This window comes from Type-F symbiont of Plautia stali, assembly GCF_059731105.1.
In genome coordinates this window covers 746139-859681 of record NZ_AP035909.1, presented here as the reverse complement: position 1 = coordinate 859681, position 113543 = coordinate 746139, and the positions used below count along the sequence as shown (strand labels likewise).

Annotated in this window: 106 protein-coding genes, 4 tRNA genes and 3 rRNA genes (2 of these 113 cut by a window edge); 46 read left to right on the top strand and 67 right to left on the bottom strand. The window is 57.9% G+C overall.

Annotated features, from left to right (window positions below):
- On the bottom strand, positions 1-159 hold the 5' portion of the coding sequence (gene mtnK / locus AC6I7A_RS03890) for an S-methyl-5-thioribose kinase (RefSeq protein WP_058956396.1). The gene continues 1041 nt to the left of window position 1, outside the view; 159 of the gene's 1200 nt are visible here — the first part of the coding sequence; its start codon is at positions 157-159; its stop codon lies beyond the left edge, outside the window.
- 122 nt (positions 160-281) lie between these two features.
- Between mtnK and mtnA the strand changes: the two genes are divergently transcribed.
- Positions 282-1304 (top strand): S-methyl-5-thioribose-1-phosphate isomerase, encoded by a 1023-nt coding sequence (gene mtnA, locus AC6I7A_RS03885; protein WP_058956397.1) that lies wholly within the window; start codon positions 282-284, stop codon positions 1302-1304.
- A 64-nt stretch (positions 1305-1368) separates the two neighbouring features.
- Here mtnA and AC6I7A_RS03880 read toward each other — a convergent pair whose 3' ends face one another.
- Genes AC6I7A_RS03880 through AC6I7A_RS03870 form a run of 3 tightly spaced genes read right to left on the bottom strand, consistent with a single transcriptional unit; the run spans position 1369 to position 3207 of the window.
- Entirely contained in the window at positions 1369-1911 is a 543-nt protein-coding gene (locus tag AC6I7A_RS03880; RefSeq protein ID WP_009091908.1) for a 1,2-dihydroxy-3-keto-5-methylthiopentene dioxygenase, read from the bottom strand.
- Between the two features lies 1 nt (position 1912).
- Entirely contained in the window at positions 1913-2596 is a 684-nt protein-coding gene (mtnC, locus tag AC6I7A_RS03875; protein ID WP_058956398.1) for an acireductone synthase, read from the bottom strand.
- On the bottom strand, positions 2593-3207 hold the full coding sequence (locus AC6I7A_RS03870) for a methylthioribulose 1-phosphate dehydratase (protein WP_058956399.1): 615 nt from the start codon (positions 3205-3207) through the stop codon (positions 2593-2595). The genes mtnC and AC6I7A_RS03870 overlap by 4 nt, the downstream gene beginning before the upstream one ends.
- Positions 3208-3512: 305 nt before the next feature.
- Between AC6I7A_RS03870 and AC6I7A_RS03865 the strand changes: the two genes are divergently transcribed.
- Both AC6I7A_RS03865 and AC6I7A_RS03860 read left to right on the top strand, forming a co-directional pair.
- Entirely contained in the window at positions 3513-4673 is a 1161-nt protein-coding gene (locus tag AC6I7A_RS03865) for a pyridoxal phosphate-dependent aminotransferase (RefSeq protein ID WP_058956400.1), read from the top strand.
- The gene (locus AC6I7A_RS03860) at positions 4661-5428 is read left to right on the top strand and encodes an amidohydrolase (RefSeq protein WP_058956401.1); all 768 of its coding nucleotides are present in this window, start codon (positions 4661-4663) and stop codon (positions 5426-5428) included. Before AC6I7A_RS03865 ends, AC6I7A_RS03860 begins: the two co-directional genes overlap by 13 nt.
- A 9-nt stretch (positions 5429-5437) precedes the next feature.
- Here AC6I7A_RS03860 and uraH read toward each other — a convergent pair whose 3' ends face one another.
- The 9 genes from uraH to hpxU all read right to left on the bottom strand — a co-directional run bounded on the left by uraH (position 5438) and on the right by hpxU (position 12638).
- On the bottom strand, positions 5438-5773 hold the full coding sequence (gene uraH / locus AC6I7A_RS03855) for a hydroxyisourate hydrolase (protein ID WP_058956402.1): 336 nt from the start codon (positions 5771-5773) through the stop codon (positions 5438-5440).
- Complete coding sequence (gene uraD / locus AC6I7A_RS03850; RefSeq protein WP_009091914.1) at positions 5770-6264, bottom strand: 2-oxo-4-hydroxy-4-carboxy-5-ureidoimidazoline decarboxylase; 495 nt, start codon at positions 6262-6264, stop codon at positions 5770-5772. The genes uraH and uraD overlap by 4 nt, the downstream gene beginning before the upstream one ends.
- 2 nt (positions 6265-6266) lie before the next feature.
- Positions 6267-7520, bottom strand: a complete 1254-nt coding sequence (gene hpxK, locus AC6I7A_RS03845; RefSeq protein ID WP_058956403.1) for an allantoate amidohydrolase — start codon at positions 7518-7520, stop codon at positions 6267-6269.
- Positions 7517-8752 carry a pyridoxal-phosphate-dependent aminotransferase family protein gene (locus AC6I7A_RS03840; protein WP_009091916.1) on the bottom strand — a complete coding sequence of 412 codons (1236 nt, stop codon included), beginning with the start codon at positions 8750-8752 and terminating at the stop codon, positions 7517-7519. The genes hpxK and AC6I7A_RS03840 overlap by 4 nt, the downstream gene beginning before the upstream one ends.
- Before the next feature lie 21 nt (positions 8753-8773).
- Positions 8774-9505 (bottom strand): amino acid ABC transporter ATP-binding protein, encoded by a 732-nt coding sequence (locus AC6I7A_RS03835; protein WP_009091918.1) that lies wholly within the window; start codon positions 9503-9505, stop codon positions 8774-8776.
- The gene (locus tag AC6I7A_RS03830; RefSeq protein WP_058956418.1) at positions 9486-10142 is read right to left on the bottom strand and encodes an amino acid ABC transporter permease; all 657 of its coding nucleotides are present in this window, start codon (positions 10140-10142) and stop codon (positions 9486-9488) included. Before AC6I7A_RS03830 ends, AC6I7A_RS03835 begins: the two co-directional genes overlap by 20 nt.
- A complete protein-coding gene (locus tag AC6I7A_RS03825) occupies positions 10142-10810 on the bottom strand; it encodes an amino acid ABC transporter permease (protein WP_009091920.1) in 669 nt (222 codons plus the stop codon). The genes AC6I7A_RS03830 and AC6I7A_RS03825 overlap by 1 nt, the downstream gene beginning before the upstream one ends.
- Positions 10811-10820: 10 nt before the next feature.
- A complete protein-coding gene (locus AC6I7A_RS03820) occupies positions 10821-11606 on the bottom strand; it encodes a transporter substrate-binding domain-containing protein (RefSeq protein ID WP_009091921.1) in 786 nt (261 codons plus the stop codon).
- Between the two features lie 192 nt (positions 11607-11798).
- Positions 11799-12638 carry a MurR/RpiR family transcriptional regulator HpxU gene (gene hpxU / locus AC6I7A_RS03815; RefSeq protein ID WP_009091922.1) on the bottom strand — a complete coding sequence of 280 codons (840 nt, stop codon included), beginning with the start codon at positions 12636-12638 and terminating at the stop codon, positions 11799-11801.
- Positions 12639-12776: 138 nt separating this feature from the next.
- Between hpxU and AC6I7A_RS03810 the strand changes: the two genes are divergently transcribed.
- The 4 genes from AC6I7A_RS03810 to hpxZ are packed head-to-tail and all read left to right on the top strand — an operon-like array spanning position 12777 to position 16333.
- The gene (locus tag AC6I7A_RS03810) at positions 12777-14363 is read left to right on the top strand and encodes a gamma-glutamyltransferase family protein (protein WP_058956404.1); all 1587 of its coding nucleotides are present in this window, start codon (positions 12777-12779) and stop codon (positions 14361-14363) included.
- A 13-nt stretch (positions 14364-14376) separates the two neighbouring features.
- Positions 14377-14559, top strand: a complete 183-nt coding sequence (gene hpxX / locus AC6I7A_RS03805; RefSeq protein ID WP_009091925.1) for an oxalurate catabolism protein HpxX — start codon at positions 14377-14379, stop codon at positions 14557-14559.
- Positions 14556-15953: an AtzE family amidohydrolase gene (locus AC6I7A_RS03800; protein WP_058956405.1), complete on the top strand. Its 1398-nt coding sequence runs from the start codon at positions 14556-14558 to the stop codon at positions 15951-15953. Before hpxX ends, AC6I7A_RS03800 begins: the two co-directional genes overlap by 4 nt.
- The gene (gene hpxZ, locus AC6I7A_RS03795) at positions 15953-16333 is read left to right on the top strand and encodes an oxalurate catabolism protein HpxZ (protein WP_046101292.1); all 381 of its coding nucleotides are present in this window, start codon (positions 15953-15955) and stop codon (positions 16331-16333) included. Before AC6I7A_RS03800 ends, hpxZ begins: the two co-directional genes overlap by 1 nt.
- A 51-nt stretch (positions 16334-16384) precedes the next feature.
- Here the strand turns inward: hpxZ and puuE are convergent, their stop codons facing one another.
- Genes puuE through AC6I7A_RS03780 form a run of 3 tightly spaced genes read right to left on the bottom strand, consistent with a single transcriptional unit; the run spans position 16385 to position 18823 of the window.
- The gene (gene puuE / locus AC6I7A_RS03790) at positions 16385-17338 is read right to left on the bottom strand and encodes an allantoinase PuuE (RefSeq protein ID WP_058956406.1); all 954 of its coding nucleotides are present in this window, start codon (positions 17336-17338) and stop codon (positions 16385-16387) included.
- A 34-nt stretch (positions 17339-17372) separates the two neighbouring features.
- Positions 17373-18104, bottom strand: a complete 732-nt coding sequence (gene hpxA, locus AC6I7A_RS03785) for an allantoin racemase (RefSeq protein ID WP_009091932.1) — start codon at positions 18102-18104, stop codon at positions 17373-17375.
- Entirely contained in the window at positions 18101-18823 is a 723-nt protein-coding gene (locus tag AC6I7A_RS03780; RefSeq protein ID WP_009091934.1) for a GntR family transcriptional regulator, read from the bottom strand. The genes hpxA and AC6I7A_RS03780 overlap by 4 nt, the downstream gene beginning before the upstream one ends.
- A gap of 144 nt (positions 18824-18967) precedes the next feature.
- Between AC6I7A_RS03780 and AC6I7A_RS03775 the strand changes: the two genes are divergently transcribed.
- A complete protein-coding gene (locus AC6I7A_RS03775; protein WP_058956407.1) occupies positions 18968-20461 on the top strand; it encodes an NCS1 family nucleobase:cation symporter-1 in 1494 nt (497 codons plus the stop codon).
- A 64-nt stretch (positions 20462-20525) separates the two neighbouring features.
- Here AC6I7A_RS03775 and AC6I7A_RS03770 read toward each other — a convergent pair.
- Positions 20526-20602: transfer RNA gene (locus tag AC6I7A_RS03770), tRNA-Asp, on the bottom strand.
- A gap of 134 nt (positions 20603-20736) precedes the next feature.
- Positions 20737-21468: a DNA polymerase III subunit epsilon gene (gene dnaQ, locus AC6I7A_RS03765; RefSeq protein ID WP_009091938.1), complete on the bottom strand. Its 732-nt coding sequence runs from the start codon at positions 21466-21468 to the stop codon at positions 20737-20739.
- Positions 21469-21519: 51 nt separating this feature from the next.
- Between dnaQ and rnhA the strand changes: the two genes are divergently transcribed.
- A complete protein-coding gene (gene rnhA / locus AC6I7A_RS03760; protein WP_009091940.1) occupies positions 21520-21987 on the top strand; it encodes a ribonuclease HI in 468 nt (155 codons plus the stop codon).
- Here the strand turns inward: rnhA and AC6I7A_RS03755 are convergent.
- Positions 21969-22706 (bottom strand): class I SAM-dependent methyltransferase, encoded by a 738-nt coding sequence (locus tag AC6I7A_RS03755; protein WP_046101290.1) that lies wholly within the window; start codon positions 22704-22706, stop codon positions 21969-21971. The genes rnhA and AC6I7A_RS03755 overlap by 19 nt on opposite strands.
- Positions 22707-22749: 43 nt before the next feature.
- Here AC6I7A_RS03755 and gloB point away from each other — a divergent pair, with 43 nt between their 5' ends.
- Together gloB and mltD are read left to right on the top strand one after the other, a co-directional pair.
- Positions 22750-23505 carry a hydroxyacylglutathione hydrolase gene (gene gloB / locus AC6I7A_RS03750; protein WP_058956419.1) on the top strand — a complete coding sequence of 252 codons (756 nt, stop codon included), beginning with the start codon at positions 22750-22752 and terminating at the stop codon, positions 23503-23505.
- Between the two features lie 71 nt (positions 23506-23576).
- Positions 23577-24953 carry a murein transglycosylase D gene (mltD, locus tag AC6I7A_RS03745; protein WP_033736400.1) on the top strand — a complete coding sequence of 459 codons (1377 nt, stop codon included), beginning with the start codon at positions 23577-23579 and terminating at the stop codon, positions 24951-24953.
- A gap of 62 nt (positions 24954-25015) precedes the next feature.
- Here mltD and AC6I7A_RS03740 read toward each other — a convergent pair whose 3' ends face one another.
- Positions 25016-25831, bottom strand: coding sequence for an endonuclease/exonuclease/phosphatase family protein (locus AC6I7A_RS03740; RefSeq protein WP_033736606.1), 816 nt, complete (start codon positions 25829-25831; stop codon positions 25016-25018).
- 256 nt (positions 25832-26087) lie between these two features.
- On the opposite strand from AC6I7A_RS03740, the gene yafC reads away from it, so the two are divergent.
- Positions 26088-26990, top strand: a complete 903-nt coding sequence (gene yafC, locus AC6I7A_RS03735) for a DNA-binding transcriptional regulator YafC (protein WP_058956408.1) — start codon at positions 26088-26090, stop codon at positions 26988-26990.
- A gap of 108 nt (positions 26991-27098) precedes the next feature.
- On the opposite strand, the gene AC6I7A_RS03730 is transcribed toward yafC, so the two are convergent.
- The 7 genes from AC6I7A_RS03730 to gmhB all read right to left on the bottom strand — a co-directional run bounded on the left by AC6I7A_RS03730 (position 27099) and on the right by gmhB (position 33454).
- Positions 27099-27175, bottom strand: a tRNA-Asp gene (locus tag AC6I7A_RS03730).
- A gap of 87 nt (positions 27176-27262) precedes the next feature.
- Positions 27263-27378 (bottom strand): 5S ribosomal RNA (rrf, locus tag AC6I7A_RS03725).
- Positions 27379-27471: 93 nt separating this feature from the next.
- Positions 27472-30376: ribosomal RNA gene (locus tag AC6I7A_RS03720) — 23S ribosomal RNA — on the bottom strand.
- Between the two features lie 203 nt (positions 30377-30579).
- Positions 30580-30655 (bottom strand) — tRNA-Ala (locus AC6I7A_RS03715).
- Positions 30656-30797: 142 nt separating this feature from the next.
- Positions 30798-30874, bottom strand: a tRNA-Ile gene (locus AC6I7A_RS03710).
- A gap of 73 nt (positions 30875-30947) precedes the next feature.
- Positions 30948-32487 (bottom strand): 16S ribosomal RNA (locus tag AC6I7A_RS03705).
- The 16S, 23S and 5S rRNA genes sit together here with 3 tRNA genes alongside, the layout of an rRNA operon.
- Before the next feature lie 406 nt (positions 32488-32893).
- A complete protein-coding gene (gene gmhB / locus AC6I7A_RS03700; RefSeq protein WP_009091953.1) occupies positions 32894-33454 on the bottom strand; it encodes a D-glycero-beta-D-manno-heptose 1,7-bisphosphate 7-phosphatase in 561 nt (186 codons plus the stop codon).
- Between the two features lie 189 nt (positions 33455-33643).
- Between gmhB and metN the strand changes: the two genes are divergently transcribed.
- The 6 genes from metN (at position 33644) to proS (ending at position 39204) form a co-directional block, all read left to right on the top strand.
- Entirely contained in the window at positions 33644-34675 is a 1032-nt protein-coding gene (metN, locus tag AC6I7A_RS03695) for a methionine ABC transporter ATP-binding protein MetN (RefSeq protein ID WP_058958064.1), read from the top strand.
- A complete protein-coding gene (locus tag AC6I7A_RS03690; RefSeq protein ID WP_009091958.1) occupies positions 34668-35321 on the top strand; it encodes a methionine ABC transporter permease MetI in 654 nt (217 codons plus the stop codon). Before metN ends, AC6I7A_RS03690 begins: the two co-directional genes overlap by 8 nt.
- 31 nt (positions 35322-35352) lie before the next feature.
- Positions 35353-36168 carry a MetQ/NlpA family lipoprotein gene (locus AC6I7A_RS03685; protein ID WP_009091959.1) on the top strand — a complete coding sequence of 272 codons (816 nt, stop codon included), beginning with the start codon at positions 35353-35355 and terminating at the stop codon, positions 36166-36168.
- Positions 36169-36296: 128 nt separating this feature from the next.
- Entirely contained in the window at positions 36297-36695 is a 399-nt protein-coding gene (rcsF, locus tag AC6I7A_RS03680) for an envelope stress sensor lipoprotein RcsF (protein WP_009091960.1), read from the top strand.
- Positions 36692-37396, top strand: a complete 705-nt coding sequence (gene tsaA / locus AC6I7A_RS03675; protein ID WP_058958063.1) for a tRNA (N6-threonylcarbamoyladenosine(37)-N6)-methyltransferase TrmO — start codon at positions 36692-36694, stop codon at positions 37394-37396. The genes rcsF and tsaA overlap by 4 nt, the downstream gene beginning before the upstream one ends.
- 89 nt (positions 37397-37485) lie before the next feature.
- The gene (proS, locus tag AC6I7A_RS03670) at positions 37486-39204 is read left to right on the top strand and encodes a proline--tRNA ligase (protein ID WP_058958062.1); all 1719 of its coding nucleotides are present in this window, start codon (positions 37486-37488) and stop codon (positions 39202-39204) included.
- Positions 39205-39284: 80 nt separating this feature from the next.
- Here proS and arfB read toward each other — a convergent pair whose 3' ends face one another.
- Complete coding sequence (gene arfB / locus AC6I7A_RS03665) at positions 39285-39695, bottom strand: alternative ribosome rescue aminoacyl-tRNA hydrolase ArfB (protein WP_009091963.1); 411 nt, start codon at positions 39693-39695, stop codon at positions 39285-39287.
- Positions 39696-39912: 217 nt separating this feature from the next.
- Here arfB and AC6I7A_RS03660 point away from each other — a divergent pair, with 217 nt between their 5' ends.
- A complete protein-coding gene (locus AC6I7A_RS03660; protein ID WP_009091964.1) occupies positions 39913-40110 on the top strand; it encodes a YaeP family protein in 198 nt (65 codons plus the stop codon).
- Positions 40100-40360: a Rho-binding antiterminator gene (gene rof, locus AC6I7A_RS03655; RefSeq protein WP_009091965.1), complete on the top strand. Its 261-nt coding sequence runs from the start codon at positions 40100-40102 to the stop codon at positions 40358-40360. The genes AC6I7A_RS03660 and rof overlap by 11 nt, the downstream gene beginning before the upstream one ends.
- 40 nt (positions 40361-40400) lie before the next feature.
- Here rof and AC6I7A_RS03650 read toward each other — a convergent pair whose 3' ends face one another.
- From AC6I7A_RS03650 to rpsB, 21 genes are all read right to left on the bottom strand, one after another.
- On the bottom strand, positions 40401-40709 hold the full coding sequence (locus AC6I7A_RS03650) for a c-type cytochrome (protein WP_046101267.1): 309 nt from the start codon (positions 40707-40709) through the stop codon (positions 40401-40403).
- Positions 40706-42025 (bottom strand): tRNA lysidine(34) synthetase TilS, encoded by a 1320-nt coding sequence (tilS, locus tag AC6I7A_RS03645; RefSeq protein WP_058958061.1) that lies wholly within the window; start codon positions 42023-42025, stop codon positions 40706-40708. Before tilS ends, AC6I7A_RS03650 begins: the two co-directional genes overlap by 4 nt.
- A gap of 52 nt (positions 42026-42077) precedes the next feature.
- Positions 42078-42467, bottom strand: a complete 390-nt coding sequence (locus tag AC6I7A_RS03640; protein WP_009091968.1) for a VOC family protein — start codon at positions 42465-42467, stop codon at positions 42078-42080.
- Positions 42468-42533: 66 nt separating this feature from the next.
- The gene (locus tag AC6I7A_RS03635) at positions 42534-44684 is read right to left on the bottom strand and encodes a lysine decarboxylase LdcC (RefSeq protein ID WP_046101264.1); all 2151 of its coding nucleotides are present in this window, start codon (positions 44682-44684) and stop codon (positions 42534-42536) included.
- A 168-nt stretch (positions 44685-44852) separates the two neighbouring features.
- On the bottom strand, positions 44853-45809 hold the full coding sequence (accA, locus tag AC6I7A_RS03630; RefSeq protein ID WP_009091971.1) for an acetyl-CoA carboxylase carboxyl transferase subunit alpha: 957 nt from the start codon (positions 45807-45809) through the stop codon (positions 44853-44855).
- 12 nt (positions 45810-45821) lie between these two features.
- Positions 45822-49304: a DNA polymerase III subunit alpha gene (dnaE, locus tag AC6I7A_RS03625; RefSeq protein ID WP_058958060.1), complete on the bottom strand. Its 3483-nt coding sequence runs from the start codon at positions 49302-49304 to the stop codon at positions 45822-45824.
- A 31-nt stretch (positions 49305-49335) separates the two neighbouring features.
- Positions 49336-49962: a ribonuclease HII gene (gene rnhB / locus AC6I7A_RS03620; RefSeq protein WP_058958059.1), complete on the bottom strand. Its 627-nt coding sequence runs from the start codon at positions 49960-49962 to the stop codon at positions 49336-49338.
- Entirely contained in the window at positions 49955-51103 is a 1149-nt protein-coding gene (gene lpxB / locus AC6I7A_RS03615; protein ID WP_058958058.1) for a lipid-A-disaccharide synthase, read from the bottom strand. The genes rnhB and lpxB overlap by 8 nt, the downstream gene beginning before the upstream one ends.
- Before the next feature lie 3 nt (positions 51104-51106).
- A complete protein-coding gene (gene lpxA / locus AC6I7A_RS03610) occupies positions 51107-51895 on the bottom strand; it encodes an acyl-ACP--UDP-N-acetylglucosamine O-acyltransferase (protein WP_009091978.1) in 789 nt (262 codons plus the stop codon).
- A gap of 3 nt (positions 51896-51898) precedes the next feature.
- On the bottom strand, positions 51899-52354 hold the full coding sequence (fabZ, locus tag AC6I7A_RS03605; protein ID WP_009091980.1) for a 3-hydroxyacyl-ACP dehydratase FabZ: 456 nt from the start codon (positions 52352-52354) through the stop codon (positions 51899-51901).
- Positions 52355-52506: 152 nt separating this feature from the next.
- A complete protein-coding gene (gene lpxD, locus AC6I7A_RS03600; RefSeq protein WP_058958057.1) occupies positions 52507-53532 on the bottom strand; it encodes a UDP-3-O-(3-hydroxymyristoyl)glucosamine N-acyltransferase in 1026 nt (341 codons plus the stop codon).
- Between the two features lie 3 nt (positions 53533-53535).
- The gene (gene skp, locus AC6I7A_RS03595; protein WP_003852644.1) at positions 53536-54033 is read right to left on the bottom strand and encodes a molecular chaperone Skp; all 498 of its coding nucleotides are present in this window, start codon (positions 54031-54033) and stop codon (positions 53536-53538) included.
- Positions 54034-54140: 107 nt separating this feature from the next.
- Positions 54141-56552, bottom strand: a complete 2412-nt coding sequence (gene bamA, locus AC6I7A_RS03590; protein WP_009091984.1) for an outer membrane protein assembly factor BamA — start codon at positions 56550-56552, stop codon at positions 54141-54143.
- Between the two features lie 51 nt (positions 56553-56603).
- Entirely contained in the window at positions 56604-57953 is a 1350-nt protein-coding gene (gene rseP / locus AC6I7A_RS03585; RefSeq protein WP_009091986.1) for a sigma E protease regulator RseP, read from the bottom strand.
- Positions 57954-57965: 12 nt separating this feature from the next.
- A complete protein-coding gene (gene cdsA / locus AC6I7A_RS03580) occupies positions 57966-58823 on the bottom strand; it encodes a phosphatidate cytidylyltransferase (RefSeq protein ID WP_009091988.1) in 858 nt (285 codons plus the stop codon).
- An 18-nt stretch (positions 58824-58841) separates the two neighbouring features.
- Positions 58842-59594 (bottom strand): (2E,6E)-farnesyl-diphosphate-specific ditrans,polycis-undecaprenyl-diphosphate synthase, encoded by a 753-nt coding sequence (ispU, locus tag AC6I7A_RS03575; protein WP_009091989.1) that lies wholly within the window; start codon positions 59592-59594, stop codon positions 58842-58844.
- Positions 59595-59775: 181 nt separating this feature from the next.
- On the bottom strand, positions 59776-60972 hold the full coding sequence (ispC, locus tag AC6I7A_RS03570; protein WP_046101259.1) for a 1-deoxy-D-xylulose-5-phosphate reductoisomerase: 1197 nt from the start codon (positions 60970-60972) through the stop codon (positions 59776-59778).
- 111 nt (positions 60973-61083) lie between these two features.
- Positions 61084-61641, bottom strand: coding sequence for a ribosome recycling factor (gene frr / locus AC6I7A_RS03565; RefSeq protein ID WP_009091992.1), 558 nt, complete (start codon positions 61639-61641; stop codon positions 61084-61086).
- Positions 61642-61784: 143 nt separating this feature from the next.
- Positions 61785-62510 (bottom strand): UMP kinase, encoded by a 726-nt coding sequence (pyrH, locus tag AC6I7A_RS03560; RefSeq protein WP_009091994.1) that lies wholly within the window; start codon positions 62508-62510, stop codon positions 61785-61787.
- Positions 62511-62667: 157 nt separating this feature from the next.
- Positions 62668-63519, bottom strand: coding sequence for a translation elongation factor Ts (gene tsf, locus AC6I7A_RS03555; RefSeq protein WP_009091996.1), 852 nt, complete (start codon positions 63517-63519; stop codon positions 62668-62670).
- Positions 63520-63700: 181 nt separating this feature from the next.
- The gene (gene rpsB, locus AC6I7A_RS03550) at positions 63701-64426 is read right to left on the bottom strand and encodes a 30S ribosomal protein S2 (RefSeq protein WP_009091997.1); all 726 of its coding nucleotides are present in this window, start codon (positions 64424-64426) and stop codon (positions 63701-63703) included.
- Between the two features lie 317 nt (positions 64427-64743).
- Between rpsB and map the strand changes: the two genes are divergently transcribed.
- The 4 genes from map (at position 64744) to AC6I7A_RS03530 (ending at position 69782) form a co-directional block, all read left to right on the top strand.
- The gene (map, locus tag AC6I7A_RS03545; protein WP_058958056.1) at positions 64744-65538 is read left to right on the top strand and encodes a type I methionyl aminopeptidase; all 795 of its coding nucleotides are present in this window, start codon (positions 64744-64746) and stop codon (positions 65536-65538) included.
- A gap of 66 nt (positions 65539-65604) precedes the next feature.
- Positions 65605-68259, top strand: a complete 2655-nt coding sequence (gene glnD, locus AC6I7A_RS03540; RefSeq protein ID WP_058958055.1) for a bifunctional uridylyltransferase/uridylyl-removing protein GlnD — start codon at positions 65605-65607, stop codon at positions 68257-68259.
- An 81-nt stretch (positions 68260-68340) separates the two neighbouring features.
- The gene (gene dapD, locus AC6I7A_RS03535) at positions 68341-69165 is read left to right on the top strand and encodes a 2,3,4,5-tetrahydropyridine-2,6-dicarboxylate N-succinyltransferase (protein WP_009092003.1); all 825 of its coding nucleotides are present in this window, start codon (positions 68341-68343) and stop codon (positions 69163-69165) included.
- A gap of 224 nt (positions 69166-69389) precedes the next feature.
- On the top strand, positions 69390-69782 hold the full coding sequence (locus AC6I7A_RS03530) for a DUF3461 family protein (RefSeq protein ID WP_009092005.1): 393 nt from the start codon (positions 69390-69392) through the stop codon (positions 69780-69782).
- Between the two features lie 60 nt (positions 69783-69842).
- Here AC6I7A_RS03530 and AC6I7A_RS03525 read toward each other — a convergent pair whose 3' ends face one another.
- From AC6I7A_RS03525 to dgt, 3 genes are all read right to left on the bottom strand, one after another.
- On the bottom strand, positions 69843-71000 hold the full coding sequence (locus AC6I7A_RS03525) for a CdaR family transcriptional regulator (protein ID WP_009092007.1): 1158 nt from the start codon (positions 70998-71000) through the stop codon (positions 69843-69845).
- Between the two features lie 184 nt (positions 71001-71184).
- Entirely contained in the window at positions 71185-72627 is a 1443-nt protein-coding gene (gene degP / locus AC6I7A_RS03520; RefSeq protein ID WP_009092009.1) for a serine endoprotease DegP, read from the bottom strand.
- A gap of 134 nt (positions 72628-72761) precedes the next feature.
- Positions 72762-74252, bottom strand: a complete 1491-nt coding sequence (gene dgt / locus AC6I7A_RS03515) for a dGTPase (RefSeq protein ID WP_058958053.1) — start codon at positions 74250-74252, stop codon at positions 72762-72764.
- 92 nt (positions 74253-74344) lie between these two features.
- On the opposite strand from dgt, the gene mtnN reads away from it, so the two are divergent.
- The 3 genes from mtnN (at position 74345) to AC6I7A_RS03500 (ending at position 76203) form a co-directional block, all read left to right on the top strand.
- Positions 74345-75043 carry a 5'-methylthioadenosine/S-adenosylhomocysteine nucleosidase gene (mtnN, locus tag AC6I7A_RS03510; RefSeq protein WP_009092013.1) on the top strand — a complete coding sequence of 233 codons (699 nt, stop codon included), beginning with the start codon at positions 74345-74347 and terminating at the stop codon, positions 75041-75043.
- The gene (gene btuF / locus AC6I7A_RS03505) at positions 75036-75830 is read left to right on the top strand and encodes a vitamin B12 ABC transporter substrate-binding protein BtuF (RefSeq protein WP_058958052.1); all 795 of its coding nucleotides are present in this window, start codon (positions 75036-75038) and stop codon (positions 75828-75830) included. The genes mtnN and btuF overlap by 8 nt, the downstream gene beginning before the upstream one ends.
- A 121-nt stretch (positions 75831-75951) precedes the next feature.
- Complete coding sequence (locus AC6I7A_RS03500; RefSeq protein ID WP_009092016.1) at positions 75952-76203, top strand: hypothetical protein; 252 nt, start codon at positions 75952-75954, stop codon at positions 76201-76203.
- A 30-nt stretch (positions 76204-76233) separates the two neighbouring features.
- On the opposite strand, the gene erpA is transcribed toward AC6I7A_RS03500, so the two are convergent.
- Positions 76234-76581, bottom strand: coding sequence for an iron-sulfur cluster insertion protein ErpA (erpA, locus tag AC6I7A_RS03495; RefSeq protein ID WP_009092018.1), 348 nt, complete (start codon positions 76579-76581; stop codon positions 76234-76236).
- Positions 76582-76784: 203 nt separating this feature from the next.
- Between erpA and hemL the strand changes: the two genes are divergently transcribed.
- Positions 76785-78065 (top strand): glutamate-1-semialdehyde 2,1-aminomutase, encoded by a 1281-nt coding sequence (gene hemL, locus AC6I7A_RS03490; protein WP_058958066.1) that lies wholly within the window; start codon positions 76785-76787, stop codon positions 78063-78065.
- A gap of 253 nt (positions 78066-78318) precedes the next feature.
- Here the strand turns inward: hemL and fhuB are convergent, their stop codons facing one another.
- The 6 genes from fhuB to hrpB all read right to left on the bottom strand — a co-directional run bounded on the left by fhuB (position 78319) and on the right by hrpB (position 89529).
- Positions 78319-80298 (bottom strand): Fe(3+)-hydroxamate ABC transporter permease FhuB, encoded by a 1980-nt coding sequence (fhuB, locus tag AC6I7A_RS03485; RefSeq protein ID WP_058958065.1) that lies wholly within the window; start codon positions 80296-80298, stop codon positions 78319-78321.
- Complete coding sequence (fhuD, locus tag AC6I7A_RS03480) at positions 80298-81176, bottom strand: Fe(3+)-hydroxamate ABC transporter substrate-binding protein FhuD (protein WP_046101254.1); 879 nt, start codon at positions 81174-81176, stop codon at positions 80298-80300. Before fhuD ends, fhuB begins: the two co-directional genes overlap by 1 nt.
- Before the next feature lie 10 nt (positions 81177-81186).
- Positions 81187-81981: a Fe3+-hydroxamate ABC transporter ATP-binding protein FhuC gene (gene fhuC / locus AC6I7A_RS03475; RefSeq protein WP_058958504.1), complete on the bottom strand. Its 795-nt coding sequence runs from the start codon at positions 81979-81981 to the stop codon at positions 81187-81189.
- A gap of 39 nt (positions 81982-82020) precedes the next feature.
- Positions 82021-84219 carry a ferrichrome porin FhuA gene (fhuA, locus tag AC6I7A_RS03470; RefSeq protein ID WP_058958503.1) on the bottom strand — a complete coding sequence of 733 codons (2199 nt, stop codon included), beginning with the start codon at positions 84217-84219 and terminating at the stop codon, positions 82021-82023.
- A 199-nt stretch (positions 84220-84418) separates the two neighbouring features.
- A complete protein-coding gene (gene mrcB / locus AC6I7A_RS03465) occupies positions 84419-86947 on the bottom strand; it encodes a bifunctional glycosyl transferase/transpeptidase (RefSeq protein ID WP_058958502.1) in 2529 nt (842 codons plus the stop codon).
- Positions 86948-87045: 98 nt separating this feature from the next.
- Positions 87046-89529, bottom strand: a complete 2484-nt coding sequence (gene hrpB / locus AC6I7A_RS03460) for an ATP-dependent helicase HrpB (RefSeq protein ID WP_498004401.1) — start codon at positions 89527-89529, stop codon at positions 87046-87048.
- A gap of 36 nt (positions 89530-89565) precedes the next feature.
- Here hrpB and thpR point away from each other — a divergent pair, with 36 nt between their 5' ends.
- The 9 genes from thpR to panD all read left to right on the top strand — a co-directional run bounded on the left by thpR (position 89566) and on the right by panD (position 96625).
- Positions 89566-90123, top strand: coding sequence for an RNA 2',3'-cyclic phosphodiesterase (thpR, locus tag AC6I7A_RS03455; RefSeq protein ID WP_009092036.1), 558 nt, complete (start codon positions 89566-89568; stop codon positions 90121-90123).
- Positions 90101-90805: a DNA/RNA nuclease SfsA gene (sfsA, locus tag AC6I7A_RS03450; protein ID WP_058957914.1), complete on the top strand. Its 705-nt coding sequence runs from the start codon at positions 90101-90103 to the stop codon at positions 90803-90805. The genes thpR and sfsA overlap by 23 nt, the downstream gene beginning before the upstream one ends.
- Positions 90806-91052: 247 nt before the next feature.
- Complete coding sequence (gene dksA, locus AC6I7A_RS03445) at positions 91053-91508, top strand: RNA polymerase-binding protein DksA (protein ID WP_008925615.1); 456 nt, start codon at positions 91053-91055, stop codon at positions 91506-91508.
- Positions 91509-91581: 73 nt separating this feature from the next.
- Positions 91582-92460, top strand: coding sequence for a tRNA glutamyl-Q(34) synthetase GluQRS (gene gluQRS / locus AC6I7A_RS03440; RefSeq protein WP_058957913.1), 879 nt, complete (start codon positions 91582-91584; stop codon positions 92458-92460).
- An 88-nt stretch (positions 92461-92548) separates the two neighbouring features.
- On the top strand, positions 92549-93967 hold the full coding sequence (pcnB, locus tag AC6I7A_RS03435; RefSeq protein ID WP_208971008.1) for a polynucleotide adenylyltransferase PcnB: 1419 nt from the start codon (positions 92549-92551) through the stop codon (positions 93965-93967).
- A complete protein-coding gene (gene folK / locus AC6I7A_RS03430) occupies positions 93964-94449 on the top strand; it encodes a 2-amino-4-hydroxy-6-hydroxymethyldihydropteridine diphosphokinase (RefSeq protein ID WP_058957912.1) in 486 nt (161 codons plus the stop codon). Before pcnB ends, folK begins: the two co-directional genes overlap by 4 nt.
- Positions 94450-94532: 83 nt before the next feature.
- Entirely contained in the window at positions 94533-95327 is a 795-nt protein-coding gene (panB, locus tag AC6I7A_RS03425; protein WP_046101245.1) for a 3-methyl-2-oxobutanoate hydroxymethyltransferase, read from the top strand.
- A 15-nt stretch (positions 95328-95342) separates the two neighbouring features.
- On the top strand, positions 95343-96197 hold the full coding sequence (panC, locus tag AC6I7A_RS03420; protein WP_046101244.1) for a pantoate--beta-alanine ligase: 855 nt from the start codon (positions 95343-95345) through the stop codon (positions 96195-96197).
- A 47-nt stretch (positions 96198-96244) separates the two neighbouring features.
- Positions 96245-96625 (top strand): aspartate 1-decarboxylase, encoded by a 381-nt coding sequence (gene panD / locus AC6I7A_RS03415; protein ID WP_009092050.1) that lies wholly within the window; start codon positions 96245-96247, stop codon positions 96623-96625.
- 55 nt (positions 96626-96680) lie between these two features.
- Here panD and AC6I7A_RS03410 read toward each other — a convergent pair whose 3' ends face one another.
- From AC6I7A_RS03410 to AC6I7A_RS03400, 3 genes are all read right to left on the bottom strand, one after another.
- Entirely contained in the window at positions 96681-97694 is a 1014-nt protein-coding gene (locus AC6I7A_RS03410) for an acyltransferase family protein (RefSeq protein ID WP_009092052.1), read from the bottom strand.
- Positions 97695-98114: 420 nt separating this feature from the next.
- Entirely contained in the window at positions 98115-98885 is a 771-nt protein-coding gene (locus AC6I7A_RS03405; RefSeq protein ID WP_009092055.1) for an ABC transporter permease, read from the bottom strand.
- Complete coding sequence (locus tag AC6I7A_RS03400; RefSeq protein ID WP_009092057.1) at positions 98882-99811, bottom strand: ABC transporter ATP-binding protein; 930 nt, start codon at positions 99809-99811, stop codon at positions 98882-98884. The genes AC6I7A_RS03405 and AC6I7A_RS03400 overlap by 4 nt, the downstream gene beginning before the upstream one ends.
- A 108-nt stretch (positions 99812-99919) precedes the next feature.
- Here AC6I7A_RS03400 and can point away from each other — a divergent pair, with 108 nt between their 5' ends.
- Positions 99920-100576 (top strand): carbonate dehydratase, encoded by a 657-nt coding sequence (gene can / locus AC6I7A_RS03395; protein WP_033736612.1) that lies wholly within the window; start codon positions 99920-99922, stop codon positions 100574-100576.
- Between the two features lie 80 nt (positions 100577-100656).
- Here can and hpt read toward each other — a convergent pair whose 3' ends face one another.
- The gene (gene hpt / locus AC6I7A_RS03390; RefSeq protein WP_009092060.1) at positions 100657-101193 is read right to left on the bottom strand and encodes a hypoxanthine phosphoribosyltransferase; all 537 of its coding nucleotides are present in this window, start codon (positions 101191-101193) and stop codon (positions 100657-100659) included.
- A gap of 235 nt (positions 101194-101428) precedes the next feature.
- On the opposite strand from hpt, the gene AC6I7A_RS03385 reads away from it, so the two are divergent.
- Positions 101429-102712, top strand: a complete 1284-nt coding sequence (locus tag AC6I7A_RS03385) for a cystathionine gamma-synthase family protein (protein ID WP_058957911.1) — start codon at positions 101429-101431, stop codon at positions 102710-102712.
- Here AC6I7A_RS03385 and cueO read toward each other — a convergent pair whose 3' ends face one another.
- Positions 102713-104344, bottom strand: coding sequence for a multicopper oxidase CueO (gene cueO, locus AC6I7A_RS03380; RefSeq protein WP_058957910.1), 1632 nt, complete (start codon positions 104342-104344; stop codon positions 102713-102715). It lies immediately after the preceding gene.
- A gap of 181 nt (positions 104345-104525) precedes the next feature.
- On the opposite strand from cueO, the gene AC6I7A_RS03375 reads away from it, so the two are divergent.
- The 3 genes from AC6I7A_RS03375 to speD all read left to right on the top strand — a co-directional run bounded on the left by AC6I7A_RS03375 (position 104526) and on the right by speD (position 106675).
- Positions 104526-104873: a YacC family pilotin-like protein gene (locus AC6I7A_RS03375; RefSeq protein ID WP_009092068.1), complete on the top strand. Its 348-nt coding sequence runs from the start codon at positions 104526-104528 to the stop codon at positions 104871-104873.
- A 100-nt stretch (positions 104874-104973) separates the two neighbouring features.
- Complete coding sequence (gene speE / locus AC6I7A_RS03370) at positions 104974-105837, top strand: polyamine aminopropyltransferase (RefSeq protein ID WP_058957909.1); 864 nt, start codon at positions 104974-104976, stop codon at positions 105835-105837.
- 22 nt (positions 105838-105859) lie between these two features.
- On the top strand, positions 105860-106675 hold the full coding sequence (gene speD, locus AC6I7A_RS03365) for an adenosylmethionine decarboxylase (protein WP_009092072.1): 816 nt from the start codon (positions 105860-105862) through the stop codon (positions 106673-106675).
- A gap of 47 nt (positions 106676-106722) precedes the next feature.
- On the opposite strand, the gene AC6I7A_RS03360 is transcribed toward speD, so the two are convergent.
- Genes AC6I7A_RS03360 through dtnK form a run of 3 tightly spaced genes read right to left on the bottom strand, consistent with a single transcriptional unit; the run spans position 106723 to position 109720 of the window.
- The gene (locus tag AC6I7A_RS03360) at positions 106723-107484 is read right to left on the bottom strand and encodes a DeoR/GlpR family DNA-binding transcription regulator (protein ID WP_046101239.1); all 762 of its coding nucleotides are present in this window, start codon (positions 107482-107484) and stop codon (positions 106723-106725) included.
- 6 nt (positions 107485-107490) lie between these two features.
- Positions 107491-108471: a D-threonate 4-phosphate dehydrogenase gene (locus AC6I7A_RS03355; RefSeq protein ID WP_058957908.1), complete on the bottom strand. Its 981-nt coding sequence runs from the start codon at positions 108469-108471 to the stop codon at positions 107491-107493.
- Positions 108464-109720, bottom strand: coding sequence for a D-threonate kinase (gene dtnK, locus AC6I7A_RS03350; protein WP_058957907.1), 1257 nt, complete (start codon positions 109718-109720; stop codon positions 108464-108466). Before dtnK ends, AC6I7A_RS03355 begins: the two co-directional genes overlap by 8 nt.
- A 187-nt stretch (positions 109721-109907) precedes the next feature.
- On the opposite strand from dtnK, the gene AC6I7A_RS03345 reads away from it, so the two are divergent.
- The 4 genes from AC6I7A_RS03345 to AC6I7A_RS03330 form a co-directional block, all read left to right on the top strand.
- On the top strand, positions 109908-111056 hold the full coding sequence (locus AC6I7A_RS03345) for an iron-containing alcohol dehydrogenase (RefSeq protein WP_058957906.1): 1149 nt from the start codon (positions 109908-109910) through the stop codon (positions 111054-111056).
- Between the two features lie 11 nt (positions 111057-111067).
- On the top strand, positions 111068-111952 hold the full coding sequence (locus tag AC6I7A_RS03340) for a dihydrodipicolinate synthase family protein (RefSeq protein WP_058957905.1): 885 nt from the start codon (positions 111068-111070) through the stop codon (positions 111950-111952).
- A 79-nt stretch (positions 111953-112031) separates the two neighbouring features.
- Entirely contained in the window at positions 112032-113447 is a 1416-nt protein-coding gene (locus tag AC6I7A_RS03335; protein WP_009092082.1) for a sodium:solute symporter family protein, read from the top strand.
- 1 nt (position 113448) lies between these two features.
- Positions 113449-113543, top strand: the 5' end (the start) of a protein-coding gene (locus tag AC6I7A_RS03330; protein ID WP_058957904.1) for a sialidase family protein. Its footprint extends 1102 nt past the window's final position; the window shows 95 of its 1197 coding nt (coding positions 1-95); the start codon lies at positions 113449-113451; its stop codon lies beyond the right edge, outside the window.

Below are 113543 nucleotides of genomic sequence, written 5' to 3'. Positions count from 1 at the left end.
CCGGCTCCGGCCCTGATCGTCATAAACTTTAAACACCAGATTAAGGTTGCCATCACCAATCTCTTCAGCGCTGCAGAGCGCGGCAGGATCGTCCACGCCGCCAAATTGCCGGGCATACTCAACAGCATCAGCAGCAGTAAAGGTACGGTATTGCGACATTGCCTGTTCCTCATCAATCGAAGGCGGATAACCCAGGTGTAATAAGCCGTTCAGACGTCTATACATCCGTTCAGCATGTTGGCACAATACGCATCATTAACGCAACATGGATTTCACCCACAATGCAGACACTCAAAACCACCAGCTTAGAGGTTCGTGACAATCAGCTCTGGATTCTGGATCAGCAGGCGCTGCCGCAGCAAAAGAACTGGCTGCCCGCACACAGCGTCACGCAGCTGATTGACCATATTCATGCGCTGCGGGTGCGCGGTGCGCCGCTGATTGGCCTCTCTGCCTCACTGCTGCTGGCGCTGCTGGCTGAACAGGGGCAGACCCGCGCTGAACTGGCACAGGCGCTGGAACATCTGCGTGCCGCCCGGCCAACCGCCGTTAATCTGATGAACAATCTTGACCGGATGAAAGTGGCGCTGGCCCAGCCGGCGTTTGTCACTGCGCTGACGGACGAAGCGTGGCGGCTGGTGCAGGAGGATAAACAGCTCTGTGATGCGATTGCTGAAGCCGGTTGCACGCGGATCAAACCGGGCAGCCAGCTGCTCACCCACTGCAATACCGGCGGGCTGGCCACCGCGGGCGTGGGCACCGCGCTGGGCGTGATTGCCCGCGCGCATCAGCAGGGGTGGATCAAAAATGTCTGGGTGGATGAAACCCGACCGCTGTTGCAGGGCGGCCGGTTAACCGCGTGGGAGCTGGGCGAACTGGCGATTCCCTGTACCCTGATTACCGATTCCATGGCCGCCAGCCTGATGGCACGCGGCGAGGTGGATGCGGTCTGGGTCGGTGCTGACCGCATTGCCGCCAACGGTGACGTGGCCAATAAAATCGGCACCTACAGCCTGGCGGTGCTGGCCCACTATCACCAGATTCCGTTCTACGTCGCGGCTCCCCATACTACGCTGGATCGTCACTGCCCGGATGGCGCCGCCATCCCGATAGAGCAGCGCGCCGCCAGCGAAGTCACGGGCGTGGCGGGCAGTTTTGGCAGCGTGCAGTGGGCACCGGAAACGGCCAGGGTCTTCAATCCGGCCTTTGATGTGACGCCAGCCGCCCTGATCAGCGGCTGGATACTCGACACGGGGGTGGTCACGCCTGACCAGGTGCAGAGCGGCATCTTCCAGCCGCAGTAAGCGATATCAGGGGTTTGCGGCAGCGCAGAGGCTCACCGCAAACCCCTTTCCGGCCGTGGGCCGATCAGGCCAGACGCGGATAGGCATCGGCGATTTTATCGCCGGTGAAGTGCGCCACCCAGCCTTCCTGGTTGTCAAAAATCCGGATCGCCGTGAAGTGCGGTGACGATCCCATATCAAACCAGTGGGGCGTGCCCGCAGGCACCGAGATCAGATCGTTCTTTTCGCAGAGGATCTGCAGGATCTCACCGTCAAGATGCAGACAGAACAGCCCGGCCCCCTCGACAAAGAAACGCACCTCATCTTCGCCGTGCGTATGCTCGGAAAGAAACTTCTCACGCAGCACCGTTTTCTGCGGATTATCGGCGCGCATACTGATCACGTCCCAGCTCTGATAGCCCTTCTCAGCCACCAGCCGATCAATCGCATGCTGATAGGCCTTAATGACCGTTTCCGCATCCGGGTTCTCACCCAGATCGCGATCGGCTTCCCAGCGTTCAAAACGCACCCCTTTCGCGTTCAGGCGTTCCCGAATCGCCTCTGCTTCGGTACTGTGCCAGACCGGCTGGCTCGCTTCGCGGTCAGTAAAAATCGTCAGTGCGCTCATGCTAAATCGACTCCGGGTTAATCTGGGAAAAATCCGTCACCTGACGATGACGGCTCTCGCTGTCCGCCTCGCCACGCAGTAACTGTATCGTCTGCCAGCCCGCCTCCGCGGCGGCATCCAGCTCCTGACGAATATCAGAGAGGAACAGCAGCTGCTCCGCTGGCTGCCCGATCTCAGCGGCGATCGTGCGATAGGCTGTCACCTCGCGTTTAGCGCCGACGTGCGTATCAAAGTAGCCGCTGAAGATGTCAGTAATATCACCTTCGTCGCTGTAGCCAAATAACAATTTCTGCGCCGCAACCGAACCGGAGGAATATACATAGAGTTCAATGCCCTGCGCCTGCCAGCGGCGTAATGCAGGCAGCACATCGGGATAGAGATGGCCGGTAAAACTGCCGTTAAGATAGCCATCACGCCAGATCATGCCCTGCAGCGCTTTCAGCCCGGTGGATTTGCGGTCCTGATCCATAAAATCGGACAGGATCGCGATGAGCGCCGCCAGATCGGCCTGCGGCTGCCCCGCTTCTTCCCGCACCGACTGCAGCGCCGCCGCGACCTCTGGCTGATGCTGATGCTCTCGCAGAAAGTCCGCCAGATGCTGACGGGCATAGGGGAACAGGATGTTGTGCACAAAGCGAATATCGCTGGTGGTGCCTTCAATATCAGTAACAATGGCGCGGATCATGCTTTCTCCAGCAGGCGACGTTGACGTTCACATTCAAATAAAAATTCCAGACCTTCCAGATGGCGGCGCGCTTCGCTGACATCCTCGCCCCAGCAGGTCAGGCCGTGGCCGCGCAGCAGGAAGCCGTAACGCAGCGGAAATCGGGCGGCGTAATCTTCAATCTCTGACGCCAGCGCCACGATATCCTGACTGTTGTCGAACACGGGGATCGCCACCGTCTCCAGATGGGTATGCTGACCGCTTAGCGATTTTTGCATCTCATAGCCGTGCAGCAGCAGCGCCGCGCCCTGCTCCACCCGCGACAGCACCGTGGCATTGACCGTATGGGTGTGCAGCACCGCGCCCGCTTCAGGAAAGAGGCGATAGATCAGCGTGTGCAGGCCGGTTTCTGCCGAGGGCTTACGGCCCGACAGCGACTGGCTGGTGGCGATATCGACCTCGATAAAGTCATCACGCGTCAGCGTGCCCTTATCTTTGCCCGATTCGCTCAGCAGGCAGACATACCCGTCGCGGCGTACCGACATATTCCCGCCGGTGGCCGGAGCCCAGCCTTTCATGCCTATCCAGTGACAGGCGGCAACCAGCTGATCTAACGGATGACTCTGCGACATAAAGGTTCCTTGCGGTGAAAGGTGATACCACGTAAGCAGGCGCTGCCAGCGCCGCTGTTGCGCGAAGCATAAAGCAGTTAAAGGCGAAATGATCCGTGTGTCAGCAAGGCGGCAAGCGCGCTTATCCCGGGGAGCTTACATGAGTAAGTGACCCGGGTAAGCAAGCGCGGCCAACGCCGGTGACGCACGGAGCATATAGCATTTAGACGTCTAAGCGTCTTGATTGCCAAATACTACCATCCTGTTTATAGTGGCACAAACCCCGGGTGACCCCGCTTCTCTCTTCGCGCTTAAGGCCTGACATCATGACGCAGCACAACCTGATCCCCGAGAGCAAACTTCCGGCGCTCGGCACCACAATTTTCAGCCAGATGAGTGCGCTGGCGCAGCAGCATAATGCCATCAACCTCTCTCAGGGCTTCCCCGATTTCAGCGGCCCGGACTATCTGCAGCAGCGGCTCGCCTATCACGTCAGCCAGGGCGCGAACCAGTACGCGCCGATGACCGGGGCGCTGCCGCTGCGTCAGGCTATCGCGGAGAAAACCGCGCGGCTTTATGACTATCAGCCTGATGTGGAAACTGAGATTACGGTGACGGCGGGCGCTACCGAAGCGCTCTATGCGGCGATTACCGCGCTGGTGCGTCCGGGCGATGAGGTGATCTGCTTTGATCCCAGCTACGACAGCTATGCCCCGGCGGTCACGCTCTCGGGCGGCGTCATGAAACGTATAGCGCTGCAGCCGCCCGCCTTCCGGCCAGACTGGCAGGCGTTTGCCGGGCTGCTGAGTGATAAAACGCGGCTGGTGATCCTGAACACCCCGCACAACCCGTCAGCCACCGTCTGGCAGCAGCAGGATTTTGCCGCGCTGTGGCAGGCGATTGCTGCGCGACCGGTCTATGTGCTGAGCGATGAAGTTTACGAGCATATCTGTTTCGATGAAGCGGGCCACGCCAGCGTGCTGGCCCATCCTGACCTGCGTCAGCGCGCCATCGCGGTGTCGTCGTTTGGCAAAACCTTTCACATGACCGGCTGGAAGGTGGGCTACTGCATCGCCCCGGCGGCGATCAGCGCTGAACTGCGTAAGGTACATCAGTATCTGACCTTCTCGGTCAATACCCCGGCGCAGCTGGCAATTGCCGATATGCTGCGTGAGCATCCGGAGCACTATCAGGCCCTGCCCGCCTTCTATCGCGACCGCCGCGATCGGCTGGCGAATGCACTGCGTCACAGCCGCTTCAGGGTTTTACCGTGCCAGGGCACCTACTTTTTGCTGGTAGATTACAGCGCGATCTCCGATCTGGATGATGTCAGTTTCTGCCAGTGGCTGACCCGCGAAGTGGGCGTCGCCGCGATTCCTCTGTCGGTGTTCTGCGCCGATCCTTTTCCTCATAAACTGATCCGCCTCTGTTTTGCTAAACAGCCGGCGACGTTAGATGCTGCCGCGGAGCGCTTATGTCAGCTTTAAAAATTACACTTTTGCAGGAGACGCTGAGCTGGATGGATGGCGAAGCCAACCTGCGCCATTTTGACGAACAGCTGGCCGGAGTCACCGGACGCGATCTGATTATCCTGCCCGAGATGTTTACCACCGGCTTTGCGATGGAGGCTGCGAAAAGCTCCCTGCCGCAGGCGCGGGTGGTGGAGTGGCTGCATCAGCATGCCCGCCGCTGCGATGCGCTGGTGGGCGGCAGCGCGGCGATCCAGACCGAAAACGGCGCGGTGAACCGCTTCCTGCTGGTGGAGCCGGATGGCACGCTGCACCAGTATGACAAGCGGCATCTGTTCCGCATGGCGGATGAACATCACCACTATCAGCCCGGCGAAGCGCGTCAGGTGGTGGCGTGGCGTGGCTGGCGCATCCTGCCCCAGATCTGTTACGACCTGCGCTTTCCGGTCTTCTCCCGCAACCGCAACGACTACGATCTGGCGCTCTACGTCGCCAACTGGCCAGCGCCTCGCGCCTTACACTGGCAGGCGCTGCTGTTAGCGCGGGCGATTGAGAATCAGGCGTATGTCGCAGGCTGCAACCGCGTCGGCAGTGATAGCAATCAGCATCACTACAGCGGCGACAGCCAGATTATTTCGCCGCAGGGCGAGATCCTGAGTGCGGCGGAGCCACATCAGCGCGCCCGGCTGGATGCGACGCTGTCGCTGGAGGCGCTGCACGCTTACCGCGAACGCTTCCCGGCCTGGCAGGATGCGGATCGCTTTTCGCTGTAAACGGCCGGCTCAGCTGCCGCGGTAGGTTGACCAGGACCAGGGGGAAATCAGAAACGGCAGATGGAAATGGCTGCCCGCCTCGGCAATCATAAAATCGATCTGCGCGCTGACGTAGAGCGCATCCCGACCGGCGGCAGCAAAATAATCGCCGATTTCAGCGGTCAGGCGGTAGTGCCCCGGCGTCAGCGGCTCCAGGGTCAGATCTTTCAGTCGTCCGTCGCTGTCCGTTTCACCCTGAGAGACGGGAAACCACCCCTCCGGGCTGTTCTGCTCCAGCGAGATGGCCACCCCACTGGCCGGTTTTCCCAGCGCCGTGTCGAGAATATGCGTGGTAACGGTACTCATTGAATCGTCTCCCTGAGGCGTAACAGTGTGATTTCACGCAGCTGATCCAGCGCCTCCTGCTGTTCAGCCTGATCGTCATTCTGCAGCCGGCGCTGCAACGCTGCCAGCATCTCCTCGCCGCTGCGCCCTTTCGCGCGAATCAGAAAGACCCGGCCAAAGCGCGCCTCATAGGCCTGATTACCCTGCTGCATCGCCTGTTGCAGGGCGTGATCGGCCTGCTGCATGGCGGACTGCTCGCCGCGCGACAGCGTCGCCTCTTTGTCTGCGCCCCGCGCGCGTTCGCCGATGCGCGGATGCGCCGACAGCGCCGCGGCCAGATCGGGCTGCTGCCACTGGCGGGCCAGCGTGTCGGCGCGGGTCAGCAGCGCGTCTGTAGTGGCAAACGGACGAGCGGCCACCAGCGACTGCTGCCAGTGCGGGATCGCCACACAATGCCGGATAGCCGCCAGCGCCTCGTCGGCCGGCAGCTGATTAAACGTCGTTAATTCCATTTTCAGCTCCGTCCGGCGATCAGCGTGACCGCCTGCAGATAGGCCTGCAGCGCCGGTGCCACATCCTGCACCGCGACAGACTCGGCCGGATGATGGCTGATGCCGCGATGATTTCGCACAAACAGCATACCGACCGGCCAGCGTTCAGCAATAGCGATGGCGTCATGTCCGGCTCCGCTTGGCAGCGACAGGCTGCGGCCCTGCACCGTTTCAACCGCATGGCTCAGCGCCTGCTGTAGCGCCGAATCACAGGCGGTGGCTCCGATGCGATAAAATTCGTTCGACGTAAACTGCACTCCACGCCGCAGCGCAATCGCCCCGGCCTGGGTTAACAGCGTGGAGAGCAGGGTCTCCAGCGGATGATCGAGCGGACCGCGCACATCCAGCGACAGCGACACCTCACCAGGGATGACATTCACCGCCCCCGGAGCACAGCTGAGGGTGCCGACGGTGGCGACCAGCTGCGGATCCTGCTCACGGGTGGTCTGCTCAATAAACACCATCCACTCGGCGGCTGCGGCCAGCGCATCTTTGCGGTGGGTCATCGGCACCGTGCCGGCATGGCCCGCCTCACCGGTAAAACGGCAGTGAAGACGACGCGCCCCATTGATGGCCGTGACCACGCCCAGCGCCAGATCCTCCTGCTCCAGGCAGGGGCCCTGCTCAATGTGCAGTTCAAGATAGCCGACGATATCCTCTATCCGTCGGGCCGCCGCGCCGATTTGCGCACTGTCGAGCCCGACATCCGCCATCGCCTGCGCCACGGTAATGCCGTTGCCATCGGGATGGGTCACCCAGCTTTGCGGCCAGCTGCCGGTAATACCGCGGCTGCCAAGCAGCGTGATGCCAAAGCGGGTCCCCTCTTCATCACCGAAACCGATCACCTCTATCGCCAGCGGCAGACGGCACTGGTGCTCATGAAGCCACTGTACGGTTTCGATGGCGCTGAGCACGCCCAGCATTCCGTCGTAGCGACCGGCGTTACGTACCGTGTCGAGATGCGAACCGAGCAGCAGCGCGGGCGCCCCTGCTTCAGCTGCCTCGTAGCGGCCACAGATATTGCCGACTTCATCCTGCCAGACCGTCATCCCCGCCGCCTGCATCCACTCCCCAACGCAGGCGTTGGCGCGCAGGTGTTCCGGCGACAGGTAGACGCGGGTCAGGCCCTCCGTCGTTTCGCTAATCGCTGCCAGCGCATCACAGCGCGCCATGACGCGCTGTGCAGCAGCGAGGGCTTCGCTGGCGCTCATCATCATGCCTGGCTCCCGTAGTGATCCCAGGCGGCCTGAGCTCCCGCGCCCTGCGGCGTGCGATACCCCAGGTGAGTCAGCACCGTTTCCAGCGCGGCCAGCGTCTGCAGCACGCAATCTTTACGCGCGTTGTAGCCCATGGTGCCGATACGCCAGACCTTGCCATGCAGTGGGCCAAACGAGGTGCCGATCTCAATGCCGAAATCCTCCAGCATCAGCTTGCGCACCTGGTCGCCGTTTACGCCTGACGGTATCATCACGCCCAGCACGTTGTTCATTTTGTTTTTCAGGTCGCCGAAGGTTTCCAGCCCCATTCCCTGAATCCCCTTCAGCATTGCCTCACCATGCAGTTTGTGACGGGCGATACCGTTGTCCAGCCCCTCCTGCAGGATCAGGCGGGCACATTCGCGCGCACCAAACAGTGCGCTGGTCGCTTCGGTATGGTGATTGAGTCGCTCCGGGCCCCAGTAATCCATGATCATGCCGAGATCGAAATAGTTGGAGTAGATCATTTCCTCCTCGCCATCCTGATGCGCCTCGGTGCGGATCCCCTGCTCCACGCATTTACGTTTGCGGATCACCGCGGCCATCTCTGCGCTCAGGGTGATCGGCGAGGTGCCGGAAGGCCCGCCCAGACATTTCTGCATCCCCGCCGAGACGGCATCCAGTCCCCAGGCATCCGTTTCCAGCGCGTTACCCGCCAGCGACGCGGTAGCATCGGTGTAGAACAGCACGCCATACTGCTTACAGATAGCACCCAGCTGCGCCAGCGGCTGCAGCATGGTGGTGGAGGTGTCGCCCTGCACCGTGAGCAGCAGGCGTGGCCGCACTTTTTTAATCGCCTCTTCAATCTGATCGGGGGTAAAGACCTCGCCCCACGGCACTTCGATGGTGTGGACGTCTGCCCGGCAGCGGCGGGCGATCTCGCACAGCAGATGGCCGAAGCGGCCAAACACCGGCACCAGCACCTTATCACCAGGCCGGATAGCGGAGAGCAGAATCGCTTCGATACCGGCGCGGGAGGTGCCATCAACCAGCAGCGTCCAGCGGTTTTCGGTGCGAAATACGCCGCGATAGAGCGCCATCACTTCGTTCATGTAGTGGGTCATCGCCGGGTCGTACTGCCCCAGCAGCTGACTCGACATGGCGCGCAGCACGCGCGGATCGGCGTTGATCGGGCCAGGTCCCATCAGCAGACGCTGTGGCGGATTGATTTGCGGGTAATGATTGATATCCATGCGGGTTTCCTTTTTTAAGACTCAGAGGCGCACTGAAGAGATAAACTGCTTCAGCTCCGGCGATTGCGGCTGCGCAAACAGCGTTTTACTGTCGCCCTGCTCCCAGACGCGCCCCTGATGCATAAAGACCACTCGATCGCCCACGTCGCGGGCGAAATTCATTTCATGCGTGACGAGGATCAGCGTCATGCCTTCCGCTGCTAGCTGCTCCAGCACTTTCAGGACTTCGCCCACCAGTTCGGGATCCAGCGCAGAGGTGATCTCATCACAGAGTAAAACTTTGGGCGTCATCGCCAGCGCACGGGCGATCGCCACGCGCTGCTGCTGGCCGCCCGAGAGGCTGGCAGGGTAATAGTTAAGGCGCTCGCCCAGCCCCACCTTCTCCAGCATCTGCGTCGCCAGCGCCCGGCATTCAGCGTCGCTTTTCTTCAGCACGCGGCGCGGTGCCAGCATGACGTTTTCCAGCGCCGTCATGTGCGGAAAGAGGTTGAAGTTCTGAAACACCATGCCAATCGAGCGGCTGATTTCACGCGCCTGCGAGTCACGACTGGTGATGGTCATGCCGCCGAGCTTGATGCTGCCCTCCTGATAGCCTTCCAGTCCGTTCATACAGCGCAGCAGCGTGCTTTTGCCCGATCCGCTGCGACCGATGATCGAGATCACCTCTCCCATGTCGATATCCAGATCCACGCCTTTCAACACATGGTTGTCGCCGTAATATTTTTGCACCTGATTAATGGTGATGAGCGGCATTGAATTTTTTCTCCAGATACTGGCTGTAGCGAGACAGCGGATAACACATCAGGAAGTAGCCCAGCGCCACCAGCCCGAAAACTTTAAACGGCTGGTAGGTCACGTTGTTCAGAATCGTGCCCGCCTTGGTCAGCTCGATAAACCCGATAATCGACGCCAGCGCGGTGCCCTTGATAACCTGCACGGCAAAACCTACCGTCGGTGCGATGCCGATGCGGATCGCCTGCGGTGCAACCACCCGCCACAGCGTCTGACCAAAGGTCAGGCCGAGACAGCGTGACGCTTCCCACTGCCCTTTCGGCAGGGCGCGGATGCTGCCGTACCAGATATCCACCAGAAAGGCGCTGGTGTAGAAGGTCAGCGCCAGCGAGGCGGCCGTCCAGGGCGCCACATCAATGCCAAATAAGCCGACGCCAAAAAAGGCCAGAAACAGCTGCATCAGCAGCGGGGTTCCCTGAAACAGCGCGGTGTAACCTCGTACCGCACGCGTCAGCCATTTGCGCTGCAGCAGACGCAGCAGCAGCAGAGGCAGCGTCACCAGCGTTCCGCCGACAAAGGCCACCAGCGACAGTAACAGGGTCCAGCGCGCCGCCAGCAGCAGGTTGCGCACGATGTCCCAGTCGGTAAAGGTCGTCATCATGAGGGCTGCACTCCAAACCATTTACGGCCTATCGCCAGCAGCAGATGGCGCATCGCAATCGACAACGCCAGGTAGATCAGCGTGGTCACCAGATAAACTTCAAAGCTCAGAAACGTACGCGACTGGATCAGGTTGGCGGCGAAGGTCAGCTCCTCGTAGGAGACCTGCGACACCACCGACGACCCCAGCATCACGATAATGCACTGGCTCACCAGCGCCGGATAAATCCGCTGCAGCGCAGGGGGTAACACCACCCGCAGAAAGGTCTGGCTGCGGGTCAATCCCAGCACCCGCCCCGCTTCCCACTGCCCTTTCGGGGTCACCTGGATGCCGGCACGGATGATCTCGGTGCTGTAAGCGCCCAGGTTGATCAGCATCGCCAGCAGCGCCGCCTCACCGGCGGTGAGTTTCAGACCCAGATTCGGCAGACCGAAAACGATAAAGAACAGCTGCACCACAAACGGCGTATTACGGATCAGCTCGACATAGAGGCCCCAGAGGCGGCTCAGCCAGCCCGGTTTACCGCTGCGCAGCGCCGCGCCTGCGATGCCAATCGCCACCCCACCGGTGGTCGCCAGCAGCGTCAGCTGAATGGTGACCCAGAGGCCGGAAAGCAGCTCCGGCCAGTAGGGCCACAACGCGGGAAAGTTAAGTTGCCCGGTCATGAATCTGTCCTCATGCGCCCAGGCTGGCGGGCAGTGGCGCTTTCAGCCACTCTTCGGACAGCTTGTTCAGGGTGCCATCTTTAATCCCCTGCTCAATCAGCGCATTCACCTTCGCCTTCAGCGCAGGCTCATCTTTCTTCAGACCGATAAAGCAGGGCGAATCTTTCAGCATAAACTGAGCGACCGGCGCTTTTTCCGGATTCTGGCGGGCAATGGCGGCGACCACCAGGTTGCCGGTGGCGACATACTGCACCTGGCCGGAGAGATACGCCGATAGGGTGGTGTTGTTATCTTCGTAACGTTTCACCTGCGCATCTTTCGGTGCCACTTCGCTCAGCACCATATCTTCCACCGCGCCGCGGGTAACGCCAATCGACTTGCCGCTCAGCGCGCTGGCCGCTTTGATCTCGTCACCTTTCGGTCCGAAGACGCCCAGGAAGAACGGCGCATAGGCGCGGGTAAAGTCGATCACTTTTTCACGCTCCGCATTTTTACCCATGCTGGAGATCACCAGATCGACCTTGTCGGTTTGCAGATAAGGCACCCGGTTGGCGCTGCTGACCGGCACCAGCTGCAACTTAAGTTTCATCTGCTTCGCCAGGTATTTCGCCATGTCGATGTCATACCCCTGCGGCTGCAGATCGGTACCCACCGAGCCAAACGGCGGGAAATCCTGCGGAACGGCCACGCGGATCACACCGCGCTTCTGAATGTCCTGCAGTTGATCGGCCAGTGCGCTTCCCGCCTGTGCCATCAGTAATGCCGCTGTTGCAACCGCCATTAAAACTTTTTTCATTATGCACCCCGGTGAAATGTGATGAAACAAAAGATTCTTTAACAGGCAATCTGCAACTAATGTGCCAACAAGGGCAGCGGTGGAAAAAGGGTTAAGCGGCAAAGAGTTCACTGAAAAAGGGGCATAACCGGGGAGGATTACGCCGCGGGCGGGTGTGTACTGAAATGGGGCAAGGCACCAAAATGGTGCCTGTTAACGGTGCTCCAGCTCGTCGAACTGCTGGTAGAGATCGGCGATCTGATGAATACGCTGCCGCCCCTGCGCCAGCATTTCATGCAGCAGCGCATTGGCAATCAGGTTAATCAGACTCATGGCCGAGCCGTAGCTGTCGAAGGCGGAAACGCTGTCGAGCGGCGTGCAGAGCTGCCAGCGTGCCAGCGCAGTGACCGTCTGCGCCTGCGGCTCACACAGCGCCAGCAGCGGTATTCCGGCCGCCTGAAGCTGCTGCATCAGCGGACGGATGATGCGGGTGCGGCGGCGAAACGCCATCACCACCACCATATCCTCCGGGGTGATATCCACCAGCTCCTCTGCCAGCGTCTGGCCTGGCTGCGGCAGGATAAAGACCTGCGAGCGCGCCTGCACCAGCTGCTGTCGCAGATGCAGCGCCACCGGATAGGCGTTGCGCATGCCGATGATAAAGACGCGCTTCGCCTGCGCCAGCTGCTGGATCACATCGTTAAACTGACGGGCATCCAGGCTGTTGACCCACTGTGTCAGGTTCGCCATCTCCTGCTTGTAGTGGCGCGCCAGCAGCGTGTTGCCCTGCACCGCATCCCGGTTATCGGTCAGCGGCATGCCGCTCTGACGCAGGATGCGCAGCTCATCGCGCATATCCTTGTACTTCTCATATCCCAGACGCTTAAACAGCCTGCTGACCGTGGCTTTCGACACGCCGCTGAGCCGCGCCAGCTCGGCGCTGTTGTAGCTGATCAGATCATCGAAGTGGTCAAACACGAAGTCGGCAATGCGCTGCTCCTGCGGCGAGAGCTGGGGATAGTGACTCCGGAGTCGTTCATCAAGCTGTTTCATATCGCACCCTGTAACTTTTGTTTCAGCAGAAGCTAGCACAATTTACGCCAGGTTAACCGGCGCAATGTCAGCTCAGGCTAAAAACTGGAACAGCTCTTGCTTTGCTATCGGTTCTGTTACCCGAAGAACGAGAAAAAGATGATTCAGAGTAATATGGCGCCGATGGGCATGGCGGTGACGCCGCACCATCTGGCGAGTGAGAGCGCGCTGGCGGTTCTGCGTGACGGCGGCAACGCCATCGAAGCGATGGTGGCGGCAGCCGCGACTATCGCCGTGGTCTACCCGCACATGAATGGGCTGGGCGGGGATGGGTTCTGGCTGATCCTGCCACCCGGCGGCGATCCCGTCGCTATCGACGCCAGCGGTGCCGCCGGTTCGCTGGCGCATCCGGATTTCTATGCCGGTCACCCCAGAATCCCTCATCGCGGGCCGAAAGCGGCGCTGACCGTCGCCGGTACGGTCAGCGGCTGGCAGGAGGCGCTGACCCTCGCCGCTGAATCCGGCAGCCCGCTGCTGCCGCTGGCGCGTCTGCTGCGCGATGCGATTCGCTACGCCGCGGACGGTATTCCGGTCACCGCCTCTCAGACCGCCGCCACGACGAACTTCCGCAGTGAGTTACAGCATCAGCCCGGCTTCAGCACCACCTTTATGCCTGATGGCGAGGTGCCGCAGCCTGGCAGCCGTTTTACCCAGCCTGCGCTGGCACAGACCCTGAGCCAGCTTACCGAACAGGGGCTGGACAGCTTCTATCGCGGCCCGCTGGCGCACCATATGGCTGATGAAATGGCCACGCTTGGCATGCCGGTCACCCTGGCCGATCTGCAACAGCATCGCGCTCGTCGCACCACGCCCCTGCACCTCGCACACAGCGAAGGCGACATCTGGAATATCGCCCCGCCGACCCAGGGCCTCGTCTCGCTGGCGATCCTTGGCATTACCGATCGCCTGGAGATGGCCGGGGCTGACGAAGCGCAGACGGTGCACCGCATCGTGGAAGCCACCAAAAAAGCCTTTGCGCTGCGTGACCGGCACATTACCGATCCGCGTCACGTCACCGAAGATGTGCAGGCGCTGCTGGCTGAGGACGCCCTCGCCACCCTCGCCAGCCAGATCAAAGATGGCGAGGCGGCAAACTGGGGCAGCGGCCGCGGGCCGGGCGATACGGTCTGGATGGGTGTGATGGACAGTAGCGGGCTTGCCGTCTCCTTTATTCAGAGCATCTATCACGAGTTTGGCAGCGGGGTCGTCCTGCCTGGCACGGGCATCACCTGGCAGAACCGGGGAGCCGCATTCAGCCTCGATCCTGACCATCTGCTGGCGCTGGCACCCGGCAAACAGCCCTTCCATACCCTGAACCCCGCCGCCGCACGGCTGAAAGATGGCCGGACGCTGGTTTATGGCGCAATGGGCGGAGATGGTCAGCCGCAGACCCAGGCAGCGATTTTTACCCGCCATGTGATTCAGGGGTTGCCGCTTCAGCAGGCGGTCAGTGCACCGCGCTGGCTGCTGGGGCGTACCTGGGGCCAGTCATCAGACTCGCTGAAGCTGGAAGGCCGCATTGCCGACGAAACCGTCGCACAGCTGCGCCAGTGGGGGCACGAGGTAGAACGCCTGCCGGACTTCAGCGAATCCGTGGGTCATGCGGGTGCCATTGTGCGTCACTGCAACGGCATGTTTGAAGGCGCGAGCGATCCGCGCAGTAACGGCAGCGCCGCCGGTTTTTAAACAGGAGTGAATCATGAATGAACATGAGTGGGCCAGCTACATCGGCCATATGGAGCAGATCCTGCAACTGACGCTGGACGATCCCCGCCGCGCCGAGCTGCTAATCCAGCTGTCGCGTATCGCGGAGATGGCCGCACCACTGATGGCGTTTCCGCTTGATGACCGGCTGGAAGTGGCGGGAGTGTATCAGGCATGAAAACAGGTGACGTTTCGATTCAGACGCTGCAGCAGGCGATCCGCCAGGGTGAGATCAGCGCTCGCGAGGTGGCCGAACAGACGCTGCAGGCGATTGAGCAGCACAACCCGGCGCTGAATGCCTGGACGGAAATCACCGGGCCTCGCATGTTGAAAGAAGCCAGCGCGGTTGATGCGCAGCGGCAGCGCGGTGAGTCCCTGCCCCCGCTGGCGGGCATTCCCTATGCGGTGAAGAACCTGTTTGATGTGGCGGGTCACAGCACGCTGGCAGGGGCGAAGCTGTTCAGCGACCGCCCCGCGGCGCAGGCGGATGCCTTCGCCATCGGCAAACTGCGCCACGCTGGCGCGCTGCTGTCGGGCATGCTGAACATGGATGCCTACGCCTATGGTTTCACTACCGAGAACAGCCATTACGGCCCGACCCGTAACCCACGCGATTTAAGCCGCGTCGCGGGCGGCTCGTCCGGGGGGTCGGCCGCCGCCGTGGCCGCCGGGCTGGTTCACTTTTCGCTGGGCACCGATACCAACGGCTCAATCCGGGTGCCCGCGTCGCTGTGCGGCATTTTTGGCCTGAAACCCACTTTCGGCCGGCTGTCACGCAGCGGCAGCCACCCCTTTGTTGCCAGCCTCGATCATATCGGTCCGCTGGCCCGACGGGTGGAAGACCTGGCGCTGGTTTATGACCTGCTGCAGGGCGCAGACCCCGCAGATGCGTTTCAGGCCGTCCGGCCGCCGGAGGCCACGCTGCCCGGCCTGTCGCAGGGCAGTGAAGGGCTGCGCTGTGGCGTGCTGGGCGGTTTTTTTGCCCGCTGGTGCGATGAGGACGCCCGCGCGGCGGTGGCTACCGTCGCAGCCGCGCTGGAGGCGCAGGAGGAGGTGGTGATGCCGGAGGCGGAGCTGGCGCGTTCGGCAGCCTTTATCATGACCGCCGCCGAGGGGGGGAATCACTATCTGCCTGCCCTGCGTCAGAAGCCTGAGGTGTTTGAACCTAACTCACGCGAGCGTCTGCTGGCCGGCGCGATGATGCCCGGCGCCTGGTATGTGCAGGCCCAGCGCTTCCGTCGTCATTTCCAGCAGCAGGTGCTGCCGCTGTTTGATCGCTTCGATGTGCTGATCGCCCCGGCAACCCCCTGCAGCGCGATCACCATCGGTCAGCAGACGCTGTCAATTCAGGGTGAATCGCTGCCCGCCAAAGCGAGCATGGGCATGCTGACGCAGCCCATCTCCTTCCTGGGACTGCCGGTCTGTACCATTCCGCTGGCGACCCGAAGCGGCCTGCCGATTGGATTACAGCTTATCGCCCGCCCGTTTAATGAAGCGGCGGCATTACGTGCCGCCTGGACACTGGAACAACGCGGCATCACCCTGCCGCAAATCACGATGGCAGGAGCCTGATGAACAGAGAGATTAATTTACCGCAGGTGGTCAGCGAGGTGACGGCGCAGTTCTGGCGTTACGAAAAGGCGCTGGTGAGCAATGACGTGGCTGAACTGGATGCGCTTTTCTGGCACGATCCGCGCACCGTGCGCCTCGGGGCCGGTGAAAATTTGTATGGCATCGATGAGATTCGCGCCTTCCGGGCTGCACGCCCCGCTGCGGGCCTCGACCGGACGCTGCGGAATACGGTGATCACCACCTTTGGCGAGGATTATGCGGTCTGCAGCACCGAATTTACCCGTGCCGGCAGTGATAAAATCGGCCGTCAGCAACAGACCTGGGTTCGCATGCCGCACGGCTGGTGCATTGTGGCCGCCCAGGTCAGTCTGATGAGCTGATTATCGCCGGTGCGTCGCCTGGCCCGAGGGAGGCGACGCACCGGAACCGGCTTAAGGTGACGGGTGTGTCGCGATCCAGTGATCGGCGATCTGCTGGCGGGTACAGATCCAGACGTCGTCATGCTGCTGAATGTGGTCGAGGAAATTCTGCAGCGCACGGAATTTGCCCGGACGCCCCAGCAGGCGACAGTGCATCCCGATCGACATCATCTTCGGCGCGGTCTCCCCCTCTTCATACAGCACATCGAAGCTGTCACGCAGGTAGGTGAAGAACTGCTCGGCGGTGTTAAATCCCTGCGGCGAGGCAAAGCGCATGTCATTGCACTCCAGGGTGTAGGGAATAATCAGGTGCGGCTTAACCGTGCCATCCTGACAGGTCACCTGCGTCCAGAACGGCAGGTCGTCGCCGTAGTAGTCGCTGTCGTAGCTGAAGCCGCCCTGCTCCACCACCAGCCGGCGCGTGTTCGGGCTGTCACGGCCGGTATACCAGCCGGTTGGGGCTTTCCCAAACAGATCGGTCAGCACATCCACTGCCTGCTGCATATGCTGACGTTCGGTTTTCGCATCCACGCCCTGATAGTGGAGCCAGCGCCAGCCGTGACTGACCACATCGTAGTCCGCCTGTTTAATCGCTTCGACAACCTCCGGATGACGCGCCAGCGCCATCGCCACGCCAAACACGGTCAACGGCAGACCGCGCTTCTGAAATTCATTGTGGATGCGCCAGAAACCGGCGCGCGAGCCATACTCATAGAGTGACTCCATCGACATATGACGGTCGGCATAGCTGGCGGCACCGATGATGTCGGAGAGGAACTGCTCGGAGCCGGCGTCACCGTGCAGCACGCTGTTCTCCGCCCCCTCTTCATAATTCAGGACAAACTGTACCGCCACCCGGGCGTTGTTGGGCCAGGCGGCGTGCGGCGGATGAGCACCATAACCGATCAAATCGCGCGGATAGTTTTTGTTAAAGCTGTACTCTTTCTTCTCTGCAGCGTCAGTCATTACTCGCTTCCTGTCTTCTGTCTGGAAAGTTCCGTTAGTTTAGATGCTGAAACGCACCTGAGAGAGGTTTCTGCAAAGGCCAGGCCAGATCGCCATGTTTGCTGGTGCCAAAGCCAAGCGCCACCAGCGACTCCACCATTTTTACGGCCGCGCCGACGCCATCAATCACCGGCAGACCCAGCTCCTGCGTCAGGGAGGCGGCCAGCGTCGCCATGCCGCCACAGCCGAGCACAATCGCGCCGCTGCCATCTTCCCGTTTGGCCTGGAGGCAACGCTCACGCACTTTTTCCTGCGCCAGTCCGCTGCCATCCTCCAGCGCCAGCACCGGCAGATCGATGGCATGCAGCGCGGCACAGTGATGGGTAAAGCCATACTGCTGCAGAAGATGACGGGCAATCACCAGCGTACGCGGCAGCGTGGTGACAATCGAAAAGCGCGTCGCCAGCAGCGTGGCGGTGTGCATCGCCGCTTCTGCGATACCGATGACCGGCCCGCTGGCCAGCTCGCGGGCTGCCAGTAACCCCGGATCGCCAAAACAGGCAATCACATGTCCGCTCACGCCCTGCTCCCGCCCCAGTCTGACCTGCTCCAGCACCCCGATGGCCGCGATCGCCTCATCAAAATGCCCTTCAATGGAAGGCACGCCCTGCGAGGGTGAAACGGCCAGAATATCGGTGCCGGGTGCGGCAACCGCACGGGCAGCCTGAGCGATGGTTTCGGTCATCGCCAGGCTGGTGTTGGGATTAATGACCTGAATCAGGCTCATGAGGCCGCTCCTTTGCCCGTGGCAAACAGTCGTGAAAAGTCGGGCAGCGTTTCACCGCTGCGCTCAAAGTGCAGGCTGGAAACAATATGCTCAAAATGGTGCTGCAGCGCCTCAGTCAGTGGCTGCAGCGCACGTGCCCGTAACAGGGTCAGCAGATGCGTGTGGTCGTCACAGCGGCAGCCGCGCTGCCACGGCGCGCCATAGGCGGCAATCACCAGCGACGAGCGCTGCGTCAGGCTGGTCACCATGCCGGTGAGCACCTGATTGCCGGAAATCGCCTGCAGCTGAATATGAAAGGCTGCCGAAAGCCGGATGGCTGCCGGGCCATCATGCGCGGCGTGGGCCTGATTCTCCTGTGCGATAAGCTGTTCCAGCGCCACCAGATGCGGGGGCTGCAGATGGGCCAGCACGGCGTGCAGATTGGCGCACTCCATTAAACTGCGGGTGGCGAAGATCTCCCGCGCCTCTTCAACGCCAGGGGTGGCGACCTGCGCACCACGTTTGGGCGTCAGGGTGACCATTTGCACCGCCGCAAGGCGCTGCAGTACTTTGCGAATGCCGGTGCGGCTTACTCCAAACACGCCGGAGAGCGCCTCTTCCGGCAGTTTACTGCCCGGCGGCAGCTGATGCTCCACAATGGCGGTCATCAGCGCCTGGTAGATCCCTTCATCTTTATCCTGCGTTCTGGCGGCGTCTCGCTGGCCTGTTTTACTTGTCATTACCTGCTCCGGAAGCTCTCTGTACGCCACATATCGTATACGTGAACAGCAAGTATTGTATACAGGAAAAGAAATCTGGCCTGAATCCTGCAATACCCCTTTACCAGATTATTCATTTCACTCTCGGGTAGAGGAGCAGGTTTCATGCCAAATCATTCCACGGTGGCCAGCACGGCCTCTGACGCTAACGCCAGTTACAGCCCACGTCTCTGTAACGACGATCTGGCGCCCACCCGCGACCAGAACTGGTCGTGGTACAACATTTTTTCGTTCTGGATGTCAGATGTCCACAGCATGGGCGGCTATGTGGTGGCGGCCAGCTTCTTCACGCTGGGATTAGCCAGCTGGCAGGTGCTGCTCTGCCTGCTGGCCGGGATCTGCATCGTGCAGATCTGTGCCAATCTGGTGGCAAAACCGAGCCAGATGGCAGGCGTTCCCTATGCGGTGATCTGCCGTCAGGCGTTTGGCGTGTTTGGCGCGAATATTCCGGCGGTCATCCGCGGGCTGATCGCTTTTGCCTGGTATGGCATCCAGACCTATCTGGCGGCGAACGCGCTGATGCTGGTTCTGCTGAAGTTCGCCCCGTCACTGAACTCAATGACCGAGCCACACTGGCTTGGCCTGTCGCTGCTGGGCTGGTGCTGCTTTGGCGTGATGTGGCTGCTGCAGGCGATGGTCTTCTGGCATGGCATGAGCGCCATCAAACGGTTTATCGATGTGGCGGGTCCGGCTGTCTATGTGGTGATGGTGGCGCTGGCGGGCTGGATTGTATACAAGACCGGCTTTGATGGGATCTCTTTTACCCTCGCCAGTAAAACACTCACCCCGGGCGAGCAGACGTGGCAGATGATTACTGCAACCGCGCTGGTCGTCTCCTACTTCTCCGGGCCGCTGCTGAATTTCGGTGACTTCTCCCGCTACGGCAAAAGCATGTCAGAGATCCGTCGTGGCAACCGCTGGGGCCTGCCGTTTAACTTCCTGCTCTTCTCCGTGGTGACGGTGGTCATCGTATCGGGCACCCAGTCGCTGTTTGGTAAAATGATCACCGATCCGATTGAGACCGTGAGCATGGTCGGCAACGATCTGGCGGTAGCGATTGGGCTGCTGACGATGATTACCGCCACTATCGGCATCAACATTGTGGCGAACTTCGTCTCACCCGCCTTCGACTTCTCTAACTGTTCACCGCAGAAAATCAGCTTCCGCACCGGCGGGATGATCGCCGCGGTGGGCTCGGTGCTGTTAACGCCGTGGAACCTGTTCCAGTCACCTGAACTGATTCACTACAGCCTGGATGTCCTGGGCTCCTTTATCGGGCCGCTGTTCGGGATTCTGCTGACTGATTTCTACCTGATCAAACGCGGACGCATTTCGGTCGACGACCTGTTTAACGCCACGCCAGCGGGCCGGTACTGGTATCGCGGCGGGTTTAACCCTAAAGCGATCGCCGCGCTGCTGCCGTCGGTGGCCATCTGCCTGGTGATCAGTTTCATCCCTTCCCTGCATCAGGTGGCGAACTTCAGCTGGTTTATCGGAGCCGGTCTGGCGGCAGGCTGCTACCGCTTTATCGCCCGTGAAGAGCGGGAGGCGGCAGACAGTATGCGCTGGCAGGGTGAGGTCGTGGCGCAGAAAGAGTAACCCGCCACGGAATCGCAGACAGCAAAAAGCCGATTCATTTCTGAATCGGCTTTTTTAAAGAGATTGGCGGAACGGACGGGGCTCGAACCCGCGACCCCCTGCGTGACAGGCAGGTATTCTAACCAACTGAACTACCGCTCCGCGCTTTGTTCCCCGTCGAGAACGAGGCGCATAGTAATGGCAGGCCGTTGCGGCGTCAACGCTTTTTCCTGACGACGCGATCGTTTGCCGTTTTTTTCAGCTCGCCGTTGATTTTATCCACAAATTTCCGTCATTCAGCCGCGCCACAGGCAGCTGCCGCCCTTTTTCATGACCAGATCCAGCCGTGACTCATGGGCAACGATCTCCTCGTCGCTGGCCGTCACCACGCGCAGTGCCGAAGCGGGACGTACGATGCGCTGAATGCTCTCGCCCTGCGCCTGACGGGCGCTTTCACTTTCGGATAAAAACGACAGTGAGGTCTGCCCGCCGGTCATGGTCAGGAACACGTCCGCCAGGATCTCGGCATCGAGCAGTGCGCCGTGCAGCGTTCGCTTGCTGTTGTCTATCTCATAACGCGAGCAGAGCGCATCCAGGCTGTTACGCTTGCCGGGAAACATGCGCCGCGCCAGCGCCAGGCTGTCGGTTACTTTGCAGAAGGTTTCGGTTTTCTCAATGCCCCGATTCAGCTTTGAGAACTCATAATCCATAAAGCCGATATCGAACGGCGCGTTATGGATCACCAGCTCGGCGCCGCGGATATAGTCGAGAAACTCATCCGCAATCTCGCTGAACATCGGTTTGTCGGCAAGGAACTCATCTGCAATCCCGTGAACGCCGAAGGCTTCCGGATCGACCAGCCGATCGGGCTTCAGGTACATATGGAAATTGTTACCGGTCAGGCGACGGTTAATCACCTCGACCGCACCAATCTCAATGATGCGGTGCCCCTCATAATGGACCCCGATCATGTTCATGCCGGTGGTTTCAGTATCGAGTACGATCTGGCGGTTATTTGCAGTGCTCATAAGACCCGTTTTATGTCAGACTTGACGTTTTTGAGAGGAAGTCTACCAGAGATGCGCAAACAGGTAGAAATATTCACCGATGGATCCTGTCTTGGAAATCCCGGTCCCGGCGGTTACGGGGCGATTTTACGTTATGGCCAGCATGAGAAAACCTTCAGCGCGGGCTATCGCCTCACCACCAATAACCGGATGGAACTGATGGCGGCCATTATTTCGCTTGAAGCGCTGACGCAGCCCTGCGATGTGGTGCTCAGTACTGACAGCCAGTATGTGCGTCAGGGAATTACCAGCTGGATCCATAACTGGAAAAAACGCGGCTGGAAAACCGCGGATAAAAAACCGGTGAAGAACGTCGACCTCTGGCAGCGTCTCGACCAGGCCCTCAGCACCCACAAGATTCAGTGGGAGTGGGTTAAAGGCCACGCGGGACATCCCGAGAATGAGCGCTGCGACGTGCTGGCCCGCAGCGCGGCAGAAAATCCCGCCTTTGAAGATATCGGTTACAAGAGCGAGTCCTGATCGTCTGCCTGCCGGAACTGGCGGGTAGCATTGACGGTCTGGCGGATCTGGCTGGGACTCATGCTCTTCTTCGCCCGTGTCGGCAACAGCGGGAAGGTGCGTTTACGTGCCACGACAATATTCAGGCACCCCAGCGCCGGTAAGTGGGCGCTGATCAGTTTCCCCCCCTGCCGATGCCACGGCACCACCTGAAACCGGGTGCGGTAAACCACCTCATAGTTCAGCAGGCTCAGCCAGTCGAGCAGACGCATCTGGCTGAACATCCGTCCGCTCCAGGGCGCCTTACGGCCTAACCCCGGAATCATTTTCGTGACCCCGAGCAGGCTGAAGGGATTGAAGCCGCTGATGATCATCCAGCCGTCGTCAATGAGTACCCTGTCCACTTCCCGCAACACCCGATGCGGATCCTGACTCCAGGCCAGCGTATGCGCCAGCAGACAGGCATCAATCGACTTCGACTCAAAGGGAAGCTGCAGGGGGTCAGCCAGCACCTGTAACAGCTCGCCCTCGCTGCCCACGTTGACCTGATGTGAAATAGCACAATGTTCGGTGTTGATTTCTGCGCTGAGGTTGCCAAGCTTAAGCATATGAAAGCCATAAAGCTTTCCGAGGTAAGGCTGAAGCTGCTGGGTCAGCGCGTCGCGGAAATAGTCTCCCCACGGCATATCGCGCCACGATAGCGGAGCGTTCAGAATCTGGCGTGTTTTCGCGGGCTTCATGCTTTACGCTCTTCCTTATTCCTACGACCTGCTAGAGGTGATGATGAATCTTACCAGTATTCCTGCGTTGCAGGACAACTACATCTGGACGCTGAATAATGATGAAGGTCAGTGTCTGATTGTCGATCCCGGTGAAGCTCAGCCGGTATTAGAAAAAATGGCCTCTAACGGCTGGCAGCCGATGGCGATTCTGTTAACTCACCACCACAACGACCATACGGGTGGGGTGAAAACGCTGTGTGAGCATTTCCCGGCGCTCGAAGTTTACGGCCCGCAGGAAACGGTTGCCAAAGGGGCCAGAACGGTGGTCAGCGAGGGCGATCAGGTGACGGTGCTCGGCCTGACGTTCGAGGTGATTCATACCCCTGGTCACACTTTAGGACATATCTCATATTACAGCTCACCTTATCTTTTCTGTGGCGACACACTCTTCTCGGGTGGCTGCGGACGTCTTTTCGAAGGCACAGCAGAGCAGATGTATGAATCCTTTCAAAAGCTTAATCAGCTTCCGGAGGAAACGCTGGTCTGCTGCGCGCATGAATATACTTTATCTAACCTGAAGTTTGCTGCGGCTATTCTGCCCCATGACCCGCAAATAATGGCCGAATATCAGAAAATTAAGGACTTACGCGCCGAAAATGGCATTAGTCTGCCCACAAAACTGGGGCACGAACGGTCAATAAATTTATTTCTCCGCACGCAAGATATTGATTTGAAAAGGGCGTTAAACGTTAACGTGAATGATGAACCGGTATGGCACACATTTGCCGTTCTACGCGAGAAGAAAGACGCTTTTTGATTTTTCGGGTTGTGTTGTGAAAAGTCGTCACGTATAGTTGCTCGTCTTTTAAGCGAACTATTGACACACACATGAAGGCTAAAGCGATCTTACTCGCCTCAGTCTTGCTGGTAGGATGTCAGGCGTCGAGGAACGATGCCAATATCCCCGAACAGCATGCACAGAGCCTGTCTTCAGCTGGTCAAGGTGAAAATGGAAAGTACGGAGACGAGTTTTTGTCGCCGCGATGGCAGGAAGATGGAACTGGCCTCGCAGCAGACGCAGATCTCTGGAGTTTCATTAGTGACGAGTTGAAGATGGGGATTCCGGAAAACCCGGCAATCCGCGAACAAAAAAGTAAATTTTTAAAAAATAAGAGCTATCTCCACGATGTAACATTACGGGCAGAGCCGTACATGTACTGGATAGTCGAGCAGATACAGAAACGTAAAATGCCGATGGAACTGGTACTGCTACCCATAGTGGAGAGCGCTTTTGACCCTCGCGCAACCTCATCCGCCAATGCCGCTGGTATCTGGCAGATAGTTGCCTCAACGGGTCGAAATTATGGTCTGAAACAGAACCAGTATTACGATGGGCGACGGGATGTTGTCGCATCCACACGGGTTGCGCTGGATATGATGCAGCGTCTTAACACCATGTTTGACGGTGACTGGTTATTAACCATTGCCGCATACAACAGTGGCGAGGGACGTGTACTCAAAGCGATAAAACAGAATAAGGCGCGCGGTAAGCCGACTGACTTCTGGCACTTATCGCTGCCACGCGAAACCACGGTGTATGTGCCGAAAATGTTAGCCCTGAGTGAACTGCTCAAACATAACAAGCGTTACGGTATCAAACTGCCGACACCTAACGAAAGCCGTGCACTGGCACGGGTGGAAGTGGGTCAGCAGATACAGCTGACGCAGGCTGCCGAAATGGCAGGTATGTCGCTCACGAAACTGAAGAGCTTCAATACCGGCTACAAAGGCGGTGCAACCGCGCCAAACGGCCCGCACTATATTATGGTGCCGAAGTCGAACGTCGCCAGACTGCGTAACTCACTGGCGTCCGGTGATATCGCAGCCGTACAGCCAACTCAGCTTGCGAAAGCGAGCGCGAGCGGCGGGTACAAGGTGCGACGGGGTGATACGCTCTCGGGTATCGCCGCGAAGCTTGGCGTTAGCGTCTCCACACTGAAGCAGGATAATAACCTGCGCGGTGCCGATATCCGACCGGGTCAGACGCTGACTATCGGTTCGAATGGCACCCGACTGGCTGATAACGGCAACAGCATCACCTATCGTGTTCGTAAGGGTGATTCTCTTGACAGTATTGCACGGCATCACGGCGTCAATATCAAAGACGTGATGCGCTGGAACAGTGTGCTGGACAGCGCGAAAGATATTCAACCCGGCGATAATTTAACGCTGTTTGTGAATAATAACGCGACACCTGATACCTGATACGTTGAAAAGGCTGACAATTGTCAGCCTTTTTCTTTTATTCATCTGCAGCCATCTGCGCTTTACTCTTTCCTGTCTGCCCCGGACTCCCGTCCTGAACTGAACTCCACCAGTAAAGGATTATGGTCGGAAGCCCGCGTCACCAGCACTGAGGCCTCACTTACCCTGAGATCGCGATAAAAGACGAAATCCAGCGGGCGACCAAACGCTTTACGGCGGTGGTCGGCAGTGAACATCACCTCTTCCAGCTTCATGCGCTGGGCAAAGCGGTAGAGCGCGTTAATGCGCTGACGGCTCCAGGCATTAAAGTCCCCGGCCATGATCACCGGACCGCGATGATGCATAATCTGCTCCCCTATCGGGCCCAGCTGTTTGCTGTAGACGTCGACGCCCAGGCTGAAGTTAACGGCGTGGATATTCACGACCATCAGCATTTCACCAGTGGGCAGAGGATAGGCCGTGACCAGCGCCGATTTAGCCAGCCTCAGCAGCGGCTCACGCTCACGCAACGGGCAACAGTAGACCGGATGGGCAGAAGCGAGCGTCATCACGCCAGAGGGGTGCTGAGGCAGCACAAAGGCGGGAACCTGATCGGCAGCCAGATAATTACTCGTCGCAAACCGTACCAGCTCCGGCGTCGTCTGCGCCTCCTGAAGTAAAACCAGGTGCGCGTCCTTACCAAACCCCTCCAGCACCGACATCCAGTCTGCACGCTGCTGCTTGAAGATGTTCCACACCAGAACCTTAAGATTCGGGTGCGCGGGCAAGGGAGCGCCGGGTGGCAGTGCCTGACCGAGATGGAGCATCGCACCCGGTGGAAAGATCTGTTCCACAGGTTGTCCCGCCACATATCGCATTGCATAAGTTTTTTTGCGCACTTTCCCGCCTGGCTGATGATTCAAAAACAGATAACACCTGTCTGTTATAGGGATTTTAGACCGGGGTTTCAATGGATGCAGGTCAATGTCAGAATTCAGCACCCTTTTCCAGAATAAAACAGCGCCTTTGCAGACGTTGAACAAAACGCGGGGAGGCATGATTCGTGCGGTCATTGCTGACCAGACTTCTATACTGGAACCACAGCACTATCGGCCACCGCGTCGCGCCATCGCCACGTCCGTGCAGGGAGGTTAAATGAAGGCATCTTCTGACGAACTGAAAGTGTTTGTCAGCGTAGTAGAAAGCGGAAGTTTCAGTCGCGCTGCTGAACAGCTGCAGATGGCGAACTCAGCCGTCAGCAGAACGATTAAAAAGCTGGAGAACAAGCTGGGCATCGCCCTGCTCACCCGCACCACCCGGCAGCTGGCACTGACGCAGGAGGGAGAGCGTTATTTCCGTCATGTTCAGCGCTTTTTGCAGGAGATGACGACGGCGGAGAGCGACCTGATTGAGAGCCTGCAGGAGCCAAAAGGCCTTTTGCGCGTTGATGCCGCGACGCCGGTAATTCTGCATTTGCTGATGCCGATGATAAAGCCTTTCCGTGCCTGCTATCCAGGGGTGAGGCTTTCGTTAATCTCCTCGGAAAGTTTTATCAATCTCATCGAGCGAAAAGTGGATATCGCTATCCGCGCCGGTAATCTGACTGACTCTACCCTGCGCGCCCGTCTGCTGTTTAACAGCTTTCGTAAACTGGTTGCGTCGCCCGCCTATCTTCGGGAGCATGGCGTGCCGCACACCGTGGCTGAGCTTGATCGTCATCACTGCCTGGGCTTTGAGGACTCGCCCCGGCTTAATCGCTGGCCCGTCGCCCGTGAAAGCGGTGAGCTCTATGATATCGACTGGGCTTTATCCTCCAACAGCGGAGAGACGATTAAACAGCTCTGTCTCACGGGTAATGGTATCGCCTGTCTGTCGGAATATATGATCGATCGTGAAATTGCCGAGGGAACGCTGGTTGAAGTGCTGGCAGATCAACGCCTGCCGGTCGAGATGCCGTTCAATGCGGTTTATTACAGTGATACTGGCGTCAGCCAGCGTGTGCGCGCCTTTATTGACTTCCTCAGCGAGTGGAGTGCTGAACAACCGTGGCGCATCTGATATGCGCCCAGGTCCGGTGAGGATGCCTGCGTTCAGGGAGGGCTTTCCGGGCAGTATTTGCTGCAATGGAAAAAGCCCTAACCGTTAAGTCAGGGCTTTCCAATTAAGTGGCGGAACGGACGGGGCTCGAACCCGCGACCCCCTGCGTGACAGGCAGGTATTCTAACCAACTGAACTACCGCTCCACCGGTTCTTTCACAGCTGTCAGCAGATGGCTGATAGCTATTTGTTCCTGTTGTTTTCCTTGTCAGGGGAAAAGGAACTAATTTGATGCCTGGCAGTTCCCTACTCTCGCATGGGGAGGCCCCACACTACCATCGGCGCTACGGCGTTTCACTTCTGAGTTCGGCATGGGGTCAGGTGGGACCACCGCGCTAAAGCCGCCAGGCAGATTCTGTTTTCCGCGCCGCCACAGGGGCCGCGCAGACGTATCCGTCACAAACTGAAAATCATGTCTCTCAAAAAACGCCTCTGGCGTTGTAAGGTTAAGCCTCACGGGTCATTAGTACCGGTTAGCTCAACGCATCGCTGCGCTTACACACCCGGCCTATCAACGTCGTCGTCTTCAACGTCCCTTCAGGACCCTCAAGGGGTCAGGGAGAACTCATCTCGGGGCAAGTTTCGTGCTTAGATGCTTTCAGCACTTATCTTTTCCGCACTTAGCTACCGGGCAGTGCCATTGGCATGACAACCCGAACACCAGTGGTGCGTTCACTCCGGTCCTCTCGTACTAGGAGCAACCCCCCTCAATTCTCCAGCGCCCACGGCAGATAGGGACCGAACTGTCTCACGACGTTCTAAACCCAGCTCGCGTACCACTTTAAACGGCGAACAGCCGTACCCTTGGGACCTACTTCAGCCCCAGGATGTGATGAGCCGACATCGAGGTGCCAAACACCGCCGTCGATATGAACTCTTGGGCGGTATCAGCCTGTTATCCCCGGAGTACCTTTTATCCGTTGAGCGATGGCCCTTCCATTCAGAACCACCGGATCACTATGACCTGCTTTCGCACCTGCTCGAGCCGTCACTCTCGCAGTCAAGCCAGCTTATGCCATTGCACTAACCTCACGATGTCCGACCGTGATTAGCTGACCTTCGTGCTCCTCCGTTACTCTTTGGGAGGAGACCGCCCCAGTCAAACTACCCACCAGACACTGTCCGCACCCCGGATCACGGGGCCACGTTAGAACATCAAACATTAAAGGGTGGTATTTCAAGGATGGCTCCACGCAGACTGGCGTCCGCGCTTCAAAGCCTCCCACCTATCCTACACATCAAGGCTCAATGTTCAGTGTCAAGCTGTAGTAAAGGTTCACGGGGTCTTTCCGTCTTGCCGCGGGTACACTGCATCTTCACAGCGAGTTCAATTTCACTGAGTCTCGGGTGGAGACAGCCTGGCCATCATTACGCCATTCGTGCAGGTCGGAACTTACCCGACAAGGAATTTCGCTACCTTAGGACCGTTATAGTTACGGCCGCCGTTTACCGGGGCTTCGATCAAGAGCTTCTCCTTGCGGATAACCCCATCAATTAACCTTCCGGCACCGGGCAGGCGTCACACCGTATACGTCCACTTTCGTGTTTGCACAGTGCTGTGTTTTTAATAAACAGTTGCAGCCAGCTGGTATCTTCGACTGGCTTCAGCTCCGGGAGCAAGTCCCTTCACCTACGCGCCAGCGTGCCTTCTCCCGAAGTTACGGCACCATTTTGCCTAGTTCCTTCACCCGAGTTCTCTCAAGCGCCTTGGTATTCTCTACCTGACCACCTGTGTCGGTTTGGGGTACGATTCTGTGTTACCTGATGCTTAGAGGCTTTTCCTGGAAGCAGGGCATTTATCACTTCAGCACCGTAGTGCCTCGTCGTCACGCCTCAGCGTTAAAAGAGTCCGGATTTACCTGGACCCTCCGCCTACACGCTTAAACCGGGACAACCGTCGCCCGGCTGATATAGCCTTCTCCGTCCCCCCTTCGCAGTAACACCGAGTACAGGAATATTAACCTGTTTCCCATCGACTACGCCTTTCGGCCTCGCCTTAGGGGTCGACTCACCCTGCTCCGATTAACGTTGAACAGGAACCCTTGGTCTTCCGGCGAGCGGGCTTTTCACCCGCTTTATCGTTACTTATGTCAGCATTCGCACTTCTGATACCTCCAGCATGCCTCACAGCACACCTTCGACGGCTTACAGAACGCTCCCCTACCCAACAACACATAGTGTCGCTGCCGCAGCTTCGGTGCATGGTTTAGCCCCGTTACATCTTCCGCGCAGGCCGACTCGACCAGTGAGCTATTACGCTTTCTTTAAATGATGGCTGCTTCTAAGCCAACATCCTGGCTGTCTGTGCCTTCCCACATCGTTTCCCACTTAACCATGACTTTGGGACCTTAGCTGGCGGTCTGGGTTGTTTCCCTCTTCACGACGGACGTTAGCACCCGCCGTGTGTCTCCCGTGATAACATTCTCCGGTATTCGCAGTTTGCATCGGGTTGGTAAGCCGGGATGGCCCCCTAGCCGAAACAGTGCTCTACCCCCGGAGATGAGTTCACGAGGCGCTACCTAAATAGCTTTCGGGGAGAACCAGCTATCTCCCGGTTTGATTGGCCTTTCACCCCCAGCCACAGGTCATCCGCTAATTTTTCAACATTAGTCGGTTCGGTCCTCCAGTTAGTGTTACCCAACCTTCAACCTGCCCATGGCTAGATCACCGGGTTTCGGGTCTATACCCTGCAACTTAACGCCCAGTTAAGACTCGGTTTCCCTGCGGCTCCCCTATACGGTTAACCTTGCTACAGAATATAAGTCGCTGACCCATTATACAAAAGGTACGCAGTCACACCACAAGGGTGCTCCCACTGCTTGTACGTACACGGTTTCAGGTTCTGTTTCACTCCCCTCGCCGGGGTTCTTTTCGCCTTTCCCTCACGGTACTGGTTCACTATCGGTCAGTCAGGAGTATTTAGCCTTGGAGGATGGTCCCCCCATATTCAGACAGGATACCACGTGTCCCGCCTTACTCATCGAGCTCACAGCGTGTGTGCTTTTGTGTACGGGAGTATCACCCTGTACCCTGCGACTTTCCAGACGCTTCCACTAACACACATGCTGATTCAGGCTCTGGGCTGCTCCCCGTTCGCTCGCCGCTACTGGGGGAATCTCGGTTGATTTCTTTTCCTCGGGGTACTTAGATGTTTCAGTTCCCCCGGTTCGCCTTGCAGCACTATGTATTCATGCTGCAATGATGCACTGAGTGCACCGGGTTTCCCCATTCGGACATCGACGGCTGTAGCGGTTCATATCACCTTACCGTCGCTTTACGCAGATTAGCACGTCCTTCATCGCCTCTGACTGCCAGGGCATCCACCGTGTACGCTTAGTCGCTTAACCTCACAACCCACAGGCGTTTTTCAACGCTGCAGACTGTAAGCATTTGAGAGACTCGAACATGTCGTCATTTCATTCTTATTACGGAGAATGAACGCGTCATGTCGTTTCAATTTTCAGCTTGTTCCGGATTGTTAAAGAGCATAATACGTCACAGCACACCGTCGCCGGTACGCTCTGAGGTATTTCAGAAAAAACAGCAGGTATGGTGGAGCTAAGCGGGATCGAACCGCTGACCTCCTGCGTGCAAGGCAGGCGCTCTCCCAGCTGAGCTATAGCCCCATACAGTTACTGCAGAGACCACTACTACCACTCAACCGAGTACACTTCGTGAGAAGTGCAATTCGTGCTCAGGCAAGGCATGTCTTCGCGAAGCATAGTGAACTATGCGAGCCGGAGACATAACGCAGCGTGAGTGCGAATTTGGTAGGCCTGAGTGGACTTGAACCACCGACCTCACCCTTATCAGGGGTGCGCTCTAACCACCTGAGCTACAAGCCTGTAGAGGTTTTTTCTGCTCGTGACTTTTTATCAGACAATCTGTGTGAGCACTGCGCGGGAAGGTATCTTCAGGTAAGGAGGTGATCCAACCGCAGGTTCCCCTACGGTTACCTTGTTACGACTTCACCCCAGTCATGAATCACAAAGTGGTAAGCGCCCTCCCGAAGGTTAAGCTACCTACTTCTTTTGCAACCCACTCCCATGGTGTGACGGGCGGTGTGTACAAGGCCCGGGAACGTATTCACCGTGGCATTCTGATCCACGATTACTAGCGATTCCGACTTCACGGAGTCGAGTTGCAGACTCCGATCCGGACTACGACGCACTTTGTGAGGTCCGCTTGCTCTCGCGAGGTCGCTTCTCTTTGTATGCGCCATTGTAGCACGTGTGTAGCCCTACTCGTAAGGGCCATGATGACTTGACGTCATCCCCACCTTCCTCCGGTTTATCACCGGCAGTCTCCTTTGAGTTCCCGACCGAATCGCTGGCAACAAAGGATAAGGGTTGCGCTCGTTGCGGGACTTAACCCAACATTTCACAACACGAGCTGACGACAGCCATGCAGCACCTGTCTCAGAGTTCCCGAAGGCACCAATCCATCTCTGGAAAGTTCTCTGGATGTCAAGAGTAGGTAAGGTTCTTCGCGTTGCATCGAATTAAACCACATGCTCCACCGCTTGTGCGGGCCCCCGTCAATTCATTTGAGTTTTAACCTTGCGGCCGTACTCCCCAGGCGGTCGACTTAACGCGTTAGCTCCGGAAGCCACTCCTCAAGGGAACAACCTCCAAGTCGACATCGTTTACGGCGTGGACTACCAGGGTATCTAATCCTGTTTGCTCCCCACGCTTTCGCACCTGAGCGTCAGTCTTCGTCCAGGGGGCCGCCTTCGCCACCGGTATTCCTCCAGATCTCTACGCATTTCACCGCTACACCTGGAATTCTACCCCCCTCTACGAGACTCAAGCCTGCCAGTTTCAAATGCAGTTCCCAGGTTAAGCCCGGGGATTTCACATCTGACTTAACAGACCGCCTGCGTGCGCTTTACGCCCAGTAATTCCGATTAACGCTTGCACCCTCCGTATTACCGCGGCTGCTGGCACGGAGTTAGCCGGTGCTTCTTCTGCGGGTAACGTCAATCGGCGAGGTTATTAACCTCACCGCCTTCCTCCCCGCTGAAAGTACTTTACAACCCGAAGGCCTTCTTCATACACGCGGCATGGCTGCATCAGGCTTGCGCCCATTGTGCAATATTCCCCACTGCTGCCTCCCGTAGGAGTCTGGACCGTGTCTCAGTTCCAGTGTGGCTGGTCATCCTCTCAGACCAGCTAGGGATCGTCGCCTAGGTGGGCCATTACCCCGCCTACTAGCTAATCCCATCTGGGTTCATCCGATAGTGAGAGGCCCGAAGGTCCCCCTCTTTGGTCTTGCGACGTTATGCGGTATTAGCCACCGTTTCCAGTGGTTATCCCCCTCTATCGGGCAGATCCCCAGACATTACTCACCCGTCCGCCACTCGTCACCCAAGAGCAAGCTCTCTGTGCTACCGTCCGACTTGCATGTGTTAGGCCTGCCGCCAGCGTTCAATCTGAGCCATGATCAAACTCTTCAATTTAAAGTTTGATTTGCTGAAACGGGTTCAGCGGTGCTCATCTGTAAAACGTCATAATGAATTTCATTATGTGTTCACTCGTGAGGCTTTGATATTTTTGTGCGTCCGGGGACGCTGATATCAATCCTGCGAGTGCCCACACAGATTGTCTGATAAATTGTTAAAGAGCAGTGCGAACAGTGCGTTAGCGTCCTGTCGCGAGGTGGCGTATATTACGCTTCCCTCCTTCAGAGTCAACCTCTTTTTCAGAAGTTTTTCTCCGGCGGCTCAGTCTCCTGAACCTTCAACCCGCTTCCCGTTGCCGGTGTGCCGTGTCGATGGAGGCGCATTATAGGGAGCGGTTCAGATAGCGCAAGTGCAAATTAAGACTTTTTTTCCGTTCGTCTGAAATTTGCACAAAAGCGCCCTTTTATGCCTGTTTAATGCGCGCTGGCAGTGCGGCCAGGCTATCGATGACCCAGTCAGCGGCGGCTTCCCCTTCAGCGGTCACCGGTTTACCGCTACGCACCAGGACTTTGGTACCGACACCGGCAGCCTGCCCTGCCAGCATATCCTCCAGCTTGTCGCCCACCATATAAGAAGCCGCCATATCAATATTCAGCTCTTGCTGAGCCATCACGAGCATACCCGGCTGAGGTTTACGGCAGTCGCAGGCCTGACGATACTCTGCAACGGCGGCATCGGGGTGGTGCGGGCAGAAATAGATGCCGTCCAGATCAACGTCGCGATCGGCCAGCGACCAGTCCATCCATTCGGTGAGCTGCATAAAGGTGTCTTCAGTAAACATACCGCGCGCGATGCCAGACTGATTGGTCACGACCACCAGCGCATACCCCATCGCCTTCAGTTGCTGCAACGCTTCAATGGTGCCATCAATAAACTGAAAGTTATCGATCTCATGGACATAGCCATTATCGACATTAAGGGTGCCATCACGATCAAGAAAAATAGCGGGGACTTTATTCGCCACGTAGAAACTCCTGCTGTAAAAATTGCCGATCAGTATCGCATGATTGCTGTGAAAGGGAGAATGTCAGATTGAATCACTTCCATTGATTCAGACGTCTGGATGCCTTACCATCCATCCAGCTTTTACCCTTAATAAAAGCAACGAGGCTTCCCACACCACGGACAACGCAACACGATAATAAATAACCTAATGATTAAACTCGAAAATATCACCAAAGTGTTCCAGCAGGGTACGCGCACCATTTCGGCGTTGAAGGACGTCAGCCTGCACGTGCCTGCCGGACAGATTTATGGCGTTATCGGCGCTTCCGGTGCCGGTAAAAGTACGCTGATTCGGTGCGTTAACCTGCTGGAGCGTCCGACATCAGGCCGTGTGCTGGTCGACGGTGCTGACCTGACCGCACTCAGCGAACGTCAGCTGACTCAGGCCCGTCGTCAGATTGGCATGATCTTCCAGCACTTCAACCTGATGACCTCCCGGACCGTCGCGGGCAATGTCTCCCTGCCGCTGGAGCTGGGAAATCTCTCCCGTGAACAGATCAACGCTCGCGTCACAGAACTGCTGGAACTGGTGGGATTAGCCGATAAGCACGATGCCTGGCCTGCGAACCTGTCGGGTGGACAGAAGCAGCGCGTTGCGATTGCCCGTGCGCTGGCCAGCAATCCAAAAGTGCTGCTGTGTGATGAAGCCACCAGCGCTCTGGACCCGGCGACAACCCGTTCTATTCTGGAGCTGCTGAAGGACATTAACCGCCGGCTTGGCCTGACGATTCTGCTCATCACTCATGAAATGGATGTGGTGAAGCGTATCTGCGACCAGGTGGCTGTCATCAGTAAGGGTGAGCTGATTGAGAAAGATAGCGTCAGTGAAGTCTTCTCGCATCCTAAGACGCCGCTGGCTCAGCAGTTCATTCAGTCTACCCTGCATCTGGATATCCCGGATGATTATCAGCAGCGCCTGTCACCCACTGCCGCTGAGAACAGCGTGCCCTTGCTGCGACTGGAATTTACCGGTAAATCGGTTGACGCCCCGCTGCTTTCCGAAGCCGCACGGCGTTATAACGTGAATAACAACATTATCAGTGCGCAGATGGATTACGCCGGCGGCGTGAAGTTCGGCATTATGCTGGCCGAAATGCACGGCACTGAAAGCGATACCCGCGAGGCGATAGCCTGGCTGCAGGAGAATCATGTGAAAGTAGAGGTGCTGGGTTATGTCTGAAGCGATGATGTGGTTGCTGGGACGGGGCGTGTGGGAAACGCTGATGATGACCTTTGTCTCCGGCTTTTTTGGTTTTGTACTGGGTCTGCCAGTCGGCGTTCTGCTTTATGTCACCCGTCCGGGACAGATTCTGCAGAATCAGGGGCTCTATCGCGTGCTCTCCGCGCTGGTGAATATCTTCCGCTCCATTCCGTTCATTATCTTACTGGTCTGGATGATTCCTTTTACCCGCGTGATCGTCGGCACCTCCATCGGACTGCAGGCGGCAATCGTCCCGCTGACCGTTGGCGCCGCCCCCTTTATCGCCCGTATGGTGGAAAATGCCCTGCTGGAACTGCCTACCGGCCTGATTGAAGCGTCACGTGCCATGGGTGCCACGCCGATGCAGATCGTTCGCAAGGTGCTGCTGCCGGAAGCGATGCCGGGTCTGGTGAATGCCGCGACGATCACCCTGATTACCCTGGTAGGTTACTCTGCCATGGGCGGCGCGGTCGGTGCCGGTGGTCTGGGTCAGATCGGTTATCAGTATGGTTATATCGGATATAACGCCACCGTGATGAATACGGTATTGGTGTTGTTAGTGGTTTTGGTGTATCTCATTCAGTTCTGTGGCGACCGCATCGTACGTGCTGTGTCCCATAAGTAAGCCAGCAATATCACATTATTAAGGAAAGGATATGTCTTTCAAATTCAAAAAAATTGCCGCTGTGGGTGCACTGATTGGCGCGATTGCGCTGGCAGGATGCGATCAAAAAGAGAAAGATGCGAACCACATCAAAGTGGGCGTGATTGTCGGCGCTGAACAGCAGGTTGCTGAAGCCGCGCAGAAAGTCGCGAAAGAGAAGTATGGTCTGGACGTTGAGCTGGTCACCTTCAACGATTACGTTCTGCCGAATGAGGCACTGAGCAAAGGCGATATCGACGTTAACGCCTTCCAGCACAAACCTTATCTGGATCAGCAGATCAAAGATCGCGGCTACAAACTGGTTTCTGTCGGTAACTCTTTCGTTTACCCGATTGCGGGCTACTCGAAAAAGATCAAATCGCTGGATGAGTTGCAGGATGGCGCTCAGATCGCGATTCCAAACGATCCGACTAATCTGGGACGTTCGCTGCTGCTGCTGCAGAAAGCCGGCCTGATTAAACTGAAAGAGGGCACAGGCCTGCTGCCAACCTCGCTGGATATCACTGAGAATCCAAAGCATCTGAAAATTGTTGAGCTGGAAGCGCCACAGCTGCCCCGCTCACTGGACGATCAGCAGATCGCCCTGGCGGTCATCAATACCACCTATGCCAGCCAGATCGGCCTGACCCCGACTAAAGATGGGATTTTCGTCGAAGATAAAGATTCACCTTATGTGAACCTGATTGTCGCGCGCGAAGATAACAAAGATGCGGAAAACGTGAAGAAGTTCGTTCAGGCTTACCAGTCTGACGAAGTTAACGAAGCCGCCAACAAAGTCTTTAACGGCGGTGCAGTTAAAGGCTGGTAAGTCAGCCGACATTCTCACCAGGGGCGGCGCTATGCCGCCCTTTCTGTTACGGCCTGCCCTGCCCGACTTGTTATTTATTCCTGTCCTTGTTTCAATAACGCCACTTTTGGAAACCTGAGGATGTTGCCATGCGTTTTTTACCGCTCGGCTTGTTAGCATTGATGCTGACAGGGTGCGTTCATGAGTATCACCCGATAACCAGCGCACCGTCCAGGCCGCAGCACTCCACTGAACCGACCCGCAAACCCGCTGCCCGCCCCGCACCGGTTAAGCTCTACACGGATGCCGCCGATCTGGTCAGCAAACCGTTCCGCGATCTGGGTGAAGTCTCTGCTGAAGATTGCCAGATCAGCAATCAGAACTCGCCCGCTAACATCGCCACGGCCCGTAAACGTCTGCAGATCCGGGCGTCACAGATGAAAGCCAATGCGGTGCTGCTGCACAAGTGTGAAATCGTGACGGGTACGCCAGGGTGCTACCGTCAGGCAGTGTGTCAGGGCTCGGCATTGAAAGTCAGCAATCAATGAGTGAATTCACCTTTGCGCAGATTGGGGTCATCCGCTCGCCGTGGAAAGAGAAGTTTGCCGTGCCGCGCCAGCCAGGCCTGGTGCAGGATGGCGGCGGAGAACTGCACCTGCTGCCCCCGTACAATCAGCCGGAAGCGGTTCGCGGACTGGAAGCGTTCAGTCACCTCTGGCTGCTGTTTGTCTTTCATCAGACGATGGCAGGCGGCTGGCGTCCCACGGTTCGCCCTCCCCGACTGGGCGGCAATGCGCGCATGGGTGTCTTTGCAACCCGTTCAACGTTTCGTCCCAACCCGATTGGCATGTCGCTGGTCGAGCTGAAAGAGATCAGGCTTGAGAAGCAGCAGGTGATCCTACAGCTTGGCAGTCTGGATCTGGTCGATGGCACCCCCATCGTGGATATCAAACCCTATCTGCCTTTTGCCGAAGCGCTGCCCGAAGCCCGGGCGGGATTTGCCCAGGCAGCACCGGCGGCCACGATGCCGGTGCGCTTCTCCGCGCTGGCGCAGGCGCAGCTGCAACAGCATGCCCGCTATCCCCATCTGGCGCGTTTTATCCGTGACGTGCTGGCGCAGGATCCCCGTCCCGCTTACCGTCAGGGCCAGGCAGAGGAGCGGGAATATGCGGCCTGGCTACTGGATTTTAATGTACGCTGGCGCATTGACGATGCCGGGACAGAAGTGATCGCTATCGACCCGCATTAAAACCCGCTTTTGAGCCAGTGATCTCACTGGTACACTAGCCGCCAGCAAATTTCTGTCTGTGACTTTCCGATCAACTGGAACCGTAATCAATGCGTACTACTCAATATCTGCTCTCTACTCAGAAAGAGACGCCTTCCGACGCCGAAGTGATCAGCCACCAGCTGATGCTGCGCGCCGGTATGATCCGCAAACTGGCTTCTGGCTTGTACACCTGGTTGCCGACCGGGGTTCGCGTGCTGAAAAAAGTCGAAAACATCGTGCGCGAAGAGATGAACAACGCGGGTGCGGTTGAGATTTTAATGCCGGTCGTGCAGCCTGCCGACCTGTGGCAGGAGAGCGGTCGCTGGGAGGAGTATGGCCCGGAGCTGTTACGTATTGCCGACCGCCACGAACGTCCGTTTGTGCTGGGTCCGACGCATGAAGAGGTGGTCACCGACCTGATCCGTAATGAGCTGAGCTCTTATAAGCAGCTGCCACTGAACCTCTATCAGATCCAGACCAAATTCCGTGACGAAGTGCGTCCGCGCTTTGGCGTGATGCGTTCGCGCGAATTCACCATGAAAGATGCCTACTCTTTCCACGTGTCGCAGGAATCGCTGCAGGAAACCTATGATGCGATGTACCGCGCCTACAGCCAGATCTTCAGCCGTATGGGCCTGGATTTCCGTGCCGTACAGGCCGACACCGGCTCTATTGGTGGCAGTGCATCACACGAGTTCCAGGTGCTGGCCCAGAGCGGTGAAGACGATGTGATCTTCTCAACCGATTCTGATTACGCCGCCAACATCGAGCTGGCCGAAGCCGTCGCACCGGCCGGTGAACGCGCTGCGCCGTCGCAGGCAATGCAGCTGGTTGAGACGCCAGACGCAAAAACCATCGCGGAGCTGGTTGAGCAATTTGATGTGCCGGTTGAGAAAACCGTGAAAACGCTGATTGTTAAAGGCGCGGAAGAGAGCGGTCATGCGCTGGTTGCCCTGCTGGTTCGTGGCGATCATCAGCTGAACGAAATCAAAGCAGAGAAGTCAGCTATCGTGGCATCACCGCTGGTCTTCGCGACTGAAGAAGAGATTCGCGCGGCAGTGGGTGCAGGTCCGGGTTCAATCGGGCCGGTCGGCCTGCAGATGCCGATCATCGCAGACCGTACCGTCGCGAAGATGAGTGACTTCAGCGCCGGTGCTAACGTCGATGGTAAGCACTACTTCGGCATCAACTGGGAGCGCGATCTGCCGCTGGCCACCGTTGCGGATATCCGTAACGTGGTTGAAGGCGATCTGAGCCCGGATGGCAAAGGCACGCTGCAGATTAAGCGTGGCATCGAAGTGGGTCACATTTTCCAGCTCGGCACGAAATATTCGGACGCGCTGAAAGCCTCTGTTCAGGGCGAAGATGGCCGCAACCAGATAATGAGCATGGGCTGCTACGGTATCGGCATCACCCGTGTTGTCGCCGCGGCGATCGAGCAGAACCATGACGAACGCGGCATCATCTGGCCAGCGGCACTGGCTCCGTTTGAGGTCGCGATTCTGCCTATGAATATGCAGAAATCCTTCCGGGTGAAAGAGCTGGCAGAAGAGCTGTATGCCACACTGCGCGCGAAAGGCGTCGACGTGATTCTGGATGACCGTAAAGAGCGTCCGGGCGTGATGTTCGCTGATATGGAACTGATCGGTGTGCCACACACCATCGTCATTGGCGATCGCAATCTCGATAATCAGGAGATTGAGTACAAATCACGTCGTGCCGGTGAGAAGCAGATGATTAAGCAGGATGAGATCGTCGATTTCCTGCTGAAGGCGCTGAATAAGTAAGTTCTCAGCGCGGGCTGGAACTCTTCGCGGCCCGCCCCTGAAGCTATAAGCACTCAAACGCTCCGCCTGCGGGGCGTTTTTTATTGCACTCTGCCGCGCATCGCTTTGGTGCTGCTGCGGCGCGCTTTTCCTTCCAGTCGTCGCTCTTTCGACGCGCGGGTCGGCCGCGTGGCGCGACGCACTTTTTCGACCGTGCTCAGTTCGCGGATCAGATTGAGCAGCCGTTGCAGCGCGGCTTCGCGATTCATCTCCTGACTGCGGTACTCCTGCGCTTTGATCACCACGACGCCTTCAGCAGTGATCAGATGATGGCTGGCGGTAAGCAGCCGCTCTTTATAGAAGGCGGGCAGTGAAGAGGCGGCAATGTCAAAACGCAGATGGATAGCCGTGCTGGCTTTATTGACATGTTGCCCACCCGCTCCCTGAGCGCGTATCGCCGTCAGCTCAATTTCACTGTCCGGGATCTCAACCGAACGGGACAGCATAATCATCGCTCTCCTCTCCCCTGCTTCATGACCTTTACCTCTGATAACCTGTTCATCAACTTAACCTTTTGTGCGATCCCGCGTTGCGCGGCAGCCAGCGGAATCTGTCACTTTAGCAGTGTTTTACGTGCTGTTCCTGCTTTACGCAGGCTGATTTCCTGTAAATGGCTATGGTATAGTCGCCAGTTAATCAGAGTATCTACGCTCTGCCGAGGAGGATCATGTGCAAAATTATTGTGAGTTAGTTCGCCGCAAATATGCCGAAATCGGTAGCGGAGATTTAGGTTACATACCGGATGCGATTGGCTGCGCATTGAAGGCACTTGATGATATTGCCGCAAATAGTGAGCTAAACTCTTCTGTCAGGGAACAGGCGGCCTACGCCGCTGCTAACTTATTGGTGAGCGACTATGTTGATTAATGAAGCGTACCACCCCATCAATTGCGATGATTACGATAACCTGGAACTCGCCTGTCAGAAAAACTGGATGCTGTCACTGGACATGAAAGATGGCGAGCAGCTGAAGGCAAAGGCGAAAGAGATTTTTTCACGTAAGAACGTGGAATATCTGGCTATCGATCTCTCCGGTGAACATCGCGAGTTACGTCTCGACCACATCGCCAGCTTTACCCATCCCGAGCTGGGCACGGTGGTTGTCAGCGCAGAGTAATTCACTCCTTCCGGGCGGGACATCCCCGCCCCTGTCACACTCAGGGCTGCAGCGAACTGTAATACGCCGCCAGATCCGCCATATCGTCATCACTTAATCCCGCAACAAACGCCTTCATGACCTCAGCCTGACCCCCGCTGCGCTCGCCCTTTTTATAAGCCTGCAGCGCATGTTCAAGATACGGGGCGTGCTGCCCGGCCAGACTGGGATAAAGCGGCACGGTCGCCTTGCCTTCCGCGCCATGACAAGCCATACAGCTGCCCGCTTTCTCTGCGCCACGCTGCGCATCGCCGGCGGCCCAGGCCGGTAATACAGCGGCCATCAGGGCGCCGATCAGCCACGTTTTCATTGTTCAGCTCCTGTGCAGGCGGCCCTGTCCCAGACAATCTGCCAGCCCTGCTCATCGCATGCCGCACCCTCCCGGGTGATAAAAAGATCCGGAACACAGACCAGCGTCTGATTATAAAAAATTAGCGGCAGCCGCTCGCGCTGCCATGGAGGAATATGCAGTGCCTGCCAGAGCTTCTTCATCTCCCGTCCCCCTTCCCGCCCCACCAGATGCACCTGGCCCTGCGCGTGAAATCGCACGCTGACCTGCTCGTCGGGCTGCGGATGGCGCAACAGGCTCTGCGTCTGGCTGGCACGCAGCGTGCCGAGGCTTTGCGGCAGCGTCAGCGGCTGGCAGCGATCGGGCCACGCCAGCACCGTGTCGCGTAGCGAACTGCGCACCGGCAGCCAGTAGAGCTGCTGCCGGTATCGCCGCAGTTCCGCCTGACCGAATCGCAGACGAGGCTGCGCATCCTCACGACTCGCCATCACCTCATTGCGGATGCGCTGCAGCGCGTCGCGGGAGGGCATCGCTCCGCCCTGCCCGGCGATCCAGCGACGCAGTAAGGCGTTAGCGCGCGGCTCACTCATCGTCATCAGCGGGGGAAAGTGCAGACTGCCATCCGGCTGGACGCGCTCAGCCAGCTCTCCGGCGAGAAGTTCATCCAGCAGCTGCTCCTGCTCACTGCACAGGGCTGCGCTTCGGGCGGTCGCCTCGGCAAAGTGGGGCCAGCGCTGAGAGAGTTCAGGCAGCAGCCGCTGACGCAGAAAGTTACGGTCGTAGCGCAGATCCTGATTACTCTCGTCTTCGATCCACACCAGCTGATGGGCATGAGCATAGGCTTCAAGCGACTGTCGTGACTGATTAAGCAGAGGACGTAACAGCCGATGGGAACCCAGCCTGCGCACTGCGGGCATGGCCGCCAGCCCGGCCGGACCGCTGCCGCGCTTCAGCGCCAGCATAAAGGTTTCACACTGATCGTCGAGATGCTGCGCCGTCAGTAGCTGCTCGTCCGGCTGCAGGGCCGCACCCAGCGCCTGATAACGGGCGGTGCGTGCCGCCGCCTCAATGCCCTTTTCACTGCCGTCAACGGTGACGTGCAGCACGCCACACGTCAGCTGCCACTGTTCGCATATCGCCTGGCAGTGGGCCGCCCAGCGGTCAGCATTCGGGCTGAGTCCGTGGTGAACATGCAGCGCCCGCAGACGCGACTGAGGATGCTGCTGCTGCCAGTCACGAAGCTGATGCAGCAGCACGGTGGAGTCAAGTCCGCCGCTGAACGCGACCACCAGGGCAGCGTCCGGTTGCAGCAGTGAGTCAAAAGCGGGCAAAGACATCGCAGAATCCAGAATATCGGGCCACTGAATGTCGCCCGCCGAGCGCGCTAGTTTACGCCTGATAGAGCTCCAGCGGCAAACCATCCGGGTCGGCAAAGAAAGTACAGGCTTTACCCGTGAGTTCATCAATGCGAATCGGCTCGCAGATCACACCTTTTTCAGCCAGCGTCGCCACCGCTGCGGCCACATCCGGCACGGTAAAGGCCAGATGGCGCAGGCCGCACGCCTCGGGATGACTGACCCGTGCAGGGGGTTCAGGAAAAGAGAAAAGCTCAATGGTATAGCGGTCCCCTAACGCGAGATCGCCTTTCCAGGAGTCGCGCGCTTCACGGTAAACTTCGCCCATCAGTCGAAAGCCCAGCACATCGCAATAGAAGGCTTTGCTGCGGGGATAGTCAGAGGCGATGATGGCGATGTGGTGAATAGCGTTTAACTGCAACATGTTGAATATCCTGATTCGGGCGGGATGCCTGAGTCAGGCATCCCGCCGCTGATAAAATTTAAAAATTTATGCCGGGTCGTTTTTCAGCACGCGCACACGGTATTCGCCCTCTTCCGTCAGGCTGGCACCGTGAATGTCGGTTTCAAACCCCGGATAGTGCCGGCCAATGCTGCACAGCATCAGCAGGAAATCGAGCACCGCGCGACTCTTCTCAGTGATCATCTCTCCCGGCATCACCAGGGGAACGCCCGGCGGATAGGGCAGGATCATGTTGGCCGAAACCCGCCCGACCAGCTCACTGATATCCACCGTTTCGATGTTGCCCTTCACCTGCTGCTGAAACGCCTGATGCGGTGTCATCTTCATTTCAGGCAGCACGTCGAATGCCTGCAGCATCAGACGCGGCAGATCGTGATGGCGGATCAGCTGATGGATCCCCTGTGCCAGGGTCTGAATGCGCATATTGCGATAGAAGTCGGGATCCTCTGCGTAGAGATCCGGCAGCATGTTTTTCACCCGCAGATTCAGATCGTAGGCGCGTTTAAATTCGGTCAGCCCGCGCAGCACGCTCATCGCCTTGGTTTTATCGATGCCGATACTGAACAGGAACAGCAGGTTATAGGGGCCGGTTTTCTCCACCACGATGCCGCGCTCATCCAGAAACTTCGCCACCAGCGCCGCCGGGATCCCCTCTTCCGCCATCTCACCCAGCTCGCTCATGCCCGGCGTCAGGATTGTCACCTTGATCGGATCGAGATACATGTGATCGCGATCGGCCTGCGTGAATCCATGCCACGCTTCGTCGCCCGGCTGGATCGGCCAGCACTGCGCTTCGTCAACCTGTTCCGGCTGCCAGATGTCAAAGAACCAGCTGTCAGACTCTTCACGCAGCCGCTGGATCTCACGGCGGAAATGAAGCGCGCGTTCGACCGAGCGATTGATCAAACGCTTACCCGGATTGCCGCGCAGCATGGCAGCGGCGGTTTCAATAGAGGAGACGATGGCGTAGTTAGGCGAGGTGGTGGTGTGCATCATGTAGGCTTCGTTAAACGTCTGCTCGTCGTAGTCGCCTTTAATGTGGATCATGGATGCCTGAGAGAACGCCGCCAGCAGTTTATGGGTCGACTGCGTTTCATAGACCACCTTGCCCGGAATGCGGTCTCCGCTCATGCCGCTTTTGCCCGCATAAATCGGGTGGAAATTGGTGTAAGGCACCCAGGCGGAGTCGAAATGAATCGACGGCACAGCCAGCGTCTCTTTGATGTACTGGGTGTTGTAGAGCAGCCCGTCATAGGTGGAGTTAGTAATGACCGCATGCACCGGCCAGGTGGCTCTGTCAGTCGATGCCACTTTATGCGCTATCGCGTCGCGGGTGAACTCCTGCTTCGGGATGCCGCCGAGGATCCCCAGCGCATTGCGGGTCGGCTTCAGCCAGATCGGGATCAGATCGCTCATCATCAGCAGATGAGTCAGCGATTTGTGGCAGTTGCGATCGATCAGCACGGTGCTGCCCGCCGGAGCGGCATACATCCCGACAATTTTATTTGAGGTCGAGGTGCCGTTGGTCACCATGTAGCTCTGCTCAGCGCCGAAGGTGCGCGCGATATACTCTTCCGCTTCCAGGTGCGGCCCGGTGTGGTCAAGCAGCGAACCCAGCTCGGTCACCGAAATCGAGATGTCTGATTTCAGGGTGTTAGCCCCGAAGAAATCGTAGAACAGACAGCCGACCGGGCTCTTCTGAAACGCGGTGCCCGCCATATGGCCCGGCGTGCAGAAGGTGTACTTGCCCTCTTTCACATAGGTGAACAGCGCTTTGGTCAGCGGCGGCGTGATGTGGTCAAGGTAGTCATCCGTGTATTGCCGGATGTGCAGCGCGATATCCTCGGCGGCATTCAGCGCATACTCAAAAAAGTGCAGCGGCATACGCATCTCATTGATGCTGATATCCATCTGCGAGTGGGTATTGATAAAGGCATACAGAGGCAGGTATTCGTTTAGCTGATTAATCTCTCCGCACAGTTCGGGGCTGTTGTGCGCATCCCAGTCGAAGATAACGCCGCTGATACGCGGGTTGTGTTCGATCAGTTTCAGCAGATCGTCACTGTTTTTCGGGTAAAGCAGCTGGAAGCCCTGCAGATTTAACGCCGCGTCGAGTTCGCGTAACGGTTCATCTTTGTAAAACACGCCGTGCGCGCCCATGATCGCCAGAATATTCAATGCCTGTCTCCCTGATTGTGGTGGAACCGGTCAAGCATAACCGCTAACCCCCATAAGGTGTAGCGAGGCGGTGCCAGGAGGAAACTGAAAGCGGCGAGTGAGCATGTTGAGGGAAAGTACAGGCATAAAAAAAGCGGACCGGAGTCCGCTTTTATGGAAGTGCACTTATCAGGCGTAGCCGTAGCTCATCAGGCGCTGATAACGACGGTCCAGCAACTCTTCAGTGCTTAACCCATCGAGTTCGGCCAGATCGGCCAGCAGCTGCTGCTTCAGAGACTGCGCCATGTCGACCGGACGGCGATGCGCGCCACCCAGCGGCTCCGGGATTACGGAGTCAATCAGCTTCAGCTCTTTCAGACGGTGAGCGGTAATGCCCATCGCTTCCGCAGCCAGCGGCGCTTTATCTGCACTTTTCCACAGAATAGAGGCACAGCCTTCCGGCGAGATAACGGAATAGGTGCTGTACTGCAGCATATTCACTTTGTCGCCCACGCCGATGGCCAGTGCACCACCTGAACCGCCTTCACCGATGACCGTACAGATGACCGGTACTTTCAGGCCAGACATTTCACGCAGGTTGCGCGCAATCGCTTCAGACTGCCCGCGCTCTTCCGCGCCCACGCCCGGATAAGCACCCGGGGTGTCGATGAAGGTGATGACAGGCATTTTGAAGCGCTCAGCCATCTCCATCAGGCGCAGCGCTTTGCGATAGCCTTCCGGTGCTGGCATGCCGAAGTTACGGCGAATTTTCTCTTTGGTTTCACGGCCTTTCTGGTGCCCGATGATCATCACCGGACGTCCATCCAGACGCGCAATACCGCCAACAATCGCTTTGTCATCCGCATAAGCACGGTCGCCCGCCAGCTCATCGAAATCGTCGAACGCGTTGCGGACGTAGTCAAAGGTATAAGGACGCAAAGGATGGCGCGCCAGTTGAGCGATCTGCCATGCGCCTAAATCGGCGAAGATTTTACGGGTCAGCTCAACGCTCTTCTCGCGCAGGCGCTGAACTTCTTCATCCAGATTAACGTGTTTATCATCCTGACGACCAATTGAAGTCAGCGAATCAATCTTCGCTTCGAGTTCTGCAATTGGCTGTTCAAAATCCAGGTAATTAAGACTCATAATGTTCCTGTTCTAGTCAAACTCCAGTTCCACCTGCTCCGATCCGATCAACGAGCGCAGATCGTTAAGTAAACGATCGCTGGGCGAAATTCGCCACGCTGCCCCAAAGCGCAGCTTCGCTCGCGCGTCGGCTCTCTGATAGTAGAGATGCACCGGAATCGTCCCTGATCGATGAGGTTCCAGGGACTGACGGAGTCGGTTTAATAGCTGGTCATCAATTTGCCTGTCCGTCAGCGAGATAGCAAGTCCGCGCGCGTATTTTTCGCGAGCTTCGTCGATGTCCATAACTTCACGAGCGGTCATTTTAAGGCCACCACTGAAGTCATCAAAGCTGACCTGTCCACTGACGATCAGGATTCGGTCTTTCTCCAGCAGCTGCTGGTATTTATCTAACGCATCGGTAAATAACATCACCTCAAGACGACCAGAACGATCGTCCAGAGTACAGATACCAATTCGGTTGCCGCGTTTGGTGACCATTACCCGTGCAGCGATCACCAGACCGGCCGCCACGGTAATTTTCCCCCGGTCGGTTGGATGCATATCTTTCAGCCGCACCCCGCCAACGTAACGCTCAATTTCTTTCAGATACTGATTAATCGGGTGCCCGGTCAGGTAGAGCCCCAGGGTTTCCCGTTCGCCATCCAGCTGCACCTGCTCCGGCCATCGCGTGACGCTGGCGTACGATTTCTCCACCTGCTCCGGCTCTTCCGCCAGCACGCCAAACATATCCGCCTGGCCAATCGCCTCCGCCTTCGCATGCTGATCGGCCGCTTTTAACGCGTCACCGAGCGCACTCATCAGCGCGGCGCGATGCGGCCCCAGGCGATCGAAGGCCCCGGACATGATCAGTTTTTCCATCACCCGACGGTTGATCTTTTTAGTGTCGGTTCGGGCGCAGAGGTCAAACAGCTCGCGGAAGTAACCGCCTTCGTTTCGGGCGTCAATGATCGCTTCGATCGGGCCTTCACCGACCCCTTTTATCGCACCGATACCGTAAACAATTTCACCTGCGTCATTCACATGGAAGGGATAGAGGCCGGAGTTGATATCGGGCGGCAGCACCTTCAGTCCCATCCGCCAGCACTCATCGACCAGACCTACCACCTTCTCGGTGTTATCCATATCGGCGGTCATTACCGCGGCCATAAACTCTGCCGGATAGTGCGCTTTCAGCCATAGCGTCTGGTAAGAGACCAGTGCATAGGCCGCAGAGTGTGACTTGTTAAAGCCATAGCCTGCAAATTTTTCTACCAGATCGAAGATCTTCATCGACAGTTCGCCGTCGATGCCCATGCTTTCTGCACCGTCACGGAAAACGGAACGCTGCTTGGCCATCTCTTCCGGTTTCTTTTTCCCCATGGCGCGACGCAGCATATCTGCGCCACCCAAGGTGTACCCGGAGAGGACCTGGGCGATCTGCATCACCTGTTCCTGATAGAGAATGATGCCGTATGTGGGCTCCAGCACTGGTTTCAAACTTTCATGCTGCCACTGGATGTCGGGATAGGAGATCGCTTCACGACCATGCTTGCGGTCGATGAAGTTATCCACCATGCCGGACTGTAGCGGCCCCGGACGGAACAGCGCCACCAGTGCGATCATATCTTCAAAGCAGTCGGGCTTCAGACGCTTGATCAGATCCTTCATGCCGCGCGATTCAAGCTGGAATACCGCGGTGGTTTCCGAGCGCTGCAGCATATCGAAGCTTTTCTTGTCATCCAGCGGGATAGAGGCGATGTCGATCGGCTCCAGCCCCTGCTTTTCCCGGCGCGGGTTAATCATCTTCAGCGCCCAGTCGATGATGGTCAGCGTTCTCAGCCCCAGGAAGTCGAACTTCACCAGGCCGGCATACTCCACATCATTTTTATCGAACTGGGTCACCGGGAACTGACCGTGCTCATCGCAGTAGAGCGGCGCAAAATCGGTGATCTTCGTTGGCGCGATGACCACGCCACCGGCATGTTTACCGGCGTTACGCGTGACCCCTTCCAGCTTACGCGCCATGTCGATCAGCGCTTTGACCTCTTCATCCGCCTCATACATGGCCGGCAGCTGCGGTTCAGCAACAAAGGCTTTTTCCAGCGTCATGCCGGGATCGGGCGGGATCAGTTTGGAAATGCGATCCACGAAACCATAAGGATGACCGAGCACGCGGCCAACGTCGCGGATAACCGCTTTCGCCGCCATGGTGCCGAAAGTGATGATCTGTGAAACCGCTTCGCGCCCGTACATGTCCGCGACGTGTTCAATCACCTGGTCACGCTTCTCCATGCAGAAATCGACGTCAAAGTCGGGCATTGAGACACGTTCCGGGTTCAGGAAACGTTCGAACAGCAGGTCAAACTCCAGCGGATCGATATCGGTAATTTTCAGCGCATAGGCCACCAGCGAGCCAGCACCGGAACCACGACCCGGCCCGACCGGCACGCCATTATCCTTGGACCACTGGATGAACTCCATCACGATCAGGAAGTAGCCCGGGAAGCCCATCTGGTTGATCACGTTGAGTTCAACCTCCAGACGCTCATCATATTCCGGGCGTTTCTGCAGCCGCTCAGCTTCGTCCGGGAACAGGAACACCAGACGCTCTTCCAGCCCCTCGCGGGATTTCGCGACCAGATAATCTTCCGTGGTCATATCTCCGGTCGGGAACTGCGGCAGGAAGTATTCGCCCAGCCGGACCGTGACGTTACAACGCTTAGCAATTTCTACGCTGTTTTCCAGCGCTTCCGGGATGTCCGAGAAGAGCTCGCACATCTCCGCTTCGCTGCGCATATATTGCTGAGGACTGTAGTTGCGCGGACGCTTGGGGTCATCCAGCGTATAGCCGTCATGGATGGCCACGCGGATTTCATGCGCGTCGAAATCCTCTTCATTGATAAAGCAGACTTCGTTGGTCGCGACCACCGGAATGCCTTCGGCAATCGCCAGCTCCACCGCCGCGTGCAGGTAGCTTTCTTCATCCGGACGGCCGGTGCGGATCAGTTCCAGATAGTATCTGTCAGGGAAATGCTGCTGATAAAAAGAGAGGCACTGTGAAACCAGCGTGCTGTTACCGCGCAGCAGGCTGCGGCCGACATCTCCGCGGCGTCCGCCTGACAGCAGGATTAACCCTTCCTGCAATTCAATCAGCCAGTCGCGATCGATAATCGGCCCGTCCACGCCATAGCCACGCTGATAGGCGCGGGAGATCAGCAGCGTCAGGTTCTGATAGCCGGTATTGTTCGCCGCCAGCACGGTCAGCTGCGTGAGTTCATCCCCCATCAGCTCGCTGGCGACCTTAAAATCGGCACCAATAACCGGTTTTATCCCTGCGCCGTGCGCCCCGCCGTAGAATTTCACCAGGCCACACAGGTTAGTGAAGTCGGTGATCGCAATCGCGGGCATGCCGAGCGCAGCCGCCTTTTTGATCAGCGGCCCGGTTTTCGCCAGGCCATCAACCATCGAATAGTCACTGTGGACGCGCAGATGTATAAAACGGGGTTCAGCCATATCAGTTTCCGGTTAAAACAGCGTCAGGCTATTAAAGCGTATGGGGCTGGCTGGCGGCCAGTACGTCCGCATCGATCAGCGCGTTGCGGACAGGAGCAAAACTGCGACGGTGGTGCGGAGTCGCGCCATACTGCGTCAGTTTTTCCATGTGCAGCGCCGTCGGATAGCCTTTGTGCTGTGCAAAGCCATATTGCGGGAACAGCAGATCGAGTTCAGCCATTTCACGGTCGCGGGAGACCTTGGCAATGATAGAAGCGGCGCTGATCTCAGCGACCAGACTGTCCCCTTTGACTACCGCCTGTGACGGCATCGGCAGCGCCGGGCAGCGATTACCGTCTATCAGCACATAGTCAGGCTGAATGCAGAGGCCAGCAACCGCACGCTGCATCGCCAGCATAGTCGCATGCAGGATATTCAGCTGGTCAATCTCTTCCGGTTCTGCCCGGCCCAGGCTCCACGCCAGCGCCTTCTCTTTGATTTCGTCAAACAGGGCCAGCCGGCGTTTTTCCGACAGCTTCTTCGAGTCCGCCAGCCCGGTAATCGGGTTGGTCGGATCGAGGATCACCGCCGCCGTAACGACCGCGCCAACCAGCGGGCCGCGCCCGACTTCGTCCACACCGGCAATCAGCGTGGCGGCAGGATAGATAAAATCAGGCATTCACCAGCTCCAGTACCGCATCCGCCGCCTGTTCATCGGCGTTCCAGCGGATCTGTTGATGTAATTCATTGAACGTCTGCAGCAGGGTTTCGCGCTCAGGCCCGGCATGCAGCAGCGGATCTAACGCCGCGGCCAGGGCTTCAGGCTGACACTCATCCTGCAGTAACTCTTTCACCAGTTCCCGTCCTGCCAGCAGATTGGGCAGCGAAACATAGGGGGTCTTCACCAGCCGTTTTGCCAGCCAGAAGGTCGCCGGTTTCATTCGATACCCCACCACCATCGGGCATTTTGCCAGCATGCACTCCAGTGCAGCAGTGCCCGATGCCAGAAGTGCGGCATCGCTCGCGATCATCGCCTCGCGTCCCTGACCATCCAGCAGATGAACAGGAAGGTCGGGAGCCGTTTCGGCTTTTATCTTCTCAAACTGTTCGCGCCGGCGGGCGTTAACCAGCGGAACGACGACTTCCAGCGCCGGATAGTGACGCCGCAGTAACCGGGCCGTTTTGAGAAAATCGGCGCTGAGCATGTCAACTTCTGCGCCACGACTGCCGGGCAGCAGGGCCAGACAGAGCGCATTATCGGCAATTCCCAGGTGACGACGCGCAGCCTGTTTGTCAGGGTGCAGCGGCATCGCATCCGCCATGGTGTGACCGATAAAACGGCAGGGAACATTAAAGCGATCGTAGAACGCTTTTTCAAACGGCAGGAAGGCCAGCACCAGATTGGTGTTACGACCAATCTTGAAGACGCGCTTCTGACGCCATGCCCAGACAGAGGGACTGACGTAGTGAATGGTACGGATACCGGCGCGTTTCAGGTTGCCTTCCAGCGTAATATTGAAGTCAGGCGCATCGATCCCGACAAACACATCGGGCTGGAGTTCGGTAAAGCGCCGGGTGAGATCGCGGCGGATCGTCAGCAGACGGCGCAGACGTCCCAGCACCTCCACAATGCCCATGACCGCCAGCTCTTCCATCTCATACCAGGCTTCACACCCTTCCGCCTGCATCAACGGACCGGCTACGCCGACAAAACGCGCGTCGGGATGGCGCGCTTTCAGGGCTCGAATCAGACCTGCACCAAGAATATCGCCGGAGGTTTCTCCGGCGACCAGGGCAATCGTTAGAGGACGCGCTGACATGAATTAACGAATTAATCCACGGGTTGAACGGGCAAAGAAATCGTAGAAAGGCTGCACTTCGCTATGCTGCTGCGCAAGCGCTTCAATCTCCGGCTTCACTTCCTCCAGCGTTCTGCCGCTGCGATAGAGCAACTTGTAGGCGTTGCGGATCGCGTGCAACGACTCTTTGCTGAATCCACGGCGCTTGAGGCCTTCAATGTTGATCCCGAACGGCGTGGCATGGTTGCCCTGCGCAATAACGTAAGGCGGCACATCCTGCGCCACGCCGGAACAGCCACCCACCATCACGTGCGCACCAATAGTGCACCACTGATGCACTGCTGTCATGCCGCCAATAATGGCGAAATCATCGACCGTGACGTGACCACCCAGGGTCGCGTTGTTGGCGAAGATACAGCGGTTACCGATGACGCAGTCGTGCGCAATATGAACGTTGACCATCAGCAGATTATCGCTGCCCACCGTGGTGACATGGCCACCCTGAGTGGTGCCGCGATGAATCGTCACGCTTTCACGGATGCGGTTGCGATCGCCGATTTCAACCCGTGTTGGCTCACCGGCATATTTCAGATCCTGGTTCACTTCGCCGATAGAGGCGAACTGATAGATCTGGTTATCTTTACCGATACGTGTGTGGCCGTTCACCACAACGTGTGACTTCAGTACCGTTCCTTCACCGATCTCCACATTCGCGCCAATAAAGCAAAACGGGCCAATGTGAACGCGGGCGCCGATAACCGCGCCCTCTTCGATGACAGAACTGGGATGGATAGTGGCGGTTGGATCAATCACGAATTATGCCTCCCGGCTGCGGGCACACATCATGGTCGCTTCACAAACGATTTTACCGTCGACAGTCGCCACGCCTTTGAAGCGGGTCAGACCACGGCGGGTTTTCTCGAAAGTGACTTCCATGATCATCTGGTCGCCTGGTACCACAGGGCGCTTGAAGCGGGCGTTGTCGATACCGGCAAAATAATAGAGTTCACCTGGCTCCAGTTTACCTACGCTTTTAAACGCCAGAATACCGGTGGCCTGCGCCATCGCTTCCAGGATAAGAACGCCAGGAAAAATCGGTTTACCAGGGAAATGCCCCTGGAAAAACGGTTCGTTAACAGAAACGTTCTTCACTGCACGCAGGTATTTGTGCTCTTCAAATTCCAGCACGCGGTCTACCAGCAGAAACGGATAGCGGTGCGGCAGCAGCTCTAAAATCTCTTCAATTTTCAGAGTATGAGTTTCAGTAGTCAAAATACTCTTCCTGTCCTAAAAATCTGATGACATCAATAACACGGCCTGCACAGATCAAAATGATCTTCCGCAGGCCGCAAATAGGTTCTGTGGCGCCGGGCTTCCCTGCTTAACATTTTTATTATGAAAGCCGGTCAGTTTTGGGATGGCGGTCAGTCGTCTTTGCCGACCTTGCGCTCGATGGCTTTTAAGCGTTTGCTCATGTCATCGATGTTCATCACCAGCGCTGCAGTTTTGCGCCAGGTTTTGTTGGGTTGCAGCGGAATGCCTGAGGAATAGACGCCAGGCTCTGTGATAGGACGCATGACCATGCCCATACCGGTCACGGTGACTTTGTCACAGATTTCCATATGGCCGTTAATGACGCTGGCACCGCCAATCATACAGTAACGTCCAATTTTCAAACTACCCGCCATGATCACACCGCCTGCAACCGCAGTATTGTCACCAATAACTACGTTGTGAGCGATCTGGCACTGGTTGTCTATGATAACACCATTGCCTATCAGAGTGTTATCCAGCGCACCGCGATCGATGGTAGTGCAGGCACCAATTTCCACCCGATCGCCGATAATTACCGCGCCTAACTGCGGGATTTTCACCCAGTTACCGCGATCGTTGGCATAGCCGAAGCCATCAGAACCGATGACGGTGCCTGACTGAATCAGACAATCCTGGCCGATCTGAATCTCATGATAAACGGAGACGTTGGCCCAGAGACGGGTACCACGACCGATGCGGGTTTTTTTGCCCACAAAGCAGCCTGCGCCGATCACCACGTTGTCGCCCAGCTCCACATCCGCTTCGATGACGGCGTTAGCGCCAATCGCGACGTTGTTGCCGAGTCGGGCTGAAGGGTCGATCACCGCGCTGGGCGCGATATTCTGCGCGGGCTGGGGGGTGGTATCGAGTATCTGTGCCATACGCGCATAGGTCAGGTAGGGATTTTTCACCACCAGCGCTGCCGTATTGCACCACTCCAGATCCGCTTCCGTCAGCACCACGGCTGAAGCCTTTATCAGGGCGAGTTGCTCGCGGTAACGGCTGTTTGCAAGAAATGTGATTTGGCCAGTTGTGGCGGATTGCATAGAAGCAATGCCGGAGATGACGATATCGCCATCTCCGTGCAATTCTGCATCCAACTGCTGGGCTAAATCAGCCAGTCGAATAGATGCCATGAATTATTTAACCTGTTTCAGCACGTCAGCAGTAATGTCTTTTGCGTTTGATGCATAAGCCACCGCGTTCGCGTCGATCACGACATCGTAACCATCGCTGTCAGCGACTTTCTTCACGGCGTCCTGAATGCGGCTCAGCAGCTTGTTACGCTCTTCCATCTGACGACGGCGGTTATCCTGCTCAAAGGCCTGGGCTTTTGAAGAGAAAGCTTCACGCTGAGACATGACATCTTTTTCCATACGGCTGCGTTCGCTGGCCTTCATGGTAGAGCCGTCACGCTGTAAACGCTGCATTTTAGTTTGCAGATCGCGTTCCTGGCTCTGCAGCTCAGTTGCACGGCCTTTGAACTCATTTTCCAGCTGTTTAGCAACAGTCGCACGTTGCGGTAACTGTTGGAAAATGCTGGACACGTTTACCACTGCAATTTTGTCAGCAGCCTGAACACCAGCGGAAACCGCTAAAGCAAGACCCAGACCTGCGGCACACAACAACTTTTTCACTATAAACTCCTTACCATCAACGTTTGTGTCAGCGACACAGTGTTTGCCCCGGAACAGCCTGCGCTGTCCGGCAGCAAGACTTCAGCTATGCATCCATGCTCAGATCATTACCAGGTTTTACCAATGTTAAACTGGAACTGCTCTGACTTGTCTCCATCCACTTTCTTTATCGGCTGGGCGTAAGAGAACACCAGCGGGCCGAGCGGTGACATCCACTGCAGCGCAACACCGCTTGAAACGCGGATATTGTTAGGATCGCTGTAGTCCGGAATGCCCGCCGCACGAGTTTCGGCCGTGTTTTCCCAGTGGGTATCCCATGCGGTACCGGTATCGACAAACACCGAGGTACGTACCGAGTTGGCATACTTCTCGCTCAGGAACGGCGTTGGCGTGATCAGCTCCAGGCTGGCAATCGCCATGGCGTTTCCGCCGACCGCATCGTCAGACTTACAGATGCCATCCGGATCGGCCAGGCGGCAATTCGACGAGTTGTTATTGTAGTAGGCAGCCTTCGGACCAATGGTATTGGACTGGAAGCCACGAACGGTACTGGAACCACCGGCGTAGAAGTTCTCATAGAACGGCATCTCTTTGCCGCCGAGACCATCGCCGTAACCCACACGGCCACGACCCAACAGCACCCAGGTGTGATCCTGGTTAATCGGCACATACTGCTGGGTGTCCAGCGTGGCCTTGTAGAAGCTGTTGTCTGAGCCAGGAATCGTCACCTTACCGTTCAGGTTGGTGCGGTTACCCGCCGTCGGGAAGAAGCCACGGTCCAGCGTGTTGTAGGTCCAGCCGTAGTTGAAGGTGAAGTCATCAGCAGAGAATTCGCCTTTATCATCCAGCTGCTGCGGCTTGCCGACTGAATCCAGATAACGCCACATCGCCACCTGCGGCTGCATGTTGGAGAGGTCGTTATGGACATAGCCCAGACCGACACGCAGGGTGTTGTTTTCGTTAACCGGGAAGCCCAGCGTGCCATCCAGACCATAGCTCTTGTTGGTATAGTCAGAGAGGTCGGCATTGTCCGCTTTAAAGTCGTTATAGAACAGACGACCACCCAGACTCACCCCATCCACGGTGAAGTAAGGGTCAGTCAGCGAGAACTCGGCATAGGTCTGGTAGTCATTTTTGGTGCCGCTGATGCCGACGGTATTACCGGTGCCCAGCCAGTTATCCTGCGTGACCCCGACCTGGAAGCTTACGCCACTCTCGGTGCCGTAACCGACGCCGAAGTTGAAGGTCCCGGTGTTGCGCTCTTTAACCTTGTAGACCACATCAACCTGATCCGGTGAACCTGGCACGCGCTGGGTATCCACATCGACGTTTTCAAAGTAACCGGTGCGGTTCAGACGCTCTTTGCCCTGCTCGACCAGGTCGCTGCCCAGCCAGGCCCCTTCCATCTGACGCATTTCACGACGCAGCACCGCATCTTTTGAGGTGTCGTTACCTTCAAAGCGAACGTGACGCACGTAGTAGCGGTTACCGGCATCGACGTTGATGTGCAGTTTGACAGTCTTATCAGCATCGTTGATTTCAGGCTGTGTCACGACGCGCGGATAGGCGTAGCCGTAGCGGCCCAGCAGTTTCTTGATGTCATCTTCCATCTTCGTGACTTTGGCGCCGTTATAGAGCTCGCCTGCCGGAATTTTGGTCAGATGTTCAATCTCTGCTGAGTGGCCTGCCATGCTGCCATTCACGATCACGCCGGCGATTTTGTACTGATCGCCTTCAGTGATGTTGACCGTGATGTAGATGCCTTTTTTATCCGGCGTCAGGCTGACCTGGGTCGAATCGATATTAAAGCGGGCGTAGCCGCGATCCAGATAGAAGCTGCGCAGGGTTTCGAGGTCACCGGCCAGTTTCTGTTTCTGGTATTTACGGTCGCCGACCACGTTCCACCAGGGCACTTCATCGCGCAGCTGGAAGCGGGAGATCAGTTCATCAGAACTGAACGCCTTGTTACCGACGATGTTGATCTGCTGAATTTTGGCAGAGACACCCTCCGTAAAGACCAGCTTCAGATCGACACGGTTACGCGGCAGTGGCGTGACCACCGCTTTCACGTTGGCCGTATATTTACCGACGCTGTAGTAGAAATCCTCCAGGCCCTTCTCGATAGAAGAGAGCGTGGTACGGTCAAGCGCTTCGCCGACACGCACACCGGAGGCTTCCAGATTCTGTTTCAGCTGATCCTCTTTCACCGCTTTGTTACCGGTGAAGGTAATGCTGGCAATGGTAGGACGTTCTTTGACCTGGACAATCAGCGTTGTACCGTCTCGCAGGACCTGAACATCCTCAAAGTTGCCAGTCGCGAACAGTGAGCGAATGGTGTTTCTGACATCATCGTCATTCACCGTATCGCCAACCCGAACTGGCATGCTCAGCAGAGCCGCGCCGACGGCGACTCGCTGCAGCCCTTCGAAATGAATATCCTTCACCACGAAATCGTCTGCACCGTAAACGGTGGCGCTGCTAAACAGCAGCGACGCTATGAGCAACTTTTTCATCGCCATCGTTATTATGCGTTTTCCTAACACATCCCCTGAATGTTCGCGTTCCAGCGGTTACAAACGGGAGAAATCATTGAAAAGTGCAAGCCCCATTAACAGCACCAGCAAAATCGAACCGATGCGATAACTAAAGTCCTGAACTCGCTCGGACACCGGTCCACCTTTGATCTTTTCGATCGCCAGGAAGAGCAGATGCCCACCATCTAAAACCGGCAATGGGAACAGGTTGATGATGCCCAGGTTGACGCTGATCAGCGCCAGGAACATCAGGTAGTAAATCAACCCATACTCTGCTGACAACCCTGCACCCTGCGCAATCGAGATTGGCCCGCTCAGGTTGTTCAGCTTCACATCACCCGTGATTAACTTGCCCAGCATAGAAACGGTAAGCTTCATCAGCTGCCAGGTTTTTACACTGGCCTCACCGATAGCCGCAAACGCGCCATACTGTCTTACCGTTCTGTACTCTTCCGGCAGCGGGACAATGCGCGGGATAACACCCGCAAATCCTTCGCCTTTGCTGCCCGATCTGGCTTCTGGCGTCATGGTCAGCGTAATTGCATCACCGCCGCGATCCACCTCAAGCGCCATGCTTTTGCCCGGGTTATCCCGGACCTGCGTGACAAAAGTCTGCCACTGCGATAATGGCTGACCATCGACTTTAACGATCCTGTCGCCAGCTTGCAAACCGGCTTCACTGGCTGGCGAGTTCGCCTGCACTTCTGCCAGCGTGGTCTCAATCTGTGGACCACGTGGCCGGATGCCCAGCGCGACAACCGGATCCTGCTTGTCTGGCTCAAACTGCCAGTTACGCAAATCCAGCTGTTTCTCCTGGGTCGCGTCCTCGCCAAATCGTGCCACCGTCAGGGTTGTGCTGCTGTCGCCGATTTTACCCACCAGCGCCATACGCACAGCATCCCAGTCAGGCGTTTCGATACCGTCAACCGCCTTAAGTTCCATACCGGGTGCAATTTGCGCTTCCGCCGCGACCGAACCGTTTAAAATTTCACCGATTACCGGGCGCACACCCGGCACGCCGTGAATAAACACAACCCAGTAGGCAAAGATGGCAAAGAGGAAGTTAGCGACAGGACCCGCCGCAATGATGGAAGCGCGCTGCCAGACGGCTTTGTTGTTGAAAGCCTGATGACGCAGTTCGGCGGGAACGCTCTCGACACGCTCGTCGAGCATTTTCACGTAGCCGCCAAGGGGAATCAGCGCGATGACAAACTCGGTGCCCTGGCGGTCACGACGCCGCCAGAGTGATTTACCGAAACCGATAGAAAAGCGTTCAACTTTGACGCCGCAGCGACGGGCGACCCAGAAATGGCCAAATTCATGGACGGTAATCAGCACGCCCAGCGCAACGATAAAGGCGACAAAACTCCAGATTATGCTCAACATCTTTGCCTGTCCTTAAAGGGTGCGAAACACCAGCAGCAATAAACAGGCAAACACCGGCACTGCCGCAGTCAGACTATCAATGCGATCCAGAATCCCGCCGTGACCGGGGATCAGATTACCGCTGTCTTTGATGCCCGCTTCGCGTTTGAACATACTTTCGGTGAGATCACCCAGCACCGACGCCAGGGTCGCAATCACCGCGCAGACCACCAGCGTGCCAGCTGACACCGTCAGAGGGGCCAGCGTTGCGAACAGCAGCGCAATCAGCGCGGAAGAGACCAGACCGCCCAGAAAACCTTCCCAGGTTTTACCCGGTGAGACCTTTGGCGCCAGCTTGTGTTTGCCGAACATCTTGCCAAACATGTAGGCCCCTGAATCCGCGCCCCACACCAGCAGCATGACAAACAGCAGCCACCAGGCCCCGGCAAAGTGATCGGTTTCATAGTGATACTGGCGCAGCGCCATCATGCCCCAGAAAAAAGGCACCAGGGTTAAGAGACCAAACAGCAGGCGAAGCGGACGTGAATGGCGCCAGAAGGCGGCCGAAGCGGGATAGGAGAGAACCAGCAGCAGCGCAACGACCCACCACACCAGCGACGCCCAGAGCGATGTCGCCACCTGCGGCAGATGCACATCATGCTGATAAGGAGGCAGAGTAAACTGCATCAGGGCCAGTAAGAGGCCACAAAGAACCGCCAGCCAGACGCGCTGCTGACGGGATGCCATCCCTGCCAGCTGACCCCATTCCCAGGCGGCCAGCATACAGATAATGATGGTGGTAATTGCGAAACCCACAGGTGGTAACCAGAACAGTGCAGCTATTACCAGCGGAATTAAAATTAACGCGGTAATCAGACGAGACTTCAGCAAAGGTTACCCCCAGATTGCTCAGGCGCCGCCTGGTGCAGCGCCGCCAAAACGACGCTCCCGCAGAGAGAATGCATTCAGTGCACCTTCAAAAACGTGTTCATCGAAATCCGGCCAGAGCACATCGGTAAAATAGAATTCAGCATAGGCAATCTGCCACAGCAGGAAGTTGCTAATCCGATGCTCTCCCCCGGTCCTTATCACTAAATCCACTGGCGCCAGCTCCTGCATACAGAGCTGCGACGTCAGGCTCTCTTCGGTAATCTGGTCAGGACGCAGTAAGCCTTCCTGAACCTGTTCAGCCAGTTTTTTCACGCCTTCGATAATATCCCAACGGCCGCCATAGTTGGCAGCAATGTTGAGCGTCAGGCCACTATTATTTGCAGTCAGCGTCTCAGAACGGCGAATACGTTCCTGAATACGCGGGCTGAATCGGCTGGTATCGCCAATGACGCGTAACCGGACGTTGTGTTTGTGCAGGCTCTTCACTTCACTGTCGAGTGCCCAGACAAACAGTTCCATTAACGCGGTGACTTCCTGCGCCGGACGGCTCCAGTTTTCACTGCTGAAGGCGTAAAGCGTCAGGGCTTCGAGATTGTTGCTGACAGCAAAGCTGACGGCACGACGTACCGATTTGACGCCCGCTTTGTGGCCTGAAATGCGCAATTTTCCCTGATTTTTGGCCCAGCGACCGTTGCCATCCATGATGATAGCGACGTGGCGCGGACCGTTTCCCTGCTGGTCATCAGTGTTGTTGTGATTGTTAGACGACATAACGCTTAACCAATTCCTTTCATCAGAAATGCTGTGGTTTCTGAATACATTGCGCCCGATTCAAATCCCGACAGATTCTCAGTGTCGGGCCACACCGAATTCGGTGACAGACCGTGAAACGCGAGCCAGCGACTATACCATTTTCACCTGAAGCGAACAAATGGCCTCATATCGATCGGCGTCACGACGTGAAGCGCGACAACATTTCTGTTGCCCGCGCGCGCGCAGAGCGATCGATTTCAAGGACAGCGTCCACCGAATCCGGTTCCGCACACACCTGTGCCGCCAGCACCGCACTGTTCAGCGCAGCGATGTCGGTAAAGCGGATCTGGTGATTCAGGAAAGCCGCAACGGCAACCTCGTTGGCTGCATTGAGCGTGGTGGTGGCCGCCTGCCCTGCTTCGCAGGCATCAATGGCCAGCTTCAGACAGGGGTAGCGATTAAAGTCAGGTTCAGCAAACGTCAGCGCCGACATGCGGGTGAAATCCAGCGGCGTCACGCCTGCATTAATACGCGAAGGCCAGGCCATGCTGTGAGCAATGGGCGTACGCATATCCGGTGAACCTAACTGAGCCAGCACGCTGCCATCGCAATATCGCACCATGGAGTGAATCACCGACTGCGGGTGGAGTATCACTTCCATCTGCGCTGCGCTGGCGTTGAACAACCAACGGGCTTCAATGTACTCAAGACCTTTATTCATCATGGTGGCCGAGTCGACAGAGATTTTTCTCCCCATCGACCAGTTCGGATGAGCACAGGCCTGATCGGGCGACATGGCGCTGAGATCGGCTAAATCTGTGTCACGAAAAGGACCACCTGATCCCGTAAGGATAATCGACTCAATGCCATTATCCCGCAGGTCAGCGTAACCTAACTGATGCTGGATGGTAGCCGGTAAACTCTGAAAAATGGCGTTATGCTCGCTGTCGACCGGTAGTAACTGTGCGTGATGATGACGCACAGCCTCCATAAACAAACGGCCGCAGGTGACAAGGGACTCTTTGTTCGCCAGCAGCACGGTTTTTCCGGCACGGATGGCTGCCAGCGTCGGCAGCAGGCCGGAGGCGCCAACAATCGCCGCCATCACCTGATCCACCTCATCCAGCGCGGCCAGCTCACAGGCTGCCTGAACGCCGGAGAGCACTTCAGTATTGACCCTGATTGCTCTCAGTCGCTCACGCAACGCAGCAGCGGAGGCTTCGTCTGCCATGCAGGCGTAGCGCGGGGTAAAGGCTGCACACTGTTCGGCCATCAGCGCCACGTTATGACCGGCCACCAGTGCTGTAATCTGATAGAGCGCCGGATTGGCGCGAACCACCGCCAGCGTGCTGGTGCCGATTGAGCCGGTTGATCCCAGCAGAGTTAATCGCTTCATGAAGCTATCCGTGTGAAGTCAGGGTGCACAGTGGCACAATGTAAAACGCCGCCAGATGTCGCATTCATACGAATACCTCTCTGTACGGCGTTTTTTCCGGCAGCGATGGGATTAGAAATCCATCAGCTCCGTCTCTTTTTCTGACAGTGCAGCATCCACTTTCTTGATGTAAGCATCCGTCATTTTCTGGATTTCATCCTGCGCACGACGTTCGTCGTCTTCGCTGATCTCTTTATCTTTCAGCAGCGCTTTGATTTTATCGTTGGCATCGCGACGGACGTTACGTACCGACACACGGCCCTGCTCGGCTTCGCCGCGCACGATTTTAATCAGATCTTTGCGACGCTCTTCGGTCAGTGCAGGCAGCGGAACACGGATGTCGCTGCCGGCTGAACTTGGGTTCAGACCGAGATCGGACTTCATGATCGCTTTTTCAACTGCCGCACTCAGGGTGCGATCAAACACGTTGATTTTCAGCGTGCGTGAGTCTTCCACAGTGACGGAAGCCAGCTGACGCAGTGGCGTCGGCGTGCCGTAATATTCGACGACGATGCCGTCAAGCAGCGAAGGGGAAGCACGACCCGTGCGCACTTTGCTGATGGTGTTTTTGAATGCTTCAACGCATTTTTCCATGCGCGTGTCAGCATCTTTTTTGATGTCGTTAATCACGTTGAAACCCTTGGATTCGGTTTGACCTGGCCAGTTCCGGCCTGGCCGGAAGCGGGATCGATAATCATCGATAATCCTGACTGGTGCGCGATGCGTCATCATCGCGCTGACAGAATATACCTTATTTTATCTCGCCTCGGGTATTAATGCGTAATCAGGGTGCCTTCTTTTTCACCCATCACTACGCGACGCAGTGCGCCTGGCTTATTCATGTTGAAAACACGGATAGGCAGTTTGTGGTCACGCGCCAGGGTAAAGGCCGCAAGATCCATCACTTTCAGCTCCTGATCCAGCACTTCAGTATAGGTCAGTTGCTCATACAGGGTCGCATCCGGGTTTTTCACCGGATCGGCAGAATAGACGCCATCCACTTTGGTCGCTTTCAGGACCACATCCGCTTCGATCTCAATGCCGCGCAGGCAGGCCGCAGAATCGGTGGTGAAGAACGGATTGCCGGTACCGGCGGAGAAGATCACCACGCGGTTGTTACGCAGCAGGCTGATCGCCTCTGCCCAGCTGTAGTTATCGCAGACGCCATTCAGTGGAATCGCTGACATCAGGCGGGCATTCACATAGGCGCGGTGCAGCGCATCACGCATCGCCAGGCCGTTCATTACGGTAGCCAGCATACCCATGTGGTCACCCACAACGCGGTTCATCCCCGCCTGCGCCAGGCCCGCTCCGCGGAACAGGTTACCCCCGCCGATCACAACGCCAACCTGGATGCCCAGCTCAACCAGCTCTTTTACCTCTTGTGCCATACGGTCCAGCACACTCGCGTCGATACCAAAACCTTCAGCGCCTTGCAGGGCTTCGCCGCTGAGTTTAAGCAGGATACGTTGATAAACAGGTTTTGCGTTGGTCGCCATGGTCAGTTCTTCCTGGAAGATAGGGTGTAAAGGAGAAGTAAATTGTGATCGATCATCCGCTTACCGCAATGAAATTGCTATTGGGATGAAACTGAAAATGTGTCTGTTGCGGTTCACAGACAAAAAAGAACCGCCATCTGGCGGTTCTTTCAGAGCATTAAGACTGCTTGGACATGGCTGCAACTTCTGCAGCGAAGTCAGACTCAACTTTCTCGATGCCTTCGCCCACTTCGAAGCGGATGAAGTTGATGACGTCAGCGCCCTGCTCTTTCAGAGCCTGGCCAACGGTTTTGCTTGGGTCGATAACGAAAGCCTGACCAGTCAGAGAAACTTCGCCGGTGAATTTCTTCATGCGGCCTTCAACCATCTTCTCTGCGATCTCTTTTGGCTTGCCAGACTGCATCGCGATGTCCAGCTGAACCTGGTACTCTTTCTCAACCACGTCAGCAGAAACGTCTTCTGGCTTAACGAATTCAGGCTTGCTTGCCGCAACGTGCATAGCGATCTGTTTGATCAGATCTTCGTTAGCGCCTTTCGCTGAAACCAGTACGCCGATACGTGCGCCGTGCAGGTAGCTGCCCAACTCTGCGCCTTCCAGGATTGCGACGCGACGGATGTTGATGTTCTCACCGATTTTAGCAACCAGTGCAACGCGCTCTTCTTCGAACTGCGCTTTCAGAACTTCTACATCGGTTACGCGATCGGCTGCAGCCGCGTCCAGAACTTTGTCTGCGAATGCCTGGAAACCGCCATCTTTTGCGACGAAGTCAGTCTGGCAGTTTACTTCCAGAATCACGCCGTAGTCGCCAACGATCTTGGTTTTGATCACGCCATCAGCCGCAACGTTACCTGCTTTTTTCGCTGCTTTGATTGCGCCAGACTTACGCATGTTCTCAATCGCCAGCTCAATGTCGCCGTTCGCTTCGGTCAGCGCTTTTTTGCAGTCCATCATGCCAGCGCCAGTACGCTCGCGCAGTTCTTTTACCAATGCAGCGGTAATGTCAGCCATTCCAGAATCCTCGGTTCGTGCCTGAGTACATGTGCACCAGCAGACACTTATTTGCGGAAAATTTACTCTGTCCCGCCGTCCGACAGGGGGCGTTACAGACTTAGATAAAATAAAGGGGCCAGTACAGGCCCCTTACAGATCACATCTGAATACTAAGGGCTCTTATGCAGAGCAAACCTTATTAAGCGTTTTCTAAAGACGCTTCTTCAGCTTGCTCAGCCAGATCCTGAGAACGGCCTTCGCGAACGGTGGTCGCAACGGCATTCAGGTACAGGCTTACAGCACGGATTGCGTCGTCGTTACCTGGGATAACGAAATCAACGCCATCTGGATCAGAGTTGGTATCAACGATAGCAAATACCGGGATACCCAGGTTGTTTGCTTCTTTGATTGCGATGTGTTCGTGGTCAGCATCAACAACAAACAGCGCGTCTGGCAGACCGCCCATGTCTTTGATACCGCCCAGGCTGTTTTCCAGCTTGGCCAGCTCACGCGCACGCATCAGCGCTTCTTTTTTGGTCAGTTTGTCGAAAGTACCATCCTGAGACTGAGTCTCCAGATCTTTCAGACGCTTGATTGACTGACGCACGGTTTTCCAGTTAGTCAGCATGCCACCTAACCAGCGGTGGTTTACGAAGAACTGGTCGCAGCTCAGTGCAGACTCTTTTACCGCTTCAGCAGCAGCGCGCTTGGTACCTACGATCAGGATCTTACCTTTACGGGAAGCGATCTTGTTCAGTTCAGCCAGAGCTTCGTTGAACATAGGAACGGTTTTTTCCAGGTTGATGATGTGAACCTTGTTACGTGCACCAAAAATGAATGGCTTCATTTTTGGGTTCCAGTAACGGGTCTGGTGACCGAAGTGAACACCAGCCTGGAGCATGTCGCGCATGGAAACAGTTGCCATGATTACCTCTGAAATTTGATTTGGGGTTGGGCCTCCATGTATCCCATACGACCGACCTCTTTCAAGGCACCCCGGCGTATGTGTCGATACATGTGTGTTTTATTACACATAATGAGAGTTATGCGTTTCCTGCTGACCAAAACGGCCATACAGAGAATCGTCGGCGCGCTTTATACCACAAACCGCCGGGGGACGCCAATAAATGATCGCTGACGGAAGCCAGCGCGTTCTCTATTTGGCAGCCCATTTTCTGGCTGCTAACATGACAGCACAGAACTTATTATTGTCGAAAATTTCGACAAATGCGGATTAATTTAATGCCAATTTCAATCAAAACAGCTGAAGAAATCGAAAAAATGCGCGTCGCGGGCCGCCTGGCCGCCGAAGTGCTGGAGATGATCGAACCGCACGTTAAACCGGGTGTGACCACCGGTGAACTGGACCGCATCTGCCACGATCACATTACCCAAAAGCAGCAGGCTGTCTCTGCCTGCCTCGGCTATCACGGCTTTCCAAAGTCGGTCTGCATTTCGGTAAACGAAGTGGTGTGCCACGGTATCCCGAGCGACGATCGCCCGTTAAAGGATGGCGATATCGTCAACATTGACGTCACCGTGATCAAAGATGAGTACCACGGCGATACCTCGAAGATGTTTATTGTCGGCAAACCGACCATTCAGGGCGAGCGCCTCTGCCGCGTGACCCAGGAGAGCCTCTATCTTTCACTGCGTCTGATCAAGCCAGGTATCCGTCTGCGCGAGCTGGGCCGGGCTATCCAGAAGTATGTAGAAGCGAATGACTTCTCCGTGGTGCGTGAATATTGCGGTCACGGCATCGGTAAAGGGTTCCACGAAGAGCCGCAGGTGCTGCATTACGATGCGGATGACAGCGGCGTCGTGCTGCAGGCGGGCATGACCTTTACCGTTGAACCGATGGTCAATGTCGGCGATTACCGCATCCGCACCATGAAAGATGGCTGGACGGTAAAAACCAAAGATCGCAGCTTGTCCGCGCAGTATGAGCATACTATTGTGGTGACGGAAAACGGCTGCGAGATTTTAACCCTGCGCAAAGACGACACGCTGCCTGCTGTGCTCGTCGCCGAGGGGTAATTCCCCGGATAGAGATCAAGCCGGCCATGTGCCGGCTTTTTTTTGGCTATAAAAGAGAAGAGCAGCATGAGCGTGAGCCTGTCGGAAGAGGTAAAAAACGGTCTGGTCGATTCACCGGCCGAATGGGGTGACGATCAGCTGACGCGCGAGCTGCTGAAGCCGCGGCTGGAACATTTCCAGCAGCATCTGGCTGCAGCATTCGACGCCGGTGAAGCCGTGGAACAGCTGATTGATGCCCGCACGCTGTTTATCGATCAGCTGCTGCGCCGCCTGTGGCGCTTCTTTGGCTTCGATGCGATGCCCGCCATCGCGCTGGTGGCCGTGGGCGGCTATGGGCGGGCCGAACTCCACCCGCTCTCTGACATCGATGTGCTGATCCTCAGCCGTCAGCCGCTGGATGAGCAGGCGGCGCAGCGCACCAGCGAACTGCTGACCCTGATGTGGGATCTGCGGCTGGAAGTGGGCCACAGCGTGCGCACGCTGGAGGAGTGTCTGCTGGAGGGGCTATCTGACCTCACCGTCGCCACCAATCTGATTGAGTCACGCATGCTGACCGGCGACGTGGCGCTGTTCCTGGAGTTGCAGAAGAACGTCTTCAGCGACGGCTTCTGGCCCTCATCCCGCTTTTTTGCCGCCAAAATCGAAGAGCAGCAGGAGCGCCACAAACGTTATCACGGCACCAGCTACAACCTTGAGCCGGATATTAAAAGCAGCCCCGGCGGCCTGCGTGACATTCATACGCTGCAATGGGTCGCCCGACGCCATTTCGGTGCCACTACGCTGGATGAGATGGTCGGCTTTGGCTTTCTCACCGAGGCAGAGCGCAGCGAACTCAACGAATGCCAGGCGTTTCTCTGGCGCATCCGCTTTGCGCTGCACCTCTCCCTGCCCCGCTACGATAACCGCCTGCTGTTTGATCGCCAGCTCAGCGTGGCGCAGCGCCTGAACTATCAGGGCGAAGGCAACGAGCCGGTCGAGCGGATGATGAAGGATTTCTACCGGGGTACGCGACGCATCGGTGAACTGAACCAGATGCTGTTACAGCTGTTTGATGAGGCGATTCTGGCGCTATCCACCAATGAGAAGCCCAGACCTGTCGATGACGACTTTCAGCTGCGTGGCGACCTGATCGACCTGCGTGATGAAACGCTGTTCACCCGTGAGCCGCAGGCGATCCTGCGCATGTTTTACGTCATGGTGCGCAACGAGAACATCAAAGGCATCTACTCCACCACCCTGCGTCACCTGCGCCATGCCCGCCGCCATCTGAAACAGCCGCTGTGTCAGATCCCGGAGGCGCGCCGCACGTTTATGTCGATTCTGCGCCACCCTGGCGCGGTCAGCCGGGCGCTGGTGCCGATGCATCGCCACAGCGTGCTGTGGGCCTATACGCCGCTGTGGGGCCATATTGTCGGCCAGATGCAGTTTGATCTGTTCCACGCCTACACCGTGGATGAGCACACCATTCGCGTCCTGCAGAAGCTGGAGAGCTTCGCCAGCGAGTCTACCCGTCCGCAGCATCCGCTGTGCGTCGAGCTGTGGCCGCGCCTGCCTCAGCAGGAGCTGCTGCTGATGGCCGCGCTGCTGCATGACATCGCCAAGGGGCGCGGCGGTGACCACTCGATTCTCGGCGCACAGGACGCGCTCGACTTCGCGGAGATGCACGGCCTCAACTCGCGGGAAACACAGCTGGTGGCCTGGCTGGTGCGCCATCATCTGCTGATGTCGGTCACGGCTCAGCGGCGCGACATTCAGGACCCGACGGTCATCCAGCAGTTCGCGGAGGTGATGCAGAACGAAAACCGGCTGCGCTATCTGGTCTGCCTGACGGTGGCCGATATCTGCGCCACCAACGAGAGCCTCTGGAACAGCTGGAAGCAGAGCCTGCTGCGCGAACTCTTTTTCGCCACGGAGAAGCAGCTGCGTCGTGGCATGGAGAACAGTCCGGATCTGCGCGAGCGGGTGCGCCATCATCGTCTGCAGGCGCTGGCGCTGCTGCGGATGGACAATATAGATGAGGAGCGCCTGCATCAGATCTGGAATCGCTGCCGCGCTGACTACTTCCTGCGCCATACGCCCAATCAGATCGCCTGGCATGCCCGCCATCTGCTGGTGCATGACCTGAAGAAGCCGCTGGTGCTGGTCAGCCCGCAGGCCACGCGCGGCGGAACGGAGATTTTTATCTGGAGCCCCGATCGCCCCCACCTGTTTGCCGCTGTCGCCGGTGAACTGGACCGCCGCAATCTCAGCGTCCATGACGCTCAGATCTTCACCAGCCGCGACGGCATGGCCATGGATACCTTTATTGTGCTGGAACCCGATGGCAGTCCGCTCTCCCCGGATCGCCATCCGATGATCATTCAGGCGCTGGAGCAGGCGATAACCCAGTCGCAGTGGGTGCCGCCGCGCACCCGCCGACCGTCAGCCAAACTCCGGCACTTCAGTGTGGACACCGAGGTCAACTTCCTGCCGACCCACACCGACCGGCGCAGCTATCTGGAACTGGTGGCGCTGGACCAGCCGGGTCTGCTGGCCCGGGTTGGTGAAGTCTTTGCCGATCTCGGCGTTTCACTGCATGGCGCGCGCATCAGCACCATCGGCGAGCGGGTCGAAGATCTCTTTATTCTGGCCAACAGTGAGCGGCAGGCGCTGGACGAAGAAATGCGCAAAGCATTGCAACAACGGTTGACAGAGGCCCTTAATCCAAACGATAAAGTGTGACCAGACACGATTTATCATCCTCTATTTTTATTTGTGCCGGGAGAGTGCCCGGCATTGCACATGACCGATCAGGAAAAAAATATGCAACAGTTACAGAGCGTTATCGAATCCGCCTTTGAACGTCGCGCGGACATTACCCCCGTCAGCGTTGACAGCGAAACCCGTGATGCCATCAACCAGGTGATCGCCCTGCTGGACAGCGGCGAACTGCGCGTTTCTGAAAAGATCGACGGCGAGTGGGTAACGCATCAGTGGCTGAAAAAAGCAGTGCTGCTCTCTTTCCGCATCAACGACAATCAGGTCATGGAAGGGGCAGAAACCCGTTTTTACGACAAAGTGCCGATGAAGTTTGCTGGCTGGGATGAGGCGCGTTTTAAAGCCGCCGGTTTCCGCGTGGTGCCGCCTGCGGCTGTGCGTCAGGGCGCGTTCATTGCCCGTAACACGGTGCTGATGCCCTCTTATGTCAACATCGGCGCTTTCGTCGATGAAGGCACCATGGTGGATACCTGGGCGACCGTCGGCTCCTGTGCGCAGATCGGCAAAAACGTTCACCTCTCAGGTGGCGTGGGAATCGGTGGCGTGCTGGAACCGCTGCAGGCAAACCCGACCATTATCGAAGACAACTGCTTCATTGGCGCACGCTCTGAAATCGTTGAAGGCGTGATTGTTGAAGAAGGCTCCGTGATCTCAATGGGCGTCTATATCGGTCAGAGCACCAAAATTTATGACCGCGAAACCGGCGAAGTGCATTACGGCCGCGTTCCTGCCGGTTCGGTCGTCGTTTCCGGTAACCTGCCGTCTAAAGATGGCAGCTACAGCCTCTACTGTGCGGTGATCGTGAAGAAAGTTGACGCGAAAACCCTGAGCAAAACCGGTATCAACGAACTGCTGCGCACCATCGACTGATGTCAGTGACGGGCTGGAAACCAGCCCGTCATCTTTTCTTTACAGCCATTCTAAATCAACCTGTTTCGCGCCGCGAAGGAACGGGTGCGTTTAGATTTCATCCAGGTCATAATCCGCGCCAGTTAAATCCTGTCGCGCAATGTTCATCCCGCTGATTTATGTCTACAGTTGTCTGACGTCATGAACAAGACTGCGCGCTTCTCACTTTTGATGGAAACAACGCCATGTATGACAATCTGAAAAGCTTAGGAATCAGTAATCCGGACGACATCGATCGCTACAGCCTGCGTCAGGAAGCGAATAACGACATTCTGAAAATCTACTTCCGCAAAGATAAAGGTGAATTTTTCGCGAAAAGCGTCAAATTCAAATATCCGCGTCAGCGCAAAACCGTCGTGGCCGATCATGCGACCCAGGGCTATAAAGAAGTTCAGGAGATCAGCCCGAATCTGCGTTATGTCATCGACGAACTGGACCAGATTTGCCAGCGTGACCAGGTTGAAGTGGATCTGAAACGCAAAATTCTGGATGACCTGCGTCATCTGGAAAGCGTGGTTTCTCACAAAATCAGTGAGATTGAATCGGACCTGGAAAAATTAACCCGTAACGGTCGTTAATTCCCTGCCCGATCGGAAAGGCCAGCACTGCTGGCCTTTTTTATGCCCGCTGTTTGCGTGTTATCCCTGCTCATCCAGCTGCAGCGCCACATAGAGCAGCAGCCTGTCATCAAACTGCCCCAGGTTAAGCCCGGTCAGTTCAGAAATCCGGTTCAGCCGGTACTCCAGCGTGTTGCGATGGATAAACAGCGCGCGCGCAGTGGCGCCCGGCTGCACGTTGTGGGTAAACCAGGCCATCAGCGTACGACGCAGCAGGCCGTTGTTATCCATGCTTTTAAGCTTTGCCAGTGGCCGCGCCAGCTCATTCGCCTGCCAGCCGCCTCGCAGGCTGTCGAGCAGCACCGGCAGCACCAGATCCTGATAGAAGTAGCTGCGTAATCCCGGCATCCGCTGCTTGCCGACCATCATGGTGGTGCGGGCAGTGCGATAGGAGCGCGCAATGCTGCCAGGCCCGGTAAAAACATTGCCGAGTGCAATACGCATCCGCAGATGCCCACGCTCTTTCATCCGCTGCAGCAACTGCTCGATGCGGCGGCGATGATCCTCCTGATCGTGGCGTCCATGCGCATTCAGGGCGGGTTTCAGCACCACCATTTCGGTCAGCGAAACAATGGCGATCAGATTATCGCGCTCCGGCGTGGTCAGCAGTGTCTGCAGCTGCTGCAACTCTGACATGGCGCTGTCCACGCCGAGCTGGCCGCTGTCCACCTCGATGACAGCGGCAACGCGAGGCTGATTGAGGTCGATGCCGAGCCGCTGCGCCCACTCGGTCAGCTGCGGCGACAGCGTGTCACTGCGGATCAGATTCAGCACCAGCTCTTCGCGCAGGCGGCTATCCTGGGCCAGCATGTGCAGCAGTCGCGCCTGCTCCAGCATCATCTCTGCCGCCATACAGACCAGCTCGCCATAATGACGCAGCGACAGCGGTTCGCCGGTCAGGCCAATCACACCCGCAATATCGCCATCCAGGCGCAGCGGCAGGTTGATGCCTGGCCGCACGCCGTGCAGATGTTTAGCCACGGCGTCATCAATGTCTACCACGCGTCCCTGAGAGAGCACCAGCAGTGCGCCTTCGTGCAACTCTCCAACGCGTTCAGGGTCGCCGCTGCCAATGATGCGGCCCCGCGCGTCCATCACGTTGACATTGCTGTCGATAATTCTCATGGTGCGCGCCACGATATCCTGCGCCAGCCGGGCATCAAGGTGATAGGCAGCCATCCATTACTCCTGAAAAAATAGGGGAGCAACAGAATACGCAGGCGTCGCGCGCGGAGCATTGTGCAATTGCACAGAGGCTGGCGTTGATTTCCCGGATTTGCGGTCACTATCACACTCTGCCACGGCGGAGAGCGGGCATAAAAAAGGCGGACCGCAGTCCGCCTGAGAGGTTATTACGCGTCGCTTACTGCATCAGCAGATAGAGCGTATTGTCGCCACGCTTCACGTTCAGCGCCAGAACCGACGGTTTGGTGTCGAGGACTTTACGCAGCTCGCCCAGGTTGGTCACCACCTGCTGGTTTACGCCCTGAATCACGTCGCCCTTCTTCAGGCCGATACGCGCCGCGGCACTGCCTGGTTTAACGTTATCCACCCGCACACCTTTGGCGCCCGCTTCAATATTGCTGAGATCGGCGCCTTCAATGCCGGTGTAGATGGTCGCAGACTGAACCTTCGCCTGGCTGCTCTGCTGCAGCTGGACAGAGACGTCGAGCGGCTTGCCGTCACGCAGCAGGCCCAGCTTCAGCGTAGTGCCCACCGGCAGTGAGCCTACTTCCGCACGCAGCGAGGCAAAGCTGCTGAGCGGTTTACCGTTCATGGAGACGATCACGTCACCCGCTTTGATACCCGCTTTGGCGGCTGCTGAGTCCGGCAGCACCTGGCTGACAAAGGCACCGCGCTGTGCGTCCACCTTCATCGCTTTAGCCAGCTCGGAGTTCAGCTCTGTCCCCTGCACGCCCAGCTCACCCCGTTTCACCTGACCAAACTCCACCATCTGCGCCGTCAGGTTTTTCACCATGTTGCTGGGGATAGCAAAGCCGATACCGATGTTGCCGCCATCCGGTGCCAGAATCGCGGTGTTAATTCCGATCAGCTCACCGTTGAGGTTAACCAGCGCGCCGCCGGAGTTACCCCGGTTAATCGCCGCATCGGTCTGAATAAAGTTCTCATAATTTTCCACGTTCAGGCCGCTGCGTCCCAGCGCAGAGACGATACCTGACGTCACGGTTTCACCCAGTCCGTAAGGGTTACCGATGGCCACGGTGTAGTCACCCACCCGCAGGCTGTCAGAGTCGGCGATCTTCACCGCAGTCAGGTTTTTGGCGTCCTGCAGCTGCACCAGCGCAATATCAGAGCTCGGATCTTTGCCAATGACCTTGGCGTCATAGCGACGGCCATCGCTCAGTTGCACCTGAATTTTGGTGGCGTTGTTTACTACGTGGTTGTTGGTGACCACATAGCCTTTTTCGGCGTTAATGATGACGCCCGATCCCAGCGCGCGGAATTTCTCCTGCTGGGTATCCGGGCCTGGCGCTCCGCCGTTACCGCCTGCTCCACCGTCCTGGCACATTGGTGAGCCCTGGAACGGCGAGCCGTCCTGACAGAAAGGCGAATTGTCGCCAAAGAATTGCTGAAACTGTTGTGGCATGCGGGGAGTTTTAACCGTGGTGGTGCCCTCGACGCTGATACTGACCACAGACGGCATGACCTTCTCTAGCATTGGAGCCAGACTTGGCAGTTGCTGGCTATCTGAAGAGGCCGTTTGCGCAGCAGAAACAGTAACAGGGGCGAGCGCCATGCTCAGGCTTAACGCCAGCGCACTTAATACTAAGGTCTTTTTTTTCATTTTTCGTTTCTCTGTAAGATTACTGTTCAGACCATTGCTGTGGTCGAAAGGTGAGATAAATGTTTTAGCGCGAAGTTCCTTAAAAAGTTTCAGGCAAAAGTAAAAATTTATTCGCGCTCTTTACAATTGGCGGCTTATTCTACGGCCATCAGCCGCCGGTACTCATCCCAGGCATAGAGATCGGTCATGCCGCTGATATAATCCTGAATAAGGCGGAAGCGATAATAACGCTCCCACAACAGCCGCTGATATTTATGCTCCACCACCAGGTTACGCATCTTATGTAAATACGCTTTGCGGTGTTTACCGGAGAGCTTATGGAAAAGCCGGGTTTCGATGGGATGCTTACGCAGGAAATCTTCATTTATCAGCGTGGTAAAGGCTTCGTAATTGAGGCGCATCAGCGGCTGATAGATCTCCAGCAGGCCCCTGATGACCCGGTAACCCTGAAGTTCCAACTGCTCCACTTCAGAATGGTTAAAGACCTGCTGACGGGCGACGGTCTTAAACAGCTGCAGCAAACGCCCCTCTTCACCCTCATCTTCCAGCAGCGCATGGTTGAAACTGCCGTCGAATATGGCCGGCAGATTATCAACAAAACGCTTGACCGCATAGCTGACCAATACACTCTGAACATTTACGCGTAATGACATAAAAAATTGATCGCTGCGGCTGCGGCGTTTTTTATTACAGGCTTCACGCCAGGCTTCGCCAATCGTCCGGCTGAAAGCGTCATTATTTTTAACCGGCCCCCAGGCTTTATTGAGAAATTCATACAAACTCTCAACATTGAAGATATCTTTTTCTACAGCGTCGTCCAAATCGGCAATACAATAGGAGATATCATCCGCGGCTTCCATTATATAGGTGAGCGGAAAGCGGTGGTGCTCTTTCATATTGGTGGCAGCACGCAGCTCGGTAATATAATCCTGTTCAGAGAGATAAAAACCCGGTTTCTTCATCAGGACGCTAAATTCGGCGGGTTTTTCACCCTGCCACCAGGCGGGGGCCGTATATTTCAGGATGCAGGCAACCTGAGAATAGCTGAGATTGAGTTGCAGCAGCGTATGCACCATGCGAATGGCCTGGGCGTTGCCTTCAAAATGGCAGAGATCCTGGCGGATGGTGGCGTTGAGCTGATCAAAAGCCTGACGCTGCGCCTCCCCTTCCACACCGGCCACCAGCGGATCGACCAGTTCGGCAGGCAGATTTTCTTCAAACCAGTCGTTGATCGCCGCCTCGCCAAAATGGCCAAACGGCGGATTGCCGACGTCGTGCAGCAGACACGCCATCTCTATCAGGCTTTCAAACGCCCCCTCTAACTCATCCAGACCATACTGCGCCAGCCCGCCCTGCATCTTCAGCGTCTGCAGGATCTCTTTGGTGATGTAGCGGCCGGTCTGCTGGACTTCCAGCGAGTGCGTCAAGCGGGAGCGGACGGCAGCGTTGCGCTCCAGCGGGAACACCTGGGTTTTCTGCTGCAGGCGACGGATAGCGGCGGAGTTGATAATCCGCCCGCGGTCGCTCTCAAAATGGCGGGTAATGTAATATTCGCCTTCCGGATCTTTTCGACTGGTATAAGGGCGCGAGAAGCTGATCTTCTTCCTGAAATTGATCGCCGACATGGATTACCCCTTATTTTTTCGTGAATTAATCCCCTGAATGCCATGCTAAACTATGCCCTAATTTTTCATTTTTTACATTAGCGGGACTCACTATGAAAGCAGGCATTATTGGCGCGATGGAGCAGGAAGTCACACTGCTGCGCGACAAAATTGAAAACCGTCAAACGCTGTCGCTGGCGGGTTGTGAAATTTATACCGGCACCCTGCAGGGCGTTGAGGTGGCACTGCTGAAATCGGGCATTGGTAAAACCTCTGCCGCACTGGGTACCACGCTGCTGCTGCAACTCTGCAAGCCTGACGTCGTGATCAACACCGGCTCTGCGGGTGGATTAGCGCCGTCGCTCAGCGTGGGCGATATCGTGGTCTCTGAAGAAGTGCGTTATCACGATGCGGACGTCACGGCCTTTGGCTACGAGCCGGGTCAGATGGCGGGGTGTCCGGCCGCGTTCGTGGCAGACAGCACCCTCATCGCCGCAGCGGAAGCCTGCATTAAACAGCTTGATCTGAATGCTGTGCGCGGCCTGGTGGTCAGCGGAGATGCCTTTATCAACGGCGCCGAACCGCTGGCGCGCATTCGCAGTCAGTTCCCGCAGGCGATTGCGGTTGAGATGGAGGCGACCGCCATCGGTCACGTCTGCCATCAGTTCCAGGTGCCATTTGTGGTGGTGCGGGCCATCTCTGACGTGGCCGACAAAGCGTCGCACCTCAGTTTTGATGAGTTCCTCAGCGTGGCAGCAAAGCAATCTTCACTGATGGTGGAGAACCTGCTGGCGCAGCTGGCGCGTGGCTAAAACCCTGCTCTTCTGCTGGCTGCTGCTGTTGAGCGGCAGCCTGCTGGCTTCCCCACCTCGCGTTATTACCCTTGCTCCCCATCTCACCGAACTCGCCTTTGCCGCCGGAATCACCCCGATTGCGGTCAGCGCCTGGTCCGACTTTCCGCCACAGGCAAAACAGATTGAACAGGTTGCCGACTGGCAGGGCATCAGAACAGAACGGATCCTGCAGCTTAAACCCGATCTGGTTCTGGCCTGGCGGGGCGGCAATCCGCAGCGGCAGATCGCCCAGTTACAGCAGCTCGGTGTACCGGTTAAGTGGATCGATCCGCGGACGCTGGATGAGATGATCGCGGCGCTGGCCGATCTGGGTCACTGGAGCCCCAGGCCGGAGCAGGCGGCCCGCGCGGCCCGGCAGTTACATCAGCAGGCGGCGGCGCTGCGCCAGCGTTATACTCACCTGGCTGCGGTTCCGCTTTTTTTGCAGTTTGGCCAGCAGCCGCTGTTCACCGCCGCCAGAGAGACGATGCAGAATGAGATGGTTACCCTCTGCGGGGGCAGGAATATCTTTGCTGACAGCCGCGTCAGCTGGCCGCAGGTGAGCCGCGAGCAGGTTCTGATGCGCCATCCTCAGGCGATAGTAACGGGCGGCGATGCGCAGCAGGCGGAGAATATCCGGACATTCTGGCAGCCGCAGCTCAGGGTGCCGGTAATCGCCATCAACGAGGACTGGCTTAGCCGCCCTGGCCCGCGACTACTGCTGGCGGCGCAGCGACTCTGTGCGGCCCTGCATCCCGATCGATAAATCAGCGAATTGATTAAAGCCGCCGCACTTTTTGCCGTTAATCAATAACAGAGACGGGCGAGCCACGTATGCTCGCCCTCCTTTTAGCGCCCCGGCGCCTTTTAAACACCAGGAACTTCATATGACCAGAGCACTGCTGCTGGCCATAGGGCTGACGATCGCCGGATCTGCCTGTGCGGGATCGATCACTGGCTCTATAGGCGCCAGGCTTGTCATCTATTCACGCTGTGAAATTAACACGGCACGTGGTCAGCCCGCACCGCAGGTTGACTGTGGCAGACAGGCCAGTGCGCAGCCGCGCATTACAGAGAGCCAGAGCCGGACAGAGGGAAGTCAGAAGCAGGGAATCCGTCTGGTAACGGTAGAGTGGTAAACGAGGCCGTCAGCGTGACGGCCTGCATCATCAGATACTGAAAGAGGAGCCACAGCCACAGGTGGTTTTCGCATTCGGGTTGGTCACGATGAAGCGCGAACCTTCCAGCCCTTCGGTGTAATCCACCGATCCCCCCACCAGATACTGCAGGCTCATCGGGTCAACCACCAGCGAGACGCCCTGCTTTTCAATCGTCATGTCGCCATCGTTCAGCTGGTCATCAAAGGTGAAGCCATACTGGAAACCACTGCAACCGCCACCGGTGATATAGACACGCAGTTTCAGCGCCGGGTTCTCTTCATCGGCAATGAGGTTCTTGACCTTGTTGGCTGCGGCGTCGGTAAACTGCAACGGCAGTGCTACTACTTCATCACTCATGTTTTACTCCGCTAAACGTCCAGGTCAGAAAACGACCTTAATTACGCTATTATCAGTCAGCACCTCAGCGCAATCAAGCTCTGCCCTTCGCACTCTGTGCCGCTTTCCCCTCTGTAAGGGGCGCTGCGGGTGAAACCACCTTTCGCAGGCTGCCCCTCTTCCGTAGAATGGCACCCTATTTTTCTGAACCGCTGGAGCCGAAAATGAGTAAGTCCGAACAACTGTTTGCCGAGGCACAACGCCTGATCCCGGGTGGCGTAAACTCGCCAGTACGCGCATTTACCGGTGTGGGCGGCGTTCCGCTGTTTATCGATCACGCTGACGGAGCCTGTCTCTATGACGCCGATGGCAAAGCCTATATCGATTATGTCGGCTCATGGGGCCCGATGGTACTGGGTCACAACAATGCGGCGATCCGCGATGCGGTGATCGAAGCGGCCGGGCGTGGCCTGAGCTTTGGCGCACCGACCGGCATGGAAGTGACCATGGCGCAGCTGGTGTGCGATCTGGTGCCGAGCATGGAGATGGTGCGGATGGTGAACTCCGGCACCGAAGCGACCATGAGCGCTATCCGTCTGGCGCGTGGCTTTACTGGCCGCGACAAAATCATCAAGTTTGAAGGCTGCTATCACGGCCACGCCGATCATCTGCTGGTGAAAGCGGGTTCCGGTGCACTGACCCTCGGTCAGCCAAACTCGCCGGGTGTCCCGGCCGATTTCGCCAAACATACCCTGACCTGCACCTTTAACGACCTCGACTCGGTGCGCAGCGCGTTTGAGCAATACCCTGAGGCGATTGCCGCCATTATCGTTGAGCCGGTCGCGGGCAACATGAACTGCATTCCGCCACACCCTGAGTTTCTGCCGGGCCTGCGCGCCCTGTGCGACGAGTTTGGTGCGCTGCTGATTATTGACGAAGTGATGACCGGTTTCCGCGTTGCGCTGGGCGGCGCGCAGGCTCACTACAATGTCCGTCCCGATCTTACCTGCCTGGGTAAAATCATCGGTGGAGGTATGCCGGTGGGCGCATTCGGTGGCCGTCGCGAAGTGATGGCGGCGCTGGCCCCGACCGGTCCGGTTTATCAGGCGGGTACGCTCTCCGGTAACCCGATCGCGATGGCGGCGGGCTACGCCTGTCTGACTCAGCTTGCACAGCCGGGCACCCATGAGAAACTGGATGCGCTGACCCGTCAGCTGGCTGAAGGTCTGCGTGACGCGGCGAAAGAGCAGAATATCCCGCTGGTGGTGAACCACGTTGGCGGCATGTTCGGCTTTTTCTTCACCGACGCTGACAGCGTGACCTGTTACGCGGACGTGACCCGTTGTGATGTGGATCGCTTCAAAACCTTCTTCCACCTGATGCTGGAGGAAGGCGTTTACTTTGCTCCATCGGCTTATGAAGCGGGCTTTATGTCGCTGGCACACAGCGAAGTGGATATTCAGCACACCATCGATGCCGCGCGTCGTTGTTTCGCGAAGCTGTAACAGGCTGCAGTAGAGATGCAGATCGGCAGTAGCATCCGATCCAGGATCTCACAGCAACACGAAACTCAATGCGCAGGGAACACAGGCAGAGGAGGAAAGCGTCCCGCGCCAGGGATGGCGCGGGCCGAGCGTGTCAGGGATGACGGCTTTTGCGTCTTTCCGATCTGACAGTGTTCCCTGCGCAGGCTCGCTCTGACAGCGAGTCGGACCAGATTTTGTCAATACTCTCAGACCGGCGGCGGCGCCGGTCTTATTAACCTGAACGCCGCAACAGCCAGATAAAGTAAGGCGCGCCTAAAAACGTCGCCATCAGCCCGGCTGGGATCTGATCCGGAAAGGCCAGCATCCGCCCGCACCAGTCCGCCAGCACCATTAACCCCGCTCCCAGCAATCCTGACAGCACCATCTGCGGCAGAGCCCGCCGGAAGCCCAGCATCCGCGCCATATGCGGAGCCATCAGCCCGACAAAGCTCAGCGGACCGATAGTCAGCGTCGCGCTGGCGGTCAGCGCGGCCGCCAGCAGCAGCAGACTCAGCCGCACCGGTGTTAATGCGATGCCGGCCGAGCGCGCGGTGACACTGCCCAGCGGCAGCAGGGTCAGCCAGCGACTGGCGAGCGGCGCCAGCGCGACCAGCACCAGCGCGCAGAGCGCGCTCTGCATCGCCTGACGGCCGCTGATGTTATAGGTCGAGCCGGAGATCCAGCTCAGCAGGTCGCCCATGCGCGGATCGCCACTGGCCAGCAGCAGCATCAGCAGCGTGACAAAGGCGCTGTTCAGCGCCATACCTGCCAGCAGCATCCGCTCCGGCGAGAATCCCCCCCGGCTGGCGACCAGCATAATCATCAGCAGCGTCAGCGCCGCCCCCAGCGCACCGGCAGGCAGCAGCCACGCCAGTGCATCTCCCGGCACGAGAAACATCATGACGACCACACCACAGGCGGCACCGGAACTGATGCCCAGCACTTCCGGGCTGGCCATCGGATTGCCGGTCAGCCGCTGGATCAGGCTGCCCGCCACGCCCAGCATCAGGCCGGTCACCAGCGCAGCCAGCACCCGCGGCGCACGCCACGGCAGCAGTGAATGTAGCATCTCACCCGCTGACCAGCTCCAGCCCTGCGCATCCCGTCCCCCGGCCAGGCCGACCCAGGCCAGCAGGGCCAGCACGGCGATGCCGATCAGCGCCCAGCGCAGCAGGTTCTGCCGCTCGGCGGGCACGTTGTCACCCTGATTCAGGGCGGGCGGCACGGAGCCGGTTCGCAGACGCGGCAGCAGCCACAGCAGGATGGGCACGCCCAGCAGCGCGGTGGCAGTGCCGGTCGGAATATCACGCCAGTGCGTGCTGAGCCACAGCACGCCGCTGTCCGCCAGCCAGAGCAGCAGCGCGCCCGTCAGGGGAGCCAGCACCATCCGGGTGATCAGACGTCTTCCCCCCAGTAGCTTCGCCAGCAGAGGAGCGAACAGCCCGATAAAACCGATGACCCCGGCCACATTCACCAGCTGGGCACTGAGCAGGATGGCCAGCGCAAGGCCGCCAATGCGCGCCACAGAGAGCGCGAGGCCCAGATTCTTCGCCACACTATCATCCAGCCCCATCAGCGTCAGCGGACGCAGCAGCGCCAGGGCCAGCACAAAGGCCAGCAGCAGGCGCGGCCAGAGTTGCTGCACATTGTCCCAGCTCATCTGATTCAGTGCGCCGGTGCTCCACAGAAACATGTTCTGCAGCTGATCGTGATTGAAGATAGCGAAGATTTGATTGACCGAGCCGCTGTAGAGGCTCAGCACCAGGCCGGCCAGAATCAGCGTGACCGGCGACAGACGCTTGCCCCAGGCCACACCCAGCACCAGCGCCCCCACCAGCACCGCGCCGCTGAGCGCGGCAAACTGCTGGGTCAGCGCGCCGCCGGGCAGATGCCAGAGCGTCGCTACGGTGATCCCAAGCTGCGCCCCGGACGAGACGCCCAGCGTGGTCGGCTCCGCCAGCGGATTGCGCAGGATCTGCTGAAACAGCAGACCGGCCAGCCCCAGTCCGGCACCGACCAGCAGCGCCAGTACGGTGCGCGGCAGCAGGCTGTAGTGAAACACCATCTGCGACAGGTTATCGACAGCCGGTGACCAGAGCGCCTGCGCCCAGTCGGCGGGCGGCAGGGCCTGTTGCAGATTGACCAGCGTCAGGCTGAGCGCCAGCAGAAACAGCAGGCTAAGCAGCAGGAGAGGAAACAGGGCATGGCGCATCATTGCGTCTCCAGCGCGCGTTCCAGCACGCGAACAAAGTGCAGCGCCGAGAGCGTCGCACCGTAATACCAGACCGCCGGAACGCGCTGAAAACGTCCGGCGCGCACAAACGGCAGCGACTGCCACAGCGGACTGCGCATCAGCTGTGCCATATCGGCATCGTTGTCGTGATCGAAGCAGATTGCCTGCACATCCCCGGCCTGCGCCAGCTGTTCGATGCCAACCACCGCGCTGCCCCAGAAGTTGGTTTCGCCCTGCCAGCCATTTTTCAGGCCCAGCAGCGTCATCACTTCCAGAAACAGACTGTTTTTGCCGAAGGTGATGGCATGACGGCTGTCGAGCAGCGACATCAGCAGGAGGGTGCGTCCGGCATAGGGTGCCAGACGCTGACGCGCTGCCGCCAGCTGAGCGTCGACCTCGCGCAGATGCTGCTCCGCCCGCTCGCTGACCCCAAGCCGCGCAGCCAGCTGGCGCAGCGATGCCCGGGCGGCGGTCAGGGGTTTGCCGTCGCCGCTTTGCAGGTCAAAGCCCATGATCGGCGCGATGCGCATCAGTTTTTCTTTCGAAGGGCCGTAGCCGTTGGAGCAGAGGATCAGCGACGGCTGCATCTGCACCATCAGCTCAAGATTGGGTTCCGTGCGCAGACCGACATCCGTCACGCCCGCCGGCAGCGGCGGCTCTCCGACCCAGATGTTGTAATTATGCAGATCGGCCACGCCGTAAGGTGTGATACCCAGCGCCATCAGCAATTCGGTGGGTAACCACTCCAGCGCGATAATCCGGCCAGGGTTCGGCGTCGCGGCACGCAGGGGAAGCGCACAAAAGAGTGGCGAGGCCGCCAGTGCCAGCATCAGGCGGCGGCGAGAAAGATCGGGCATCATCCTTTCCTTAACAGACAAAACTGACCGGTGCGCCACCCTGCGGGTGCGGTAAAATCCCCATCGGGATGCCATAAATCGCACCCAGCACCTCAGCCTGCATAATGGCCTCTGCGTCACCTTCGGCAATCATTGTTCCCTGACGCAGCGCCACCAGATGATCGCAATAGCGTGCTGCCATATTGATATCATGCAGCACCGCAATCACGGTCAAGCCGCGCTGCTCACTGAGATTTTTGATCAGCGCCAGCACCTCAACCTGATGAGCAATATCCAGCGCCGAGGTGGGTTCATCGAGCAGCAGGCAGCGGCTGTTCTGCGCCACCATCATGGCCAGCCAGGCGCGCTGGCGTTCACCGCCCGACAGGCTGTCCACCAGCCGACCGGCAAAGGGTTTAAGCCCCACCAGCGTAATCGCATCCTCCACCCGGTCGCGATCTTCCTGACCAAAGCGGCCCAGCGCGCCGTGCCAGGGATAGCGGCCAATCGCCACCAGCTCACGAACCGTCATGCCTTCGGCTGCCGGTAACTGCTGCGGCAGATAGGCGACCTGACGGGCAAAGGCTTTACTGTTCCAGCGCCCGACCGGCTGCTGATTCAGACGAACCTCGCCGTGGCTGGCACCATGATGACGACCCAGCATTTTCAACAGCGTCGACTTACCTGAACCGTTGTGACCAATCAGCGCAGTCATTTTGCCTGGTGGAAAAGTCAGTGAAAGTGGCTGGAGGAGGGTTCGGCCCGGGACCTCAAAGCTGGCGTTATCCAGCGTAAAGGTGGCCTCTTCTGCGTGCGGATACGGCATGATAATCCCTGTGAACGGGCGCCGCAGCGCCCGGTTAAATCAGAATCTGAAGGTGGCGGTACCGACAATCTGGCGCTCTGCACCCCAGTAGCAGGCGTATTCACGGTAGCAACTGGCGACATACTCGCGGTTGAACAGGTTGTTGACGTTAACGCCCACTGACGAGCCTGGCAATCCGAAACGGCCCAGATCATATTTCAGCGCCGCATCCACCGTGGTGTAACCGGCAACCTTAAAGTTCTGGTTCTGCTCAGAGCCGCTGCTGTAAAGCCCCTGACTTTCGCCCACATACCGTACCCCAGCACCGATCGTCACGCCTGACAGCGCGGTTTCGTGGAAGGTGTAGTCGCTCCAGAGTGAGGCCATATGTTTCGGCACCTGCACCGGCGTTTTGCCTTTCAGCAGCGTGTCTTCGGTATATTCCGCATCGGTGTAGGTATATGAGGCGGTCAGGTTGACGTTGGCATTCAGCGCCGCTTTGGCTTCCAGCTCAACGCCGCGCGAACGGATTTCACCGCTCTGTACGCTGAAAAGAACATTACCGGGTTCGGCTGTCAGGTTTTTGGTTTTGGTCAGCTGATAAACCGCCGCCGTCACCACGACCGGACGATCTTTCGGCACATATTTCACGCCCGCTTCATACTGCTTAGCGCGCGCCGGATCGAAAGGCTGACCGTCCGACGTTGTGCCTGCCGTTGGTATGAACGATTCGCTGTAGCTGAAATAAGGCGCGATCCCGTTATCAAATACGTAATTAAGGCCACCACGCCAGGTAAACGCCTGATCATGATTTTTAACCTCCGTATCCCCATTACGATTCAGCGCTGATGTCATTGCATAATCGTAACGGCCACCCAGGGTCAGTACCCAGCGATTCCACTCCATCTGATCCTGCGTATACAGGCCAGTCTGCTCCTGTTTATTCAGGTACTGATAAGGGAATGGGGTGCCGATATTCGCATCATTACCGTACTGCGGATTAATGGCATTCAGTGGCGCAGCGCTACCAAAAGCTGCATCAATGTCATTGCGCGTCCGCTGATAATCCACACCCAGCAGCAGCGTATGATCCACCAGGCCGGTGGCAAATTTCGCCTGCGCCTGCGTATCCACGGCAAACTGATTCAGCTTCTCGCTGGAGGCTGCTGACCCACGGGTGATCTCCTGCGTCGCGGCGTTGAAACCATTGCCATAAATACTGCGGTAGTCGGTACGCAGATCGGCATAGCGCAGGTTCTGACGCAGCGTCCAGGTGTCGTCGACGCTGTGCTCGGCGCTGTAGCCCACCATTTTGGTGGTGCGGGAGATCTTGTTGCTCTGCTCGCCTTCATCGAAGTTGGTCGGCAGCTTATATTCACGGCCATCCGCGCGGGTGATCGGCACGATCGTGCCCTGCCGCGGCAGCCAGCCATAATAGCCGGTTTCCGGCTCGTTCTGGAAATAGGTCAGCAGGTCAACGCGGGTCCGCTCATCGGGACGCCAGCTGAATGCAGGCGCGATGGTGTAGCGCTTCTCTTTGTTCATCGCCTGCTGCGCATCCTGACTGCGCGCCTGCCCGGTCAGACGGTAGCTGTATACACCGTCATCATCCAGCGCGCCGCCAAAATCAAAGCCGGTTGAGAAGAGATTGTCGTTACCCATCTGGAACTGGACTTCACGCAGGGTCTCCTGCGTCGGACGCTTACTCACCAGCGCGACCACGCCGCCAGGGTTACTTTTGCCGTAGAGCACCGACACCGGACCGCGCAGCAGCTCGGCGCGCTCCAGGAAGTAAGGGTCGAGAGCAAACTCCGAGTAGTTATCCCCCTGCAGTTTCAGGCCATCCAGATACTGGTTGGTGTTGGTTTCGCTGAAGCCGCGGATCGACAACGCATCAATCACGTCTGAGCTGCCCCGGTTGCCGGTCAGCACGCCAGGCGTGTAGTTAAACGCTCCTTTGACGCTGGTCACGTTGCGCATCTCCATCTCTTCGCGGGTCACCACGGAGACGGACTGCGGATTTTTTTCGATTGGGGTATCGGTTTTGGTGCCGGTGGCGCTGCGCTTCGCGGCGATCGTTGGCGCCGGGCCCCAGGGGCTTTCGGCTTCAACCCCACTGCCGCCTTCTGCCGAGACGACCATCGTCTCCGTCTGCGCGGCATACAGCGAGGTGCTCAGGCTGAGTGAAATCATGACGCCCAGAAGCGGTCGGGAAAATGTTTTTTTGGTGTTGTCGGCAAAACGCGTTCGCGCATTCATAAAAGTGTCTCTTAAAATAGGCTCAGGCGAGCGAATCGAAACGATAATGATTATTATAACGGATTAGATAATATGCGAACTGCAGCGGGCACTGCAAGAACAAATCCCAGCGTTGACGCCGTTTGCGGGGCGATTGAAGAGTAATAAAAGACCACAAAAAAAGGGCGCCGAAGCGCCCTTTTTAACCCATCTGGCCGATTTATTTGCCAAACATATCTTTTATCCACCCTGCTACGCCGTCGCTCTCTTTCTGCTCCTGCGGTTGCTGGGTCGGCTGCTGCTGTTGCTGCTGTTGCTGCTGATCGAACAGCTGTTGCTGCTGCTGAACCTGCTGCTGCTGTTGCTGACACAGCGCATTCGGATCCAGCGCCCAGACCGGCAGCGCGCGCCAGGTACTGCTGCCCGTGCCGCAGACAAAGTTACCGGCAGAGTCGATGTTCATCAGCGAGACATCTTCCGGCGGCGTCAGCTGCAGCGGCATCGGCGCCTGATTATCGAGGTAGCGACGGTAGATCTGCATCGCACCGCTGGCACCGTAGAGTTTGGTCGGCTGGTTGTTGTCGCGTCCCACCCAGGTGATCGCCACTTCTTTGCCATCAATACCGGCAAACCAGCTGTCGATCAGATCGTTGGTGGTCCCGGTTTTCCCAGCCAGATGCGCATTCGGGAAACGCGCGCCCAGCGCACGGGCGGTGCCATGATCGGCGACCTGCTGCAGGGTATAGAGCGTCAGATAGGCGGCCTGAGCCGGTTCCACGCGCTGCGCCTGCGGATAGCTCTGATAGAGCACGCTGCCATCTTCGGCGATCACCGACCGCACCGCCGACAGCTCAGCGCGGTTACCGCCGCTGGCAATCGACTGGAACGCCTGCGCCACTTCAACCGGCGTCAGGTTCAGTGCACCCAGCAGCATGGCAGGCACCGGATTGAGCTGATCCTTCGCCACGCCCAGCTTCGTCCAGGTGTCCACCACCGCATCCAGCCCCAGCGTCATACCGAGGTTCACCGTCGGCACGTTCATGGAGTTGGTGAGCGCATCCACCAGCATCACTTTGCCGCTGAAGCGACGATCGTCGTTCATCGGTTTCCAGAGGCTGCCGTTGGGCTGCTTCAGCGCAATCGGCTCATCGGCGATCCAGCTGTTGAGACGGTAGCTGTTAGGCTGACTCAGCGCGGTCAGATAGGTCGCCGGCTTCGCCAGTGAGCCAATCGAACGGCGCGCCTGCAGCGCACGGTTGTAACCGGCGTACTGCGGATCGGCACCGCCGACCATGGCGCGCACTTCGCCACTGAAGCGGTCAACCACCACCATCGCCGTTTCCAGATCCTTCAGGCCGCGCTGTTTTTTCAGCGTCGGAATCCCGTCAACCACCGCTTTTTCCGCCGCATCCTGCGACACAGGGTCCAGCGTGGTGAAGATTTTCACCCCGGAGAGATCTTTGATCTTATCGCCCAGTTTCGCCTGCAGTTCGTTACGCACCATCTGCATAAAGGCAGGCTGTGGCGTGATCACGCCCCCTTTCGGCTGCACGCCCAGCGGACGCGCCGACAGCATGTCATACAGCTCCTGGTCGATCACCTTCTGCTGCTGCAGCAGGCGCAGCACCAGGTTGCGTCGCTCCAGCGCCAGTTTCGGGTTGCGCCATGGGTTGTAGAGCGAGGCACCTTTTACCATGCCGACCAGCATCGCCTGCTGATCCAGACTCAGCTCATCGACCGGACGGCCAAAGTAGTAGAGGCTCGCCAGCGGGAAACCGCGGATCTGATCGCTGCCCGCCTGGCCGAGATAGACCTCGTTCAGGTAGAGCTCCAGGATGCGGTCTTTGCTGTAGCGCGCATCCATGATCACCGCCATATAGGCTTCACGCGCTTTTCGCCACAGCGAACGCTCGTTGGTGAGGAACAGGTTCTTCACCAGCTGCTGCGTCAGCGTACTGCCGCCCTGCACCGCTTTGCCGGCGGTGATGTTCGCCAGGAAGGCACGGCCAATTGAGTAAGGGCTGATGCCGTCATGCTCATAGAAATGGCGATCTTCGGTGGCAATCAGCGTATCGACCAGCAGATCCGGGAATCCGGCGCGGGGCACGAAGAGTCGCTGTTCGCCATTTGGCGACTGCAGCATGGTGATCAGCCGGGGATCGAGGCGGAAGAAGCCAAAATCGCGACCGGTTTCGAGGTTTTTAATCTCGCTCAGCTCATCCTTGCTGAAGCTCATGCGTGCATGGATCTGCCCCTCTTTACTGTCGGGGAAATCAAACGGACGACGCAGCAACTCAATCGTGTTGCCCTTCACCGAGAACTCGCCGGGACGGGTAATGCGCGACACTTCGCGATACTGGGTGCCTTCCAACAGGGCGACCATTTCACTTTTGTTGTAGGCCATGCCCGGTTCCAGGCTGACCATGCGGCCATAGACGGTGGCGGGCAGTTGCCACACTTTACCGTCGATACGGCTGCGAATTTCCGAGTCGAGGTAGATGCCCCACGCGGCCATAACCACCACAAACACCAGGAACAGTTTAATTATCCATCCCAGCCAACGGCGTTTGCCGCGCGGCGGTTTTCCACCTTTACCTTTACGTGGCACCGGCGCTTCCTCCTCGTCATCATTAAAATCGTCCTGGTCGATATCCTGATCGATATCCCTGCGTCGTCCCCGCCCCGCACTGCTGCGCGGCGGCAACGCTTTACCTTTGCGCCCTATTGGTTCGCGATCGTTCCCAGACATTACTTTTCTTCTCCAGGCAGTGCTTACGGCAGCGCCGCTACTCTAACTGCTTTCTCGCATAACGCATGGCAGAACCCTCTGAATTCGATCCAGTGGACTCAACCCTGCGGGGACATTTTTTTGGTTCGCCTTGTTGGCAAGGCGGTAGCCGGATCGTCGGGCCAGAGGTGTTTCGGATAACGTCCCTTCATCTCTTTCCTGACCTCCGGCCAGGCACCGCGCCAGAACGCCGCCAGATCGCGGGTGATCTGCAACGGCCGCTGGGCGGGCGATAACAGCTCCAGCACCAGCGGAATGCGTCCTTCCGCTACGGTGGGGTTCTGCGCTTCACCAAACATCTCCTGAATCCGTACCGCCAGCGCGGGCGGCTTCTCCGCATCGTAGCGAATCGGCAGCCGGCTTCCGGTCGGCACAGTGTAATGAGTTGGCAGCGCACTATCCAGCCGCTGACGTTGTGACCATGTGAGTAAATGTAAGAGTGCGGAGGTCAGGTTTACCGCCTGCAGGCTGCGGAGATCGCGCACTGTGGTCATCTGCGGCAGCAGCCACTCCGGCAGACGTTCAAGCAGTGCCGCATCATCGACGACAGGCCAGCCCTCTTCCGGCAGCCACTGCGCCGCACACTGGATACGCACCCGTAGCTGCTCTGCCTCTGGCGTCCAGCCGAGCACGGACAGCCCCTTTTCCGCAATCCAGCGCAGCATCGCCGCGTGCAGCACCGCCGGTTCCGGCTTTGCCATCGGCTGCGTCCGGAGTATCAGTGCGCCAATCTGCTCACGCTTCAGGGCGCGCAGCGTGCCCTTCTCTTCATCCCACTCAACCTCGGTGCGGCGCTCAACCAGGGCGGGCCGCTGCTGGCATAGCGCCTCAATGTCGACCGGCAGAGCCAGCAGCATCCGGGCATCCGGCGCGGCGCTGCTCTGTAACAGGGCAGGCGCGATCAGCCATTCATGACGCGTCAGGCCATCCTGCTCATCCAGCCTGGCCCCCAGCCCGTTGGCGAGCTGATAGCGGCCGCTCTGGTCGCGTCGCCGCGCCAGCCGATCGCCAAACCCCACCGCCAGCAAGCCAGCGAAACGATCCTCATCGACCCGTCCGCCTCGCACCTTCAGTCGCTGCTGCCACTGCTGCGCCCGCCGCTGCCACTGAGCCTGAGGCCGGTGCAGTGCATCGCGCAGATCGGCGCTGCCGCTGCGGGGTGGCTCTTCCAGAATCGCCACCAGCAGTGCGGCGCTGGCGACCGCATCCGCCTCGTCGCCCGCCGCACAGAGCATCGCCGCCAGGCGCGGATCGCTGCCCAGCTGTGCCATGCGCCGCCCCAGGGTATTCAGCAGGCCATGGTCATCCAGTGCCCCCAGACGGGTTAACTGCTGCCGGGCCGTCGCCAGGTTTTTCGCCGGTGGCTGATCCAGCCACTGCAGCTGTTGCGGCTGGGTGCAGCCCCACTGCAGCAGATCCAGCCACAGCGAGGAGAGATCGCTGTTCATGATCTCCGGCTCGCTCTGCGCGGCCGCGCGGGCGGCCTGCTCCTGCGGCAGTAAATGCAGGCAGATCCCCGGCATCAGACGCCCGGCGCGGCCCGCACGCTGGATCATAGACGCCTGGCTGATGCGCTGGGTCTGCAGACGCGTCACGCCACTGCGGGCATCGAACAGGGCGCTGCGTTCCAGTGCGCTGTCGACCACCAGCCGGATCCCCTCAATGGTCAGACTGGTTTCGGCAATATTGGTGGCGAGCACCACTTTGCGGCGTCCGGCCGCGGCGGGCTGGATTGCCCGGCGCTGTGCCGCCAGCGGCAGCGCACCGTAGAGCGGCGTCAGATCCACGTCGTCGCTGATGCGCGCTTCCAGTTCACGCTTCACCCGTTCGATCTCCGCCACGCCCGGCAGAAACAGCAGCAGCGAACCGCTCTCCTCCCGCAGCAGCTGGGCAACTTCACGCGCTACCGCCTCTTCGAAACGCACCGTCTGGTTCAGCGACGCATAACGCCGCTCCACCGGAAAGCTGCGTCCTTCTGAGACGATCAAAGGGGCGTCGGGCAGCAGCGCCGCCAGCCGGGCATTGTCCAGCGTGGCGGACATCAGCAGGATTCGGAGGTCGTCGCGCAGCCCCTGCTGCACATCAAGCAGCATCGCCAGCGCCAGATCGGCCTGCAGGCTGCGCTCGTGAAACTCATCCAGGATCACCAGCGACACGCCCTCCAGCATCGGGTCGTGCTGAAGCATGCGCGTCAGCATGCCTTCGGTCACCACTTCCAGTCGCGTCTCTGGTCCGACGCAGCTTTCGCCGCGCATACGGAATCCTACCGTCGCCCCCGGCTGCTCGCCGAGCTGCTCCGCCAGCCGTTGCGCTACGTTGCGCGCCGCCAGCCGCCGTGGCTCCAGCATGATGATTCGCCCCGGCAGCGCCGCCTGCTGTAACAGCTGCAGCGGCAGCCAGGTCGATTTGCCTGCCCCCGTCGGTGCGGCCAGCAGGATTTGAGGGGCGTGGTTCAGTGCCGCCAGAATGTCAGGCAGCACCGCGCTGACCGGTAAATCGCTCACAGCAAACTCCGCTTCTGCCTGTGCTAAGATGGCGCGCATTGTAGCATCCATCCGTGATATTTGCCGGAGAGCGCCATGGCGACACAACGCTTATTTTTTGCCATCAGCCTGCCTGACGCGATGCAGCAACAGCTGGTGCGCTGGCGGGCCGACACCTTCCCTGCGGAGGCGGGCCAGCCGGTGGCCGCCGCCAGTCTGCACCTGACGCTGGCGTTTCTCGGCGAGGTCGCGCCGGAGACCTCCCAGCGCCTGCAGACGCTGGCATCGCGCATTGATCAGCCCGGCTTCGATCTCGAGCTGGATGATGCCGGACACTGGCCCCGCCCCGGCGTGGTCTGGCTCGGCTGCCAGCGCGCCCCACGCGGTCTGTTACAGCTCGCCAGCCTGCTGCGGGCCCAGGCCGCCCGGCACGGCTGCCACCAGAGCCCACAGCCGTTTCATCCGCACATTACGCTGTTACGCCAGGCGACACAGCCCGTGGCGCTGCCGCCGCGCGGCTTTCACTGGCGTTTTCATGTCCCGGCGTTTTCGCTGTTTGCCTCGGAGTACAGCCGGGGCCGTACCCGTTATCGCACCCTGGCCAGCTGGCCGTTACGCTCTCAGGATCCCCATGCACTTCTCTCCTCCTCTTAAGCCCGCCCGCCTGATCGCCCGCTACAAGCGCTTCCTGGCCGATGTCGTGACGCCCGAGGGCGAGCAGCTGACGATTCACTGCGCCAACACCGGCGCCATGACCGGCTGCGCCACCCCAGGCGATCGGGTCTGGTACTCCACCTCCGGCAGCCTGACGCGCAAATACCCGCACAGCTGGGAGCTGACCGAGACGCAGGCGGGAGAGTGGATCTGCGTCAATACGCTGCGCGCGAATCAACTGGTAGCCGAAGCGCTGGACCAGAACCGGATAGCGGAACTGACCGGTTATGCCCAGCGTCAGGCGGAAGTCAGATATGGCAGTGAAAAAAGCAGAATTGATTTCCTGCTCAGAGCAGAGGGTCGACGCAACTGCTATATTGAGGTGAAATCCGTAACCCTTTTACATGAAGGTAAAGGTTATTTTCCGGATGCGGTGACGATTCGAGGACAGAAACACCTGCGTGAACTGGCGACGGTTGCGGCAGAGGGTCATCGGGCCGTTTTGTTGTTTGCCGTTCTGCACTCGGGGATTGAGGACGTTTCCCCGGCACGCCACATTGATGCGGCGTATGCAGAGCAACTGGCTCAGGCGCAGCGAGAGGGTGTAGAGGTTTTCGCGTATCAGGCAGACTTATCCGCGGCGGGAATAGTTCTTAAAACGCCGGTTAACGTAACCTTGTAATATCTTTTGCAATTTTATGTGGTAAGAATGCTCAGAATCGGAGACCAACTACGCTGTTCCTCACAGGCTTGTCAAGGTGTGTTCACGAAGAATTGCCAACCCTGACTGCTTCTGTTATTTATAGCGGCCTGTTTTTTTCCCCAATGGGGGATCGATGTACCCCGCAGATGTCAAATGCAGGCTGGCAGCAACGCCCCTGCGAGACGCAAGTCGAAGGGTATAGTGCGTGTTATCCAGGAGAAGCAACATGCAAGAAGGTCAAAACCGTAAAACATCGTCCCTGAGTATTCTCGCTATCGCCGGCGTCGAACCTTACCAGGTGAAACCGGGCGAAGAGTATATGAACGACGCGCAGCTGACCCATTTTCGCAAGATTCTGGAAGCCTGGCGTAATCAATTGCGGGACGAAGTCGATCGTACCGTATCGCACATGCAGGATGAAGCTGCTAACTTCCCGGACCCGGTAGACCGTGCCGCGCAGGAAGAGGAGTTCAGCCTGGAGCTGCGTAACCGCGATCGCGAACGTAAACTGATTAAAAAGATCGAGAAGACGCTGAAGAAAGTGGAAGATGACGACTTCGGCTATTGCGATTCCTGTGGCGTAGAGATCGGTATCCGCCGTCTCGAAGCGCGTCCTACCGCCGATCTCTGCATCGACTGTAAGACCTTAGCAGAAATTCGTGAGAAACAAATGGCCGGCTGATGCCGCGTCCAGCCTGTTGCCACGCAGCGGTACATCTGTTGTCCTGTCCGCTGCGTGGTCACTTCTGAAACCTATGTCATCCTCCTGTATCGGTCGCTTCGCCCCCTCTCCTTCTGGTGAACTCCATTTCGGCTCGCTGATTGCTGCGCTGGGCAGTTACCTGAGCGCGCGTGCGCAGAACGGGCTCTGGCGGGTGCGGATTGAAGATATCGACCCGCCACGCGAAGTGCCGGGGGCTGCAGATCGTATCCTGCATCAGCTGGCGCACTATGGATTGGAGTGGGATGGTGAGGTGCTGTGGCAGTCGCAGCGTCATGAAGCCTACCGGGAGGCGCTGGCCTGGCTGCAGCAGCATCGTCAGAGCTATTTCTGCACCTGCCCGCGGCGCCGCATTCAGGAGATTGGCGGTTTCTATGATGGCTACTGCCGCGATCGGCATCGCGGGCCGGAGAATGCTGCGCTGCGTTTACGTCAGCATGCCCCGGTTTTTGCCTTTGAGGATCGGCTGCGCGGTCACGTTGAGGCGGACAGGGGGCTGGCAGAGGAAGATTTTATTATTCACCGGCGCGACGGGCTGTTTGCCTATAACCTGGCGGTGGTGGTTGACGATCACTTTCAGGGGATTACCGAAGTGGTGCGCGGCGCCGATCTTATTGAGCCGACCGTGCGGCAGATTGCGCTTTATCAGCAGTTCGGCTGGACGGTGCCCGCCTGGCTGCACCTGCCGCTGGCGCTTAATCACGACGGTAATAAGCTGTCGAAGCAGAATCATGCGCCGTCGCTGCCGGATGGCGACGCCCGGCCGCTGTTAGTGGCGGCGTTGCGCTTTCTCGGACAGCCTGTTTCACCCGGCTGGCAGGACTTAACGCAGGACAAACTGCTGTCTGATGCGGTGTCGCAGTGGAATATCGCTTTGATGCCGCAGGAGAACGCCCTGAAACCGGATGCATAGACAACAGCATTCTCAAACGGTTCTCAACAGGCTATGATTAGCCGCTGATTTTACCTACACCCTTTTTATGCCACTGTCGAGGTGTCCCATTTTTACCCGAGTAGCTAATTTTTGCCGGAAAGTCCTGAAGCGTGATGAAGAGGAAGCCCCAGCAGAGGTTGAACCAGAGCGTCTTATGACCATCATCCCTCGTGAAAGCCATACCATCTCACGTAAAGACATCAGCGAAAATGCCCTCAAAGTGCTCTATCGCCTCAATAAAGCCGGTTATGAAGCCTATCTGGTAGGCGGTGGCGTGCGCGATTTGCTACTGGGGCAAAAACCGAAAGATTTCGACGTGACGACCAACGCCACACCTGAGCAGATGCGCAAGCTGTTCCGCAACTGCCGTCTGGTCGGTCGCCGTTTCCGTCTGGCACACGTGATGTTTGGCCCGGAAGTGATCGAAGTTGCCACCTTCCGTGGACATCATCAGGCGGAAGAGATGGCTGAGGATCGCAACAGTTCGCAGCGTGCCCAGAGCGGCATGCTGCTGCGCGACAACATTTTCGGTTCGATTGAAGATGATGCTCAGCGCCGCGATCTCACCATCAACAGCCTCTACTACAGCGTGGCGGATTTCACCGTGCGTGACTACGTGGGCGGCATCAGCGATCTGGAACAGGGCATCATCCGCCTGATTGGCGATCCGGAAACCCGTTACCGCGAAGACCCGGTCCGTATGCTGCGCGTGGCGCGCTTTGCTGCGAAGCTTAATATGCGCATTGCGCCGGAAACGGCAGAGCCGATCCCGCGTCTGGCCTCGCTGCTGCGTGATATTCCACCGGCTCGCCTGTTTGAAGAGTCGCTGAAGCTGCTTCAGGCGGGCTACGGCTACAGCACCTATCTGAAGCTCTGTGAATATCAGCTGTTCCAGCCGCTGTTCCCGACGCTGGCGCGCAACTTCACGGAAAACAGCGACAGCCACATGGAGCGCATGCTGGCGCAGGTGCTGAAAAACACCGATAACCGCATTCAGAATGATATGCGCGTGAATCCGGCGTTTCTGTTTGCCGCGATGTTCTGGTATCCGCAGCTGGAAGCGGCAGAGCGCATTGCGCAGGAGAGTGGCCTGACCTACTTTGAAGCCTTTGCGATGGCGATGAATGATACGCTGGATGAAGCCTGCCGTGCGCTGGCGATTCCGAAGCGCATCACCTCGCTGATCCGCGATATCTGGCTGCTGCAGCTACGCATGTCGCGCCGTCACGGCAAACGCGCCTGGAAACTGATGGAGCATCCGAAATTCCGCGCCGCTTACGATCTGCTGGCGCTGCGGGCGGAAGTGGAAAATAACCCGGAACTGCTGCGTCTGAGCCAGTGGTGGGGCGAATTCCAGGTCGCCGCGCCGCCGCAGCAGAAAAACATGCTGAACAACCTCGGCGACGATCCGGTGCCGCGCCATAAATCGCGTCGTCCGCGCCGCCGTTCTTCCGCGCCGCGTCGTGACAACCAGAACGCCTCATGACCCGGGTTTACCTGGCATTAGGCAGTAATCTGGCCGACCCGCTGCATCAGGTTGATGCAGCGCTTCGTGCCCTGGATGCGTTGCCGCAGACGCAGCGCATTGCCACCTCGCCCTTCTACCGCACGCCGCCCTATGGCCCGCCTGATCAGCCCGACTTCCTGAATGCCGCCGTGGCGCTGGAGACCGATCTCAGCGCAGAAGCGCTGCTGGACCACACCCAGCGGATTGAGCAGGAGCATGGCCGGGTGCGAAAGGCGGAGCGCTGGGGACCGCGCACGCTGGATATCGATCTGATGCTGTTTGGCGAGGCGGTAATCAACAGCGAACGCCTGACGGTGCCGCACTATGACCTGCTGAATCGGGCGTTTATGCTGGTGCCGCTGCTGGCGATTGCGCCGGATGTTCGCCTGCCGGATGGCCGCGCGCTCAGCACGATTCTGACCACGCTCGACAGCCGCAGCATCACCCTGTGGCCGCGCTGAGCAGACAAACACAACTCTCTGATTCCGCTCTCTGACGCTATCCAGTAAACTGCGCCCATCAGAATCCCTGAGTTGAGAGCGCCATGAAACCCACCACGATTTCACATCTGCGTCAGGCGAAAGCCAGCGGTAAAAAATTCGCGACGCTGACCGCCTACGATTTCAGTTTTGCCCGCCTGTTTGCCGATGAAGGCATTCAGGTGCTGCTGGTTGGCGATTCGTTAGGTATGACGATTCAGGGGCATGACTCAACGCTGCCGGTGACGGTCAGCGACATCGCCTATCACACCGCCGCCGTGCGCCGTGGCGCGCCGCAGGCGCTGCTGCTCGCTGACCTGCCCTTCATGAGCTATGCCACGCCGGCACAGACCTTTGACAACGCTGCGCAGCTGATGCGCGCCGGAGCCAACATGGTCAAACTGGAAGGCGGCAGCTGGCTGGCTGAAACCGTCCGGATGCTGACCGAGCGGGCGGTGCCGGTGTGTGGTCACCTGGGGCTGACGCCGCAGTCGGTCAATATCTTTGGCGGTTATAAAGTCCAGGGGCGTGATGAAGCGGGAGCCGAGCAGCTGCTGGCCGACGCGCTGGCGCTGGAAGCCGCGGGTGCACAGCTGATGGTGCTGGAGTGCGTGCCGGTCTCGCTGGCCCGGCGGATCACCGCCGCCCTCACTATTCCGGTGATCGGCATTGGTGCCGGTAACGTCACCGATGGACAGATTCTGGTGATGCATGACGCCCTGGGCGTGACCGGCGGCCACATCCCTAAATTTGCCAAAAATTTCCTGGCGGAGAGCGGCGATGTTCGCGCGGCGATTCGCCACTATATCGCTGAAGTTGAAGCCGGCACCTACCCGGCGGCCGAGCACAGTTTCCAGTAATTCGGGAGAGTCACCGTGTTGATCATTGAAACGCTGCTGATGCTGCGCCAGGAAGTCCGTCGCTGGCGTCAGCAGGGTAAACGTATTGCGCTGGTGCCGACCATGGGCAACCTGCATGAAGGGCATCTGACGCTGGTGGATGAGGCGCGGGCGCGCGGCGACATCGTGATTGTGTCGATCTTCGTGAATCCGATGCAGTTTGACCGGGCAGACGACCTGGCCCGTTATCCGCGCACGCTGCAGGAAGATTGCGAAAAGCTGAACCGCCATCAGGTGGATGTCGTCTTTGCCCCCTCGCCGGCTGAAGTCTATCCGCAGGGCGCGCAGAATCAGACCTTTGTTGAGGTGCCGGTGCTCTCCTCTCTGCTTGAGGGCGCGACCCGTCCGGGCCATTTTCGCGGCGTGGCGACCATCGTCAGTAAACTCTTTAATCTGGTGCAGCCCGACATTGCCTGTTTCGGTGAAAAGGATTTTCAGCAGCTGGCTATCATTCGTAAGATGGTGGCCGATATGGGCTTCGACATTGAAATTGTCGGCGTGCCTACCGTACGGGCTGCGGATGGTCTGGCGCTGAGTTCGCGCAACGGCTACCTGACGGCCGATGAGCGTCAGCTGGCCCCGGTGCTGAGCCAGGTGATGCGTCAGATGGCCACGCGGCTGGAAAACGGCGAGCGCCATGTTGAAGAGATTATCGAGGCGGCCAGTGAGGCGCTGGTCGCGCAGGGATTGCGTCCTGATGGCCTGGCGATCTGCGATGCGGAAACGCTGCAGCCGCTGACAGTGGACAGCCAGCGCGCTGTCGTGCTGATGGCCGCCTGGCTGGGCAATGCCCGCCTGATTGACAACCAAACCGTTGACCTGACGCTGTAAGCTCACCCGCTACAGATTACTTTATTTCTCTGACAAGGTTTCTGGCTATGATTCGCACTGTTCTGCAAGGCAAATTACACCGCGTGAAAGTGACGCAGGCGGACCTCAATTACGAAGGTTCCTGCGCAATCGATCAGGATTTCCTGGATGCTTCCGGCATTCTGCAATATGAAGCGATCGATATTTATAACGTCACCAACGGTCAGCGTTTTTCCACCTATGCTATCGCGGCTGAGCGTGGTTCAAAAATCATTTCGGTAAATGGTGCGGCCGCCCGCTGCGCCTGCCAGGGCGATATTTTAATTATCTGCTCCTATGTGCAGGTTGAAGATGCGGAAGCGCGTCAGTGGCAGCCTAAGGTCGCCTATTTTGAGGGTGACAACCAGATGAAGCGTCTGGCAAAAGCGCTGCCGGTACAGATCGCCTGATAAAAAAAGGGCCGCCCGTGATACGGCCGGCCCTTTTTCTTTGCGATTATTTCCGTTAAACCGGTTTGGCCGCCAGCGGCTTCGACGGTTTTTTCATCGTAAAGAGGAAATTAAACCAGCCACGCTTTCTCATCAGACAGAGCGTCCAGGGTAGCGCCAGCGCCACCAGGAAAGCTGAAATAAACTTCAGATCGTTAACCCAGGCGGACGGGCTTTCAAATTTCACAATCTTACTGAAGAACTGAATCGCCAGATAATGCGACAGATAGAAGACGATAGAATTGACGCCGATATAATAAACCAGTTCAGACTTCAGCTTCAGCGCAATCCAGACAAAGAACGGAACTGACAGCAGTGCCAGCGGTGAGAGTAATGCCTGCGAATGACGATCCAGCACAAAAATATTCAGGCAGGAGAGCAGCGCAAAACTGGCCACCGAAATGAGCAGGGTCGGACCGTGCTGCACTTTCTCCGCGATATCCACCTGCTTTCTCACCACGTAATCGCCCAGATAGAAGAAAACAAACAGATAAAGGGATTTATTAATGTGGCTGTTATCGAAACTGGCAAACACGCCGTCCGGGTCAATGGCTGGCAATGCCCAGCTCAGCGCCATACAGATGCCGAACACCAGCAGGAACGGCAGATGGCGGGCAAAGATAATCACAATAAAGAAGATAAACAGCGAATGCAGGAACCAGGTCATATCGCCGCCGCCGGTCAGGTGAGAGAGAATAATATTCATCGGCGATTGCGGCGTATTGGCCATTGAGCTGAACAGAATTTTCAGCCCGCCATAAACTGCCACCCAGACCACGAACGGATAGAGAATACTGCGCACCTTGTTATTAAAAAAAGGACCCAGGCCTTTTCTTAATCCGGCATCGACAAATAAGCCCGACACAAAAAACATCAGCCCCAGCCTTACCGGTGCCAGCATCTCATTTAGCAGGCTGCTGAAGGCGGTAAAATGACCGGCATTGTTATGGACAGCGATAGTACTGTGCAAAAAAATGATTGCGAGAATACTCAATCCCCGCAGATTGTCGATCCACGTTATACGATTCATCTTTTCCTGCCTTTGATTAAAAACTGGCCCTGAATGTGCGACCATTCTTCTTATTACAGACACTCCATTCCCGCCCTTTCGTCCCTGAGCAGAGGAATAACCTTATTCGGCGGTATTCTGATCACTCGCGCTGAAATAAACAACAGTCGGGGCTTAAGGCTAATCTTAAAAAAAATTTAACAGTGGAGAATCATTAAGATAGAAACCGGTTCCACTTTAATATCAGATAATGCTTAGGGTTATTTTTTATCAGGAGGGCGAAAAAGGCGGCTATTTTCCGCAATCGCGTGAAAAAAGAGAGGCGGAGCAGAAGAAAGGATCGTTTTTTAAGGCCAGTGACAACCGGAAAAGGCGGCGATTTTTTATCCAGCAATAAAAAAGCCACGCGCGTTTCGCTGCGTGGCTTCGGTAAAGGTTTCGTCAGGTGCGTAATCCGCGTCCGCGCTGAATCAGCGCATAGACCAGCCCGTAAAAGACCAGAATAAACGCGATCAATACCGAAAGCGTAAAGGCCAGCGGCACGTCATTAATGCCCAGGAAGCCATAGCGGAAACCGCTGATCATATAGACGATAGGGTTCAGCTTCGAAACGGCCTGCCAGAATGGCGGCAGCAGACTCAGCGAATAGAACACGCCACCCAGATAGGTCAGCGGCGTCAGCACAAAGGTCGGGATCAGGCTGATATCGTCAAAGGTCCGGGCAAACACGGCGTTCAGCAGACCGGCCAGTGAAAACAGAATCGCGGTCAGCAGCAGCGTCACCGCCACCATCGTCCAGGAGTGAACGTGAAACGGCACGAAGAAGAGCGAAATGGCCGTGACCAGAACCCCGACGCAGACACCACGCGCCACGCCGCCGCCGACATACCCCGCAATAATGATGTGGGTCGGCACCGGCGCGACCAGCAGCTCTTCAATGTTGCGCTGGAATTTGGCACTGAAGAATGAGGATGCGACGTTAGCATAGGCGTTGGTAATTACCGCCATCATGATCAATCCCGGCACGATAAACTGCATATAGCTGAAGCCGTGCATCTCACCAATGCGTGACCCGATCAGGTTACCGAAGATGATGAAATAGAGCGTCATGGTGATCACCGGCGGCACCAGCGTCTGGATCCAGATGCGGGCAAAACGGTTAATCTCTTTGGCCCAGATACTTTTCAGCGCCACCCAGTACAAATGTGTCATGCTTTTGCTCCTGTTTTTCCCTGCGTCGTCAGGCCAACGAACAGCTCTTCCAGACGGTTCGCTTTATTTCGCATACTCAGTACCTGCACCCCCTGCGCACTCAGCTGGCTGAAGACGCTGTTCAGCCCCTGCTCACGCAGCACTTCCACCTCCAGCGTGGAGGTATCCGTCAGGCGATACTGGAATCCTTCCAGCGCGGGCAGCGGACTGCGCGGCGCCAGATCGAGGATAAAGGTTTCTGATTTCAGCTTGGACAGCAGCCCTTTCATCGAGGTGTTTTCCACCAGCTCACCGCTCTGGATGATGCCGATGTTGCGGCACAACATCTCCGCCTCTTCCAGATAGTGGGTGGTGAGAATGATGGTGGTGCCTTTGGCATTCAGATCTTTCAGGAACCCCCACATTGAGCGCCGCAGTTCGATATCGACCCCCGCCGTCGGCTCATCCAGAATCAGCAGTTTGGGCTCATGCATCAGCGCGCGGGCGATCATCAGACGGCGTTTCATCCCGCCGGAGAGCATGCGCGCCCGTTCACTGCGTTTTCCCCACAGATCGAGCTGTTTCAGGTACTTCTCCGCCCGCTGATTGGCCTCACGCCGTCCGACGCCGTAGTAACCCGCCTGGTTAACGACGATCTGCATCACCGTCTCAAACGGGTTAAAGTTAAACTCCTGTGGCACCAGGCCGAGCTGGCGCTTGGCATTCACCACATCTTTTTGCAGGTCGTAGCCAAACACCCGCACGCTGCCGCCGGATTTATTGACCAGCGAACTGATAATCCCGATGGTGGTGGATTTACCGGCACCGTTTGGCCCCAGCAGCGCATAAAAGTCACCCGCTTCAACGTTAAGATCGATGCCCTTCAGCGCCTGTACGCCGCCGGGATAGGTCTTGGTCAGCTGAGAAAGTTCCAGTGCATATGTCATTCTGCATCCATACCCTGTTTTGGTGGCATCGTAATGCCGTTTAAATTTAGTCAGCCCTGGCATATAGTACGCGCGCGCACCTTGCGCAGTAACCGGTCGCTCAACGCCATGACAGACATTAACACCCTGATCAGTAACAACCGCGAATGGTCAAAATTACTGATTGAAGAAGATCCCGGCTTTTTTGAGCGGCTCGCCCAGGCACAAAAACCGCGCTTCCTGTGGATCGGCTGCTCAGACAGTCGTGTTCCTGCCGAACGCCTGACCGGACTTGAACCGGGCGAACTCTTTGTTCACCGCAACGTCGCCAATCTGGTGATCCACACCGATCTGAACTGTCTGTCCGTGGTGCAGTACGCTATTGAAGTGCTGGAAGTTGAACACGTCATCGTGTGCGGCCACTACGGCTGCGGCGGCGTGCAGGCCGCGATGGATAACCCGGAGCTGGGGTTGATCGACAACTGGCTGCTGCACATCCGCGACCTCTGGTACAAGCATAGCGTGTTGCTGGGGGAACTCCCGCCGGATAAGCGCCTGGACAAACTGTGTGAAATCAACGTGATTGAACAGGTCTATAACCTGGGACACTCGACCGTAGTGCAATCTGCCTGGAAACGCGGGCAGAAAGTCTCACTGCACGGCTGGGTTTACGGCATTCAGGACGGCTGCCTGCGTAACCTTGATGTCACGGCAGACAGCCGGGAGATCCTGGAACAGCGCTACCGCAACGGCATCGCCAGTCTGCAGATGAAGGTCGAAGCCTGAACCGATCGCGGCGCAAAACGCGACATAGCCTACACCAGTCGGAGGGTGCAGGCCTTGGAAGAATGTGCGGTTATGCGCTGTCAGGATTCCAGCGGCACCACTTTGCCGATGTAAGGCAGATGGCGATAGTGCTGGGCGTAGTCGATACCAAAGCCCACCACAAATTCATCGGGAATGGCGAAGCCGACATACTCAACGTTAACCTCGACTTCGCGGCGTTCAGGCTTATCCAGCAGGGTGCAGATCGCCAGTGATTTTGGCTGACGCAGCTGCAGGATCTCCCGCACTTTGCTCAGGGTGTTGCCGGAATCAATGATATCTTCGACGATCAGCACATCCTTGCCGCGAATGTCCTCGTCCAGATCTTTCAGGATTTTCACATCACGTGAGCTGGACATGCCGCTGCCGTAACTGGAGGCGGTCATAAAATCGACTTCATGCGGCACCTCAATGGCGCGACACAGGTCAGCCATGAACATGAATGAGCCGCGCAGCAGCCCCACCAGCACCATATCGCTGCCGCTGTCGCGGTAGTGATCGGTAATCTCTTTGCCCAGTTCAGCGATGCGCGTGGCGATTGCCTGTTCAGGGATCATCACTTCAACAGTGTGTTTCATTGCGTTCAGCCCGGTTACGTCAGAAAAGCCCCGAAGTCTATCACAGACGCCGCCGCGTCGGCTGCGCCGCAGCGCAGGCAAACGATTACGTCGCGAAAATTGTTCACAGTCGTCTGCGGCTGGCTCAAATGCGCATTACCTTAGAACATTACGGCATTTACCAGCATGATTCGCTGCATGGTAGCCTTTATCCAACATATCGTTACCCTACTCGCGCCGCAGGCCGGAGATCACAATGACTTCACCTTCAAGCAAGAAAACGCATATCGGCGACAGGCCGCTGCACCCTGAAACGCAGATGCTGAACTATGGCTACGATCCCCGCCTGTCAGAAGGCGCGGTGAAGCCGCCGGTCTTTCTGACCTCCACCTTTGTCTTCGACAGCGCCGAAGAGGGACGCGATTTCTTCGATTACGTCTCCGGCCGGCGCGAGCCGCCAGAGGGCAAATCGGGCGGGCTGGTCTACTCCCGCTTTAACCACCCTAACAGCGAAATCGTGGAAGATCGGCTGGCCGTCTATGAGCAGGCGGAGAGCTGCTCACTCTTCTCCTCCGGCATGGCCGCTATCGCCACCACCCTGCTGACCTTTGCCCGTCCCGGCGAGGTGATCCTGCACTCCCAGCCGCTGTATGGCGGCACCGAAACCCTGCTCAGCAAGACGCTGCACAATCTGGAGATTGGCGCGGTCGGCTTCAGCGACGGCAATGATGAGGCCAGAGTACGTGAGGCGGCACAGCAGGCGATGGCGCAGGGCCGCGTGGCGATCATCCTGATTGAAACCCCGGCGAATCCCACCAACAGCCTGGTCAACATTCGTCTGATGGCGCGTATCGCTGATGAGATTGACCAGCAGCAGGGCTCCCGACCCATTATCGCCTGTGACAACACGCTGCTCGGCCCGCTGTTCCAGCAGCCGCTGACCCTGGGCGCGGATCTCTCGCTCTACTCGCTGACTAAATATGTGGGGGGGCATTCAGACCTGATTGCGGGGGCGGCGATGGGCAGCAAAGCACTGATGGCAAAAGTGCGCGCCCTGCGCAGCGCCATCGGTACCCAGCTGGACCCGCACTCAAGCTGGATGCTCAGCCGATCGCTGGAAACGCTGTCGCTGCGCATGGAGAAAGCCTTTCACAATGCCGAAGCCGTGGCGGCGTTTCTGCGCGATCACCCGAAAGTGGCGAAGCTGCACTGGCTGCCCTATCTCGACGCGGAGAGCGCCGAGGGCAAAACGTATCGCGAGCAGTGCAGCGGCGCAGGTTCGACCTTCTCGTTTGATATCGTCGGCGATCAGCCCGCTGCGTTCCGTTTTCTCAATGCGCTGTCGCTGTTTAAACAGGCGGTGAGCCTGGGCGGCACCGAGTCGCTGGCCAGCCATCCTGGCAGCACCACCCACTCCGGCGTGCCGCAGGCGGTGCGTCAGCGTATTGGTATCACTGACGCCACGGTACGGCTGTCGATTGGCATCGAGAACGCCGGTGACCTGATTGAAGACATCAGGCTGGCGCTGGATCAGGCGTAATCAGCTTACGGTAAAGCCCAGCATCATGCCGGTATCTTCATGCTCCAGCAGATGACAATGGGCCATATAAGCGTGTTCGGCGGCGGCGACATAGTTGAAGCGCACCAGCACTTCACTGCGCCAGCCGTCGACATTGACCATATCTTTCCAGCCCTGCCTATGGGGTGCCGGCGGTTTGCCATTCTCGGAGAGAATGCGGAACTGCGTGCCGTGAATATGAAACGGATGCAGCATCGCATCGCCTTCGCCGGAGATCGTCCACTTCTCATAGTCGCCCAACTTCACCGCAAACGACGGTTTCGTCATATCAAACGCCTGACCGTTGATTTTATTGCCGTTTCGGAAATCATAACCCGCTGGCTGCGCCATACCCGCCATACCGTGCATGCTGTGATCCATCGGCGCGGCGGATGAGCCGTGCGCCTGCGCCATCGCCGGATGGTCGCCCGTCTCCCCGGCTTTTCCCTGCCTCTGCGGCATCGCGTGATGCCCGCCTTTGCCCATCGCTTTCTCGCCATAGCGCTGCATCAGCGCCTGCATCCCCTGCTGGTCCAGCTGCGGGTCCATCATCAGCTGCAGCCAGCGGGTGTGCAGCCCCGCTGTCGCGGGCAGAGCGGGCAGCGTCGCCAGCCGATCCGGCAGCGTGGCACTGGCCATCACCCGCAGCGGCAGGATCTGCACCAGCGGCAGCGGTTGATCGAATGGCGGCAGCGTCATCCCCATCTGATCGGTAGGCAGCGTCACCAGATCAAAGGCTTTGCCATCGGAGGTGTCGATCATCACCTCAAAGCGCTCGCCCGGCAGGATTGGCAGCGCGTCGACGCTGACCGGCTCCGCCAGCAGACCGCCGTCGCTGGCGATCACATAGAGAGGACGTTTATCACTGGCGGCAACGTGCAGCGACCGGGCATTACAGCCGTTGAGCAGGCGCAGACGCAGCCAGCCGCGCGGCACCGCATGCTGCGGATAGTGCGCCCCGTTAGTCAGCATCATGTCACCAAACCAGCCTACCGCCGCGCGCATCACGTCGAGCTGATAGTCGATATGGCGGCCATCCTGAGTCAGCTGCTTATCCTGAAAAATCAGCGGCACATCATCCACGCCCCACTGCACAGGCAGCCGCAGTGTGCCGCTCTCTTTATCTTCCAGCAGGATCAGGCCCGCCAGCCCCTGCGCCACCTGATGCCCGGTTTTGCCGTGCAGATGAGGGTGATACCAGCAGGTTGCGGCGGGCTGATCGGGCGTGAAGGAGACCTGACGCGAGCCGCCGGGGGCTATCGCCGCCTGGGGTCCGCCATCCACCGCGCCAGGGATTTCCAGCCCGTGCCAGTGCAGCGTGGTCGCTTCGCTGAGCCGGTTATGAATGTTCACCGTCACCGGCTGGCCGCGCTGCAGCCGCAGTACCGGCCCCAGCAGGCTGCCGTTGTAGCCCCAGGTCGGCACCGCTTTGCCGTTCCACTGCGTGCTCCCCTGCATGGCGGTAAGGCTGTATGTGCCTCTGGCGTCGGGTTCCAGCAAAGAGGGAATCGGCAGCAGCGGACGGGGTGCCGCCATCAGCGAACGGCTCCAGAGCGGTAACGCTCCGGCTGCACTCAGTGCGGCGGTGAGTTTCAGGAAGTGGCGACGTTGCATGGTGAGCATCCTTGTGGCATCAGAGCGCACAGCCTAAACCCTGACCTTATGGGAAGGTCAAGCGCTACCCGTGATAATCTGACGAAAAAAGGCGGCGCAGCGGCTCACCACGGCAAATTAATCGAAAACCTGAGAGCAACTGTGCTAACGTCATTAACAATATCCATTGAAGAGAACGACTATGAAGCAAAGCATCAAGATCCTGCTGCTGACGGGACTCCTTGGCTTCTCCTCCACCAGTTTTGCCCTGAGTGAATCCGAAGCGGAAGATCTGGCGGATCTCACGGCGGTTTTCGTCTATCTGAAAAATGATTGTGGCTATCAGGATCTTCCGGACGCGCAGATTCGCAAAGCGCTGGTCTTTTTTGCTCAGCAGAACCGCTGGGATTTAAGCAACTACAGCAACTACAACATGAAAGCGCTGGGCGAAGAGAGCTATCGCGACCTCAGCGGCATCGCCATCACCAACGACAAAAAGTGCAAGTCTCTGGCCCGCGATTCACTGAGCCTGCTGGCTTACGTCAGGTAACGCCCCCGCCCTCTGCTGCCGGACATTTGACCGTGCAACCACGGTCAGTGTTAGCTATGATGTGCCGCCCATCTTCATGGCGACATCAGAGGAGAGCACCATGGCCCACAATGAAACGTGGCATGAAACCCTTCATGCCGGTTTTGGCCAGTATTTTACGGTAGACAAAGAGCTGTACCGTGAAAAGACTGCGCATCAGGATTTAATCATTTTCGAAAATGCCGCGATGGGTCGCGTCATGGCGCTGGACGGTGTGGTTCAGACGACCGAGCGTGACGAATTTATCTATCATGAAATGATGACTCACGTTCCCCTGCTGGCGCATGGCGCCGCGAAGAGCGTGCTGATCATTGGCGGTGGTGACGGTGCGATGCTGCGTGAAGTGTCGCGTCATTCTCAGATCGAAAAGATTACCATGGTGGAGATCGATGCGGGCGTCGTGACCTTTTGCCGCCAGTACCTGCCGAACCACAGCGCAGGCGCCTACGACGATCCGCGCTTTACGCTGGTGATCGATGACGGGGTAAACTTCGTCAATCAGACGCAGGAAAAATTCGATGTGATCATCTCCGACTGTACCGATCCGATTGGTCCGGGCGAGAGTCTGTTCACCTCTGAATTTTATGCCGGCTGCAAAGCGGCCCTTAATGAAAATGGCATCTTTGTGGCACAGAATGGCGTCTGCTTCCTGCAGCAGGATGAGGCGGTGAACAGCCATCGCAAGCTGGGTCACTACTTTGCGGATGTCAGCTTCTATCAGGCGGCGATCCCGACCTACTACGGCGGCATCATGACGTTTGCCTGGGCGAGCGACAATCCGGCGCTGCGCCAACTGGATACCGCCACGCTACAGGCGCGTTTCGAGGCCGCTGGCCTGGCCTGCCGTTACTACACGCCAGCCATCCATACCGGCAGCTTTGCCCTGCCACAATATTTGTTGAATGCGCTGTCTGCCGCGTGCTGACAGCACATTTCTAAGGGGGTGAATGAAATTGCAAAAGCTAAAACTACATGGCTTCAACAACCTGACGAAAAGCCTGAGTTTTTGTATTTACGATATCTGCTATGCGAATACTGAAGCTGAACGCGATGGGTACATCGCCTATATCGATGAACAATATAACGCGAATCGCCTGACGGAGATCCTGACCGAGACCTGCTCCATCATCGGTGCCAACGTGCTGAACATCGCGCGTCAGGATTATGAGCCGCAGGGAGCCAGCGTCACGATTCTGGTCAGCGAAGAGCCGATCGATCCAAAAGATATCGATAACTCAGAACATCCGGGTCCCCTGCCCAACTCGGTGGTGGCCCATCTGGATAAGAGCCATATCTGCGTGCACACCTACCCGGAGAGCCACCCTGAAGGCGGACTCTGCACATTCCGCGCGGATATTGAAGTCTCAACCTGTGGCGTGATCTCACCGCTGAAAGCGCTGAACTACCTGATCCACCAGCTGGAGTCAGACATCGTCACCGTCGATTACCGGGTGCGCGGCTTTACCCGTGACGTGAAAGGGATGAAGCACTTTATCGACCACGAGATTAATTCGATTCAGAACTTCATGTCTGAGGATATGAAGGCGATGTATGACATGGTGGATGTGAACGTCTATCAGGAAAACATCTTCCACACCAAGATGTTGCTGAAAGAGTTTGAGCTGAAGCACTACCTGTTTAACACCCGTCCGGAAGATCTCAGCCCGCAGGAGCACAAACGCATCACCGACCTGCTGTGGAAAGAGATGCGTGAGATCTACTACGGCAGAAACATCCCTTCTGTTGGTCTGAAGACGCTGTAACACTCAGGCGCGCAGCGTTACCGGCGGTAACCTGCGCGTGCTATCTCTCAGGCCGTCAGCGCGAGCGCAATGCCGCGCTCGCGGAGCGTGCGGCAGACCGCGTCCTCTAAACCGCTGTCCGTCACCACATCGGTCAGCTCATCCAGCGGTGCCGCGCAGAACAGCGACCAGGAACCATATTTGCTGCTGTCCGCCAGCAGAACCCGGCGAGCCGCATTGGCTAGCAGGTCATGTTTCAGCCCCGCTTTCTCCTCGGTCGGCGTGGTGATGCCGCGCTCCAGGCTCCAGGAGTTACAGCTGACGAAGGCGATATCGGGATTGATGCTGCGCAGCAACCGGCGTCCATGTTCTCCCACGCAGGACTGACTGGAGTCATCAATCCGCCCGCCGATAATCGTCACTTCAATCTGCTTAAATTCTGACAGAAACAGCGCAATGTGCAGATCGGCCGTGATCACCCGCAGCGGCAGATGTGTCAGCTGACGCGCCAGTTCCAGCATGGTGGTGCCGGCATCCAGCACGATGGCATCGCCTGCCCGGACAAAGCTGGCGGCGCACTCCGCAATGGCCTGCTTCTCCGCCAGGTGACGCTGCATCTTCTCCAGGGTGGTCGGCTGGGCGGGAATAAACCGATTCAGAGTGACACCACCGTGACTGCGGCTGATCACGCCCTCTTTATCCAGCTTGATCAAATCACGGCGAATTGTGGCGGGTGAGGCGGAGATCGCACTGACCAGTTGCTCAACAGTCACCAGATTATGGCTTTTCAGATAATCCATAATCTGGTCAAGACGGCTCTGTCCCTTCATATTTCCCTATGCGAGCTGCATCGCGAGTTTGATGGAGATCGCCATGCTCTCAGACTTCGCTTTACCTGTCCAGGCGATATCAAAAGCGGTGCCGTGGTCCGCAGAGGTGCGGATAAACGGCAGGCCGGCGGTAATGTTGACACCGTCATAGAAGCCCAGCAGCTTCAGCGGGATATGCCCCTGATCGTGGTACATCGCGACCACCATGTCATAGTGCCCCTCCTGGCATTGCAGGAACACCGTGTCCGGCGGGCACGGCCCGGCGACATCAATCCCCTGCGCTTTCATCGCCTGAATGGCAGGTGCAACGGTGGTGATCTCCTCATCGCCAAACAGCCCGTTCTCTCCGGCATGGGGATTGACGCCCGCCACGGCGATGCGCGGAGCCTGATAACCGACGCGCCGCAGGAAAGTGTCCGCCATACCAATGACCGTTTTAATGCGCGACTGGTTCAGCGTGTCGAGGAACTTACGCAGGGCAATGTGGGTGGTGACGTGAATCACCTTCAGCTTATCGGTGTAGAGCACCATGGCGTAATCCCGGGTGTCGGTGAGGTGGGCCAGCAGCTCCGTGTGCCCCGGGTAGAGATGGCCGGCCGCATGCATCGCCTCTTTGTTCAGCGGCGCGGTGGCAATCGCCTGCACGTCGCCCGCCAGCGCCAGCGCCGTGGCACGTTTCACACAGCGCCACGCCAGATCGCCCGCCTCTTTCTGCACCACGCCGGGTTTCAGCGCGTCGGGGTCAGCCAGCGGCTCGTCAATCACGTTGATGATGCCGGGAGCAAAGCGTGCATCCTGCACCCGGTCAAGGACCCGCAGCTCGGCCTGGGGCGTAATGTTCATCGCCAGAATACGGCGCAGCGTACTGGCGCAGCCAATCACCACGGCAGGAATGCCATTCAGCTCACCTTCAGAGAGCGATTTAATGATGATTTCCGGGCTGATGCCCGCCGGGTCGCCCATGGTGATCGCAATAATTTTACTCACTCGACTTCTCCTCAATAAAATCAATGGCTGCTACCAGGGTGTTTTCATCACCAAAGCCACCCGCTTTGGTCATCACCGGCAGAGTAAATTCACTGTTAAGCAGAACCCCGTGCGGCACACAGCCCGCCACCAGACCCTGAATGGTAAAGCCGCTGGCACCCAGTGCCCCGGCGACGGCCATCGCCACATCCCCTCCCGACAGATAGAGCGCATGCGGCTGCGCACTCAGGCAGAGCCGGTAAGTGATCTCGCCGAGAAACTGGCAGATCGCCTCCCCCAGTTGCTGGCGCGTCATACTGAAGTGCTGACAGAGCTGCGCAATCTCGTGCCGCTGCGCCTCGTGCTGGCAGGTGGTGATCACCGTATGGCGACCGGCCCGCAGTGCCGCAGCCGCCTCGTCGATCCAGCGATCCCGATCGGGCCAGGCGGGCTGCCGGAACAGCTGCCGGATATCGATATCCACTCTTGCTGCGTCACGCCGACTGATCAGCGTGGCAACCTGCTGCTGCCCGCTCTCGCTCATCGATCCCACCACCGCCAGCACCGGCCGGGGCGTTCGCACCCGGAGCGCGGCGCCCAGCGCATCGCTTAATCCGGCGGCACCGACCAGCAGCGGCGTCTCGCGCAGCCGCGCAGCCGCGGCGATCAGTCGTGCCAGGTCCGCCCCGGTTTCGGCATCCACCACGACGATGCCGTGCGCCGCCGCCAGCACCGCATCAAGCCGGTCGCTGCGCAGCGTGGCAAGATCGAGCACGCTGCCGGCGATCTGCATCTGTTCGAGAACGCTGGCGCTGGCGATCGGGGTTTTCGGATCGCTGGCAAATTCGGTGTCCGTGAGCAGACGCTGATGGACCCGGACGTGACCTCCGCACGTGGTGCGGCCCAGTCGTGGCACCGCCGGTGCAACCAGCGCCAGCGTTTTCGCACTGGCCTTCAGTGCCGCCACCGTTTCAGCGCCGATATTGCCGCGCAGCGTGGAGTCGATCTTTTTGAACAGCCAGCCGTGCTGAAACTGCACCGCGAAGTGCCGCACCGCCTGCGTGACGCGCTCTGCCGCCTGGGTGGCGCTGATCGCCCGACTCTCCGTGCTGACGACCAGCACATCTGCCGTCTCTGGCAACGCGCCCCGGGTGTCGAACAGCACCTGAACGCCTGCGCCGGCCTGCGCCAGTCCGCTTCCCGCATCGTTGGCACCGGTAAAGTCATCGGCGATGACCAGTACCGGCGTTTTCCATAAAGATGAGCCCATCCTCACTCCTGTCAGGCAATTGCCGCTGCCATTGATTATATTCAATCATAATTGATTATATGTGAGCAACTTCAAATTAATCGAAATCGATATGCCCTATAAAATGAGCCATACAGAGTGACTGACCTCGCATTTAGATGAGCAAAGTTAATCATCTGCTCAGACGCGATCGATATAAGGGTATGAAATGAACATTAACAGCACGGTGATCAGCGGCTATCAGGCGTTAAACGACATGCGCTATCTGCTGGAGGGGGTTTCATCCGCGGTAGTGGTAACTGACCGGAACATTGAAGCGATTCCGGCTGTGCAGGCGCTGCTGGGGCAATTCCGGGAGCAGATCCCCCACATCAGCGTGGTGAACAGTGTTCCCCCCGAGCCGAGCCAGCATGATGTGGCCGCCCTTCTTGCCGCACTCACGTCGCGCAGGGCTGACATGGTGATCGGTATCGGCGGTGGCAGCGTGCTGGATGTGGCAAAGCTGCTGTCGGTGCTGTGCGTGGATGCGGCCCCGTCGCTGGAAGCCCTGCTGGCGGGGGAGAAACCGCAGCACCGCACCCGCTCCATGCTGATTCCGACCACCGCGGGTACCGGCTCAGAAGCCACGCCCAATGCGATTCTGGCGATCCCGGAGAAGGAGAACAAAGTCGGCATTATTTCCCCGATCATGCTGCCCGATGTCGTCGCGCTGGTGCCGGAACTCACCACCAGCATGCCCGCACACATCGCCTCCTCAACCGGTATTGATGCCCTCTGCCACCTGATCGAGTGCTTTACCGCCTGCGTCGCCAATCCGGTCAGCGATAACTATGCGCTGATCGGGATGAAGAAGCTGTTCGCCAATCTCGAAACCACCCTGCGGGAGCCGGAGAATCTGCAGGCACGACTGGAGATGTTGTGGGCCTCTTATTATGGCGGCGCGTCGATTGCCCATGCCGGCACGCATCTGGTGCACGCCCTCTCCTACCCGCTCGGCGGCAAATATCATCTGCCGCACGGCGTGGCGAATGCCATTCTGCTGGCCCCCTGCATGCGCTTTGTCCGTCCGGCGGCGGTGAGTAAATTCGCTCAGGCCTATGACCTGCTGCCCGATGCTGACCGCCGTTTAAGTGATGAAGCGAAATCCCATGCGCTGGTCGACTACTTCACCGCACTGGTGGCGCGTCTGCAGCTGCCTGCCAGTCTGGAAGCGCTGGGCATCGGCCCGGATCACCTGCCCTATCTGGTGGAAGCCGCGCTCGACGTGCAGCGCCTGATTAAAAATGTCCCGATGGCGGTCACCGCTGACGATGTGCGCGCGGTCTATCTGACCCTGTTTCCTTCCTGCCAGGCGTAATGAGGATTGTCATGAATAAGAAAATAAGCGGCGTACTGACCGCCATCGTCACCACCTTCGATCGTGACGGCGCTTTTGATCCGGTGAGACAGCGTGAGCAGGTCAGACGACAGCTCCGGGCCGGTAACGGCATCTTCTGCGGCGGCACCAACGGCGAATTCTTTGTGCTGAACGAGCAGGAAAAGCTCGCCGTCACCGCCACCTGCGTGGATGAAGTCAGCGGCCGCGCGGCGGTGGTGGCGCACATCGGCGAAATCTCGACGCGTGAAACGATCCGGCTCGGCACACAGATCGCCCGCCTGGGCGTGGATGCCGTCTCCGCGATCACCCCCTGGTTTGTGCCGCTGAAACAGCAGGAGCTGATCGATCACTACCGGCGCGTGGCTGACGCGCTGACGGTGCCGCTGTTCCTCTACAACATCCCGGCGCGCACCGGCAATACGCTGCAGCCGGAGACGGTGCGCACGCTGGCCGCCCATCCCAACATCATCGGCATCAAAGATTCGGCGGGCAGTTATGACAGCCTGCGCGGCTTCATGCAGGCCACCGCCGACTGTGACGGTTTTGATGTGCTGAATGGCCCCGACTCGCTGATCCATCAGGGTTTTGTTGAGGGCTGCTCCGCCGCCATTTCCGGGCTGGCCAACGTGGCCCCGGAGGCGATTAACGCTATCTGGGCGCGCTTCGCTGCCGGCGATATTGCCGGTTCGCAGCAGGCTCAGGAGAACGTCACCGGTCTGCGCACGGCGCTTTACAGCATCGGTTTCTCACCGGCCGCCGTGAAAAAAGCGGTCAGCCTGATGGGCTTCGAGGTGGGTGAAAGCCGCTATGCGGTGCAGTTCAGCGCCGAAGAGCAGCAGCAGATCCGTCAGATCGTCACCCACTACCTGCAATAAACGCCATCGCCTTTGTCTCCTACCGGTCAGATGAGAACGAACCTGATGGTCGCCATCTGCCAGCACAATCGAGGTTATGATGAACGCATTTTCAACTGAGAGCACCTTACTGATCGTAGGCATGGTGGTCGCCTATATCCTGTTCACCACCTGGCTGACCTGGCGGCTGCGCAGTAAAAGCAGCGGTGACTTTATGGAAGGCTCCCGCGCCATGCCCGCCTTTATCGTCGGCATCATGCTGATGTCGGAATATATCGGGGCAAAATCCACGATCGGCACTGCGCAGGCCGCCTTTGAAAATGGCTTCGCCGCTTCCTGGTCAGTGATCGGCGCGGCGATTGGCTTCCCGCTGTTTGGTCTGATCCTGGTGAAGCGCATCTACAACACCGGTAAGATCACCATCTCCGGGGCGATCGCCGAAAAATATGGCAGTTCGACCAAAAACATCATTTCGCTGATCATGATCTATGCGCTGCTGCTGGTGAACGTCGGCAACTACATCAGCGGCGCGGCGGCGATCTCTACCGTGCTGAAGATCGACCTGACCCAGGCGGCCTTTATTACCGCGGTGGTGAGTACCTTCTACTTCGCGTTTGGCGGCATGAAAGGAGTGGCCTGGGTGACGCTGCTGCACAGCGCCATTAAGTACATCGGGATCCTGATTATCCTCTACGTGGCGCTGAAGATGACCGGCGGCGTGGCCCCGATGATCGAGAAAATGCCCGCCTTCTACTGGACGTGGGATGGTCACGTCGGGGCCAGTACCATCGTGGCCTGGCTGATCGGAACCGTGGGCTCGATCTTCTGCACCCAGTTCGTGATCCAGGCGATCTCCTCAACCAAAGATGTCAAATCCGCTAAGCGTGCCACGTGGGTCGCCTTCTTCTTCTGCCTGCCTATCGGCCTGGCGATGGCACTGATCGGCGTGGCGGCGAAGTTTGCCCATCCCGACATCAAGAGCCTCTATGCCCTGCCGGTGTTTTTGCAGGATATGTCCCCCTGGCTGGCGGGCATCGTGACGACCTCGCTGGTGGCATCGATTTTCGTCAGCGTCGGCACCGTGGCGCTGGCGATCGCCTCGCTGGTAGTGAAAGATTTTTATGTCCCTTACCGTCACCCTACGCCAGAGCGCGAGTTCAAAGTGACGCGCTGGTTCTCGATTGCCATCGGCTTCTTTCCGCTGCTGTTTGTGCTGTTCTTCCCGGAAGTGCTGAAGCTCTCCTTCTTTACCCGCGCGATTCGCCTGTCGATCACCGTCGTGGCGATCATGGCGTTCTATCTGCCGTGGTTTAAGAGCACACGCGGCGCTAACGCCGGTCTGATTGGTTCCTGTCTGGTCACCTCCGTCTGGTTCCTGATGGGGAATCCGTTTGGCATCGATAATATGTATGTGGCGCTGGCCACGCCGGCGATCATTATGGTGATTGATCGCTGCATCCCGTCACGCCAGTCTCAGCCTCAACCGCAACGCAATGCACAAAAGAGTGGAGCCTAATATGACTCAGGAAACCGTCACCGCCGAACGTACCGGTCAGCTTGCGCCGCATCCGCAGGATAGCGCGCAGCAGGTTGCGATGCTGCCCTCCTCCTG

Coding starts and splice junctions, on each gene's coding strand:
- mtnA (WP_058956397.1), top strand. CDS start 282: ATGCAGACACTCAAAACCACCAGCTTAGAGGTTCGTGACAATCAGCTC.
- AC6I7A_RS03880 (WP_009091908.1), bottom strand. CDS start 1,911: ATGAGCGCACTGACGATTTTTACTGACCGCGAAGCGAGCCAGCCGGTC.
- mtnC (WP_058956398.1), bottom strand. CDS start 2,596: ATGATCCGCGCCATTGTTACTGATATTGAAGGCACCACCAGCGATATT.
- AC6I7A_RS03870 (WP_058956399.1), bottom strand. CDS start 3,207: ATGTCGCAGAGTCATCCGTTAGATCAGCTGGTTGCCGCCTGTCACTGG.
- AC6I7A_RS03865 (WP_058956400.1), top strand. CDS start 3,513: ATGACGCAGCACAACCTGATCCCCGAGAGCAAACTTCCGGCGCTCGGC.
- AC6I7A_RS03860 (WP_058956401.1), top strand. CDS start 4,661: ATGTCAGCTTTAAAAATTACACTTTTGCAGGAGACGCTGAGCTGGATG.
- uraH (WP_058956402.1), bottom strand. CDS start 5,773: ATGAGTACCGTTACCACGCATATTCTCGACACGGCGCTGGGAAAACCG.
- uraD (WP_009091914.1), bottom strand. CDS start 6,264: ATGGAATTAACGACGTTTAATCAGCTGCCGGCCGACGAGGCGCTGGCG.
- hpxK (WP_058956403.1), bottom strand. CDS start 7,520: ATGATGATGAGCGCCAGCGAAGCCCTCGCTGCTGCACAGCGCGTCATG.
- AC6I7A_RS03840 (WP_009091916.1), bottom strand. CDS start 8,752: ATGGATATCAATCATTACCCGCAAATCAATCCGCCACAGCGTCTGCTG.
- AC6I7A_RS03835 (WP_009091918.1), bottom strand. CDS start 9,505: ATGCCGCTCATCACCATTAATCAGGTGCAAAAATATTACGGCGACAAC.
- AC6I7A_RS03830 (WP_058956418.1), bottom strand. CDS start 10,142: ATGACGACCTTTACCGACTGGGACATCGTGCGCAACCTGCTGCTGGCG.
- AC6I7A_RS03825 (WP_009091920.1), bottom strand. CDS start 10,810: ATGACCGGGCAACTTAACTTTCCCGCGTTGTGGCCCTACTGGCCGGAG.
- AC6I7A_RS03820 (WP_009091921.1), bottom strand. CDS start 11,606: ATGAAAAAAGTTTTAATGGCGGTTGCAACAGCGGCATTACTGATGGCA.
- hpxU (WP_009091922.1), bottom strand. CDS start 12,638: ATGAAACAGCTTGATGAACGACTCCGGAGTCACTATCCCCAGCTCTCG.
- AC6I7A_RS03810 (WP_058956404.1), top strand. CDS start 12,777: ATGATTCAGAGTAATATGGCGCCGATGGGCATGGCGGTGACGCCGCAC.
- hpxX (WP_009091925.1), top strand. CDS start 14,377: ATGAATGAACATGAGTGGGCCAGCTACATCGGCCATATGGAGCAGATC.
- AC6I7A_RS03800 (WP_058956405.1), top strand. CDS start 14,556: ATGAAAACAGGTGACGTTTCGATTCAGACGCTGCAGCAGGCGATCCGC.
- hpxZ (WP_046101292.1), top strand. CDS start 15,953: ATGAACAGAGAGATTAATTTACCGCAGGTGGTCAGCGAGGTGACGGCG.
- puuE (WP_058956406.1), bottom strand. CDS start 17,338: ATGACTGACGCTGCAGAGAAGAAAGAGTACAGCTTTAACAAAAACTAT.
- hpxA (WP_009091932.1), bottom strand. CDS start 18,104: ATGAGCCTGATTCAGGTCATTAATCCCAACACCAGCCTGGCGATGACC.
- AC6I7A_RS03780 (WP_009091934.1), bottom strand. CDS start 18,823: ATGACAAGTAAAACAGGCCAGCGAGACGCCGCCAGAACGCAGGATAAA.
- AC6I7A_RS03775 (WP_058956407.1), top strand. CDS start 18,968: ATGCCAAATCATTCCACGGTGGCCAGCACGGCCTCTGACGCTAACGCC.
- dnaQ (WP_009091938.1), bottom strand. CDS start 21,468: ATGAGCACTGCAAATAACCGCCAGATCGTACTCGATACTGAAACCACC.
- rnhA (WP_009091940.1), top strand. CDS start 21,520: ATGCGCAAACAGGTAGAAATATTCACCGATGGATCCTGTCTTGGAAAT.
- AC6I7A_RS03755 (WP_046101290.1), bottom strand. CDS start 22,706: ATGAAGCCCGCGAAAACACGCCAGATTCTGAACGCTCCGCTATCGTGG.
- gloB (WP_058956419.1), top strand. CDS start 22,750: ATGAATCTTACCAGTATTCCTGCGTTGCAGGACAACTACATCTGGACG.
- mltD (WP_033736400.1), top strand. CDS start 23,577: ATGAAGGCTAAAGCGATCTTACTCGCCTCAGTCTTGCTGGTAGGATGT.
- yafC (WP_058956408.1), top strand. CDS start 26,088: ATGAAGGCATCTTCTGACGAACTGAAAGTGTTTGTCAGCGTAGTAGAA.
- metN (WP_058958064.1), top strand. CDS start 33,644: ATGATTAAACTCGAAAATATCACCAAAGTGTTCCAGCAGGGTACGCGC.
- AC6I7A_RS03690 (WP_009091958.1), top strand. CDS start 34,668: ATGTCTGAAGCGATGATGTGGTTGCTGGGACGGGGCGTGTGGGAAACG.
- AC6I7A_RS03685 (WP_009091959.1), top strand. CDS start 35,353: ATGTCTTTCAAATTCAAAAAAATTGCCGCTGTGGGTGCACTGATTGGC.
- rcsF (WP_009091960.1), top strand. CDS start 36,297: ATGCGTTTTTTACCGCTCGGCTTGTTAGCATTGATGCTGACAGGGTGC.
- tsaA (WP_058958063.1), top strand. CDS start 36,692: ATGAGTGAATTCACCTTTGCGCAGATTGGGGTCATCCGCTCGCCGTGG.
- proS (WP_058958062.1), top strand. CDS start 37,486: ATGCGTACTACTCAATATCTGCTCTCTACTCAGAAAGAGACGCCTTCC.
- arfB (WP_009091963.1), bottom strand. CDS start 39,695: ATGATTATGCTGTCCCGTTCGGTTGAGATCCCGGACAGTGAAATTGAG.
- rof (WP_009091965.1), top strand. CDS start 40,100: ATGTTGATTAATGAAGCGTACCACCCCATCAATTGCGATGATTACGAT.
- AC6I7A_RS03650 (WP_046101267.1), bottom strand. CDS start 40,709: ATGAAAACGTGGCTGATCGGCGCCCTGATGGCCGCTGTATTACCGGCC.
- tilS (WP_058958061.1), bottom strand. CDS start 42,025: ATGTCTTTGCCCGCTTTTGACTCACTGCTGCAACCGGACGCTGCCCTG.
- AC6I7A_RS03640 (WP_009091968.1), bottom strand. CDS start 42,467: ATGTTGCAGTTAAACGCTATTCACCACATCGCCATCATCGCCTCTGAC.
- accA (WP_009091971.1), bottom strand. CDS start 45,809: ATGAGTCTTAATTACCTGGATTTTGAACAGCCAATTGCAGAACTCGAA.
- dnaE (WP_058958060.1), bottom strand. CDS start 49,304: ATGGCTGAACCCCGTTTTATACATCTGCGCGTCCACAGTGACTATTCG.
- rnhB (WP_058958059.1), bottom strand. CDS start 49,962: ATGCCTGATTTTATCTATCCTGCCGCCACGCTGATTGCCGGTGTGGAC.
- lpxB (WP_058958058.1), bottom strand. CDS start 51,103: ATGTCAGCGCGTCCTCTAACGATTGCCCTGGTCGCCGGAGAAACCTCC.
- lpxD (WP_058958057.1), bottom strand. CDS start 53,532: ATGGCATCTATTCGACTGGCTGATTTAGCCCAGCAGTTGGATGCAGAA.
- bamA (WP_009091984.1), bottom strand. CDS start 56,552: ATGGCGATGAAAAAGTTGCTCATAGCGTCGCTGCTGTTTAGCAGCGCC.
- rseP (WP_009091986.1), bottom strand. CDS start 57,953: ATGTTGAGCATAATCTGGAGTTTTGTCGCCTTTATCGTTGCGCTGGGC.
- ispU (WP_009091989.1), bottom strand. CDS start 59,594: ATGTCGTCTAACAATCACAACAACACTGATGACCAGCAGGGAAACGGT.
- ispC (WP_046101259.1), bottom strand. CDS start 60,972: ATGAAGCGATTAACTCTGCTGGGATCAACCGGCTCAATCGGCACCAGC.
- pyrH (WP_009091994.1), bottom strand. CDS start 62,510: ATGGCGACCAACGCAAAACCTGTTTATCAACGTATCCTGCTTAAACTC.
- tsf (WP_009091996.1), bottom strand. CDS start 63,519: ATGGCTGACATTACCGCTGCATTGGTAAAAGAACTGCGCGAGCGTACT.
- rpsB (WP_009091997.1), bottom strand. CDS start 64,426: ATGGCAACTGTTTCCATGCGCGACATGCTCCAGGCTGGTGTTCACTTC.
- map (WP_058958056.1), top strand. CDS start 64,744: ATGCCAATTTCAATCAAAACAGCTGAAGAAATCGAAAAAATGCGCGTC.
- glnD (WP_058958055.1), top strand. CDS start 65,605: ATGAGCGTGAGCCTGTCGGAAGAGGTAAAAAACGGTCTGGTCGATTCA.
- dapD (WP_009092003.1), top strand. CDS start 68,341: ATGCAACAGTTACAGAGCGTTATCGAATCCGCCTTTGAACGTCGCGCG.
- AC6I7A_RS03530 (WP_009092005.1), top strand. CDS start 69,390: ATGTATGACAATCTGAAAAGCTTAGGAATCAGTAATCCGGACGACATC.
- AC6I7A_RS03525 (WP_009092007.1), bottom strand. CDS start 71,000: ATGGCTGCCTATCACCTTGATGCCCGGCTGGCGCAGGATATCGTGGCG.
- degP (WP_009092009.1), bottom strand. CDS start 72,627: ATGAAAAAAAAGACCTTAGTATTAAGTGCGCTGGCGTTAAGCCTGAGC.
- dgt (WP_058958053.1), bottom strand. CDS start 74,252: ATGTCGGCGATCAATTTCAGGAAGAAGATCAGCTTCTCGCGCCCTTAT.
- mtnN (WP_009092013.1), top strand. CDS start 74,345: ATGAAAGCAGGCATTATTGGCGCGATGGAGCAGGAAGTCACACTGCTG.
- AC6I7A_RS03500 (WP_009092016.1), top strand. CDS start 75,952: ATGACCAGAGCACTGCTGCTGGCCATAGGGCTGACGATCGCCGGATCT.
- erpA (WP_009092018.1), bottom strand. CDS start 76,581: ATGAGTGATGAAGTAGTAGCACTGCCGTTGCAGTTTACCGACGCCGCA.
- hemL (WP_058958066.1), top strand. CDS start 76,785: ATGAGTAAGTCCGAACAACTGTTTGCCGAGGCACAACGCCTGATCCCG.
- fhuB (WP_058958065.1), bottom strand. CDS start 80,298: ATGCGCCATGCCCTGTTTCCTCTCCTGCTGCTTAGCCTGCTGTTTCTG.
- fhuD (WP_046101254.1), bottom strand. CDS start 81,176: ATGCCCGATCTTTCTCGCCGCCGCCTGATGCTGGCACTGGCGGCCTCG.
- fhuC (WP_058958504.1), bottom strand. CDS start 81,981: ATGCCGTATCCGCACGCAGAAGAGGCCACCTTTACGCTGGATAACGCC.
- fhuA (WP_058958503.1), bottom strand. CDS start 84,219: ATGAATGCGCGAACGCGTTTTGCCGACAACACCAAAAAAACATTTTCC.
- mrcB (WP_058958502.1), bottom strand. CDS start 86,947: ATGTCTGGGAACGATCGCGAACCAATAGGGCGCAAAGGTAAAGCGTTG.
- hrpB (WP_498004401.1), bottom strand. CDS start 89,529: ATGCGCGCCATCTTAGCACAGGCAGAAGCGGAGTTTGCTGTGAGCGAT.
- thpR (WP_009092036.1), top strand. CDS start 89,566: ATGGCGACACAACGCTTATTTTTTGCCATCAGCCTGCCTGACGCGATG.
- sfsA (WP_058957914.1), top strand. CDS start 90,101: ATGCACTTCTCTCCTCCTCTTAAGCCCGCCCGCCTGATCGCCCGCTAC.
- dksA (WP_008925615.1), top strand. CDS start 91,053: ATGCAAGAAGGTCAAAACCGTAAAACATCGTCCCTGAGTATTCTCGCT.
- gluQRS (WP_058957913.1), top strand. CDS start 91,582: ATGTCATCCTCCTGTATCGGTCGCTTCGCCCCCTCTCCTTCTGGTGAA.
- folK (WP_058957912.1), top strand. CDS start 93,964: ATGACCCGGGTTTACCTGGCATTAGGCAGTAATCTGGCCGACCCGCTG.
- panB (WP_046101245.1), top strand. CDS start 94,533: ATGAAACCCACCACGATTTCACATCTGCGTCAGGCGAAAGCCAGCGGT.
- panD (WP_009092050.1), top strand. CDS start 96,245: ATGATTCGCACTGTTCTGCAAGGCAAATTACACCGCGTGAAAGTGACG.
- AC6I7A_RS03410 (WP_009092052.1), bottom strand. CDS start 97,694: ATGAATCGTATAACGTGGATCGACAATCTGCGGGGATTGAGTATTCTC.
- AC6I7A_RS03405 (WP_009092055.1), bottom strand. CDS start 98,885: ATGACACATTTGTACTGGGTGGCGCTGAAAAGTATCTGGGCCAAAGAG.
- AC6I7A_RS03400 (WP_009092057.1), bottom strand. CDS start 99,811: ATGACATATGCACTGGAACTTTCTCAGCTGACCAAGACCTATCCCGGC.
- can (WP_033736612.1), top strand. CDS start 99,920: ATGACAGACATTAACACCCTGATCAGTAACAACCGCGAATGGTCAAAA.
- hpt (WP_009092060.1), bottom strand. CDS start 101,193: ATGAAACACACTGTTGAAGTGATGATCCCTGAACAGGCAATCGCCACG.
- AC6I7A_RS03385 (WP_058957911.1), top strand. CDS start 101,429: ATGACTTCACCTTCAAGCAAGAAAACGCATATCGGCGACAGGCCGCTG.
- cueO (WP_058957910.1), bottom strand. CDS start 104,344: ATGCAACGTCGCCACTTCCTGAAACTCACCGCCGCACTGAGTGCAGCC.
- AC6I7A_RS03375 (WP_009092068.1), top strand. CDS start 104,526: ATGAAGCAAAGCATCAAGATCCTGCTGCTGACGGGACTCCTTGGCTTC.
- speE (WP_058957909.1), top strand. CDS start 104,974: ATGGCCCACAATGAAACGTGGCATGAAACCCTTCATGCCGGTTTTGGC.
- speD (WP_009092072.1), top strand. CDS start 105,860: ATGAAATTGCAAAAGCTAAAACTACATGGCTTCAACAACCTGACGAAA.
- AC6I7A_RS03360 (WP_046101239.1), bottom strand. CDS start 107,484: ATGAAGGGACAGAGCCGTCTTGACCAGATTATGGATTATCTGAAAAGC.
- dtnK (WP_058957907.1), bottom strand. CDS start 109,720: ATGGGCTCATCTTTATGGAAAACGCCGGTACTGGTCATCGCCGATGAC.
- AC6I7A_RS03345 (WP_058957906.1), top strand. CDS start 109,908: ATGAACATTAACAGCACGGTGATCAGCGGCTATCAGGCGTTAAACGAC.
- AC6I7A_RS03340 (WP_058957905.1), top strand. CDS start 111,068: ATGAATAAGAAAATAAGCGGCGTACTGACCGCCATCGTCACCACCTTC.
- AC6I7A_RS03335 (WP_009092082.1), top strand. CDS start 112,032: ATGAACGCATTTTCAACTGAGAGCACCTTACTGATCGTAGGCATGGTG.